General features: G+C 70.0%; 96 protein-coding genes, 1 tRNA gene and 3 pseudogenes (1 of these 100 only partly in view). 47 read left to right on the top strand and 53 right to left on the bottom strand.

Annotation, left to right across the window (positions count from 1 at the left end; all coding sequences use genetic code 11):
* Nucleotides 1-646: 646 nt before the first annotated feature.
* Nucleotides 647-1198, top strand: coding sequence for a hypothetical protein (locus EER30_RS19485; RefSeq protein WP_127501899.1), 552 nt, complete (start codon nt 647-649; stop codon nt 1196-1198).
* A gap of 288 nt (nt 1199-1486) precedes the next feature.
* On the opposite strand, the gene EER30_RS19480 is transcribed toward EER30_RS19485, so the two are convergent.
* Nucleotides 1487-1783 (bottom strand): hypothetical protein, encoded by a 297-nt coding sequence (locus EER30_RS19480; protein ID WP_127501898.1) that lies wholly within the window; start codon nt 1781-1783, stop codon nt 1487-1489.
* Nucleotides 1784-1892: 109 nt separating this feature from the next.
* On the opposite strand from EER30_RS19480, the gene EER30_RS19475 reads away from it, so the two are divergent.
* The 8 genes from EER30_RS19475 to EER30_RS19440 all read left to right on the top strand — a co-directional run bounded on the left by EER30_RS19475 (nt 1893) and on the right by EER30_RS19440 (nt 12530).
* Nucleotides 1893-3230, top strand: a complete 1338-nt coding sequence (locus EER30_RS19475) for a hypothetical protein (RefSeq protein WP_127501897.1) — start codon at nt 1893-1895, stop codon at nt 3228-3230.
* Between the two features lie 6 nt (nt 3231-3236).
* Complete coding sequence (locus tag EER30_RS19470; protein ID WP_127501896.1) at nt 3237-4484, top strand: lipopolysaccharide biosynthesis protein; 1248 nt, start codon at nt 3237-3239, stop codon at nt 4482-4484.
* Nucleotides 4481-5791, top strand: coding sequence for a polysaccharide pyruvyl transferase family protein (locus EER30_RS19465; protein WP_164842384.1), 1311 nt, complete (start codon nt 4481-4483; stop codon nt 5789-5791). The genes EER30_RS19470 and EER30_RS19465 overlap by 4 nt, the downstream gene beginning before the upstream one ends.
* Nucleotides 5792-5969: 178 nt before the next feature.
* Nucleotides 5970-6782 (top strand): glycosyltransferase family 2 protein, encoded by an 813-nt coding sequence (locus EER30_RS19460; protein ID WP_127501895.1) that lies wholly within the window; start codon nt 5970-5972, stop codon nt 6780-6782.
* Between the two features lie 33 nt (nt 6783-6815).
* Entirely contained in the window at nt 6816-7778 is a 963-nt protein-coding gene (locus EER30_RS19455) for a glycosyltransferase (RefSeq protein ID WP_240670150.1), read from the top strand.
* Nucleotides 7779-7845: 67 nt separating this feature from the next.
* The gene (locus EER30_RS19450) at nt 7846-10206 is read left to right on the top strand and encodes a DUF2206 domain-containing protein (RefSeq protein WP_127501894.1); all 2361 of its coding nucleotides are present in this window, start codon (nt 7846-7848) and stop codon (nt 10204-10206) included.
* 33 nt (nt 10207-10239) lie between these two features.
* The gene (locus tag EER30_RS19445; protein WP_127501893.1) at nt 10240-11337 is read left to right on the top strand and encodes a glycosyltransferase family 4 protein; all 1098 of its coding nucleotides are present in this window, start codon (nt 10240-10242) and stop codon (nt 11335-11337) included.
* Entirely contained in the window at nt 11334-12530 is a 1197-nt protein-coding gene (locus tag EER30_RS19440) for a glycosyltransferase family 4 protein (protein WP_127501892.1), read from the top strand. The genes EER30_RS19445 and EER30_RS19440 overlap by 4 nt, the downstream gene beginning before the upstream one ends.
* On the opposite strand, the gene EER30_RS19435 is transcribed toward EER30_RS19440, so the two are convergent.
* The 3 genes from EER30_RS19435 to EER30_RS19425 form a co-directional block, all read right to left on the bottom strand.
* Nucleotides 12501-13508 (bottom strand): endonuclease/exonuclease/phosphatase family protein, encoded by a 1008-nt coding sequence (locus EER30_RS19435; RefSeq protein WP_127501891.1) that lies wholly within the window; start codon nt 13506-13508, stop codon nt 12501-12503. The genes EER30_RS19440 and EER30_RS19435 overlap by 30 nt on opposite strands.
* Nucleotides 13509-13639: 131 nt before the next feature.
* Nucleotides 13640-15505: a beta-galactosidase gene (locus EER30_RS19430; protein ID WP_127501890.1), complete on the bottom strand. Its 1866-nt coding sequence runs from the start codon at nt 15503-15505 to the stop codon at nt 13640-13642.
* Nucleotides 15506-16319: 814 nt separating this feature from the next.
* Nucleotides 16320-16817, bottom strand: coding sequence for a MarR family winged helix-turn-helix transcriptional regulator (locus tag EER30_RS19425; RefSeq protein WP_127501889.1), 498 nt, complete (start codon nt 16815-16817; stop codon nt 16320-16322).
* Between the two features lie 35 nt (nt 16818-16852).
* On the opposite strand from EER30_RS19425, the gene EER30_RS19420 reads away from it, so the two are divergent.
* Nucleotides 16853-17755: an alpha/beta hydrolase gene (locus EER30_RS19420; RefSeq protein ID WP_127501888.1), complete on the top strand. Its 903-nt coding sequence runs from the start codon at nt 16853-16855 to the stop codon at nt 17753-17755.
* 150 nt (nt 17756-17905) lie between these two features.
* On the opposite strand, the gene EER30_RS19415 is transcribed toward EER30_RS19420, so the two are convergent.
* Genes EER30_RS19415 through EER30_RS19400 form a run of 4 tightly spaced genes read right to left on the bottom strand, consistent with a single transcriptional unit; the run spans nt 17906 to nt 21821 of the window.
* Nucleotides 17906-19285 (bottom strand): FAD-binding oxidoreductase, encoded by a 1380-nt coding sequence (locus EER30_RS19415; protein WP_205650308.1) that lies wholly within the window; start codon nt 19283-19285, stop codon nt 17906-17908.
* 28 nt (nt 19286-19313) lie between these two features.
* Entirely contained in the window at nt 19314-20090 is a 777-nt protein-coding gene (locus EER30_RS19410; RefSeq protein ID WP_127501887.1) for an oxidoreductase, read from the bottom strand.
* Between the two features lie 7 nt (nt 20091-20097).
* Entirely contained in the window at nt 20098-21033 is a 936-nt protein-coding gene (locus EER30_RS19405) for an alpha/beta fold hydrolase (protein ID WP_240670148.1), read from the bottom strand.
* Complete coding sequence (locus EER30_RS19400) at nt 21030-21821, bottom strand: alpha/beta hydrolase (protein ID WP_127501886.1); 792 nt, start codon at nt 21819-21821, stop codon at nt 21030-21032. Before EER30_RS19400 ends, EER30_RS19405 begins: the two co-directional genes overlap by 4 nt.
* A 114-nt stretch (nt 21822-21935) precedes the next feature.
* On the opposite strand from EER30_RS19400, the gene EER30_RS19395 reads away from it, so the two are divergent.
* Nucleotides 21936-24620, top strand: a complete 2685-nt coding sequence (locus EER30_RS19395; protein WP_127501885.1) for a helix-turn-helix transcriptional regulator — start codon at nt 21936-21938, stop codon at nt 24618-24620.
* On the top strand, nt 24617-27316 hold the full coding sequence (locus EER30_RS19390) for an ATP-binding protein (RefSeq protein ID WP_164842383.1): 2700 nt from the start codon (nt 24617-24619) through the stop codon (nt 27314-27316). The genes EER30_RS19395 and EER30_RS19390 overlap by 4 nt, the downstream gene beginning before the upstream one ends.
* 361 nt (nt 27317-27677) lie before the next feature.
* Here EER30_RS19390 and EER30_RS19385 read toward each other — a convergent pair whose 3' ends face one another.
* From EER30_RS19385 to EER30_RS19370, 4 genes are all read right to left on the bottom strand, one after another.
* Nucleotides 27678-29177 carry a CehA/McbA family metallohydrolase domain-containing protein gene (locus tag EER30_RS19385; RefSeq protein WP_127501883.1) on the bottom strand — a complete coding sequence of 500 codons (1500 nt, stop codon included), beginning with the start codon at nt 29175-29177 and terminating at the stop codon, nt 27678-27680.
* A gap of 461 nt (nt 29178-29638) precedes the next feature.
* Nucleotides 29639-31120 (bottom strand): arabinofuranosidase catalytic domain-containing protein, encoded by a 1482-nt coding sequence (locus EER30_RS19380; protein ID WP_127501882.1) that lies wholly within the window; start codon nt 31118-31120, stop codon nt 29639-29641.
* Between the two features lie 28 nt (nt 31121-31148).
* Nucleotides 31149-32969 (bottom strand): RICIN domain-containing protein, encoded by a 1821-nt coding sequence (locus EER30_RS19375; RefSeq protein ID WP_205650295.1) that lies wholly within the window; start codon nt 32967-32969, stop codon nt 31149-31151.
* 79 nt (nt 32970-33048) lie between these two features.
* Entirely contained in the window at nt 33049-34062 is a 1014-nt protein-coding gene (locus EER30_RS19370) for a LacI family DNA-binding transcriptional regulator (RefSeq protein ID WP_127501881.1), read from the bottom strand.
* A gap of 281 nt (nt 34063-34343) precedes the next feature.
* On the opposite strand from EER30_RS19370, the gene EER30_RS19365 reads away from it, so the two are divergent.
* From EER30_RS19365 to EER30_RS19350, 4 genes are read left to right on the top strand one after another with little or no spacing between them, the layout of a single operon-like run.
* Nucleotides 34344-35597 (top strand): sugar ABC transporter substrate-binding protein, encoded by a 1254-nt coding sequence (locus EER30_RS19365; protein ID WP_205650294.1) that lies wholly within the window; start codon nt 34344-34346, stop codon nt 35595-35597.
* 2 nt (nt 35598-35599) lie between these two features.
* Nucleotides 35600-36562, top strand: a complete 963-nt coding sequence (locus EER30_RS19360) for a carbohydrate ABC transporter permease (RefSeq protein ID WP_127501880.1) — start codon at nt 35600-35602, stop codon at nt 36560-36562.
* The gene (locus tag EER30_RS19355; protein ID WP_127501879.1) at nt 36559-37368 is read left to right on the top strand and encodes a carbohydrate ABC transporter permease; all 810 of its coding nucleotides are present in this window, start codon (nt 36559-36561) and stop codon (nt 37366-37368) included. The genes EER30_RS19360 and EER30_RS19355 overlap by 4 nt, the downstream gene beginning before the upstream one ends.
* A gap of 27 nt (nt 37369-37395) precedes the next feature.
* A complete protein-coding gene (locus EER30_RS19350; RefSeq protein WP_127501878.1) occupies nt 37396-39144 on the top strand; it encodes an amylo-alpha-1,6-glucosidase in 1749 nt (582 codons plus the stop codon).
* Between the two features lie 136 nt (nt 39145-39280).
* Here the strand turns inward: EER30_RS19350 and EER30_RS19345 are convergent, their stop codons facing one another.
* Nucleotides 39281-40495, bottom strand: coding sequence for a DUF418 domain-containing protein (locus EER30_RS19345; protein ID WP_205650293.1), 1215 nt, complete (start codon nt 40493-40495; stop codon nt 39281-39283).
* 144 nt (nt 40496-40639) lie between these two features.
* On the opposite strand from EER30_RS19345, the gene EER30_RS19340 reads away from it, so the two are divergent.
* Complete coding sequence (locus EER30_RS19340; protein WP_240670147.1) at nt 40640-41305, top strand: TetR/AcrR family transcriptional regulator; 666 nt, start codon at nt 40640-40642, stop codon at nt 41303-41305.
* A gap of 293 nt (nt 41306-41598) precedes the next feature.
* Here the strand turns inward: EER30_RS19340 and EER30_RS19335 are convergent, their stop codons facing one another.
* The 7 genes from EER30_RS19335 to EER30_RS19305 form a co-directional block, all read right to left on the bottom strand.
* Nucleotides 41599-44409 carry an AfsR/SARP family transcriptional regulator gene (locus tag EER30_RS19335; protein ID WP_127501876.1) on the bottom strand — a complete coding sequence of 937 codons (2811 nt, stop codon included), beginning with the start codon at nt 44407-44409 and terminating at the stop codon, nt 41599-41601.
* A gap of 84 nt (nt 44410-44493) precedes the next feature.
* Complete coding sequence (locus EER30_RS19330; protein ID WP_127501875.1) at nt 44494-45003, bottom strand: hypothetical protein; 510 nt, start codon at nt 45001-45003, stop codon at nt 44494-44496.
* 118 nt (nt 45004-45121) lie between these two features.
* Nucleotides 45122-46654, bottom strand: a complete 1533-nt coding sequence (locus tag EER30_RS19325) for a hypothetical protein (RefSeq protein ID WP_127501874.1) — start codon at nt 46652-46654, stop codon at nt 45122-45124.
* Nucleotides 46651-46911: a hypothetical protein gene (locus EER30_RS19320; protein ID WP_127501873.1), complete on the bottom strand. Its 261-nt coding sequence runs from the start codon at nt 46909-46911 to the stop codon at nt 46651-46653. Before EER30_RS19320 ends, EER30_RS19325 begins: the two co-directional genes overlap by 4 nt.
* Entirely contained in the window at nt 46908-47699 is a 792-nt protein-coding gene (locus EER30_RS19315; RefSeq protein WP_164842382.1) for an ABC transporter ATP-binding protein, read from the bottom strand. The genes EER30_RS19320 and EER30_RS19315 overlap by 4 nt, the downstream gene beginning before the upstream one ends.
* 43 nt (nt 47700-47742) lie before the next feature.
* Nucleotides 47743-48060, bottom strand: coding sequence for a hypothetical protein (locus EER30_RS19310; RefSeq protein WP_127501871.1), 318 nt, complete (start codon nt 48058-48060; stop codon nt 47743-47745).
* 281 nt (nt 48061-48341) lie between these two features.
* Nucleotides 48342-49253, bottom strand: coding sequence for a response regulator transcription factor (locus EER30_RS19305; RefSeq protein ID WP_127501870.1), 912 nt, complete (start codon nt 49251-49253; stop codon nt 48342-48344).
* Between the two features lie 95 nt (nt 49254-49348).
* Here EER30_RS19305 and EER30_RS19300 point away from each other — a divergent pair.
* Nucleotides 49349-49887 (top strand): annotated as a pseudogene (locus tag EER30_RS19300) (helix-turn-helix domain-containing protein); the annotation flags it as partial.
* A 434-nt stretch (nt 49888-50321) separates the two neighbouring features.
* On the opposite strand, the gene EER30_RS19295 reads toward EER30_RS19300, so the two are convergent.
* Nucleotides 50322-50768 carry a hypothetical protein gene (locus EER30_RS19295; protein WP_127501869.1) on the bottom strand — a complete coding sequence of 149 codons (447 nt, stop codon included), beginning with the start codon at nt 50766-50768 and terminating at the stop codon, nt 50322-50324.
* 78 nt (nt 50769-50846) lie between these two features.
* Nucleotides 50847-52064 (bottom strand): chymotrypsin family serine protease, encoded by a 1218-nt coding sequence (locus tag EER30_RS19290; RefSeq protein WP_127501868.1) that lies wholly within the window; start codon nt 52062-52064, stop codon nt 50847-50849.
* 351 nt (nt 52065-52415) lie between these two features.
* On the opposite strand from EER30_RS19290, the pseudogene EER30_RS48735 reads away from it, so the two are divergent.
* The 3 genes and pseudogenes from EER30_RS48735 to EER30_RS19270 form a co-directional block, all read left to right on the top strand.
* Nucleotides 52416-53185, top strand: a pseudogene (locus tag EER30_RS48735) (IS3 family transposase); the annotation flags it as partial.
* Between the two features lie 498 nt (nt 53186-53683).
* A complete protein-coding gene (locus tag EER30_RS19275) occupies nt 53684-54070 on the top strand; it encodes a phage integrase central domain-containing protein (RefSeq protein WP_164842380.1) in 387 nt (128 codons plus the stop codon).
* Complete coding sequence (locus tag EER30_RS19270; protein WP_127501864.1) at nt 54040-54618, top strand: site-specific integrase; 579 nt, start codon at nt 54040-54042, stop codon at nt 54616-54618. The genes EER30_RS19275 and EER30_RS19270 overlap by 31 nt, the downstream gene beginning before the upstream one ends.
* A gap of 284 nt (nt 54619-54902) precedes the next feature.
* On the opposite strand, the gene EER30_RS19265 is transcribed toward EER30_RS19270, so the two are convergent.
* Together EER30_RS19265 and EER30_RS19260 are read right to left on the bottom strand one after the other, a co-directional pair.
* Nucleotides 54903-54974, bottom strand: a tRNA-Val gene (locus EER30_RS19265).
* A 50-nt stretch (nt 54975-55024) separates the two neighbouring features.
* The gene (locus EER30_RS19260; protein WP_127501863.1) at nt 55025-55426 is read right to left on the bottom strand and encodes a TIGR02611 family protein; all 402 of its coding nucleotides are present in this window, start codon (nt 55424-55426) and stop codon (nt 55025-55027) included.
* 276 nt (nt 55427-55702) lie between these two features.
* On the opposite strand from EER30_RS19260, the gene EER30_RS19255 reads away from it, so the two are divergent.
* From EER30_RS19255 to EER30_RS19240, 4 genes are all read left to right on the top strand, one after another.
* Nucleotides 55703-56134 carry an SsgA family sporulation/cell division regulator gene (locus EER30_RS19255; protein ID WP_020514863.1) on the top strand — a complete coding sequence of 144 codons (432 nt, stop codon included), beginning with the start codon at nt 55703-55705 and terminating at the stop codon, nt 56132-56134.
* Between the two features lie 186 nt (nt 56135-56320).
* A complete protein-coding gene (locus EER30_RS19250) occupies nt 56321-57169 on the top strand; it encodes a helix-turn-helix domain-containing protein (RefSeq protein ID WP_127501862.1) in 849 nt (282 codons plus the stop codon).
* Nucleotides 57170-57234: 65 nt separating this feature from the next.
* Nucleotides 57235-57690 (top strand): RrF2 family transcriptional regulator, encoded by a 456-nt coding sequence (locus EER30_RS19245; protein WP_127501861.1) that lies wholly within the window; start codon nt 57235-57237, stop codon nt 57688-57690.
* 65 nt (nt 57691-57755) lie between these two features.
* Nucleotides 57756-57935 (top strand): DUF4236 domain-containing protein, encoded by a 180-nt coding sequence (locus EER30_RS19240; protein ID WP_127501860.1) that lies wholly within the window; start codon nt 57756-57758, stop codon nt 57933-57935.
* On the opposite strand, the gene EER30_RS19235 is transcribed toward EER30_RS19240, so the two are convergent.
* Nucleotides 57936-58829, bottom strand: coding sequence for a hypothetical protein (locus EER30_RS19235; protein WP_127501859.1), 894 nt, complete (start codon nt 58827-58829; stop codon nt 57936-57938).
* A 251-nt stretch (nt 58830-59080) separates the two neighbouring features.
* Here EER30_RS19235 and EER30_RS19230 point away from each other — a divergent pair, with 251 nt between their 5' ends.
* A complete protein-coding gene (locus EER30_RS19230) occupies nt 59081-60610 on the top strand; it encodes a fibronectin type III domain-containing protein (RefSeq protein WP_240670143.1) in 1530 nt (509 codons plus the stop codon).
* Nucleotides 60611-60695: 85 nt separating this feature from the next.
* Nucleotides 60696-61199: a peptide-methionine (S)-S-oxide reductase MsrA gene (msrA, locus tag EER30_RS19225; RefSeq protein WP_127501858.1), complete on the top strand. Its 504-nt coding sequence runs from the start codon at nt 60696-60698 to the stop codon at nt 61197-61199.
* Nucleotides 61200-61279: 80 nt separating this feature from the next.
* On the opposite strand, the gene EER30_RS19220 is transcribed toward msrA, so the two are convergent.
* The 3 genes from EER30_RS19220 to EER30_RS19210 all read right to left on the bottom strand — a co-directional run bounded on the left by EER30_RS19220 (nt 61280) and on the right by EER30_RS19210 (nt 69291).
* Nucleotides 61280-61786 carry a hypothetical protein gene (locus EER30_RS19220; protein ID WP_127501857.1) on the bottom strand — a complete coding sequence of 169 codons (507 nt, stop codon included), beginning with the start codon at nt 61784-61786 and terminating at the stop codon, nt 61280-61282.
* A gap of 75 nt (nt 61787-61861) precedes the next feature.
* Nucleotides 61862-67933, bottom strand: a complete 6072-nt coding sequence (locus tag EER30_RS19215) for an RHS repeat-associated core domain-containing protein (RefSeq protein WP_127501856.1) — start codon at nt 67931-67933, stop codon at nt 61862-61864.
* 137 nt (nt 67934-68070) lie between these two features.
* Nucleotides 68071-69291: a PQQ-dependent sugar dehydrogenase gene (locus EER30_RS19210; protein WP_127501855.1), complete on the bottom strand. Its 1221-nt coding sequence runs from the start codon at nt 69289-69291 to the stop codon at nt 68071-68073.
* A 107-nt stretch (nt 69292-69398) separates the two neighbouring features.
* Between EER30_RS19210 and EER30_RS19205 the strand changes: the two genes are divergently transcribed.
* Nucleotides 69399-69695 carry a hypothetical protein gene (locus EER30_RS19205; protein WP_127501854.1) on the top strand — a complete coding sequence of 99 codons (297 nt, stop codon included), beginning with the start codon at nt 69399-69401 and terminating at the stop codon, nt 69693-69695.
* A 168-nt stretch (nt 69696-69863) separates the two neighbouring features.
* Complete coding sequence (locus tag EER30_RS19200; RefSeq protein ID WP_127501853.1) at nt 69864-70478, top strand: hypothetical protein; 615 nt, start codon at nt 69864-69866, stop codon at nt 70476-70478.
* Between the two features lie 328 nt (nt 70479-70806).
* Here EER30_RS19200 and EER30_RS49960 read toward each other — a convergent pair whose 3' ends face one another.
* Nucleotides 70807-70929 carry a barstar family protein gene (locus tag EER30_RS49960; protein WP_127501852.1) on the bottom strand — a complete coding sequence of 41 codons (123 nt, stop codon included), beginning with the start codon at nt 70927-70929 and terminating at the stop codon, nt 70807-70809.
* Nucleotides 70930-71050: 121 nt separating this feature from the next.
* On the opposite strand from EER30_RS49960, the gene EER30_RS19190 reads away from it, so the two are divergent.
* The gene (locus EER30_RS19190) at nt 71051-71518 is read left to right on the top strand and encodes a hypothetical protein (RefSeq protein ID WP_127501851.1); all 468 of its coding nucleotides are present in this window, start codon (nt 71051-71053) and stop codon (nt 71516-71518) included.
* Between the two features lie 195 nt (nt 71519-71713).
* Here the strand turns inward: EER30_RS19190 and EER30_RS19185 are convergent, their stop codons facing one another.
* Entirely contained in the window at nt 71714-72313 is a 600-nt protein-coding gene (locus tag EER30_RS19185) for a TetR/AcrR family transcriptional regulator (protein ID WP_127501850.1), read from the bottom strand.
* Nucleotides 72314-72397: 84 nt separating this feature from the next.
* Between EER30_RS19185 and EER30_RS19180 the strand changes: the two genes are divergently transcribed.
* On the top strand, nt 72398-73030 hold the full coding sequence (locus EER30_RS19180; RefSeq protein WP_127501849.1) for an NAD(P)-dependent oxidoreductase: 633 nt from the start codon (nt 72398-72400) through the stop codon (nt 73028-73030).
* A 2-nt stretch (nt 73031-73032) separates the two neighbouring features.
* Nucleotides 73033-73830: an SGNH/GDSL hydrolase family protein gene (locus EER30_RS19175; RefSeq protein WP_164842378.1), complete on the top strand. Its 798-nt coding sequence runs from the start codon at nt 73033-73035 to the stop codon at nt 73828-73830.
* A gap of 154 nt (nt 73831-73984) precedes the next feature.
* On the opposite strand, the gene EER30_RS19170 is transcribed toward EER30_RS19175, so the two are convergent.
* From EER30_RS19170 to EER30_RS19150, 5 genes are all read right to left on the bottom strand, one after another.
* Entirely contained in the window at nt 73985-76123 is a 2139-nt protein-coding gene (locus tag EER30_RS19170; RefSeq protein WP_127501847.1) for an EAL domain-containing protein, read from the bottom strand.
* Between the two features lie 181 nt (nt 76124-76304).
* Entirely contained in the window at nt 76305-77063 is a 759-nt protein-coding gene (locus EER30_RS19165; protein WP_127501846.1) for an endonuclease/exonuclease/phosphatase family protein, read from the bottom strand.
* Nucleotides 77060-78565: a phosphatase PAP2 family protein gene (locus EER30_RS19160; protein ID WP_127501845.1), complete on the bottom strand. Its 1506-nt coding sequence runs from the start codon at nt 78563-78565 to the stop codon at nt 77060-77062. Before EER30_RS19160 ends, EER30_RS19165 begins: the two co-directional genes overlap by 4 nt.
* On the bottom strand, nt 78565-79542 hold the full coding sequence (locus EER30_RS19155) for a YihY/virulence factor BrkB family protein (protein ID WP_127501844.1): 978 nt from the start codon (nt 79540-79542) through the stop codon (nt 78565-78567). Before EER30_RS19155 ends, EER30_RS19160 begins: the two co-directional genes overlap by 1 nt.
* Complete coding sequence (locus EER30_RS19150) at nt 79535-80449, bottom strand: diacylglycerol/lipid kinase family protein (protein WP_127501930.1); 915 nt, start codon at nt 80447-80449, stop codon at nt 79535-79537. The genes EER30_RS19155 and EER30_RS19150 overlap by 8 nt, the downstream gene beginning before the upstream one ends.
* 114 nt (nt 80450-80563) lie before the next feature.
* On the opposite strand from EER30_RS19150, the gene EER30_RS19145 reads away from it, so the two are divergent.
* Complete coding sequence (locus EER30_RS19145; RefSeq protein ID WP_127501843.1) at nt 80564-81340, top strand: MBL fold metallo-hydrolase; 777 nt, start codon at nt 80564-80566, stop codon at nt 81338-81340.
* Nucleotides 81337-81987: a DedA family protein gene (locus EER30_RS19140; RefSeq protein ID WP_127501842.1), complete on the top strand. Its 651-nt coding sequence runs from the start codon at nt 81337-81339 to the stop codon at nt 81985-81987. Before EER30_RS19145 ends, EER30_RS19140 begins: the two co-directional genes overlap by 4 nt.
* Here the strand turns inward: EER30_RS19140 and EER30_RS19135 are convergent.
* From EER30_RS19135 to EER30_RS19125, 3 genes are all read right to left on the bottom strand, one after another.
* Nucleotides 81919-84591: an ATP-binding protein gene (locus EER30_RS19135; protein WP_127501841.1), complete on the bottom strand. Its 2673-nt coding sequence runs from the start codon at nt 84589-84591 to the stop codon at nt 81919-81921. The two genes, EER30_RS19140 and EER30_RS19135, sit on opposite strands and share 69 nt — an antisense overlap.
* Nucleotides 84588-85466, bottom strand: a complete 879-nt coding sequence (locus EER30_RS19130) for an alpha/beta hydrolase (RefSeq protein ID WP_127501840.1) — start codon at nt 85464-85466, stop codon at nt 84588-84590. Before EER30_RS19130 ends, EER30_RS19135 begins: the two co-directional genes overlap by 4 nt.
* 78 nt (nt 85467-85544) lie before the next feature.
* A complete protein-coding gene (locus EER30_RS19125) occupies nt 85545-86537 on the bottom strand; it encodes a serine hydrolase (protein WP_240670140.1) in 993 nt (330 codons plus the stop codon).
* A 117-nt stretch (nt 86538-86654) separates the two neighbouring features.
* Between EER30_RS19125 and EER30_RS19120 the strand changes: the two genes are divergently transcribed.
* A complete protein-coding gene (locus tag EER30_RS19120) occupies nt 86655-87590 on the top strand; it encodes a methyl-accepting chemotaxis protein (protein ID WP_127501839.1) in 936 nt (311 codons plus the stop codon).
* Nucleotides 87591-87632: 42 nt separating this feature from the next.
* On the opposite strand, the gene EER30_RS19115 is transcribed toward EER30_RS19120, so the two are convergent.
* The 7 genes from EER30_RS19115 to EER30_RS19085 all read right to left on the bottom strand — a co-directional run bounded on the left by EER30_RS19115 (nt 87633) and on the right by EER30_RS19085 (nt 96427).
* Nucleotides 87633-88136 carry a DinB family protein gene (locus EER30_RS19115; protein WP_127501838.1) on the bottom strand — a complete coding sequence of 168 codons (504 nt, stop codon included), beginning with the start codon at nt 88134-88136 and terminating at the stop codon, nt 87633-87635.
* A 282-nt stretch (nt 88137-88418) separates the two neighbouring features.
* Entirely contained in the window at nt 88419-89219 is an 801-nt protein-coding gene (locus tag EER30_RS47960) for a hypothetical protein (protein WP_205650291.1), read from the bottom strand.
* 163 nt (nt 89220-89382) lie between these two features.
* Complete coding sequence (locus tag EER30_RS19105; protein ID WP_240670138.1) at nt 89383-90417, bottom strand: S1 family peptidase; 1035 nt, start codon at nt 90415-90417, stop codon at nt 89383-89385.
* A 161-nt stretch (nt 90418-90578) separates the two neighbouring features.
* Entirely contained in the window at nt 90579-91862 is a 1284-nt protein-coding gene (locus EER30_RS19100) for an FAD/NAD(P)-binding protein (protein ID WP_127501837.1), read from the bottom strand.
* Entirely contained in the window at nt 91862-92359 is a 498-nt protein-coding gene (locus EER30_RS19095; RefSeq protein WP_127501836.1) for a winged helix-turn-helix domain-containing protein, read from the bottom strand. The genes EER30_RS19100 and EER30_RS19095 overlap by 1 nt, the downstream gene beginning before the upstream one ends.
* A 55-nt stretch (nt 92360-92414) precedes the next feature.
* Nucleotides 92415-94601, bottom strand: a complete 2187-nt coding sequence (locus EER30_RS19090; RefSeq protein ID WP_127501835.1) for a molybdopterin-dependent oxidoreductase — start codon at nt 94599-94601, stop codon at nt 92415-92417.
* A gap of 191 nt (nt 94602-94792) precedes the next feature.
* Nucleotides 94793-96427, bottom strand: coding sequence for a S8 family peptidase (locus EER30_RS19085; protein WP_240670136.1), 1635 nt, complete (start codon nt 96425-96427; stop codon nt 94793-94795).
* A 144-nt stretch (nt 96428-96571) separates the two neighbouring features.
* On the opposite strand from EER30_RS19085, the gene EER30_RS19080 reads away from it, so the two are divergent.
* The gene (locus EER30_RS19080; protein ID WP_127501833.1) at nt 96572-96694 is read left to right on the top strand and encodes a ribosomal protein bL36; all 123 of its coding nucleotides are present in this window, start codon (nt 96572-96574) and stop codon (nt 96692-96694) included.
* A gap of 86 nt (nt 96695-96780) precedes the next feature.
* Here the strand turns inward: EER30_RS19080 and EER30_RS19075 are convergent, their stop codons facing one another.
* The 3 genes from EER30_RS19075 to EER30_RS19065 are packed head-to-tail and all read right to left on the bottom strand — an operon-like array spanning nt 96781 to nt 99429.
* Entirely contained in the window at nt 96781-97404 is a 624-nt protein-coding gene (locus EER30_RS19075; RefSeq protein WP_127501832.1) for a response regulator, read from the bottom strand.
* A complete protein-coding gene (locus EER30_RS19070) occupies nt 97401-98525 on the bottom strand; it encodes a sensor histidine kinase (protein ID WP_127501831.1) in 1125 nt (374 codons plus the stop codon). Before EER30_RS19070 ends, EER30_RS19075 begins: the two co-directional genes overlap by 4 nt.
* A gap of 10 nt (nt 98526-98535) precedes the next feature.
* Nucleotides 98536-99429 (bottom strand): hypothetical protein, encoded by an 894-nt coding sequence (locus EER30_RS19065; RefSeq protein ID WP_127501830.1) that lies wholly within the window; start codon nt 99427-99429, stop codon nt 98536-98538.
* Between the two features lie 106 nt (nt 99430-99535).
* On the opposite strand from EER30_RS19065, the gene EER30_RS19060 reads away from it, so the two are divergent.
* A complete protein-coding gene (locus EER30_RS19060; protein ID WP_240670134.1) occupies nt 99536-100870 on the top strand; it encodes a hypothetical protein in 1335 nt (444 codons plus the stop codon).
* Nucleotides 100871-100925: 55 nt separating this feature from the next.
* Nucleotides 100926-101459 (top strand): dihydrofolate reductase family protein, encoded by a 534-nt coding sequence (locus EER30_RS19055; protein ID WP_127501829.1) that lies wholly within the window; start codon nt 100926-100928, stop codon nt 101457-101459.
* Here EER30_RS19055 and EER30_RS19050 read toward each other — a convergent pair.
* The gene (locus EER30_RS19050) at nt 101456-102553 is read right to left on the bottom strand and encodes an XdhC family protein (protein ID WP_127501828.1); all 1098 of its coding nucleotides are present in this window, start codon (nt 102551-102553) and stop codon (nt 101456-101458) included. The two genes, EER30_RS19055 and EER30_RS19050, sit on opposite strands and share 4 nt — an antisense overlap.
* A gap of 6 nt (nt 102554-102559) precedes the next feature.
* A complete protein-coding gene (locus EER30_RS19045) occupies nt 102560-103138 on the bottom strand; it encodes a nucleotidyltransferase family protein (RefSeq protein WP_127501827.1) in 579 nt (192 codons plus the stop codon).
* A 524-nt stretch (nt 103139-103662) separates the two neighbouring features.
* Here EER30_RS19045 and EER30_RS19040 point away from each other — a divergent pair.
* Both EER30_RS19040 and EER30_RS19035 read left to right on the top strand, forming a co-directional pair.
* Nucleotides 103663-104727, top strand: a complete 1065-nt coding sequence (locus EER30_RS19040) for an RNA ligase RtcB family protein (RefSeq protein ID WP_205650290.1) — start codon at nt 103663-103665, stop codon at nt 104725-104727.
* Nucleotides 104724-105353, top strand: a complete 630-nt coding sequence (locus EER30_RS19035) for a peptide chain release factor-like protein (RefSeq protein ID WP_127501825.1) — start codon at nt 104724-104726, stop codon at nt 105351-105353. Before EER30_RS19040 ends, EER30_RS19035 begins: the two co-directional genes overlap by 4 nt.
* On the opposite strand, the gene EER30_RS19030 is transcribed toward EER30_RS19035, so the two are convergent.
* A complete protein-coding gene (locus EER30_RS19030; RefSeq protein ID WP_127501824.1) occupies nt 105298-106035 on the bottom strand; it encodes a dienelactone hydrolase family protein in 738 nt (245 codons plus the stop codon). The genes EER30_RS19035 and EER30_RS19030 overlap by 56 nt on opposite strands.
* A gap of 76 nt (nt 106036-106111) precedes the next feature.
* Here EER30_RS19030 and EER30_RS19025 point away from each other — a divergent pair, with 76 nt between their 5' ends.
* Nucleotides 106112-106978 (top strand): S66 peptidase family protein, encoded by an 867-nt coding sequence (locus tag EER30_RS19025; protein ID WP_164842377.1) that lies wholly within the window; start codon nt 106112-106114, stop codon nt 106976-106978.
* A 67-nt stretch (nt 106979-107045) separates the two neighbouring features.
* On the top strand, nt 107046-109097 hold the full coding sequence (locus tag EER30_RS19020; protein WP_127501822.1) for a M14 family zinc carboxypeptidase: 2052 nt from the start codon (nt 107046-107048) through the stop codon (nt 109095-109097).
* 22 nt (nt 109098-109119) lie between these two features.
* On the opposite strand, the gene EER30_RS19015 is transcribed toward EER30_RS19020, so the two are convergent.
* Entirely contained in the window at nt 109120-109794 is a 675-nt protein-coding gene (locus EER30_RS19015; protein WP_127501821.1) for an SDR family NAD(P)-dependent oxidoreductase, read from the bottom strand.
* Nucleotides 109795-109899: 105 nt separating this feature from the next.
* Between EER30_RS19015 and EER30_RS19010 the strand changes: the two genes are divergently transcribed.
* Nucleotides 109900-110757: a helix-turn-helix domain-containing protein gene (locus EER30_RS19010; protein ID WP_127501820.1), complete on the top strand. Its 858-nt coding sequence runs from the start codon at nt 109900-109902 to the stop codon at nt 110755-110757.
* A 540-nt stretch (nt 110758-111297) separates the two neighbouring features.
* Here the strand turns inward: EER30_RS19010 and EER30_RS48730 are convergent.
* Nucleotides 111298-111747 carry a hypothetical protein gene (locus EER30_RS48730; protein ID WP_240670133.1) on the bottom strand — a complete coding sequence of 150 codons (450 nt, stop codon included), beginning with the start codon at nt 111745-111747 and terminating at the stop codon, nt 111298-111300.
* A gap of 318 nt (nt 111748-112065) precedes the next feature.
* Here EER30_RS48730 and EER30_RS49955 point away from each other — a divergent pair.
* The 4 genes and pseudogenes from EER30_RS49955 to EER30_RS18995 form a co-directional block, all read left to right on the top strand.
* Nucleotides 112066-112248: pseudogene (locus EER30_RS49955) on the top strand (BTAD domain-containing putative transcriptional regulator); the annotation flags it as partial.
* Nucleotides 112249-112422: 174 nt separating this feature from the next.
* Nucleotides 112423-114396, top strand: coding sequence for an ATP-binding protein (locus EER30_RS48725; protein WP_240670131.1), 1974 nt, complete (start codon nt 112423-112425; stop codon nt 114394-114396).
* A 77-nt stretch (nt 114397-114473) separates the two neighbouring features.
* A complete protein-coding gene (locus EER30_RS19000; protein WP_127501818.1) occupies nt 114474-115085 on the top strand; it encodes a hypothetical protein in 612 nt (203 codons plus the stop codon).
* A protein-coding gene (locus EER30_RS18995; protein ID WP_127501817.1) for a bifunctional 4-hydroxy-2-oxoglutarate aldolase/2-dehydro-3-deoxy-phosphogluconate aldolase crosses the window boundary here: on the top strand, nt 115075-115343 show its beginning. The gene runs 379 nt beyond the window's last position; 269 of the gene's 648 nt are visible here — the first part of the coding sequence; the start codon lies at nt 115075-115077; its stop codon lies beyond the right edge, outside the window. The genes EER30_RS19000 and EER30_RS18995 overlap by 11 nt, the downstream gene beginning before the upstream one ends.

The raw sequence follows: 115343 nt of genomic DNA, 5'->3' as shown, positions 1-115343 counted from the left end.
AGCCGGAAGGCGACCGCCGCCGAGGCCGTCACTAGATTGACCGCGGCAGCAGCCCGCACGCGCGCCCCGGCCGTGCCGTCCACCGTCAACGGCCGGCATGTGACCCGCGAGGCGATCAACGCCGTTGTGCGTCGGCTGGGACCCCGCCCAGATCGTTCCGCTCATGCTCGACGTCGGCCGCCCTCGGCCTCGGCCCGGACACCTCGCCCGTACCGAAGAAACTGCACGTTTCGGGCGCGGAGGGCCGCTAACCCGCACCCTGTCCGCGGTGGACATCGCCCTGTGGGACAACACGGGCGAATCGGCCGGCGCCCCGCTCCATCTGACCAACCGACCTCGACCGTTGATCTCCGCGGGTGGCGCACACGATCACGGCCCATCCGCCACAGACGACCTCCGTGGCGCCGTGGGCCTCGCTCAGCCAACCGCGAAACCGAACCGACCGGCCAGCCCCGCTTCCGCCCGCTCACCGCTACTCCATCGCACGGGAGGATTCGGGTGCTCTCGCGTTTTCGCTCGATCGCGGGAAATGGAGAATGTCGGCGTGGATCTCCCTGAGGCGGCCCTACCGGGTCGGCATAGTGAGCCGGCATCGGAAGCCTATGTCCGGCGCATCCCCCTGATTCGAAAAATGTGAAGGATTTACGTGAAGAACGTGTTGAGGATGGCTGTCCTGGCCGGCGCGATGACCGGGGCGATCGGGATCGTCGCTACGCCTGCCGGCGCCGCGCCGACCGCGGGCGCCCTCGTTGCCGCCGAGGCCGCCAACGACCCCGGTGACGGAAACGAAGGAGGTCCCGACACCGTCAATAACAACACCAACACCAGCACTCATAACGACAAGCATTACAACGCCAATAACAACACCTTCCAGGACAAGAACTACGACACCAGCAACATCACTCACCAGGACAAAATCTACGACAACAACCGGACCACCCACCAGGACAAGAACTACAACACGAACAACACCACCCACCAGGACAGAATCAACGACACCAACCACACCCTCCACCAGGACAAGAACTACAACACCAATCAGACCACCCACCACGACAGAATCAACGACACGACTTACAGCAACAGTTACGACCGGCATTACACGACCAACTACAACACCACGTACGACATGGGCCCGCACCTGCTCCCGGACATCAAGCTCAGCAGCCTGCCCATCCTGGGGTCCTTCCTGGACTGACTCGCGTGATCGAGGCCGACTCACGCGCGGCGGCGCGAGCGACGGCCAGGCCATCGATCGAGTCGGGCCGGCCGTGGGTGCGCGTGGAGCCTACGGTCCGGCCTTCCGGAAGTCCGTGGAACGGCCTCCCGCAAACCGGCACCGCGGCGCCCTGGGCCCATCCCCAGCCCGAGCAACCAGCCGAAGCCCCGAAGCGTTCGGTCACAAAGGACTCGCCCGACCACTCCCCCTCGATGCATGACTCAGGAGCGTTGTCCGCACCGTTCGGAATGAATCGTCGAGCGTGCATCAGTGTGCACAATTCGAAGGCAAATCCAGTGCGAACCGGGCGGCGCGGCGGCCGCTGTCACAGACCGTTCTCCGGCTGGACGCCTCGCGGAACCGGCCGGCCGTGCTGACGCCGAAGTGACGTTCGCCATCTCGGGCGGGCGTGATCATCGGGCGCTTGTCAGTCAACCGTGGACGGTCGGTGAACTGCCCGTTCAATGGTGGGCGGATTTTTCGGCATTCGCTCCCGGCCAAGCGCCCGACCGTGTTGAGTTCGAGGGAAATCAGGTCAAGATCGAAGATCAGAAACCAATTCATCGATCCTGTTGTCCGGCCGATCAGTCCGGGGCTCGAAGGAACGCCGCGATCCGCGCAGTTGCCTCCGCCCCGAAAGCGTGCCGGCGGCGTGGGTCCGAAAGGCGCTGAGTTGAAACCTATCGTGCTGGGCCGGCCGATGGTCGACGGATTCCGGGTTACCATCCCGGTCGATCCAGGGGCCGCCGCGCCCTGGTTCAGGCAGGACGCGTTCCGGGTCGAGTATGCCGGTGTGGACGGCCTGGCCGAGCTGTCCGATGCGATCCTCGTCGTGCCGGCCCTCGGCACCGTCCTGACCCTGAGTTATGCCCTCGGCCTGCCGATCGAGGTAGGGCGGGTCGATGCGGAGTACGCCGCCTCGGCGGAACGGCTGGCCAAGACCTTCGGCGCCATGTACCCCCATTTCCGTACCCAGGATTTCGAACTGCGCGGCGAACGGGTGGGGACTCCGGCGCCCGGCCCGGCGCCCGCCGACCCGGCGCTGCTGCTCTTCTCGGGCGGCGCCGACTCGACGTCGTCGCTGATCGAGCACCGGGACGAGGTGCGCGCCCTTCTCACCGTCTGGGGTGCCGACGTGCACTCGTCGGACCGGGCGCTGTGGGACCGGCTCCGCCTGGCGGTGCAAGGCACGGCGCTCACGGCCGGCCGCCGGCTGATTTCGGCCCGGGCCAACCTGCAGGACCTCATCGACGGCCCGGCGCTGAGCCGGCATCACGCGCACGCCTTCGCCAGCGGGAACTGGTGGGGCGCCGTACAGCATGGTCTGAGCCTGACCTCACTCGCCGTGCCCGTGGCCGCGGCACTCGGGCTGCCCCGGGTGCTGATCGCCAGCAGCGACCTGGGGGGCGCCGATGTGCCGTGGGGCTCCACGCCCAGCATCGACAACGAAGTCCTCTGGTCGGGCGGCCGGGTCGAACACGATCAGCCTGACCTGTCCCGCACCGACAAGATCACCCAAGTCATCGCGCCGTACCTGCGCGGCGGAGGCCGCCTCGATCTCGCCGTCTGCTACCAGCCGGGCCGCGGACCCGGCGGGCTCAACTGCGGACGGTGCGAGAAGTGCCTGCTGACGACGACCCAGCTCCTGGTGGCCGGCATCGATCCGGCCGAAGTCGGGATGCCGATGTCACCAGCCACTCTCGCGACGGCCCGGCGTGCCCTGAGCCGGGGAAGCTGGCGGGGCGACGACGGGCACCGCCGCGTCTGGCATCAGTTGCAGGCCGGCATCTCGACGACGCTCACCGGCGCGTGCGCCACCCCGTACGTGCGCGATTATCTCGAGTGGCTCCGGGAGACCGAGATCGTCATCGGCACGTTCGGCGCCGAGCCGATGACGCACCGAATGGTCCACAACGCGCAGTACCTGGGCTCGCGCTTACTCGGCTGGCTTCCGTTCCCGGTCCGCAACGGATGCTCGCGGCTGGCGGCCAGGCTGCTGGGCGAGGGCTGACCGTCGGTGATCGGCACCACCACGAGCCGGGACACCCTGGTCGTCAACTCGTTCTTCCTCCTGGCCACCAGCGCGGTGACGGCGGCCGGCGGCTTCCTGTTCTGGACCGTATGCGCGCGACTGTTCACCGCCCCCCAGGTGGGGATGGCCGGCGCGCTGCTGGGGGCGTGCACGACCATCGCGTCGGGCAGCCTGCTCGGCCTCAACCAGACGCTGGTCCGGCGGCTGCCCACGACCCCCGAGCCGAATCGGCTGATCAACACCTCGCTGCTGCTGGTCGCGGTGGCGGGCGTGGTGGTGGCCTCGGGATACGCGGGGCTCGTCCCCAGGTTCGTGCCGGAATTCGACACGATCCGGACGTCCACCTGGCATTTCGTGGCCTTCGTAACGGTGAGCGCCATGACCGCGGTCAACCTCGCCACCGATGCCATCTTCGTCGGCCACCGGCAGGCTCGGTTCAACTTCTTGATCGACGGTCTCCTGCAGAGCACGGTCAAGCTGGCGCTGCCGGCGGTCCTCGTCGGGCTCGGGGCGTACGGGATGTTCCTCTCGGCCGGCACCGCCACCCTCGCCGCCGTCGCGACCAGCGTTCTCGTGCTCGCCCGCCGGTTCGCGTATCGGCCACGGCCGGAGATCGACCGGCGCCTGATCCGCCGCGACCTCGCGTTCTCCTCCGGCACATATGTGACGGAACTGCTCGACCTCGTGCCCACGCTCGTCCTGCCGCTGCTGATCGTCCGGTCGCTGAGTGCGGAAGCGGCGGCGTACTACTTCATCGCATTCCAGATCGTCGGTCTGCTCTATGCGGGCATCTATGCCGTCACCCAGTCGACGTTCGCCGAGGGTTCCAGCAGCGGTGGCAGCCTGCGAACGTTGAGCCTCCGGGCCGGGCGGCTGCTGCTGCTCGCTCCGCTCGGCGGCCTCGTGCTGGCCGGCGCCGGGCCCGTCGTGCTGGGGGCGATCGGTCCGGAGTACCGCGCCGGGGGCACCGGCATTCTGATCGTCTTCAGCCTCGGCGCCGCGGCCGTCGCGCCGGCGGCGCTGTCCGCCACCCTGCTCAGACTCACCGGCCAGACCGGCGCGCTGGTGGCCACCACCGCGTTGCGATCCGGCGTCGTCTGCCTGCTCGCCTTCCTCCTGGTCGACCGCGGTCTGGTCTGGGTCGCGGTCGCGTGGGTGGCCGGCGAGGCCGTCTTTCTCATCGTCCCCGCCTGGGCGCTGGCCCGGCGTACCGCCCGGAGGGCCCGACCGTGAAGATCATCCTGTCCCATGCGTACTCCCGGTTCAACGCCGGCGACGCCGCCCTGCTCAGCGTGCTCGTCCAAGACGTACGGGAGGTCTTCCCCGGCGCCGAGCTGACCGTCCTGATGATGGACGAGGTGCGACCGGGCGAGACCTTCGACGGCGTCGCGGTGCGACGGCTGCCGACCCAGGACTCCGTGGACGGTTCCACCGCGCGGTGGATCAAGTTGGCGCGTTCTCTGGCCACTCTCGCCGGCACAACCCTCGCCGCACGCGCGCCCGCCCTCGAGCACCGCCGGATCATCGGCCGCCGGCTGGCCGAACACCTCCGGCTGTGCCGCGGCGCCGACCTGGTGGTGTGCGTCGGGGGTGGCTACCTGCGAGGCAAGCCCACCTGGTCGAGCACCTTCACCCTGGCGCTGCTGCTCCAGCCGCTCCTGATGTACCGCTGGCTGGGCGTCCCCACGGTCCTTTACCCCCAGTCCATCGGCCCTTTCCCCACCCGGCCTCAACGCTGGATGGCCCAGCGGGTGCTGCGGGAAACCGACCTGGTCATCGTCCGGGAGAACATCAGCCAGGAGATCCTGGCCGGCCTGGGGGTCACCGGCAACGTCCTGCGGTCGGTCGACAGCGGCTTCGCCTTCGCCGCGGAAGGCACAGTGGACCTACGCGCCCGGCTGCGGGTCCGGCCCGGCCGCCCGCTGGTCGGCGTCACCGTGCGGGAGTGGCTGGACCCGGCCGGGCAGGAGCGCTACGAACGGGCCGTCGCCGGGGCGGCCGACGCCGCGGTCGAGGAGTTCGGCGCCACCGTCGTCTTCGTCCCCCAGGTCACCAGCGAACGCCAGGACGACGACGACCGGACGTGCGGCCGCCGGGTCGCCGACCGGATGCGCCATCCCGCCACAGTGCTCGACGAGAGCTACGACCACCGCACCATCAAGGCCCTCTACGCCGGCCTGGACCTGCTCGTCGGCACCCGGTTCCACTCGGTGATCTTCGCGATGACCGCACTCGTGCCGGTCCTGGCCATCGAGTACGAGCACAAGACGACGGGCATCATGCGCGACCTCGGGCTCGATGAATGGGTGCACGACATCGCGACGGTGGATCGCGACACGCTCGTCGCGAGCCTCCGCGACCTGTTCGCGCGGCGCGACGAGGTGGTCGCTCAACTCGCCGAGCGGATGCCCGGCTACCAGGCCCGCGCGGCCCGGACCAAGCTGGCCCTCCCGGGCGTGGCCGAGCACGGCACGTCTGGGCCCCGCAAGGAGAGCCGTCGAGCGGTGTCGACGGCAGCCGGAACCGAGCCGTTCCGCTGACGCCGAAAGTGGCGTTCAACGCGCCCGGCCGACGCGATCAGGGTCGGCCTTTCAGTCAACCGTGGACAGTCGGATAACTGTCTGTTCAGGGGTGGGCGGATTTTTCGACATTCGGTCCCGGCCAAGCGCCCGACAGTGTTGAGTCCGAGGTGCAAATCGGGTCCACCTGGAGGAAACCGTGCTCGTTTCAGTCGTCGTTCCCGCCCTGAACGAACGCGAAAATATACCGCAAACCATCGACGCCATCCCGGTCGAGAAACTGAGGTCGGAAGGGCACGATACCGAGATCGTCATCGTCGACAACGGATCGACGGACGGCACTGGGAACCTCGCCCGGAAACTCGGCGCGAAAGTGATCGTCCAGCCCGTCCGAGGGTACGGCAACGCATATATGGCCGGGTTCGCCAACTGTTCGGGCGAGATCATCGCCACCGGCGACGCCGACCGCACCTACCCGTTCGAGATCCTGCCGGAGGTCGTCTCCACCCTGGAGAACGAGAACATCGACTTCCTCACCACGAACCGTCTCGCCGGCCTGCGACCAGGAGCGATGTCGCGCTCCCACCTCTGGGGCAACAAGGGACTCAGCATGGTGGCGCGGCACCTGTTCGGAGTGCCGTTCCGGGACTCCCAGTCGGGCATGTGGGTCTTCCGCCGCAAAGTGTGGTCGTCCCTGCGGTTGCGATCCGGTGGCATGGCCTTCTCCCAGGAGATCAAGGTCGAGGCATTCCGGTATGGATTCAACTGCGTGGAAATGCCGATCACCTATAGCCCGCGTGGCGGCGAATCGAAGAACCGCACCATTACCGACGGGTTGTGCAATCTGACGCAGCTGCTGATCGAGCGCATGAGACCGAGCGTGTCAGCGGAACGCCGAGGCTATGCCGACGCGGCGGCATTCCTCGACACACCGGAGGCATTTCAGGCCGCTGACCCGCCGTCCATCTGCAGCGTCTGCTCCAACCAAACCGTTCCGGGCTTCACCTACTGACGCCGTCGCGTGCACGCACCACAAGGAGCAAGTATGGAGATAAGCGTCATCGTCCTGACCTACAACAGTGCGCGTACGATCGACCGCTGTCTGGACTCCCTCGTCGCGCAAGAGGTCGCGCCCGCGGAGATCATCATCGTGGACGACGACTCGACGGATACCACCCTTGCCGCCGTGGAGGAGTTCCGCGGCCGGTGCGACATACCGGTGTCCGTGCTGCGCAACGGCCAGCACAACATCTCCCGCGGCCGCAATCTGGGAATGGCGGTCGCGCGTACCCGCCTGGTGGCGTTTCTCGACTCCGACGCGTGGGCGGCCACCGACTGGACCCGGAAACTCATCGCCACGTTCGACCGGGACGCCAGGCTGGGCGTCATCGGCGGTGGCGTCGACGTCGCGCACGCGTCACCGTTCGCCGAGGCGATCGCGGTCAACGACGAGACGATCCGGCAGTTGGCAACGTCCGAGGAACTGCTGATCGCCGGATGCAACATGGCCGTGGACCTGACCGCCGTCGCGGACGAACGCTTCGACGAGCGCTGGATCCACGCCGAGGACAGCGAGTTCGTCGACCGAGTCGAGGACCGGTGCCGCTGGGCGGCGGTTCCGGAGGCCCGGGTCTGGCACGAGAGCCGGGCGACACTTCGCGGGTACATGCGGCAGATGTACAAGTACGGCCTGTGGCGGGTTCGGTACGCGGCCAGCACACGCAAGGTGCGGACGATCGACTACGTGCCCACCACGGTGATGATCGCCGCGGCGATCCTGGGTGCCGCGGTGTCGCCCTGGCTGCTGCTGGCCGTGCCGGCCATGTCACTCGCGGAAGCGGCGTTCGTCATCGCCTACCGGCGGCCGCCGGTCAGGCTGTGGCCGCTCATGGTGATCGGCTGGCTGGCGAAGAACACGGCGTGGGGACTGGGTGTGCTCGTCGCGATCGTCCAGCAGGTGACTGCGCGCTCGCAGGTACCGCCACGGCTGACGCGGACGGCGTCCTGATCGGCATCCACACTCCCGGGGCCGGCGCAGCCGCCGCGGTCCATCTCCATCTCCGGAGGGAATCTTCATGACCGCGGCTGGCCGCGTTGCTCTCATGCCCGGCCTTTCGTCCCGTGACCGGCTCGGTGGCGCCCCGAGCCCGGTCCCGGCCGGCGTGGCGGTCGTCGGGCTGCTCCTGCTCAACCTGATCGTGCTCACCGGTTGGCCGGCGCCCCTGCGGGCTGTGGTCGGGTTCCCCGTGGCCGTGGTGTTGCCGGGCGCGCTTGCCATGCGCGCGTTGCGGATCAGCCACCGGACCGTCTGGAACTGGCTCGTGTGCGCGGTGGCGCTGTCGCTGGCCGGGCTGATGGGCATCGGAGTCCTTCTGGGCCTGCTACCCGGCGGCGGGCTGACCACCATCGGGTGTCTGCTGGCCCTGGATGCGCTGATCGCGGCCCTCGCGGTGACCGTCGTGCTGTGCGAGCGCCGATGGCCGGTGATCGAGACCAGACCGGCGCTTCGCATAGTGCCGTCCTGGGATGCGGGAAGCCGTACGGGAATCGTGGCTGTCGCACTCGGCGGCGCGGCGGTGATCCTGACGGTCCTGGGCGCACTGCGGCTCAACGCCGGCGAGAGCGGTGCGCTGACCACGACCGGGCTCGTCGTGGCCGCCGCCGCGCTGACCGCGGCCGTCATGGCCGGGCACCGCCACCACGTAACGGCCGCGGCGACCGCGGTCTATCTGGTGGCGCTGGCGATCCTGCTGGCCACCTCGCTGCGGGGGATCGGCGTGACCGGCCACGACATCAAGGTCGAGTACCGGGTATTTCTGAACACTCTCGACAGCGGCACGTGGGAGCACCCCTCCAAGCTCTTCGTGGGCTACAACTCGTGCCTGAGCATCACCGTGCTGCCGGTCTTCCTGGCTCGGCTGCTGGGGCTCGCGGCCCTCGACGTCTACCGGGTCTGCTTCCAGGTGCTCTTCGCCATTGTGCCGGTCGGGGTGTTCCTGCTGACGCGCCGGCGGCTGCCGGGCGCAGCGGCGGTCGGCACGGCCGTGTTGTTCATCGCGTTCCCCGCGTTCATCAACGACATGCCGATGCTGAACCGCCAGGAGATCGCGCTGATCTTCTTCGTCGTGCTGGTCGGTGCTCTGCTCGACGTGCACGGCCCGCGCCGGCAACGGACGATCCTGTTCGTCATCGCCGCGGCCGGAATGGCGGTGTCGCACTACACCAGCACCTACATCACCGCCGCGGTGCTGATGATCGGCTGGGCGTTCCGGCTCCTGCGCCGACTGCCGCTGCCCCGGGCCGACCGTCCGGCCCGACCGGCGCGGGGCGACCTCGACCTGGGGCGGGCCGCGGTCGTCGTGACCCTGGCGGCCGTCGCCTGGACCGGTCTCTCCGGCAGCGCCGCCACCTGCGCCAACGAGCTCATCAAGGCCGCTGACGCGGTGATCGAACGCGCGTCGGTGAATTCCGAATCGACGCGATACAGCTTGATCGCCGACAAGCGCCCGTTGACCGACAGCGAGACACTCGCCAAGTACGCAGCGGCGATTCGCCTCGGCGTTTCCGTGCCTTCCGGAGCCCCGCCGCCTCCTGAATGCGCTCCACGGGTGCTCCCGGCCGACACGCTGGGCGCGACGGGAGCCGGCACCGCTCTGGCCCGGGCCGGGTTGCCGCCACAGCAACTCAACGATGTGGCCCGGGCTGCCACCGTGCTGCTGTTCCAGGGCGGCAGTGTCGTCGGCTTCGCCATCCTGTGGCGGCGTCGCCGGAAAACCAACGGTCCGCTGGCTTCGCTGGCCGCCGGCTCGCTGGCTCTGCTGGTGGTCGCCGTCGTGCTGCCGCAGTTGTCCGACAGCTACGGGCTTCTCCGGCTCTACCAGCAGTTCCTGGTGCTGCTCGCACCACTGGTCATGCTCAGCGTCATCGTCCCGCCGACGTGGCTGGCCGCCCGGGTCCCGCGTGTCCGCCGGCTGACCGCCGCGATCGCCGGCACCGTCGCGGTGGGCTGCCTGCTCATCACCAGTGGACTGATCCCGCAACTCGTCGGGGGTTACACCCCGCAACTCCACCTCAACAACGCCGGACCGTACTTCCGCGCCTATTACGCCGACGACGGCGACCTGGGCGTCGCCCGCTGGATGGGCCGGCACCTCCGCCCGGACGCTTGGGTCATCACCGACAACCGCGACACCATCAACTTGCGCAGCCTGACGCATCTCTCTCCGCAGGAGGGCCTGGTCCCGGGGGCCGTCCCGATCGATGCCTACGTGAGTCTCACCACTGTCGACGGCAACACCGGGCTGGCTGTCGGAGTCGCCACCTTCGGGGAACGCGTACTGCGTTACACCTTCCCCGTCGCGTGCGTGGCCGCCGGCCGGCCGCTCGTGTACGAGGCGGCCCAGCGCCGCGTGTACGGCCCGGTGGAACAACGGTGAGCCGGCCTGCCGCCTCTGGAGGGAACTGAGCCCATGACCACGGTCACCCAGATCACCCCGTACTACCCGCCCCATCTGGGCGGGGTGGAGCGCGTGGTGGAGAAACTCGCCACCGGCCTCGGCCGGGAATACGAAGTGACGGTCCTGACCACGACGCTCGGTGCGGGGGGTGCGCCGCGCCGGGTGCGGACCGGTGGCGTACGCATCCTCCGGCATCTGTGCTGGGAGATCGCGCACACGCCGATCGCGCCCGGCCTGGTGCTCTCCCTGCTGCGCACACCCCGGGACACGGTGCTGCACCTGCACAGCGCGCATGCCCTGATCCCCGAGGTTCTCGCCCTGCTGGCTCGGCTTCGCGGCCAGCGCTTCCTGGTCCACTTCCACCTCGACGCCTACGCGTCCGGCCCGATGGGATGGTTGCTGCCCTATTACAAGAAGCACCTCTACGCGCGGGTGTTGCGGGCCGCCGCCGGCGTCCTGGTGCTCACCGAGGCACAGGTCGGCTTCGTCGAGCGCACCTACACCGTGCCGCGAAACCGCATCCACGTGATCCCGAACGGCGTCGGCGAGGAGTATTTCCTGCCGCCGCGCCGCGCGCGGACCCACGCGGAGCCGCTCAACCTGCTGTACGTCGGCCGGCTCAGCCCGCAGAAGGGCGTCACCCGCCTGCTCGACGCGGTGTCCCGTTGCCGGCGCCCGGTGCGTCTCACCGTGGTGGGCGACGGCGAGCAGCGGGCGATGCTCGGCGAGCGCGCCCGGGCACTCAGGCTGACCAACGTCACCTTTGCCGGATCGCGCATCGATGCCGAACTGCGTTCCATGTACGCGGCCGCCGACGCTTTTGTGCTGCCCTCGGACCGGGAAGGCATGCCGCTGGTCGCCCTCGAGGCGATGGCCGCCGGTCTACCGATCGTGGCGACCGCGGTGCCAGGCAACGTCGAACTGCTGGACGGCGTCGCGATGCTGGTGGAACCCACCCCGGCGGCGCTCGCCGCCGGCCTCGACGCGATCGCCTCCGACGGGGAAACCTTCGAGCGGCTGGCCCGCCGCAGCGCCGAAGCCGCCGGTTCGTACACCTGGACGGCGACGGTGGAACGTCTGAAGGCGGCCTACGCCGAGGCGCTGGCGTGACGGACCGGGCCCGCAGTCCACGGGTGCTTCTGGTCAGCCACTACTTCCCGCCGCACCTGGGTGGCATCGAGAACGTCGTGGCCGAGCAGGCTCGGCACCTCGCGGCCGCCGGCGCCGACCCGGTCGTGCTGACCAGCGGCCGTCCCTCCGGGATGGCGACGCTGGGCGACGGCGCCCGGGTGGTGCGCGTACCGGCCTGGGATGTGCTGCAGCGGCGGGCCGGTGTCCCGTTCCCCGTGCCGGGGCCGCAGTTGCTCGCTCGAAGTCGGCGCTGGGCGAGGTGGGCCGATGTGGTGCACGTGCACGACGGGGCCTACCTGACCTCGTGGGCCGCCGGTCTCGCGGCGGCGGCAACCCGCACCCCGCTGGTCATGACCCAGCATGTGGCCCTCGTCGACCATCCAGCCTCGATAGTCCGGACGGCTCAACGGGTCGTCTGGGCGACCGCCGGCCGCCGGCTGCTTCGGCGGGCAGAACGGGTGTTCGTCGTGAACGAGTCGGTGGCGGAGTTCGCCGCGGAGTACGGCGGCCGGCGTGACCGGATCCAGCATCTGCCCAACGGCGTCGACGTTCATCTCTTCAGACCGTGCGCGTCCCTCGAAGAACGACGGGCTATCCGCCGGCGGGCCGGCCTTCCCGAGGACCGCGTTCTGGTGCTCTTCGCCGGGCGGCTCGTTCCCAAGAAGGGGTACGACCTCCTGCGCGCCGCGGCCGGCCCGGAGTACGACCTCGTCTTCGCGGGCGACGGGCATGCGGACCTGCCGGCCTCCGGTCCCGGCCTGCACCACCTCGGTCGACTCACCCCGGCGCGGCTGGCGGAGACGTACCGGGCGTGCGACGTGTTCGCGCTGCCGTCGGCGTCCGAGGGTTTCCCGCTCACCGTGCAGGAGGCGATGGCCTCCGGGCTGCCGGTGCTCACCACCGACGATCCGGGCTACGCGCCGTACGGGCTGGACCGCGACCACGTCTGCCTGCTGCCCCGGGATGCGGACGCGATCCGCGGCGCGCTGACCGTGCTCGCCGCCGACCCGGCCCGGCGGGAGCGCATGGGGCGCTGGTCCCGCGCGTACGCGGCCGAGAACTTCTCCTGGACCCGGCACTCGGCCGCGCTTCTGCACAGTTACGCCGCGCTGCGTGACCAGGTCACCTTGCCGCTGTACGCCTCACGAAGCGCCGGGCGCGGGAATTCGTAGGGTGGCCAGCAGCGCGCGGTGGTCACTGTTCGCCAGGTCCCGGACCGACAGGGACACCACCCCGATGCGCCGATCGGCCAGCACGTGGTCGAGCGTGAGGAGCCGGAGCGGCTGGATGCCGAACGGTCCCCAGGTGGGGCGCAGGCCCCCGCCGACGGTGTCTGCCACGTCGCGGTAGCCGCGCTCGACGAGATCGCGGAACGGGCGGTGGTCGAGGGTCGCGTTGAAATCACCCAGCAGGACCTGTGGAGGGGCGCCCGGGTCCGGTACCGGCTGGTCGGCGAGATCCCGCTGCCAGCCGTCGACCCTCGCACGGGAGGCGGGCGCGAGGGTGTGCACCGACTCGACCAGCAGTGGTCCGGCGCCGGACGGCTGGATCTGCCCATAGGCCTGGCGAAAGCCGCCCCTGTTGAGCCGCGAGCCGGCGTCGCTGATCGGATACCGGGAGTACAGCGCCGACCCGGTGTCGTCGCGGGGATCCGCAGAGGCGAGCGAGGCGTACGGCAGCAGGACGTCGAGCCCGGCCGCGGTCAGTGCCGCTCGGCTTTCCCGGGTGAATTCCTGCAACGCGAGAACGCCGACGTGATTGTCGCGGACCAGCCGGACGACGGTGGCCGGGTCAGCCCCACCGGCCCGCAGGTTCGCGCTCATCACCGGCAGCGTGACCCCGTCACGCGGGCCACGGTCGCCCGCGCCGATCGCTCGGGGTGTGACGGCACCCAGGAGCAGCCCGGCGGCAAGCGCGGCGACCACGGCCGCCCACCATCGCCGGAAGGTCAAGGCCAGCAGGAAGAGAAGAACAGACCAGAGTGCGGCGTACGGTGTGAAGGCGATCAGTTGCGTTGCGGCGTCGACCTGCGCCCCGGTGACGCGAAGGACACCCCAGACCAGCCCCGGAGCCACCACCAGCCACGGAAGCGGCGTCCTTGCCCGCTTTTCTCGGCGCGGGCGGCCCTCGACCTCCCGCGCGACCGTCATGATCGGGAATCTACCGGGCGGCACCGGCCACGACCCCTAACGAGTACGGCGTGCCACGGCCTGACTCGCTGACCGGCCAGGCGCCGCCGCGGGGTGCGCTGAGCGCACCCCGCGGCGGTTGGTCCGTCCGGTCAGCGAGTCAGGCGCGACTTCAGCATCCCGTACGCCGGCTTCTCGGACCCGTCGTTGCGCAGGAGACCGAAATGCTGCTCACGATCGTCCGGCGCGGTCCCCGTGTCACGGCCGTTGTAGTAGAACATCGGTCCCGCGAAGGGCTTGGCGTACCAGACGTCAAGAGCCTCGGAGAGGTCTGCCGCCTGCCGCTCCTCGGTGACGGAGTACGGTCCGCCGGACGGCTGCCCGTACTCGGTCGCCCAGATCTTCTTGGCTCCGTCGCCGTTCGCGACCATGATGCTGTTCAGCCGGGCCGAATCGGCGTTCATGTGCTCGCTGGCCGCCGGGGTGAAGCTGCCGGTGTACGGGTGCCAGCCGAGAGCGTCAACGAGACCCTTCGCGCCGTTGGCGTAGGCATCGGTCAAGAACTGGAACGCGTCGGCTCCGCCGGTCCACTCGGTGGGTGCGAGGGCGCCGAAGACAACCGAAGCCTTCGTGCCGAGCTCGGCGGCGGCCTTGCGGACGCCGGCGACGCACGGCACCAAAGTGTCACGGGCGTACGACGCGCCATCCGGTGTCATCAGGCCCGGGTGCGGCAGGTTGACCTCGTTGCCGATCTCGTAGTCCGTCACCCCCATCGGGATGTAGCGCTTGGCGGTCCGGTAGCAGTAGTTGGTCAGCAGCGAGGTGTCACGAGCCGGGCCGTAGTCGCCGACGTTGTTGTTCGCCCAGCCCGGCACGGTGTGCAGGATCGCCAGGTAGCGCAGGCCGCTGGCGTTGGCGTCAGCAATGACGGCGTCGAAGTTGGTCCAACGCCAGTCGCCCTGAACCGGCTCCAGGTACTGCCAGCCGAGGTCAGCGCGGATCCAGGTCGCGTTCGCGGCACGCATGGCCTGGAAGTCGGCGGCACGACGGCTGCTCCACGGCGCTCCGAAACCCAGCGCCACACCGGCCACGTAGCGATTGGTGCCGGTTCCGCCGGTCGGCGTGCTCGTGACCGGCGCGGGTGAGGTGGGCGTGGTCGTCGGAGCAGTAGTCGGGTTCGTGCTGACCGGCGTGGAAGCCGGCGTGGTGCTCGCCGGTGTGCTCGACGGCCGCGCCGCGGCGAAGTGAGCCGCCACCCGCGAGGCGGACAGGGCCGTCGGATAGATCGAGATGTTGTCCAGCTTGAGGCGGCCGTACTGCACCGGCGAGGCCGTCGCGGAGTTCAGCATCGTGCCGATCGCGAGCGGCGCGGTCTCCGTGTCCGTACCCGCCAGGCCGGCGGCGGCACCGGTGTTGTCGAGGGTGCCGTCCACGAACCAGCTCCACCGGCGAGTGGTGCCGTCGAAGGTGAACACCAGCTGACGATACGACGATGAGCTGAGTCCCCGCGTGGTTCCCAGGTCAAGGCCGTTGCGCTTGAAGTGCACGGTGTGCGCAGCGTCCGAGGAGACCCACATCGCGGAACCGAAGCGGCCCGCCGTGGTGGCGCCCCGGCTGAAGATGGTCGGCCAGCCGGTCGTCTGCGGGTTCTCCGGCAGCTTCGCCCAGACCTCCATGCTGAACGAGGTGGGCAGCCGCATCGTCGACTTGTAGGGAACCCGAATCTGCTGCCGGACACCGTCGAACGACGCGCCGGTGCCGACGGCGCCCTCGCCCCCCAGCTTCCCGATGGACACTGTGGAGGCGGCGAAGTTGCCGGTCAGGTCCCGCACCTGTCCCGAGGACTCGTTCAACGGCCAGTAGCCGAGGGGGCGGTCGGCCAGCACGGCCGAGTCGTACGTCACGGCGTTCGCCGCGGCGGCCCGGGTCGGGGTGATGGCGGTCGTCGCGAGTCCCGCGGAGAGCGCGACAGCGACGACACTCACGCCGGTCGAGAACTTGTTTGACAGTTGCGGCATGCGGCGGCTCCTGGCGTAGGGGCGACCGATGGACCGGCTGACCGCGACAGCGGTCGATGCTCCATCGGCTTACGGGTTCCTTTCGGCCCCGGCCTAGCCACAGCGAGTGCGCATTCGTTGATGTTGTGGTGCACGACAGTTGTCGAGTCCGGCCAGTTGCGGCACGGCCGCCAAAGCGACGCCTGGGAATGGCCCATCCCCCCGCGACAGCGACGTCCGAGAAGGTTGTAGAACGCCCGCAGGGCACCCTGATCCGGGTCAGCGGTAACGGGGCCCGGCCGAGACCGGCGAAGCCAGTTCACAGCCGGCGAAGCCAGACCGAGGGCGGCAAAGCCTCACCTCAAGCACGACCACCGGCCCGAGGCTGGCGCAGCCACACCTCAAGTAAGACCACCAGGCCGAGGGCGCCGCAGCCACACCTCAAGCAAGACCACCAGGCCGAGGGTGGCGAAGCCACCTTCCAGCCCCAGCCCCCACCCACAAGGACAGCGGCAGTGGGGGTGCGGGTGGCGCAGCCCCCGCTCGCGCGACGAAGTCGCGCAAAAGGAATGAGGCGGCCCGGTCCACGCATTCCGTGGACACAGACCGCCTCCGACTCGTGGGCGATACTGGGATCGAACCAGTGACCTCTCCGGTGTGAAAACGGACGGCCCACAACACGCTGACTAGGTCAAACGCAAACGACCTGGAGAAACGCGGCGCAGTTCGAAGCAGCTAAAAGCCGTTGGACGCGGTTCAGCGCAAATGGCGACACCCTGTTGCTCCCAAGCTGCTCCGTCGGCTGCATCCATCGCCGCAAGGGGCGTGTGGCTGTTCAGCCGACGGGGATGCCGATGCCGTCGCGTTCGAGTGCGGCGCGTAGCTGGGCCAGAGCCCTGCCAACCGCTTCGATCTGATCCGGTTCCAGCGTCTGGCCGATGCGTTTGAGCAGGTACTGCTGGAACGTGGTCTCGGCGAGATCGGTGAGTTCGGTGCCGAGAGGCGTCAGTTCCAGCAGCAGCGAGCGCCCGTCGGCGGGGTTGGCCACACGCCGCACCCATCCTCGGGCTTCCAGCCGGCTGACGCCTTTACTGGTCGCGCCTACCCCGACGGCGTAGAACTCCGCGAGGTCAGCGACACGCGAGCCGGGATGGTCTCGCAGGTAGCTCAGGAACTCGAACTGTGACGCGACGATGCCGTGGGTTTGTCGCAGCGCCTCGTTGAGGCCGTTGTAGAGCCGGGTCTCACAGCGAACGAGATGGCTGAAGGCCGCCGCGAGTGTGATCCGTTCCGCATCCGAGAAAGATGCCGCGGCAAGTATATTAGCTTCCACGGCATGTAATTTACCGCGACTGGAAGACGCTGAATATGAGCAGGCAACAACGGGCAGACGTCGACGCGATGCTCCGCAAGGGCCGCAAGGGCTTCGCTCCCGAACCAGTCGAGAAGATGCGGGAGGACTTCGCCGCCCTCATGGGGCTGTTCCCGGTTCCGCCGGTGCGCGCCTCCGACTTGACGCTGGCCGGTCGTCCGGCGGTCCTGGTCCAACCGGAGGCGGGCGTGACTCGGCCGGGCACGATCCTGTATTTCCACGGCGGCTCGTTCGCGCTCGGCTCACCGCGAACCGCGATGGGCCTGACCGCCGGCCTGGTCACCCGGACAGGGATGCGGGCGATCTCCATCGACTACCGGCTCGCCCCGGAACATCCGTTCCCTGCCGGTATCCAGGACTGCCTTGCGACGTATCGGGCGCTGCTCGACGAGGGCACCGATGCCGCATCGATCGCGTTCGCCGGTGACTCGGCCGGCGGCGGCCTCACGATCACCACGACGCTCGCGGCACGGAACGCTGGGCTGCCGATGCCAGGTTCGCTCGTCGCGTTCTCGCCCGGCCTCGACCACACCCGGTCGGGCGCGTCCTTCGACACCAAGCAGGGCATCGACCCGTTCTTCACCAAGGAGGGCATGGGTCACACCGCGGCGATGTATCTCGGCGGTCAAGACCCGAACCAGCCACTGGCTGCGCCCGCGGTGCTCGCCGATCTGACGGGTTTCCCACCGATCCTGCTGCAGGCCGGCACGAACGAGCTGCTGCTCGACGACTCGGTGCGGCTGGCACAGCGGGCCCGCGACGCCGAAGTCGACGTCATCCTCGATATCACCGCCGGTGTCCCGCACGTCTTCCAATCCTTCATCGGCCAGCTCGACGAGGCCGGCTTCGCCTTGGACCGCGCCGCCCTGTTCCTCTCGCAGCACCTGCCCGCGCGCTGATGATGACCCCGCTGGTCACGCGGTCCGCGACGGGGCGCATGCCGGCCGCGTTCGGGTAATAGGGAGCGGGCACGATGCCGGCACCGCTCCGCTCCTGGCCGCGCGGGCCGCGGTCAGGTCATGCGTGGCGCTGGGCAGCGCGGCCGCGGCTCAGTCGGAAAGGACGGCGGGCGGGATGTTGTGGTTGATCCGGAACAGGTTGGCCGGGTCGTAGCGCCGCTTGATCTCCCGCAGCCGCGGATAGTCTGCGGGAGTCCAGGCCAGCGCCGCGCTCTCGACGGTGGCGTCGTTGCCACCGAACAGGAAGTTGAGGTAGCGGCGCCCAGTCGACCACGGCGAAAGAGCGTCGATCAACCGCTGCTCATAGCCGTGCAGAGCCGACGCGTCGGGCGGACCGCCCGCGGCCACCAGGAACACGGTGAACAACGTGTCGTCGCGGTTCCCGACCGCGTTCGGCACCGTCGGCGGCCGCGACAGCGCACCGCCCATGTGCCGGATCTCGGCCAATACCAGCGGCGACACGGCCTCCGGACCGGCCAGGCGCAGGAATTCGTCGACTGCCTCAGCCGGCAGCGAGTGCAGCAGGGCGCCGTGCTCGTACAGCGGAAGCGGGTCAATCGGGTCGCTGTGGACGGACGCGATCGCCGCGTAGGGCAGCTCGCTGACCGCGTCGATGATCGGCTCGCCGAGTGCCCGGAACGGCGCGATCAGCCGTTCGCCATCGGCCGGGTCGCCGAGGTAGGTGATCCGCAGGTGGGCGACGAGCCGGCCGCGCAGCGGCTCCGGCACGAACGGCAGCGGCGGCAGGTGCAGGAGCCCTACCGAGGCCGACATCTCCTCCGGCAGGTCAGCGGTCCACTCCCGGAACAGGTGCAGCACCTGCGGCGCCAGTTCGCCGGGGAAGAAGATGCCACCCCCATAGAACGTACGGATGGGAAAGAGGTCGAACTCGATCGCGACCACCACGCCGAAGTTGCCCTTACCGCCGCGTAGCGCCCAGAACAGGTCAGGCTCGGTGTCGGCCGTGACGCGTCGCAGCTCACCGTCGGCAGTGACGACCTCGAGGGCGGTCACGTGGTCGGCCGCATAGCCATGCTTCCGGCCGAACGGGCCAAGACCACCACCCAGGGTGTACGACACCACGGTGACCGTCGGCGACGAGCCGTTGAGGCCGGCGAGCCCGAATTTGCCGGCCTGCTCGATGAAGTCGGCCCAGCGGACGCCCGCCTCGACCCGGGCGGTCCGGGCGTTCTCGTCGATAGTGAGGCCGGTCAACCGCCGGGTGGTGATCAGCACCGAGCCGTCCGAGGACACCGAGCTGCCGTGCCCGGCGCCCAGCACTGCGACGGGCAGCTCGGTTGCCGCGGCGTAGCGCACGGCGGCCTGGACGTCGGCGGCACTCGCGGCGCCGACGACGACCGACGGCGTGTGCACGACCGTCAGGTTGTAGGTGTGCAGTTCCTCCGTGTAGCCGGGGTCGCCGGGCTGGAGTACGGGACCGGTGACGGTTGCCCGCAGGTTGTCGATCACTGGTGGTGCCTTTCGGTAAAAGCGGCGATCAGAGTGATTGGGTGAGGCCGCCGTCGATGAGGACGTCGGCGCCGGTGACGTTGCCGGCCCGGCCGCTCGCCAGGAGCAGTACCAGGTCGGCGACCTCGTCGGGCCGGGTGAAGCGGCCGGTGGCGGTGCCGCTGACCGCTCCCTTGGCGACGTCCTCGGGGGTCAGGCCGGCCGCGCCGCCGACGGTCTCGGCGACGCCGCCGGCGCCCAGCCACAGGTCGGTCTCGACCGGGCCGGGGCTGATCGCGTTGACGCGTACGCCTCGGGGCCCCACCTCTTTGGACAGGGCCTTGGAGAAGTTGGACAGGGCCGCCTTGCTCGCGCTGTAGTCGATGACGAGGGGATCCGGCAGCGACGCGTTGACCGAGCTGACGGTGACGATCGCCCCGCCCTGGTCGAGCAGGTGCGGAAGGGCGGCGCGGGTCACCCGTACGGCGGAAATGAAGTTGATGTTGAGTGTTTGCAGCCACTCGTCGTCGGTGACCGAGAGGAAACCTCCGGTACGCGGATGCACGCCGCCGACGTTGTTGACCAGGACGTCGAGGCGGCCACCCAGGATCGGCACTGCCGCTTCGACCAGCGCGGCCGGACCGTGGGGGGTGCTCAGGTCGGCGTTGACCGGGTGCACCGGAAGGGCGGCCAGCTCCGGCGTCGTGGTGCGGGAACCGGCGACGACGGTCGCGCCCTCGGCCGCCAAGGCCCGCACGATCGCCAGCCCGATGCCTTTGCTCGCCCCGGTGACCAGGACTTTCTTGCCCGAAAGAGAAAGATCCATGGGGAACCTATCGCAGGAAGGTGAGCAGGCGCTGGGTCATCTCGGCCGGGTGTTCCTCGTATATCCAGTGGCCCGAGTTCGCGATGATCACCGACTTGACGTCGGTGGCGTAGTTCGGGACCTGCTTCTCGAGGGTGTCCTTGAGGCTGTGGTCGGCGGCGATCGCGAGCACCGGCATCGTCAGCTTGTGCTGCTGGTTGACCTCGTTGTCGGCGATGTCGGCCGGGAACGCCCGGAACCACTCGAAACTCGCCTTGAGGTGCGTGGGGTCCTTCAGGTAGTGCCCGAAGACGCGTACGTCGTCGGGGCCGACGCCGTCCTTGATTACCTCGAGGTGGTCGGTGAAGCCCTGCACCCACTGCTCTTCGCGGCCGCGCACCGACTGCTCGGGCAGGCCGTTAGTGAGGGTGAAGAACCCGAATTGCCAGGGGCCGGGGCCGTCGGCCGACAGCGCCGGGAACGAGTAGAGGCCCTTGTCGGGAATCGGCGCCTCGCTCAGCACCAGCTTCTTGACCTCGGCTGGGTGGGCGGCGGCGTACGCGTAGGCCACCATCGTGCCGATGTCGTGCCCGACCAGGCGGATGTCCTTGTCGAGCCCGAGCGTGACGAGCAGCCCGTGGATCGAGGCGGCCATCGTCTTCTTGTCGTAGCCGGTGGCCGGGGCGTCGCTCTTACCGGCGCCGGGCAGGTCGGGCGCGACCACCGTGTAGTGGGCGGAGAGCGCGGGCAGGATCGCGTTCCACTCGTACCAGGTCTCGGGGTAGCCGTGCAGCAGCACCAGCACCGGGCCGTGGCCACCCTTGACGTAGTTGATGCCGTGGACCTTGCGCTCGGTGAAACCGGCCGGCAGACGGCTGTCGGCCAAGCCTCGGTCGTGTCCGGCGGCCGCCGACGGAATCGCGAGCGCCAGTACGGCCACGAGCAGTGCCGCGAGCTTTTTCACAGGCCCTGCTCCTTCAGCCAGGTCAGCGCGGTCTCGGCGACCTCACGCCAGCCGCTGTCGATGGTCAGCGAGTGGGCCTTGTTCGGGAAGTCGACAATGTCGGTGACAGCGTGCGAGTGGCGGTACTGCTTGAGGGTCGCCCGCACCACGGTCTCGGGAACGGTGTGGTCCTTGCCGCCGGCCATCAGCAGCAGCGGACCCCGGGACTCGTTGCGGGTGTCGACCTTGGCCGGCGAGTGCGGGTTGAAGTTGGCCGCGGCCGCCTCGAACAGCGGCCTGCCGGGGGCCGGGATCGACCACTGGTCGTACAGCTCGCGCGACTCCTGTTCGCTGATCGCGTTGCCGAACGCGTACCGGAACTGCTCGGGGGTCAGCGAGACGGCCCGGCCGTTGTTGGCCGGGTTGCCCAGCACGGGGAAACCGGAGCGCAGGGTCGACAGCGGCAGCGGCAGCACGCCCTTGATCTGGGCGGCGTCGACGGCCACCGCGGCGGCACCGAGGTCGAGGCCGAGCAGCTTCTGGGCAATCATGCCGCCGAAGGAGTGCCCGATCAGGATCGGCTTGGTGTCGAAGCCCTCGATGATCCGGGAGTAGTGCTCGACGACGTCGTCGATGCCGTGCCCGGCCAGGGCGTCCGGGTTGGCGCGGGTCTGCTCGACAGTCGCGGCGTCCCCGGGCCAGCCCGGTGCGGTCGCCCGGTAGCCGCGCTCGGAGAACAGGTCGATCCACGGCTGCCACGACGACGCGTGCAACCACAGGCCGTGGATGAAGACAACGGGAGAAGTCATGCCGGAAGTCTTCGGCAAGGCCACCGGCGTGGCATCTGTCATTCACCTACGGCTCTCCGACCGTGTCTGTTAGGTCGTCTACTTAATTGACCAGCTCCGGCGTATCGTCACGGAGTGATCGGGAGGGGGCGCGAACAGGCAACACTGCACGGCCTTCTGGCCGAGGCCGGTGCCCGCGGAAGCGCCCTGCTGGTCAGCGGGGCGGCCGGCATCGGTAAATCGACTCTCGTCGAAGACGCCCGCGCCCGCGCAGTCAAGCTCGGTTTCCGGGTTCTGGCCTGCGCCGGGGTGCAGCGGGAGAGCAGCCCCGCCGGGCTGGCCGGCCTTCAGCAACTGCTGCACGCGGTCGTCGACCGCGCCGGGGCGCTCCCGGAACGTCAGCGCGCGGCCCTGCTCAGCGCGTTCGGCGTGGGCCCGAGCACCGCACCCGAGCAACTGCTGCTGTCGGTGGCGGTCCTCGGCGTGCTGGAAGAGATCGCTGAGGAGCGCCCGCTGCTGGTGATCGTCGAGGACATCCAGTGGATGGATCAGCCGACGGTCGCGATGGTCGGCTTCGTCGGGCACCGGATCCGGGAGAGCCCGATCGTCATGCTTGTCACCTGCCGCTCGGACGGGCCCGATCCGGTCACCGAGCTGGGTCTGCCCGAACTGCCGCTCGGCCGGCTCGCCGAGGCCGACGCGGCGGGCCTGCTGGCCGAGGCCAGCCCGGCGCTGAACCGGGTGCTGCGCGAGCGGGTGCTGCGCGAGGCCGAGGGTAACCCGCTCGCTCTGGTCGAGCTTTCCCGCGGCCTGCTCGACCGGGGGCTGCTCGGCTCGTCCAGTCTTCCCGACCGGCTGCCACTGAGCGTACGGCTGGAGAACACGTTCTCCGATCAGATCGGCGCCCTACCCACGCCGGTCCAGGACGTGCTGCTGCTGACCGCGTGCGGTGACGCCGACGTGGCCGGCGTCGCCGCCGCGGCCGGGCATCTCGGCATCGACGACGCCGAGGATCAGGTGCGGCGGGCCGAGGCGGCCGGAATGGTCCGGGCCACCGGGGGACGGCTGGCGTTCCGCCATCCGCTCGTTCAATCCGCGGTGTACGGGGGCGCGTCGTTCCCTCGCCGGATCGCCGCCCACCGGGCCCTCGCCGCCGTGCACGCCAGCGACCCTGAACGCTCGGCCTGGCACCGGTCGGCCGCCACCGTCGGCCGGGACGAGCACGTCGCGCGCGACCTGGAGACCGCGGCCGGCCTGGCCCGCAAGCGCGGCAACCTCGGCGCCGCGATGCGCTACCACGAGCGAGCGGCGGAGTTGTCGCCCGACCCGGTCTTGGCCGCCCGCCGGCTGACCCTGGCCGGTGACGACGCCCGCCAGGCCGGTCTGATCGCCGCCACCCTGCGGCTCACCGCCGCAGCCCGCAAGATCACTACCGACCCGGTGGTCCTGGCCCATATCGTGATCATCGAAGAGACCCTGGCGCTGCACGCGAACGCCGAGAGCCCGAGCATCGAAGACGTGACGCATGCCGCCCGTCGCGTGGCGCCGGTCGACCGGAATCTCGCCGCCACCCTGCTTCTGTTCGCCGCCGTCGAGTGCCGGCTGCGCCCCGACCCCGGTGCCAGTCCAGCGGTCCTCGTCGAGCTGGAAAGACTGACGCTCGCCGACGATGACCTGCGGATGATGATGGGCCGGGCGTTCCTCGACGCCGAGCGCCACGCCGAACAACTCACCGCGGCCGCCGAACAGATTTCCGCCGATATATCGAACATCCCGACTTTTGTCGCGAATGGTTTCGGGTCGGCGGCGGAGTCGGTGCACGACTGGACCGTGGCCGGCCACTGCTGGTCGGCCGCGACCGTCGGCTACCGGCGGTCCGGAGCACTCTCCGATCTGGTCAGTGTGCAGGCCCGGCAGGGGCGCAACCTCCTGGTGCGGGGGCACCTGCCGGAGGCCCTGACCGCGGCCGATGAGGCGTGGCGGCACGGTGTTGATCTCGGCCTGCCGGTCATCGCCGCACACGGTGCCATGCTCACCGCTCACGTGGCCGCCTGGCGTGGCGACGGCTTCACCGAGGCGCTCACGGCAGCCGACCAGCTCACCGGAATTGCCCGCGGTGACCTGGCCGGGCTGAGGCACTGGACGCTCGGCCTGGAGGCACTCACCAGCGGACGGAACGACGACGCGCTCGCCGAGCTGCTCCAGGCGGCCGTCCATCCGGACTTTGCACCGGTGGTCGTCGCCGACCTCACCGAGGCGGCCGTTCGCTGCGGCGCCGCCGATCGTGCCGTTCCGCTCGTCGCCGCCGTCGATCGGATGATCCGGGGGTTCCCGGCGCTGTTGCCGCGCCTGCTCGTGCACCGCAGCCGCGCCCTGCTCGCCGGCGACACCGACGAGGCCGAGCAGCATTTCCGGGCCGCCCTCGCCCCTGACTTTCCCCTGCAGAGCGCGCGTACCCGGCTGTTGTTCGGCGAATGGCTGCGCCGCCGCCGGCGGGTCGACGCGGCTCGCGACGAGCTGGCCCTGGCCGCAGTCGCGTTCCACCACGCCGGGACCCAGCCGTGGGCGGCCCGCGCCGAGGCCGGGCTGCGGGGTGCCGGCGTCACCGTCTCCCAGTCGGCCCGGTCCGCGGCGCCGCCTCTCACCGCGCAGGAGCTGCAGATCGCCCGTCTCGCCGCCACCGGGCTGTCGAACAAGGAGATCGCCGACCAGCTCTTCCTCTCCCACCACACGGTCGGATCACACCTCTACCGCGCCTTTCCCAAACTGGGGATCACCAACCGCGCCGCCCTCCGGGACGCGCTCAAGGACCTGTCGTGATCGGCCGCGAACGACAACTGTCCGTGCTCCTCGGCCTCCTCGACCAGGCGGCCGGGGGAACCGCCGCCACCGTGGTGGTGCGAGGCGAGGCCGGCATCGGCAAGTCGACACTCGTCGGCCACCTGGAGAAGGCGGCCGCCGCGGCCGGCTTCGCCACGCTGGTCACCGCCGGTGTGCAGAGTGAGGCGTCGATCGGCATGGCCGGCCTGCACCAGCTTCTGCACGGTGCCGTCGGCCGGATCGACCGGCTGCCTCTGCAGCAGGCCGACGCCCTGCGCAGCGCGTTCGGGCTCGGCCCCGACGTCGCCCCCGACCGGCACCTGCTGTCGGTGGCGGTGCTCGGTCTGCTGGAGGAGCTGGCGGCCGAACGCCCGCTGTTGCTCGTGCTCGAGGACGTGCACTGGATGGACGAGTGGACCGTCGGCATCATCGGCTTCGTCGCCCAGCACCTGGACGAAGCCCCGATCCTGATCGTCGCCACCGTCCGCGACGGCGCCGTCGACCCGCTCGCTGCGTTGAACCTGCCCGGCCTCGCGCTCGGCCGGCTTTCCGACACCGACGCGGCCCGGCTGCTCACCGGCCTGGACCCGGCGCTCGGCCGCCCGGCCCGCGACCGCATCCTGGCCGAGGCCGAGGGCAACCCCCTCGCCCTGGTCGAGTTGACCCGCGGGGTGACCGACGGGGGCCTGGCCGAGGCGATCGCGTTGCCGGCCCGGCTGCCGCTGACCAGCCGCCTCGAACAGGCCTTCGCTGCCAGCGTCGAACGTCTCCCCCGGCCGACGCAGGATCTGCTGCTGATCGCCGCGGCCAGCAGCGAGCCGTGGATCCGCGAAATCGAGGCGGCGGCCAACCGGCTGGACCTGGGCCTCGCCGACCTCGCCCCGGCCGAACAGGCCGGACTCGTCCGCACCACCGGCCACGAACTGCGGTTCCGCCACCCGCTCGTGCTGTCGGCTGTGTACAACGCGGCCGGCCGGCCCCGGCGGGCCCGGGCCCACCTCGCCTTGGCCGAGGCCCTCAGCGGCGAGGCCGACCAGCCTCGGGCCGCCTGGCACCGGGCGTCGGCCGCGTCCGGCACCCACGAGGAGATAGCGGCCGACCTCGATCGGGCCGCGGTGACCCTGATGGCCCAGGGAAACGGCGGCTCCGCCATGCGCACCTGGAAGCGGGCGGCTGAGCTGACCCCGGCCGGCACGACCCGGGCCCACCGCCTGGCCCGGGCGGCCGACGCCGCGCGGCAGGCCGGACTGGACGCCGCCGCGCTGCAGCTGGCGGCGGACGCGACCGTCACCTCCGACAACCCGGCTGTGCTGGTGCGGGCCGGGCTCGTCGAAAGCAACCTCGGCTTGACCACCGGCGGGATCAACCGCGACCCGCTCGATCTCGGTTCGATCGCCCGCCGGGCCGGCGCCACGGCCACCTCACCGGAGGAGCGGCTGACCGCGCTGACCCTCCTGATCGCCACCGCCATCCGGTGCGCCGCCACGTCGGCCGCCCCGGCCGTACGGGGACTCGTCGAGCAGGATCTGCGGGCGTTGCCGTACGCGGCCGGCACCGTCTGGGACGCGGTGATCGGCGCGCTGCTCAACCCGTCCCGCCACGGGCAGTCAGCCGCCGAGCTCCTGCGCGCCGCGCCGGACCCGGTCACCGCCATGTCGGCCCACTGCATGGCCCTCGCCTGTCATATGCCGCACGACTGGGCACTCGCCGTCCGCCTCCAAAGCATCTCGGCCGACCTGGCCCGCCGCACCGGGGCGGCCGGCACGCTGGCCGCCTCCCTCACCAGCCTGGGCCAGGCCTACGCCACCCAGGGCCACCTCGACGACGCCCTCGCCACCGCCGACGAGGGACGTCGCCTGGCCGCCGACCTCCACCAGCCACTCACGCAGAGCATGGCCGGCGCGATCGTCGCCCACGTCCACGCCTGGCGCGGCGACACCGCCGCGATGACCGCCGCCCTGGAGAGCAGCCGGGCCGTCGACCCCAACGGCCGCGTCGACATCGGCCTGTGGCAGCAGTGGAGCACCGGCCTGGCCCACCTCGTGGGCGGCCGCCTCTGGGAGGCCCGGGCCCACCTGGCCGGCGTGTGCGATCTTCCCGGTCTCGGCCTGGTCGCGATCGCCGACCTGGCCGAGGCGTCCGGCCGCGACAGCGACACCGGCGCGCTGGCCGAGCGGCTCGACGCCGCCGAGGAACACGCCCGCTCGTTCGACAGCCCGCTGATCCGGATGCTCCTGCCGCGCGCTCGCGCCCTGATCTCCGTCGAGCCGGAGGAGCTGTTCGAGGCGTCCCTCGCCGTCGTCGGCGCACACGACTATCCGTTGCAGGTCGCCCGCACCGAGCTGGTGTACGGCGAATGGTTGCGCCGCCGTCGCCGCATCGCCGAGGCGCGTACGCATCTGACCGTCGCCGCGGCGGCCTTCCGGCGGGCCGGCGCCCGTCCGTGGACCGAGCGGGCCGAGGCCGAGTTGCGCAGCACCGGTCTCGAGGTCTCCCCCGACGCCGGCCCGCGCCACAAGGATCTGACCGCTCAGGAGCTGCAGATCGCGCGGCTCGCGGCGCAGGGCCTGTCCAACAAGGAGATCGCCGACCAGTTGTTTCTCTCGCACCGGACGGTCGGCACTCACCTCTACCGGATCTATCCCAAGCTGGGCGTGGCCGGGCGGGCCGCGCTGCGAGACGCCCTGACTGAGTGAGTTCCACCAGGGGCTGTTGATCCAGAATTGTGCGTGCTGGATACTGGCAGGTGGGTGGTGTTCGCTTGGCCGTGACCCTCACCCAGGCCGGGCCCGATTGACCGGGCCCGGCGCCCGGCCCTCATCGCCGTCGGCACATTCCGGGGCGGTGTCCGCCCCGATGTTCTCTTCGGATGGCCGATCCGGCCTCAGGACTACCCATACCGCCACGATGAGCGGCCATGATGCCCCGTCTCGTCCCTCCCGCCAGGCGTGCCCGGCGGAAGGGACGAGACTCGGCCTCCCATCACCAACACAATGTCGCTCAGCCAAAATCAGCGACGGCGGGGTTAAGACCGGTGACGGGCCTGCTGTTCTGCTCCTAGTAGCGGACGTGGACGAAGACCGGGTTCGAGTAGAACCACAAGTCCTCCCACGGGCTCTCCAGCCCGTCGGCGAGCGGCTCGGCCTCGTCGGTGCTGGTGCCACGTACCCGGGCGTACATGTCGGTCTCGACGTTGCGCAGGGTGTGCTGGATGACGTAGTCGTTGCCCTGCTTGCGCCAATCGCGGGGGCCGAACCGCGCCACGACCTTGGTGGTCGGGTTGGTGTCGGCGTCGAGGTTGGCCGACGGACCGGTGATCTGGCCGACGATCAGGTCGACCCGCCGGACCTGCGGACGGTCCCCGTTGTGGTTCTCGCCGTTCAGCGGCCGGAACTTGATCTCGATCTCGACGTCAGTGCGGTTGCGGCGGTTCAGGGTGATGGTCTCGCCCGTCGCAGCGTCCTTGCCCTGGCTCTTCGCAGTGAGGTCCAGGCTGGTGATCAGGTCACCGGTGGTGACCCAGATCCGGCCGTTGCGCAGCCCGTCCATGATGTCGCCGTAGTCCTGCCGTGCGTGCACGTACGTCTTGCTGTACTCACCCGGCCAGAAGTCGGAACCGCCGCGGGTCCAGTGCACGTGCGAGTCCGAGGTGGCGGTGATCCACCACCGTCGTCCCTCACCGAGCAGCGAGTCCCACAGCCCGCCGACCCGCGCGGTCATCTGGTCGTAGCCACCGTGGGTCGGGTAGCTGCCGTACCCGCCCCGGGATCCACCGTTCAGCGGGCCCGCCTGGTGCCCGGGAGCGCCCTCGAAGCCGACGTAGATGTCCGGCGCGGCGTTGTTGCCGTTACGGAACTCGTGCGGCGTGTCTTGCCCCCAGACGCCGTAACCGGTCGCCGACCGGGAAGCGTGGTGCGCGATGACGAGAGGCTTCTGCCGCAGGCCCTTGGCGTACTTCAGAAACTCGACCATCTTGGCCTCGGTATCCCCGCCCGGGACGGAGGGGAACGGGTCACGCTTGGCAAACTTGCTCTCCAGATCGAAGAGCATCTTCGCCTCGTCATCATGACGCGGGATCATCAGCGTGTGGTGGTCCAGCGCCGGGGCGTCGAACTCCATCCCCCAGAACTGCAGCACGTCGGGGACGAGTTTGCGGGAGAGCAGCAGGTCGGGATACGCCTGCTCCAGGTTCACCTTCGAGTGCGTCGGCCCGCCGTGGTCGGTGCACATCGCCCAGGTCAGACCGAAGTTCTTCGCCATGATCGCGTTCGTGACGATCGGGTACACCGCGTCCGCGCCCTTGGAGAACGTGGGCGGATTCGTCGACGTGTCGAACTCCCCGCTGTACTCCGAGTGGATGTGGTGGTCCCCGGCCCGCCACACCCGGCTACGTGAGTTGTCGTGCTTGTCGTCGTTGTCGTCCTGCCGGTCGTCGTGCGCCCAGGCGGCGCCACCACCGACTAGCGGGCTCGCAGCGGCCAGGGTCGCACCTACGCCGGCGTACTTGACCAGTTGACGCCGCGAGAACTGCGAGCGCTCGGGATCTTCATCCTTCAAGATCGAACCTCATTCATGCCAGCCGTGACTAGGTCAAAAAGTGAGTCTCGGAGGACGAACCAAACCCTTGATGAACAAGGGCCACAAAGGTCAAGAACAACCGGCCCTGGCGGACTGAATGGAGCCCTACCCTTCGCCGTCCGGCCGTGGTGACAGCTGCCCACATCGGAGCTCACCGCCACACGTGACGCACCCCGCGTCCTCGCCGCCCGAACGTCAAAGGGCCAAGCGACAGAACACCTACCGCACCAGCAACACCGGCAGCGCTACCGGTTCGCAAGTCGCCAGTCCATTAACCCTCCGGTAAACCCCCGGCCGGTTCGGTAGCTGGCACGCTTAGCTGGTTCGACTTCGAGATCGCGGTGAACGACGACGCCCCGGCCAGGACGGCACAGACCGCCACCGCGCGCAGGCCGGTGTCGCCGATCTCGCCGAAAATGGCCCCGTCAGGAACCGGCCGTTCATCGGTAGCCGGCCGCGGTGATGTTGGCCTGTAGCGCGTTCTCGGTGGCGTCCGATGGGTAGCCGGCGACCATGGCGCCTTCGTAGAACGTTCCGGCGCTCTGGTTGGCGCCGCCGTCGGGCTTGCAGCAGTCGCCGCCGCTGCCGAGCACGATCGCTCCCTGCTTCTTCATCGGGCTGTAGCCCGACGGCAGCGAACCGTCCCACAGTGTGTAGAGACTGCCGCTCTGGGCGTTGCTGGCCTTGATAGCGAACCGGGAGGTGCCGTTGTTCTTCAGCGTCGCGGTGACGAACTTGCTGGTGAACGCCCGCTGGTTGGTGTTCCAGGTGCTGCTGCCGCCGGGGAACAGGCCCCATTCGAGGTCGGCCTGCACCCAGGGCCCGGTTCCGGAGCAGCCGCCGAACCAGCAACTCGTGCCGAAGTAGATCGCGTCCATGGCGCCGGCGGCGTCGGCCTTGCGGGTGGTCTCGCTGTTGCCGTAGTCGAAGCAGCAGCCGCTGTTGACGTGGGTGCCGCTGGTGACCATGTACATGCCCTCAGGTGCGCTGCCGGTCGGGACTCCGGTCAGGTGCCCGTCGCGCCAGTAGCTGTTGCCCGGCTTGATGTAGAGCGAGTAGGCCTTGGAGCCGCCGACGGTGAGCGACTCGGTCGTCGCGACCGCGGGCGAGCTCTGCGGCGATCCCGGTACGGCGGACGAACCCTGGTACCACAGGTCGTTGCCGCGTCCGGACTGGTCGTAGACGACGGTGATCACGCAGGTGGTGCCGGCGCAGAAGGAGTCCTGGCTCGCGGCGTCGGCCGTGCCCCCGGTGAGGGCGACAATGTTGCGGCTGGTGTTGTCCGAGCCGCGCCGCACCTGGTAGAGGTTGCCGCGGTACGAGCTGTAGAGGGCTCGTACGGTGCTGTGTGCCGCCACGCACGGGGTGCCGCCGGCGGCGTAGATGTCACAGGGTCCTCCGCCGGTGCCGCCGCCCGGGGTGACTTGGGCCCACTGCTGGTTGGCCTGGCCGTTGCAGGCCCACAGGACGATCTTGGTGCCGTTGGTGATGCCCGCCGCGGTGGCGTCGAGGCAGAGCCCGGACTGCACGCCGGTGATCGTGCCGTTGTCGTTGACGTTCCACTGCTGGTTGGTCTGGCCGTGGCAGTCCCAGATGACGACGGGGGTGCCGTTGGTGGTGCCGCGGCCGGAGGCGTCCAGGCACTTGGTGCCGTACACGGTCAGTTGCTTGCCGCTCGTGTAGGTCCAGGCCTGACCGGCGGCGCCCCCGCAGTCGTACAGCTGGGTCTGCAGGCCGTTGGTGGTGGCGGAGTTCGGGACGTCGAGGCAGCGGCCCGACTGGCCGCCGACGATGCGGGTGGGGGTTCCGACGGTTGCGGCCGCTGCGGGGCCCGCGCCGGTGCTGACGGCCGCCGTGGTGAACAGCAGGCTCAGGACGGCGGCGAGGACGAGGACACGTCGGCCGGACGATCGATTGATCATGGCAATTCCCTCATCACAGGAGTACGGGTCATCGGCCGAGCAGTCGCCAGGTCTGGTTGAGCGGGCTGCCTTGTAAGGCGGGGTTGCAGGTCCATTGGTGGATCAGCGCGCGGGCCGCGGTGGAGACGCCGTTGACGTCGACGCATTTGCCGCTGTGCCGGGCGACGAGCTGGTAGTCGTGCGAGTCGTTGCCGGCGTAGCTGACCCGGCGCAGCGTGAACTGCTGGTTCTGGGCGCCGTTCAGGCAGGTCCATTGGTGCACGGCGGCGCCGTCGGCGGTGGACACGCCACTGACGTCGAGGCACTTGCCGCTCTGCTGGTTGACGACCGTGTAGGTGTCGGCGACTCCGGTCACCGGGCGGAAGGCCCATTGCTGCTGGTCGCCGCCCTCGCAGAAGAACTGTTGCTGGCGATTGCCGTCGGTGGTGCGCAGGTCGGTGTTGTCCAAGCATTGTCCACTGTGTTGCGCGACGGCGACGCCGGTGAAGCTCGCGTCGGTGGGCGGCAGCAGCGTGACGGTGTAGGCGTCGGTGATCGTGGTGTTGGCGATGGTCACCGTCGTGGCGTTGCCGTTGAGCGTGACCACGCGGTCCTGCACGGTGGTCGGACCGGCGACCGCGCCGCCGTTGTTGTAAGGGATGCGCTGCACGCGTACGCGGGCTTGGTTGTTGACGACGACGCCGCTGGTGCTGTTGAGCCCTTGCAGGGTGACGGCGATGTTGCCGGTGGTGCGGCCGCCGCCGATGAGGACCTTGGCGTTGCCGGCGGTCTTGGTGGCGTACGCGTCGTAACCGGCGGACGCCGTGGTGGCGACGGCAGTGCCGGTCTGTTGGGCGTAGTAGCGGTAGACCCACCATTCGCCCTTCGGCTGGTACTGCCCGGCCGAGGAGTGGACGAGCAGGTTGCCCAGGTCGTTGTGCAGGTTGCCGCCGCTGGCCCAGTTGGCGCGAAGCCCGTCGGCGCCGGCCCGTTCGAGGCGGGCGATGTACCAGGCGCCGTCGCCGGGGTTCTGCTCGTCCGACGCGCCGTACTCGTTGATCTGGTAGGGACGGGGGTGCGCGATGCCGCGGGAATCGAGTGTGGTGTTCGCGGCGGCGACGTTGGCCACCGGGTCGCCGGGCAGGGAATGCCAGCTGATGATGTCCGGCACCGCGTTGTTGGCCTTGATGTAGTCGAGGTACTGGTTCCACCAGGTTCCGGTGGTGGAGGGCACGCCGGCCAGGCTCGGGCCCACGATCAGGGTCCCGGGCATGTCGGCGCGCAGCCGCTGGTAGGTGCGCCGCCACAGTTCGAAGTACTGCGACTGCGACCGGTTCCAGAAGATGCTGAGGTTGGGTTCGTTCCAGATGTCCCACTGGACCGGCACACCGGTGGCGCGCACGTCGGCGATCACCCGGGTGAGGAAGTTGTTGTAGTCGGTCCAGTCCCCGTTGTCACCGGGGAAGCGGGAGATGCCGGCGCCGTCGGCACCCCACAGATCGTGCGGCAGCAGGATGAACGTGCCGCCGAGAGCCTGGGTGCGGAGCATCTGCGCCCGGGTCGCGTTCCACCGGCGGTCGTACCCGCCGCCGACCCAGCCGCTGCCCGGCAACTGGGCGCCGCCGGCCCGCATGGCCCGATATTTGACGTCGGTGAAGAAGTGGTCCGGCGGTGCGGCGCCGTTCTCGGTCATGCCGTAGATCCAGCCGGACGCCCGGTAGGCCGGCGCGGCCCCGGTCGCGGCGAAGTTGACGCTGATGCTCTGGTCGTCGGCGCGGGCCGGGGACGGGGCGGCGAGGACGCCCAGCGCGGCCAGAACACCGGCCAGGGTCCGAACGATGCGGGTACGGGTCGGGGATGGGGGTTTCACAGTGCCTCCGGTTGGGGGACGGGGACAGCAGGAGTCGCGGGAGGAGCCGGCGGCTCGTCCCGGGGGGAGGGTGGACGGATCAGTTGGTGCGGGCGGGTCCGGTGCTGTCGCGCAGGGAGATGGGCGGCGCGAGCAGCAGGTGACGCGGCGCGCTGGTGGGCGCGGCGATCCGCTCGAGGAGCAGTTCGACGGCGTGGGCGCCCATTTCGAGGGTGGGCACGTCGGCCGCGGTGAGCTGAGGGCGGAAGCCCTCGGCCCAGTGCCGGGCGGCGACCCCGGCGATGGACAACTCGCGCGGGATGGCGACGTTGAGCCGCTCGATGCCGCGCTGGAGGCCGGGCAGAGCCGCCTCGTTGATCGTGGTGACGGCGGTGACTTCCGGATGGCGTTCGCGCAGTTGTTCGAACCATTCCTCACCGGCGGCGGGATCGTCGGCGCACGGCAGCTCGATCCCGCTCAGGCCCCGCAGCACGACGGCCTCGGCGAACCCCGCCTGAGCACGGTGGGCCGGGCCGTACCCGGCGGCGACCAGTTCGGCGGAACGGTTGAGCAGGGCGATGCTGCGGTGGCCGAGATCGGCCAGATGATGCACGCTGCGGGCGACCAGCTCGGCGTAGTCGACGTCGACCCAGCAGGTGCCTTGCGGGTGAGCGGTGTGACCGATGGTGACGAACGGGAGCGCTTCCTGCTGCAACCTGGTGACACGTTCGTCCTCCAGCCTGATCTCCATGAGGATGATCCCGTCGACCCGGCGGCCGGAGATCAGCCGCTCGAACGACCGGTCATGGTCGCCGCCGGACGGGGAGAGCAGCACGTCCAGATCCGCGTGCGCGGCCGCCTCGACGACGCTGGCCACGAACCCGAGCTGCATGTCGGTCAGCCGCAGGCTGGCCGGCGGGATGACCAGCCCGAGGGTGCGGGTCCGGCCCTCCTTCAGCGCACGAGCGGCGGCGTTCGGCCGGTAACCGATCTCGTCGATCACGGCTTGGATCCGCTGTTTGGTCTCCGCGCTCACCGACCGGCGTCCGCTCAGCGCGTACGACACGGTGCTGCGCGACACCCCGGCCCGGCGGGCGATCTCCCCGATGTTCATGAGTACCTCCTCACCCTGACCTCGCAGCTTGACCTATGCCGCCGCCGAGACGGCCGGCAGGGTCACCGTCGTGTCGAATCGGTTCGCCGCCGACGCTAGACAGCGATATCCGCCGATGTCAACAGCATGCCGCCCAGATGAACAAGATGTTTCAGAAGGCGGTGATAACGCTCGAACAAGGTGTTGACCGCGGCTCGGAAGGAGTCCTACTGTCGGCGAACTACGTAGTCGAACCGATTCGAATCTCGTCGTGCTGATGCCGCATTCAGGAGTTGTTTGACGTGAGAAACTCGTCCATCAGCCGCCGGGCAGCCGGCTGCGCGTTGTTCGCTGTGGCACTGACCGCGCTCGCCGGCGGCTGCTCCGACGCCGGTCCGCCGTCGTCCGGCGCGTCGGCCCAGGAGTTCACCATCTGGGATCCGTACCCGCAGTTCGACAATTCGTCCGACTGGGTCAAGCTGCTGACCAAGTGCGGCACCGACGCGGGCGTCACCGTCAAGCGCACCGGCTTCGACACCACCGACCTGACCACGAAGGCGCTCCTGGCCGCTCAGCAGGGCAACTCGCCGGACGTGCTGATCGTGGACAACCCAGTGGTCTCCACCCTGGCGGAGGCCGGTGTGCTCACCACCACCGACGACACCAAGGTCGACACCGCGACGATCGAGCCCAACCTGCTCGCGGCCGGCCAGCTCGACGGCAAGACGTACGGCGTCCCGATCGGCGCCAACACCCTCGCGCTCTACTACAACAAGAAGGTTCTCGACGCGGCCAAGGTCGATCCCACCACGATCAAGGACTGGGCGTCCCTGACCGCCGCCCTGGCGAAGGTCAAAGCAGTCGGCAAGAAGGGCATCACCTTCTCAGCGATCGGCACCGAGGAGGGCAGCTTCCAGTTCCTGCCCTGGTTCTGGGGCTCCGGCGCCGGCCTCACCCAGCTCGACTCGCCGCAGGCCGTCTCCGCCCTCACCCTCTGGACCGACTGGCTGAAGAACGGCTACGCCCCGAACTCCGTCATCAACAACACGCAGACGACCAGCTGGCAGGAGTTCGCGAGCGGCGCCTACGCCTTCGCCGAGAACGGCACCTGGCAGCTGGCCAACGCCAAGAAGACCGGCTTCGAGTACGGGATCATCCCCATCCCGTCCAGCACGGGTGGAACCGCACCGGCGCCCACTGGCGGCGAGTTCGTCACCGCACCGGTGCGGGACGACACCGGCCGTTACGCCACCAGCGCCAAGCTCATCGCCTGCCTGACCAGCTCCGACAACGCGTACACCACCGACACCACGCTGTCCTACATCGCCGCCACCGACGCCGTACAGGGCAAACAGGTGGCTGCGAACCCCGACCTGAAGGTGTGGGTCGATGCGGTCAAGGCGGCCAAGGGACGGACGAGTGACAACCTCGGCACCAAGTACCCGAAGATCTCCGAACCGCTGTGGGGCGCGTTCCAGGCCGCCCTCTCGGGCGGTAAGTCCCCGCAGGATGCTCTGAAAGCGGCCCAGACGACGGCCGCCGCGAGCACCAAGTAACCATGGCGACACCTGTGACGGACCGTCCTCCCGCCGTGGCCCGGCCGCCGGCGGGAGGACGGCACGACCCAGCCGCTCGACGCCGGCGCCGAGCGGGGCAGTGGTGGGCATGGGCGTTCGCCGCGCCGGTCGTGATCTACCTCGGCGCGTTCTACGCCTATCCGCTCTACCGCAACCTCGACCTGAGCCTGCGCTCCTACACCGTGCGCTCCTTCGTGCACGGTGGAGCACCCTTCGCCGGGCTCGACAACTACCGCACTGTCTTCGCCGACCCCACGTTCTGGCCGGCGCTGACCCGCACCGTCGTCTTCACCGTGGTCTGCCTGGCGTTCCAGTTCTCGATCGGCATGGCCCTCGCCCTGTTCTTCCGCCGGCACTTCCCGCTTTCCGCCACACTGCGCGCCGTGTTTCTCGTACCCTGGCTGTTGCCCTTGATCGTCTCCGCCTCGAGCTGGTCGTGGATGCTCAACAGCGAATCCGGCGTCGTCAACGCCGCTCTGAGGGCACTCGGGGCCGGACCGGTGAACTGGCTGACGGATCCGCGGTGGGCGCTGGTCAGCGTGATCATCGCCAACATCTGGATCGGCATCCCGTTCAATCTGGTCGTGCTCTACAGCGGCCTGCAGGCCGTACCGCCGGAGATCCATGAGGCGGCGGCGCTCGACGGCGCGTCCGGCTGGCAGCGCTTCCGGTGGGTCACGTTCCCGCTGCTGCGCCCGGTGTCGGCTATCACGATCCTGCTCGGACTCGTCTATACGCTGAAGGTCTTCGACATTATCTGGATCATGACCCGAGGGGGTCCCGCTGACGCGTCCACCACCTTGGCCACCTGGTCGTACCGGCTGGGGTTCGGCAGTCTGCTGCCCCGGTTCGGGCCGGGTGCGGCGGTGGGGAACCTGCTGATCGTCATGGCGCTGGTGTGCGGGCTGGTGTATATCCGGGTACAACGCGGGCAGGCACGATGAGGAGGGCGCTGACGACCGTGGCCGGTCTCGTGCTGACGGCCGCCATGTTGTTCCCGGTCTACTGGATGATCAATGTGTCCTTCACCAAGGACACCGACATGCGCGCCGACCCTCCGCACCTGTTCCCGTCCGACGGCACCCTGGAGGGCTATCGCGCGGTCCTGGACCAGCAACTGCCGTACCTGGGCACCAGTCTGCTGGTCGGGCTGGGCACCGTGGCCGTGACGCTCGCGCTGGCCGCCCCGGCCGGCTACTCACTGGCCAAGCTGCGTCCGCGCGGCGGCGGTGTCCTCAGCTTCATCCTGCTGATCGCCCAAATGATCCCCGGCATCATCATGGCGATGGGTTTCTACGCCATCTACCTGCGCGCCGGAATCCTCAACTCGGTCGCGGGCCTGATCCTGGCCGACTCGACCATCGCCGTACCGTTCGGGGTGCTGATCTTCGCGGCCTTCATGTCGGGCATCCCGGAAGAACTCACCAACGCCGCGCTGATCGACGGCGCCTCGCGGTGGCGGACGTTCGTCTCGGTGATCCTGCCGGTCAGCCGAAACGCCATCGTCACCGTGAGCCTGTTCGCGTTCCTCTGGGCCTGGTCGGACTTCGTGTTCGCCGCGACCCTCGACGGCGGCGGCGAACACCAGCCCATCACGCTGGGCATCTACCACTACATCGGCAACAACAACCAGCAATGGAACGCGATCATGGCCACCGCCGTGGTCGCCTCGATCCCCGCGACGCTGCTGCTCATCCTGGCGCAGCGCTACGTGGCCGCCGGCGTCACCGCCGGTGCCGTCAAGGACTGAACGCCCCCGACGAAAGGCATCCCGTCCGTGATCACGACCTTCTCCGTCCAGGACATCCCGTTCAGCTATCCGGGGTCCTGGTTCGACATCTCCCCGGTCATCGCGGAGAAGACCTACGCCGCCGACCTGCACCTGGTCTCGCACCAGTCCGGCATGCACCCGGTCCTGCGCTTCGAGCCCCGGCACGCCGACGGCCGGGTCGAGGCCCGGGTCGTCGCCGGCCCGGCGAAGTTGCAGTGGGAACATCCCGCCGGCGAGATCGAGGCGGTCTACGAGACCGCCGACACGATCCGCCTGCGGGGCACCGGTCTCGGCCTGCGCATCGCGGCGGCGGCGTCCACGCTGACGCCGTTCTCCGGCACCTACCTCTACCGGGACCCGCGCGCCGCGTCGTACGTGTTCACCTCCTACGAGACCGGACGGCGCTACCGGCTCACCGTGCTCGGCGACAGCTCGCCCACCGCGTCCGGAACCGAATCGCTCGGCGCCGGCGACCGCCATATCGACCTGCCCGGCGGCCCAGCCTGGGAGGTGGTCATCGAGGAATACGCGACCAGCCGCGACCCGTACCACTCCACAGCGTCATTCGACGACGTGGCGCGGAACACCGCCGACACGTTCGGCCGGTACCTCCAGGCCGTCGCCCCGTGGCGCGACGCCCGGACACCCGCCGCGGAACTGGCCACCTATGTGCTGTGGTCGGCCACCGTGGCGCCTGGCGGATTCTTCCACCGCCCCGCCGTCCTGATGTCCAAACACTGGATGGACAAGGTCTGGAGCTGGGACCACTGCTTCAACGCGATGGCGCTCGCCGCCGGCGATCCGGACCTGGCCTGGGACCAATTCCACATCCCGTTCGACCACCAGGACCCGACCGGCGCCCTGCCGGACTCCGTCGCCCACTCCGAGGTCCTCTACAACTTCGTCAAACCACCCATCCACGGCTGGGCACTCGGCCACCTGCGGCGGCGCCTCCCGACACCACTCGACCGCGACCAGCTCACCGAGACCTACCGGAGGCTGAGCCACTGGACCACATTCTGGCTCACCCAGCGCCGCGCGCCCGGCCACCCGCTCCCCCACTACCAGCACGGCAACGACAGCGGCTGGGACAACGCGACCACCTTCGACGCTGGACGCCTGCTGGAAACCGCCGACCTCACCACCTTCCTGATCATGCAAGTGCGGGAGCTGAGCACCCTCGCCGCCGAACTAGGCGACACCGACGCGGCCGCGAACTGGGAAGCAACCGCCGAGCAGCTGCGGACCGCGCTGCTGACGACCCTGTGGGACGGCAACCGGTTCCTGGCCCGCAACCCTGAGACGGGCGAGACGTCGAGCAGTACGAGCCTGCTCGCGCTCATGCCGATCGCCCTCGGCGCCGACCTCCCGGCCGAGATCCGTACGACCCTGGCCACCTGCCTCAAGGCCCATCTCACCCCGTACGGCCTGGCGACCGAGCCGCTCGACTCCCCCCGTTACGCCGACGACGGCTACTGGCGCGGGCCGATCTGGGCGCCCGCCACCCTGCTGATCGAGGACGGCCTGCGCCGGGCCGGCCTCGACGACCTCGCCGACGACATCAGCGGCCGGTTCCGCGAACTCTGCGAAACGTCCGGCTTCGCCGAGAACTTCAACGCCGCGACCGGAGCGGGTCTGCGCGACCGTGCCTACACCTGGACGGCCGCCGTCTATCTGATCCTCGCCGCAGCCCACCAGGATCGCCAAAGTGGTCATGGTCCGGGGCGCGTCAGGGCCGGAACGTCTCCTGAATAACCTGATCCAGCGGCTGTCCTGGCCGCTGCTCCGTTCGAGGGCGTCCGCGGCCACCTCGGCCACGCGGCGCGCCGAGGTGGCTTGCGGATCGGGCTGTGCGAGCGGAACCGGTTGCGCGGCGTTTGCGGGTGGTGGTCTACCGGATGCTCGGCTCGCGCAGCGGGGTGGTTCGACGAGCGGTGTACGTCAGCCGACGAAGCAGTTGCTCGGCCGGTCCGCGCCATCCAACCCGGCGCATCTGCTCGGCCAGCAGCACGGTTGTCAGCCAGGTGCCGATTGCCAGCGCTGATGCTCCGGCGTCGCCGAGCCGCCCGCCCAGTCCAAGGGTGAACGGTGCGAAGAGCGCCACGAATGCGACGGATTGGAGCAGATAGCAGGTGAGCGACCGCTGCCCGCAGGCGGCGAGCGCGGTGGTCACCCGTCCTGGCGCGTCGGCGACGCGGTGCGCGACGAGGCCGGCCAATGCGGCGTAGGCGAGCCCGCCGGCGATGCCGGTCACGCTGTGCACCGCATATGCCAGCACTGCGGTACCCGTCGTCCAATCCGTCCAGAGCCGTGAGTCGATCAGTGCCAGCGGGGTACCGCCGAGGATCGTGATGGCGATTCCGGCCGTTGCGACCCGTGCCAGCAGGACTCGATGCCGGCCCGGTTCGTCGAGTAGCCGGCGCCGGGCCGCCCAGATACCGAGCAGGAACGGGGTAACGATGTCGAGGGCCAGCATCGGTCCGAGTCCGGCCCAGACTGCCAACCGCTGGCCGACCGCCTCGATCGGTGACTCGACGCTGGTGGGCAGCGGCGGCGACCCCTCAGCGATGAGGGCCCAGGCCGGCACCATGGCAATCGCGGCGAACACCAGGATCCACAAGCCGGCTACCCAGAGCAGCACCCGGTCGCGGGCCCGCACCATGCCTGCGAGGATCAGCGCCAGCAGCCCGTAGGTGGCCAGGATGTCGCCGAAGAACAACAGCAGCGCGTGGGCGAAACCGAACGCGATCAGCCAGCGGCTGCGGCGGCGCAATAGGCGCCGTACGTCCGGCCATCCGGCTCCGGCCGCGAGTTGCCTGTTGGCTAGCTGGACCAGTCCGTAGCCGAAGAGCGCGGCGAACATCGGCAGCGCGCGGGCGTCGACCATCAGCACCTGAAGGGCGGCGACGACGCGGTCGATCGGGTCGCCGGTCAGGTCGTAGCCGCGAAAGCCGGTGGGGTGGCCGTAGAGGTACATGTGTGCGTGGGCCAACGCGATGAGCAGCAGCATCGCCCCGCGGGCAAGGTCGGAGGCGAGCGATCTGGCGGGCAGGCTGACGGCGGTGCCGAGCGGACCGGCGGCGGGCTCGTTGACAAGTTTGGACACCTGACACCCCATTTCGGAGTTGGACCTTGATTGAGGCGCGGCAGAATGGCCTGAGGCCCGGCGGCACACCGGTCGATTAGCTACGCAAGCGTATCTAACCTTGCGAACCTAAGCTACGCAAGCGTTTCTTAGAGTGGAGCGGTCTTGGACGAGAAGCCACAGGTTCTGACACCGCGACGCTCGCGGCGACGGGGAGACGACCTGGTCCAGGCCGTCTACGCCGCAGTGCTCGCCGAGGTGGCCGAGCTGGGGGTCGGCGGGCTCACCATGGAGGGCATAGCCAAGCGCGCGGCGACCGCCAAAACGTCGTTGTACCGGCGCTGGCCGTCGCCGCGAGAGCTGTTGCTGGACGCGCTGTACGAGGCGCATCCCCAGGAGCTGCCGTCGCCGGGCGCCGACGACCTGCGCGGCGACTTGATCCAAGCGCTGGAGCAGCTCGTCGGTTGGATGGTCGCACCGGCCGGGATTGCCGTCATGGCCGTCATGGCCGAACGGCAACGCCATCCGGACCTGGTCGAGGCGCTGTACGACCGCGTCTTCGACGCCCGTGGCGGCACCTTCACCTACACGGTGCTCCGCCATTACGCCGCGCAGGGACAGATCGACCCTGACCTGATAACGCCGGTGGTGCGCGACATCGGGGAGGCCCTGGTGTTCAAGCACGTCACGGACACCGACGAGTTGCCGGATGACGAGAAGCTCGCCGCGATCGTCGATCAGGCGATCCTGCCGGCGATCGGCATCCCGCCCGCCCGCAAACCATGGTCGCCGACGCCGGACGGCGACCCCACGCAACCCTCGACGAATTGACGTCGACGATCACTCAGCTGAAGGGATGCTGTTTGCCCGCCTGGTCAGGCAAGGGGCTGCGATCGCCCGGCTGCTGGTACGGCTCCAAAGCGAGCCCGAACGACCAAGCGCAGTCCGAATAGATGTCCGGCTTGGTCGACGCACTCTCGTCGGATCCGCGCGTCGGCCGGATTGCCTTCGTCACATTCGGGTGCGGAACACGGCGCGCACGTCGGCCAGGTTGACGACCATGCGAGCGAACCCGCAGTCCGCACCCCCTCGCCGTGCGCCGCCGCTCCAGGCCGGAACTCGACTCAGGGCAGCCGTTCGAGACGGCGGCGAGCGTCCTCGGCTGCCTGGTCGTCCAGTTCCTCGTAGATCTGCGCCGCTCGCTGCCATGCGGATGCCGCACCGGGCCAGTCCGCCATGGCTTCTCGCGTTTCGCCCAGCCGGATCAGTGTTTCCGCCTCGTGGTAGCGATCCGCGGAGTCGCGGAACAGCTGAATCGCCTGTTCGTAGCAGCTCAGCGCCCGGCCGTGGTCGCCAAGGCGGTCGTACGCGAAGCCGAGACTGTCCAGCGTCGCCGCCTGACCGTTGCGGTCGCCGCTGCGTTGCTGATGGCCGAGTGCCTCGGTGCAGCTCGCGATGGCCTGGGCATAGTCGCCCGTGCTGGCGTGCAACCAGCCGATCGCGTTCAGCGTCCGGGCTTCCCCGGATTCGTTGCCGGCCAGCCGGTAGAGTCGCAGCGCTTCGCGGCCGTGCGCGAGTGCCTCGTCGAACCGTCCGTCCAGGTAGCAGAGCTCGCAATAGTTGTGCAGGGTCTGCGCCTGGCCGGTCGGATCGCCGAGGCGTTCGTGCAGCTGGAGGGCACGCCTCAGCCGATGCTCGGCGGTGTCGTGCCGGCCGAGCCGGGTGAACGCACGGGCCAGCAGCCGGTTGGTGACGGCCTGCCCGGCGATGTCGTCGATCTTCTCCGCGGCCTCGAGCGCGACCTGCTGGGTGGCGAGTTGCTCCTGCCATAGACCTCGCGGCGCGAGGAAGGTGTTCAATGTCCAGGCAATCTGCCAGGCGTACGCCTCGAATCCTGTCTCGGCGGCTTGGGGAATCAGCCGGAGCAGCACGTGCTGCTCGGCCGTGAACCAGGCGAGCGCGGTGTCGTGATCGGTCGGTGGCCGGCCCACATGGGTCGGCAGCGGTGACACCGGTTCGATGGGCGGCCATTGCGGCTGGAGCAGCAGGGCGGCGGGATAGGCGCCGTGCAGGTAATGGTCGTAGAGCCGGTGCCGGGCAGCCACCCGCTCATCGGCGTGTTCTGACGATTCGGCCAGCTCGGCCGCATAGCCTCGGAGGAGATCGTGGAAGGCGTACCGGCCCGGCACGTATTCGGTCAACAGGTGATGCCGGGTCAGCTCACGCAGCGGCGGCACGACAGCCGGTACGGACACTCCGGCGACTGCGGCGGCGGTGTCGGCGGTCAGGTCGGGGCCGGGATGCAGCCCCAGCAATCTGAACAGTCGAGCTGAATCCTGGCTCAGAGCCAGGTATGACCATGAGAAGACGCGTCGGGCGTCCCCGTTGGACAGTACGTCCAGTCTCCCCTCGTCCGCGTGCAGCTCGGCGGCGAAGGCGTCGAGGGGGAACGAGGGGTGCGTGGCGATGCGGGCCGCCACCATCGACAGGGCGAGCGGAAGACGGCCGGTAGCGTCGATGATGCCGGCGACCGCGGCCGGCTCGGCGACGAGCCGGTGCGAGCCGAGCCGACCGGCCAACAGGCTCATCGACTCGTCCTGGGTGAGCACGTCCAGCGTCAGGGGCACGGCGCCTTCCGCCGCCACCAGGCCACTGAGCCGATCGCGGCTGGTCACCACGACCACGCACCGGCCGGCACCGGGCAACAGGGGGCGTACCTGGGCGGCGTCGCGGGCGTTGTCGAGCACCACGAGCATCCGGAGGGAGGCCAGCAGGCCGCGGTAGAGCCCGGTCCGGGCCTCCATGCTGGACGGAATCCGGGCGTGCGGCACGCCGAGCACCTCGAGGAAGCCGAGGAGAGCGTCGGCCGGGGAGACCAGGTCAGCTTCGTCGTAGCCGCGAAGGTTCGCGTAGAGCCGGCCGTCCGGGAAATGCCCGGCCACCCGGTGCGCCCAGTGCAGCGCCAACGCGGTCTTGCCGACCCCGGCCATGCCGGACACCGCGGAGATGACCACCGTGGTCGGCCGTTGCGTCCCGTCGTCAAGGAGGGCGTCAAGGCCGGCGAGTTCGGCGCTGCGGCCGACGAATCCCGGCACCGCGAGCGGCAGTTGCTCGGGACGCCCACCGATTGGGTCCGGCAGTGCGGCGTCGCGTACTGGTTCGCGCGGCCCACTCGCCGATCCCTCGGCCAGGCTCGGGCGGTGGTGCAGGATGTCGTTGTGCAACTGCGTCAGATGCGGCGTCGGGTCCAGACCGGTGTGTTCGGCCAGCATCTGCCGGGCCTGCCGGAAGGCGTCCAATGCGCCGGACACGTCGCCCGTGCGATACAGGCCGAGCATCAGCTGACCCCAAGCCCGTTGCCGCAGCGGATGCCGGTCGAGAAGCGTACGCAACCGTTGGACCACCTCGGCCGCCGAGCCGAGCGCCAACATCGCCTCGGCGTAGTCCTCCTCGGCGACCAATCGCCGCTCCTCCACCTGCCCGGCCCGCCGGGCCAGCAGGGGAGGCAACGGCAGATCGGACAGCGGCGCCCCACGCCACATGCCGAGGGCAGCTGCGAACCTGTTCGCGGCCTGTGCCGCGTCGCCGGCGGCCAGCGCGTCCCGCCCCTGGGCGGCAGCCGCGTCGAACCGGTCCAGATCCCGCTCGTCCGGCCCCACCCGCAGCCGGTAGCCGCCGGCCGCGGCGGAAATCCCCTCCCACGACTCGCCACCGCCCAACGACTGCCGCAACCCCCGCACATAGGTACGCAGGTTCGCCGCCGCCGACCGGGGCGAGTCGTCGGCCCACAGGACCGCGGCCAACTCGTCGTTGCGGACTATCTCATTCGGCCGCAACAGCAGGGCCGCCATCAACAGACGCTGCTTCACCGAACCCAACGGTATCGGCCGGCCCTCGCGGTAGACCAGCAGCGGACCAAGAAGTTCGAAGCTCATCAACACCCATCCATTTGTATCGGACGGGCGCTGCTACCCGGCACGGCTCCAGGCTCGGCGTACTGTGACCGGCTGGGACCGGTCTCAGACCCGCTGCGTTGCGGGTGCGCCCGCCCGCCAGAGGCGGACAAGGCTCCAGGCGTCCCCGACGGGGATCAGCAGCGACGCGGGATGTGACCAGGCCACGACGCCGGTCCAGATCATGGCGGCGATCGGGACGGCGCCGCCGGACAACTGGATTGCGGCGATCACCGCCGCCCAGACGACCGCCGGGAACAACGGCCCGGCGAGTATCACGAGCGCCTCCCGCCAGCGCTGTCGCAGTGGGGGCCGATGTACGCCGGCGCCGCGACTGTCCACCACGATGTTCGCGGGAACAGGGGCGTCCGGCGTGTCCGGAATGACGTCCGCATATCGTGCCGTCGGCGCCAGCAGGCGCAGCGCCAGCACGTGCCCGGCCTCGTGTACGACGAGGCCGGCCCAGATCAGCAGGACCGAGCCGGCCAGGACGGTCGCGAGGGTCCATCCGGCGAGCACCGACACGAGGGTGAGCGCCGACGCGGGCCCGAGGAGCGGCAAGAAGTAAAGCGCCATCTCACGCCCGACCACAAGGACTGCCCGTGGGCCGGATCGGGGCAACAGCGCGGTCCTGCTCCGAGGCCGCCCGGTGCCCCGCCGTCCGCCGGTCACCGGCCGGGAGAACTCGGGCAGCCTAGACATGCGCGATCTGTGGCCGGGTCAGGCGCGCCATCAGGAAGTACGCCGACAGGCAGAGCGCCGCCAGGCCTACCTGCCCGAGGACGGCCATCTCGGGCAGCAGCCGGCCGACGGTCCAGAGCCCGCCGAGGTAGACGATGCCGGCGAGCCCCACCGACAGCCCGACGCTGAGCGGTTGTTCCGTGCTGTACGGGACGAGCAGTCCCGCGACCATCGCAGCGGACCAGGCGGGCAGTGCCTGCACGAACAGCAACGGCACCTCGGCCCAGCCGATCAGTTGCGAGGAGGCCGCGAGCCCGGCGCCCGGCAGCGCGAGGAGAGCGGCCACGGCGAGGCAGACGGTCGCCTTCGGCCTCGCCCAGGCGGCCGGACGGGCCAGCAGATGCATGCTCAGCCAGTGGGTCGCCCGGGTATGCCCGTACGACTGCACCGCGGCCATGAAGAACGGCAGTAAGAGCGGAACCGCCAGAGCGGGCAGGAACGACGACCGGGTCGCCAGCCAGGCAACCAGGACCGCGGCGAACACCGTACCGGTGAAGACCACGACGGCGAGATACTGCGGCGCGCGGACCAGCATGACCAACTCGTACCAGGCCTGGGCCGCCGGACGGCTACCCGGGACGCGGTACCCGGCGAACAGCCGGGACGGCGCTGGATCAGGGTCCGCCGGAAGCCGTCCGACCAGCAGCACGAACAACGTCAGGCCGAACACGCACCAGAGGAGGAGGTGCCCGCCGGAAGCGATCCCGCCGTCCGCCGCGGCGGCAAGAAGGCGGTGTGGCAGCCAGGCCGTACCGTCGCCACGCAGTTCCAGCGCCGGGGCGGCGACGGCGACCGCCACGCCGGTGAAACCGCCTGCGGCCAGGGCATGATGTTGCGGTACGCGCAGCCGTTGCACCTGCGGCACGACGAAGTTGAACAGGAGGACCGTCAGCGGGAGCTGACCGAGCACCAGCAGCAGGGCGGCCGGGATCGCCGCCGCGAGGCCACCGCGGGACGCGTCCGCCAGCATGGTCACGGTCGGCGCGGCGAGCGAGGCCACCGCCACGAACGACACCCCGAGTATCGGAAGCTGCATCGCGACTGCGGTCAGCCGACGGCTGACCGGGAGCAACCCGAGCACGTTGCTGAGCGACGTGCGGCGGGGGGCGAGCATCTGGAAGAAGATCGTCACCAGGCTGCCGAGGGCCCAGACCAGAGAAGCGGCCAGGGTGCGGATCCGGGCGAGCCCCTCCGGCGACAGATCCTTCGTCGGCAGCGCCGGCAGGACCGTGGTGAGTAGGAGACTTCCGGCCACCATCACGGCGAACGCCGCCAGCCCGAACAGGGCGACCGTAGCCCGGGAGACGCCGAGAGAACGGGTCGTGTCGCGAACCCAGAGCCGGCCCGCGACGGCCGCGATGCTGCCCAGGACCGAGGCCGAGCGACGCAGGCCGCCCGGCCGGGAACGCGGGTGGGTGGCACCGGTCACCCGCGACGTGGCCCGGCTCGGATCCGCCGCGGCCGGCGCCTCCCGCAGCAGCCTCATCCCGCGGCCTTCCGGCGCAGTCCGACGAGCAGTCCCACCAGGCCGCCGCACAGCACCAGTCCCAGGTTTCCCAGCAGGTCGGGCGCGACCACGAACTCGAAACCGCCCTCGACCTTCCGCACGCCACCTTCCCAGAGCAGCGGAACGGAGTAGACGCCGTCCTGGTAGAGGCCGAGCCCGAATGTTGCCGCGCCCACCAGCACGGCGGCGAGGAACCCGGTGACTCCCCCGCCCACGGCGAGCATTACCGCCTTCATGACCGCTCCCACCCTTCCTTCATCATGGTGTCAAGGACTTGCGCCCGTTCGGCTTGTTGTGCTTCCAGGCCGGTGGTCACGAGGAACGCCTCCTCCAGGGTGTCCACGGAGTAACGGTGCTGGAGCTGAGCCGGCGAGCCTTCGGCCACCACGGCGCCGGCGTGCAGGATCGTGACGCGATCACAGTCCCGCTGCGCCCGTAACATGTCGTGCGTCGCGATCAGGACCGCCCCGCCGTGTCCGGCGTACGAGGTGATGAGCTTGCGCAGCGTCACGGCGGCGTCCGGGTCGAGCCCCCGGAAGGGCTCGTCCAGGATCAGCAGGTCAGGGAAGTGCATGACCGCCGCGATGACCTGGAGCTTGCGCTTCATGCCGTGCGAGTACTCGGCGATCTGCCGGCCGAGATCCTCGGCGAGGCCGAAGGCCCACGCGAGGTCGGCGGCGGTCACCGAGTCGTCCCGGCCCCGCAGCCGATCGTGAAAGTCGAGATACTCCTGGCCGGTGAGCGAGGCTGGCATCGGCAGGTCGTCGGGGGCCATCCCTAGGAAGTCGCGCGACTTCTTGTCCTGCACCGGCACTCCGTTGAGCAGCACCTCGCCCGCGTCCGGGGCGAGCAGGCCGGTGACGAGGTGGAGGCAGGTGGTCTTGCCCGAACCGTTCGGCCCTAGCACCCCGTGCACCTCGCCACGCGTGAGCGCGAAGGACACCTCATCGAGTGCGGTGCGGTGTCCGTACCGCTTGGTCAATCCGGACACGGCCAGGACCGGTTCCGGCTCGGGAAGAGACATCTGCAACTCCACCTCGCATCTCATCAACCGCGATCAGCCATCGTCACTGCGTGCACTTGAACCTGAGCTCTGCGTGACGGGGCCTGGGGTAGCTCACGCTGAGGCCGCCGTCGAAGCTCCCGCCCCGGCCCACGCAGTAGGCGTACGCCCAAGCCAGAAGCCCGACCGCGAGCAGCACCACGAGAAGGACCGCGACGACGATCCAGACCGCGCTGTCCCGGCGGTCGTAGCAGAACTGCGCCAGCCGGCCGGTCCCAGCCACCGGCGCCCAAGCCAGCGTGTCCACGACCGCGACCGCCGTCCGTTCCGACAAACCCGTCCGCTCTCGGGCCGCCGGAGCGACCTCCGCCAACATCGACATCTATGTCTCCTCAAGGGTCTGGAGTGAGAGGCCGTTACCGGTGGCGGCGTGGTGTCGCCGCCGCCGCGCCCCCCGCTCGGCTTGGCAGTTACGCTAGGCAGACCGGCTGTTCGGGGCCTCATCCCCAGGGCTGAGAAGAGATTCCCGGCGCGATCGGTCCACCGCGGTAGGCTTTGACGCGCTCTTCAAGGGTCTGGGCCCTCCGCAAGGGTCTGGTGTGGAGGAGCGTCAGCGGTGGCGGCGTGGTGTCGCCGCCACCGCGCCGGATCCCGGACGTTCGGTCAGATCCCGGCAGGCGTCGTCGAGGGCCGGTCGGACCCGCTGTCGCCGAGCCACGACTGGTAGAACAACGCGGTCAACTGGTGGCGATTGGCGCAGCCGGTCTTCCGTAGACTCGCCCGGATGTGCGTTCGCACCGTGGTCTGTTCGAGGTGCATCCGGTCGGCGATGTCCTTGTTGGACAGGCCCTGAACCACGAGACGGACGACGTCGCGCTCGCCCGGCGTTAGGTTGACCGACGCCAGGTGGCGGGTTGTTCCGCCGGCCGGGTCGCCTCGCCGGTCGAAGACCGCCTGGCTGACCCATCGGCCGCCGCGGGCGACCGCCTCGACCGCGGCGCCGATCTCCTCGAGCGGACCTTGCGTGGGGATGATGCCATGCAGGTTGTCGTCGAGCAGCAACCATGGCACGTCCGTCGCCGACAGACCGTCGATGATCGCCACGATCCCCAGGCTCGCGGTGGGACAGGGCGACAGACTCCGCCGATGCCGCACCGCCATCCCCGCCGGCCCGGCGGAGAACCGCACGATCCACACGTCCACGGCGGCGCCGAGGTCCCATCGCTCGCCGTTCCCGACAAGCCGCAGGCGCAGTCTCGGCAGCAACGGTTGCGCGTCCAGATACCGGGCGATCGCGACTCGGTCCTGAGGTTCGGCCATGACGCCGACCGTGAGGCTCTGGCGGTTCCCCGCTGCCGTGCCGTTAGCCGCGAACCCAGACATCCGGTCCCTCCCCCGCAAGCCGACCGACAAGAACCGAGCCGCCTGTCGAGCGGCCCAGGTATGCCCGACTTCAACACCGGCCGGGCGAGTGATCTCGCCGCTGAAATCAACACAATGTAGAGCCGGTGCCGCACAGGACGCGTACAAGGCGCGTACAACGTCGGACTGGAACACCGGCTCGAAAATTGCCAATGGCGTGACGACATGCCCTCGGCGACTCGCCGGAATCAGCAGTTTTCATAAATTGACAGGCGCTTGAAAATGGCTCTTCGAAGTTGAGCGGGGTGCGCGTCAAGGGCTGGGTGCTTACCCGGCCGCGGGATCTGCCGGTGGCCGGGCGCGATACCCGGTTGCGGTGGCGTAAACGGCGCTGGCATTGCGACCAGCCCGGATGCCCGCGTAAGTCGTTCACCGAACAGGTTACGCAGGTCCCGGCCCGGGCCCGGATCACCGCCCGGCTGCGCCAGGCCGCCGGCGCGGCGGTCGCCGACGGCAACCGCACGATCGTGCAGGCCGCCCGTGACCTGGGTATGTCCTGGCCGATCGTCGCGGCGGCATTCACCGCGCACGCCGCCAAGGTGTTGCCGGCCGAACCCGAGCCGGTGACTGTGCTGGGCATCGACGAGGTCCGCCGCGGCAAACCCTGCTGGAGCTTCGACAAGTCACCCAGTCGTGGACCACGACCGTCGACCGGTGGCACGTCGGGTTCTGCGATCTCGGCGGCGGGCAAGGACTACTCGCCCAGGTCGAAGGCCGCACCAGCAAGGCGGTGACCGACTGGCTCACCCAACGCCCCGCCGCCTGGCGCGCACAGGCCCACGCCGTCGACCCCGCTTAACTTCGAAGAGCCGCGAAACGGGCAACGCAACGGCGGACCTAAGACTTGGTCCTTACCCTGGGAGCAGAAAAGCTCCCAAATATTGGGAGCCATCTACGAGAAGGTCGGCGGGCAGCCGCCTGACCTGCGGAAATATGTGGGCGATACTGGGATCGAACCAGTGACCTCTCCGGTGTGAAAAACGGAGCACCTGCAACCCTCTGACCTGCGACTTTGCGAACGACCTGCGCGAACGCGTTGCAGTTCGAAGCAGCTCCGCGCTGTTGAACGCGGTTCAGCGTAGTTGAAAGCACCCCGCTGCTCCCATTCTGCTCCCTTGGCTTCATCCATTGCCGTGACGCAGATATAGGCGCCAGGGCCGAAGTTCCTCCGTCTCACCGGCCCAGCATGCCTTCACTGGGGTCGGCCTACCGCTCGTCGGGTCAGTGCTTCAACAGGTCGGCGGTGTAGCGGTAAAGGTCGTGGGCGCCGTATCGGACGACCCCATCGTGGTGGGCGGAGCCGCATGGTCCAGTATCCAGGCGGATGATCGTTGCGGTGCCGCCAGCCCGCAGGATCAGGTCGATCGGAGATCCTCCGGCTGCACCGGCGCACATCGGTGACGGTGGCGCCGTGGGGAGGGCGTTGATCCGGTTCACGATCTCGGTGGACGTCCGGTCGTTGAGGACTCGGAACGAGGTCCGCCCCGTCGCGGGCGGGCATAGCTGCACCATGTGGTACTGGACGTCCGGGACCAGCGGACCAGTCCCGGACTGAACCGGTGGCTGGGCGGAGGGCGGCGACGGGCACTGGGCGTTTCCCCGCTCGACCTCGGGCAGGCTGCTGGACCACGGTGCCCACGCGAGCAGCGCCGCGGGAACGGCTACCACGGCTGCCAGGCAGCCGACCAAAGCCGGTCGTCGGGAGGTGCGCCAACCTCTACCCGTCGCCATCTCCAGGCCGTTTCGTCAGTCGGTGGTGATCAAGGTGCCGCCGAAGGCGGACAGGATCCGCGGGGTTTCCGTCCAGTACACGTATTCGTAACCGTAATCGACTTCTTCGGCTGCGGCGCTGAGGATACCCCGGCTTTCGACGCTTCCGTCGGCTCGTGATGCGAGGACCGGCCCTCCGCTGTCGCCCTTGGCGCCTGCCACGCAACCGGAGCACCGGAAGCCCTCGACGCCGCGGCGGATCAGGCCGTCGTTATCTATCTCCCATTCCAGGTCGTCGATCGTCACGTTGATGCCGCAGATAGGCTCGATCACGGATGTCACGAAGCCACCATGGCACACGTACTGACCGGTGAAAGACCAGGCGGCTCCGCTGTAGCGGGCGTAAAGTTGGTCGGCGACCCAGACGGTCCGGTTGGTATTGGTCTCGATGCCGAGCGCGTCGTTGTAGATGTTGCGACGGTTTGCCACGCCGATGACGTCGTCACCACCGTCCTTGATGGTGTCGTTGAGGTCAAAGCAGTGGTCGGCCGTCATCAGCCACTCACGACCGCTGATGGCCATGCCAAAGGCCGACGTGCATTCGTACGTCCAGCCGAGTTGCGTCTTCTTCACGTAGGACCCGCCCCAATAGGGCGGCGAGTCGTCAAACCGTGAGATCGGAGCCGGCGCGGCCCGCCAGTCGACGTCCACCGGTACTCCCGCAGCGGCTTCTGCCACGGTAGCCACTGACGCTGCCGCAGTGGTGCGTATGACAGACGTCTTCTTGTTCAGGAGTACCGTCAAACCCTCGCCCTCGGGCCGGGCTGCGATGCCGATCACTTTGGCGCCGCTCGCTTGCAGGGTCTCCTTCTTTGCCCAGAGTGTGGCGCGTGCCTTCCACAACTCGGCCTTGGAGTACGCGGCCGGAACGGCCTGGACCTTCACAGACGCGCGTGTCTGGGCAGGCACCGACAGTAGCGCGGAATCCGTGAGCTTCTTCGCCGCTGCCGCGTCGGTCGAGTAGACCGTCACGGTACTGGTCGCAGCATCCACGCGCAGACCTGCGTACGACCCGGTGTAGTTCTTGAGTGCGAGCTCTCCGATAGCGCCCGCAACCTGATCAACCACCGGACTTGGTGGAAGTTTGGCCAGGGCGGCGTCCTTGTCGTCGGCCGCTGCCGGGTTGGCAGGCAACGCAGCGAGACAGGTCAGTAGGGCTGTGGTGAGGACGGCAATTCGACTTCGAACACGCAAGACGAACTCTCCCGTTAGTCGAAGATTGACGTGGTTCGCTCGTGACGCCGCGCTGCGCCACGGCGGATCCGGCGCACGCGATCTTGCCGGCAGCGAGATCGTATCGATGGTCCTTAATGGATTGTGGTCGTCGCCGTATCGTTCGCAGCATGTGGGACGTTGACCCCAGCTGCATTGACCGTTGTATGAATCGAGTGCTACTTCCGTATGGCCGCGGCCCAGCCTTGGCCGGCGGACGTGTGCGGCCGTCTACGGGGCACCTACGTGGCAGTCGGACACTGGGGACTGCCCCCGGGTCCGGTTGACTCCTGACCTGTGAGGACGCGAGTCCTCGCTGGGAGGATGTATCCCATGCCGAAAGCGTTCCCGCCGGAGTTTCGTCGTGATGTGGTCGCGGTCGCCCGTAAGGGCGAGGCGTCGGTCGCTCACGTCGCTAAAGACTTCGGGATCTCCGAGTCGTGTCTGCACCGCTGGTTGAAGATCGCTGACACCGACGACGGACTGCGCCCCGGCACGACCCCGAGCGAGTCGGCGGAGCTTCGTGAGCTACGCAAACGCAACAAAGCTGCTCGAGCAGGAGAACGAGATCCTCGCCGGGCGGCGGCGTACTTCGCCAAGGAGATCTCCCCAAAATGATGTACCCGCTGGTCGACGACCTGGCCGCGGACGGGCTTCCGATCGCGGTGACCTGCCGGGTGCTGGGGTTCTCCAAGCAGGCCTACTACGCCTGGAAAGCTGATCCGGTCACCTCGCACGACCTCGACGACGCCTATCTGATCAACGCGGCGTTGGACATCCACGCCGACGACCCGGCGTTCGGGCACCGGTTCATCGCCGACGAGCTGCCCGCTCATGGCATCACGGCCGGGATCAACCGGGTGGCCCGGCTGTGCCGGCAGAACAGGATCTGGTCGGTGTTCGCCAAGAAACGCGGCCTGACCCGCAGGGCCGCGCCGCCGGTCCATGACGACCCGGTCCGCCGGCGTTTCACCGCCGATCGCCCGAACCAGGTGTGGCTGACCGACATCACCGAACACCACACCGGCGAGGGCAAGCTGTATCTGTGCGCGATCAAGGACGTGCACTCCGGGCGGATCGTCGGCTACTCGGTCGACAACCGCGAACCGCTCCCGGTTGACCCTGTCGGCAAGAACCCACCGGCCCCGGTTGAGTTCTCACAGCTCGTCGTCGGTCGACGTCTCTCGCCAGCCCACCCAGGAACGCCCATGCGGGTCACCGGCAGGAGGCTCCGGGCACGAGACAGCTGAGAGATCACGGGCATCCGCGCATCGTGTAGCCCCACGCAGGGCCATCGCTACGACCGATCGGCCAGCCCGTTCTGGAGCCGCAATTTCGCTGGCCGCGAAAGCAAGCCCGCCCTGCATCAAGGTCGTGCACACTCACCTGCGACCGCCCCCGGTGATGAGGCACAAGCTCGCTGACCGGAGGGCGTCATGGCATGGGTAGAAGACCGGGCAGGTTACTACCGAGTCCGGTACCGCCGAGCCGGTCACATCATCACCGACAGCACTCACACCGGCCCTGATGGCGCTCGTGCACGAGCCGCCCAACTGAACCACACCACACAGGAAATCCGGCAGCTCTACCCGGCTGCGCCGGTGCCCCGGCTGGACGAGTGGGTTTCCGTATGGCTGCCCGCGCACCTGGCCGCCGAGTCGACCATGGCCCGCCACCAGAGCCTGCTGCGGACTCACATCCTGCCCGCCTTCGGCGACCGACGCATCGACACCATCACCCGCCAAGACGTCAAAGCCTTCGCCCGCGACCTGTCGACCCATCTGTCCGACAGCAGCGTGCGGCACACCGTCACCCTGCTCGGGCAACTACTCCGCGAAGCCGTCGCCGACCATCTCATCTACTTCGACCCGATCGCCCGGCTGCGCCTACGCAAAACTCCCCCGCGAGCCGCGCCCCTTTCGCCACCGCCACCCAGGTCCGGAAGATCGCCGCCCGCATGCCCAACCCCACCACCCGCACCCTGGTGATCACCGCCGCCTACACCGGGATGCGCATCAGCGAACTGTTCGCACTCACCCGAGACAACCTGCACCTCGCTGACGGCGCCATCCACGTCTCCGCGACCGTGGGGGCACTGCACGAAGTAGCCGGCCACCAACTACCCGGCCCACCCAAAACCCCCGCCGCGGTCCGCGACATCGCCCTGCCACCGTTCCTGATCGACGGCCTCGAACAACTCCTGCGCACCCACCCGTACGACACCGTCTTCTGCTCCCCCGCCGGCCGATGGCTCTGGCGCACCGACTACAACAACCGCCACTGGCGCCCCGCCTGCGACGGCGACCCACGCCGACACTGGCCGCCCATCGTCACCGGCATGCACTTTCACGACCTGCGGCACACGCATCGCACGTGGCTCGACGAGGACCACGCCCCCGAAATAGCCGCAGCCCACCGGCTCGGCCACGCCATCCCCGGCATCCGCGGCGTCTACGCCCACGTCACACCCACCATGACCACCCGGCTCCTCGACGACCTACAAGCACGGTGGCTCGACAACGCCGGCTACTGGTGACCCCTCCGGACCAACAATCGTGAGTTCGCCCGGCAGTTGATCGCGATGTTGAACCCAAACCTTCGGAACATCCCGAGGGCTCCGGGTCGTCGCGCCGCAGCTCAGAGCAGCTGCGGCAAACGCAAAGTATCTTCGCTGGACCCACTCAGGTGACCTGGGGGAGACGTGCGACGTAACGGCGGACCTGGGACTTGGTCCTTACTCTGGGAGCAGAAAAGCTCCCACATAGTGGGAGCCATCTACAGGATGGTCGGCGGGCAACCTGCCTGACCTGCGGAAATACGTGGGCGATACTGGGATCGAACCAGTGACCTCTCCGGTGTGAACGGAGCGCTCTCCCGCTGAGCTAATCGCCCTCAACGGAGACTGACTGTACTAGACCGCCTGCCTCCGAAGCGAACAGGGGTCAGCCCAGGATCTGGCGGCCTTCGTCGATCAGGTCGATGCCGAGGCTGAAGCGCACCGAGAAGTACACGATGGCGCTCACGAAGACGAAGCTCACCAGGCCGACGACGCATTTCACGGGCCAGGACTGGCGGGCTATCCAGTGGGTCCAGGACTGCACGTGTCGTTTGGTGAACGCGAGCAGGTGTCGGGCCCAGGCGAACTCGATGGCCCAGATGGCCAGGCCGAGGATCACGATCGCCCAGCCGGGGCCGGGGAACGGGATCAGCACTATGCCCACGGCGACGACGATGGCGCCGAGGGTGGCGACGGAGATTTTGAGCGCGAGGCGGCCGGTCGGGTTGGCGCGGATCTTGTCCAGCACACCCGACGGCGCCCGATCTTGGTCAGGTTTCGCTGTCATTTCATCCCCCAGTGTCCCGGAGCCCCGTCACTACCCGGGAGGAATGGACGTTACCGGAGTAAGTCAACTGCTGGACCACCCGACGCCGGGCGGAACCGAGTACTTGGGCAGAACAGGACAAGATATCGCTTTATGTCTTGTGCGAAAGGGTTTTCGGAATCGTCTTCCCACTACTGGGTGAGATCAGCGTATGGCGGAGCGTAACGACAGGGATCACCTGAGTATGGGAAACGCGGGGTTCACCAGCCTCGCAGCGGTGCCGGGGGGAGTTCGTCCATGAGTACCATTCGTCCAACGACCGTCGAGGTCGAGACCTCGCTGCGGCTCGTAGCGCCTGACGCCACGGCACTGCCCGTGCGCGCCAGTCTGCGTTACGACCCAGCCGACCCGTACGCGGTCCATGTGTTGTTCCACGCAGAATCAGCCGGTGGGGAAGCCGTGAGCTGGTCCTTTGCGCGGGAACTGCTCGTGACCGGGCTTGATGAGCCCGCGGGCATCGGGGACGTCCGGGTGTGGCCGTGGGCCACACCGCGGGGCGACTTCGTTGCTCTCGCTTTGTCGTCTCCGGACGGCAATGCACTGTTCGAGGTCCCTCGCAGCGTTCTTGTCCGTTTTCTTCGCCGCACCTATGTGGTTGTGCCGCGCGGCAGGGAATCCGAACATCTGGACGTCGATGCGGCGGTCAATCGGTTGCTGGCCGGCCGATAACGTACGAATTGCGACGGGAGCGACTCGCGCGGACTCTGCCGGTCCGCACGGGTCGCTTTTCCGTATAAAGAACTTAAGGCTCATAACTGGACATTGAGTCCCAGAAATCACGGCCCGCGATGCCCATTCGTACAAGGTGTGTTTTAGGCCGTGCATCCCTGGTCAAGGCCGGTTACCGTCGGCGCGATGTCCACTACAGCTTTGCGGCCCGAAACCGCGATCACGTTCCGCCCGCCCGGCTGGGCGGGCGTCGGCACCTGTGGGCTGGACGCGACCTCCGCGCAGCCGCCGAGCCGGCTTCCATACCACATCCTGCTGCTCGCCACGGCGGGCCACGGCACGGTCGAGGTCGACTTCTTCGGGCAGACCTGCCGGCCGGGCACGCTGCTGTGGATCCGGCCGGGCCAGGCGCTGCGGATCGGTCGTAACGGGCTGATCGCCTCGGTGGTCACCTTCGACCAGCGGCTGGCCGGCGACGACGAGCCGCTGCGCAACCACTGGCAGCTGCGCGGCGAGGACGAGGACGCGGTCATCAACGAGTTCTCGCAGCTCGCCGTCGACTGCGAGCGGCACTCGCCGGGGCCGGTCGCCGCCGAGCTGCTGCGTCATCAGCTCCGCGTGCTGCTGCTGCGGATCGCCCTGATGACCTCCGTGGCGCCGCCCGGCCCGGAGAGCCAGACGTACGGCCGGTTCCGGGCCCTGCTCGAGGACGGGCACCAGCACAGCCGCCGCGTCGAGGATTATGCCGACGAGTTGGGCTGCTCAGTCCGTACGCTCACTCGGGCCTGCCTCGGAGCCACAGGGCGCACCGCGAAGCAGGTGGTCGACGACCGGGTCGCCCTGGAAGCGCGCCGACTGCTCGCGTGCACGCCGCTGTCGGTCGCCGAAGTGGGCCGCCACCTGGGCTTTCCCGAGCCGACGAACTTCGGGCGCTTCTTCCACCGCGAGGTCGGCATGAGCCCGGGACAATTCCGCGCCGAGGCTTCCGGCGAGCCGCGCGGCATCATCCCCGCACAGCGACAGGCCACTGACTGACGGTAATTCCCACATTCCGGTGGGGTATGTGGGGCTCGATGGCGGCGAGGGGGCATGATGAATACGTGCAGATCTCCGCGCGCGGCGACTATGCGGTCCGGGCCGCCCTCAGCCTGGCGAGGGCCTACCCGGCATTGATGTCCGCCCAAGCCATCGCCCAAGATCAGGAAATGCCTCGCAAGTTCCTCGAGGCGGTGCTGGCCGACCTGCGCCGCGCCGGGGTCGTGCGGGCCCAGCGTGGCGCGGAGGGCGGCTACACGCTGTCACAGCCACCACGCGATGTGACGATCGGTCAGATCCTGCGGGCGGTCGACGGGCCGCTGGCCGGCGTGCGCGGCCTCCGCCCGGAAGAGACCCGATACACCGGCGCGGCCGAAAACCTGCCCAACCTGTGGGTCGCCGTTCGTGCCGCGGTGCGTGAGGTGGTCGACGAGGTCAATCTGGCCGAGCTGATCAGCGGGCGCATGCCGGCGCACGTCCGCAAGCTGACCACCCGCCCCGACGCGTGGCAGCCGCGCTGACGTTTGCCGATTCGTACATTCGGGAATCGAACGCCCATCCGAACGACCTTTGGAGGGACGTCCCGATGGGCCTCGTTTTCCGCAAGCGCAAGAAGTTCGGCCCGTTGATCCTGAACTTCACCGAGAACGGCTACTCCTCGTGGGGGCTCAAGATCGGCCGCTGGTCCTGGAACTCGCGCACCCGCGCGCACCGCTACGACCTGCCCGGCCCGTTCTCGTGGAAGCAGGACAAGAGCCGCTCGTAGTCACGCGGAGATGACGACGTCCCCGCCGAGCCGTCCGTGCGACGGCTCGCGGGTGACCGTCCCCGCATCGATCAGCGTGTGCAGCACCCGCGTGGCGTCGGCGGCCCGATAGACGGTCTCGGTCAGGGCGAACGTGCGCAGCTCGGTCACCGTGGCCGCACCGGCCCGCGACAGATGGGCGAGCAGTTCGCGCTTCAGCGGGCCGGGGTGCGGCGTCAGCGAGATGTCGATGAGGTGCCGGTCAGGGTCGCCCGGGTCGCGGTAGCGTACGCCCGCGAACTCGTCGACCGACCACAGCGCCTCCTTGAACGCCTCCAGGCTCTTGCCGCCCGTCGCGCCGAACGCCAGCAGCTCCCCCGGCTCGTCCGACACGGCCAGCTCGACCTGGGTGAACAGCGGCCACGCGTCACGATAGGGCTCGGCGCTCGCCCCGGGCGGCAGCACCACGATCACCTCGGTGGGCTTACCGGCGGTCAGGGCGGCCACAGTGGCCGGATCCGGCGCTACCGCGTTCGCAGCGTCCAGAAACCCCAGCACGGGTACGCGTTGAGCTCCGATCGCCTTCAGGCCCACCGGCAGCCGCCCGTCCGTCCCGCCCGAGATCGTGTGCACGGCCAGTCCGGCGCCCGCCTCCTGCTGGATCACGCGCAGCCGGGCCCCGAGCGCGTCGACGTCGTCGCCGGTGGCCAGCATCGTGAGCTCGCGACCTCGTACGACATCGGTCTGCTCGGCCAGCACCCGGAGCGCGGCCTCGGCCGCCGCGCCGCCGTCAGCATCGGCGTACCCGTGGGCGTAGACGACCCGCCGGGCGCGGTGCAGGGCCGCGGGCGCCCAGGCCTCGAGGTAGCGGACCAGCAGTTCCCGCTTGACGGTGGCGATCGCGTCGTGAGACATGGACGAGTTCAGTGCCCTTCGGGTCCTGCGTGGCAGCTCAGACCACCTTGGTCGGCATCATTCTAGTGGCGGGGCAGGAGCATCGACGACGCAATGCCCGGGCCCGCGAGGAAACGGCGGGCCACGTAGCAGGAAGCGATCGCTGCCCCGGAGAACGGGTGGGTTCTACAGTGTCCGGATTGCGCGGGTCAACCGGCAGTTCGCGGCTGTGGACTTGTACCTACAGTGTTCAGACGAGCACTATGGGGCACATGGCCCCTCCTCCGCTCGCCGAACTCACCGCGCGCGCCCAGACGCTCTCGTCTGCCGGCGATCTTGCCGGTGCGCGCCGCGTGCTGGCCAATGTGCTCGATCCGGCCGATGCCGCCGACCCGCGCCGGGCCTCGCCCGACCTCGCTCTAGCGGCCGCCCTGCACGCCCGCATCCTCATCGCGCTCGGCGACAACGAGGGCGCCCGTTTCTGGGCCGAGTACGCCCACGCCGCCGAGGAACGCCTGCACGGCCCGCATCACGACCGTACGGTCGCCGCGGCGGCCACCCATGCGGCGGTGCTGCAGCGCGTCGGACACTACAGCCGCGCCGCCCAGGTCTATCGCCAGCTCGTGGGCGACCTCGCCGAGATCGACGGCGCCGATTCCCCGCGCGTGCTCGCGGCCGAGGCCGACCTGGCCACCGCCGAGCACGCGGCCGGTCACTGCACGGCGGCCCGGTCGCGTCTCTCGGCCGCCTGGCGCCGTCACGTGCGGCGATACGGCGACGCGTCGGCCCCCGGCATCAAGATGCTGGCCCGCCTGGGCGCGATGGAACGCGAGTGCGGCCGCGCCTCCGAGTCGCGTGATCACCTACTCAAGGCGCAGGAGCTGTCCGCCCGTTACCTGCCGGCCGACCACCCTCTCGTACGGCAGATGGACGCTCTCATCGCCGCCGCGCCCTCGGGCAAGCACGTCTGCGGGCGCGTGGAGCAGTCCGAAGCGCCGGGCGTGACGACGGTGGGCGCTCCGGGCGTACGCCCTGTGCCGTTTCCTCGGCGGCCCACGGTGCCCGATGAAGATCCGTCGCGGCCGCCGCCCGACAACCGGCCCACCGACCCGAACGGCACCGTCTATCAGCAGCCGCTCTACCTGGCCGACGTGCATCAGGCCCCGGGTGACCTGACCGGCCGGCACGCTCGCGCCGACACCCCGCCGCCGATTCCGGGCCAGCGCGCCCCCGACTACGGCCCCGACGGCCGGCCGCAGCCGATCGGGTCGGCGCCCGCGAGCACGTTCGCGCTGCCGCCGAACACCGAGCGCCGCCTGCCCCAGCTCACCGACACCGGCCCCGAGGCCCCACCGCGCCGTCGTCAGCCGTTCCTGCTGGCAGCCGTACTTGTTGCCGGGGTGGCCGCCGCTGTCGCCGTCGTGGCGCTGACGCTGCCGGACGCGAACGGTGAGGAGACGCCACCACCGCCCGCCGCCGTGCCGTCCGCCCCAGCCGCCTCGGTTGCGCCCACGACCGCCCCGCCCAAGGCCGACCCGGGCGCCCCCACCAACGTGCGCCTGCGGGACAGCCGCGACAGCGTCGCGCTCCAGTGGACGTACCCGAAAGACTCTGAAGGCCCGATTTTGATCTCGGGTGGGCGCGCGGGCCAGCCGCAGAAGCCGTTCCAGCAGCTCGCGGCGGGTAGCAGTGACTACGTCGTCTACGGCCTGAACGAGAAGCTGAACTACTGCTTCACGATCGCGGTAGCCTATTCGAGCAGCAATATCGCCCGTTCGACCCTGGTTTGCACCAAACGTTAACGGGTGACCGAGGTGACAGTGGCCACGGCCGCGCCGGTGGGTAGCGTTGGTAGGCGGCTTTTTACCGACGAACGAGGTGAGCGGCATGACCACGGAGAAGGCGATTCTCGCCGGTGGATGTTTCTGGGGGATGCAGGATCTGATCCGCAAGCAGCCCGGCGTGGTCTCGACGCGGGTCGGTTACACCGGCGGCAACGTGGCCAACGCGACCTACTACAACCACGCGGGCCACGCGGAGTCGATCGAGATCGAGTACGACCCCGCGAAGACGTCGTACCGGAACCTGCTGGAGTTCTTCTTCCAGATCCACGACCCGACGACCAAGAACCGTCAGGGCAACGACATCGGCGACAGCTACCGGTCGGCGATCTTCTACGAGAACGACGACCAGAAGAGCGTCGCCGAGGACACGATCGCCGACGTCGACGCGAGCGGCCTGTGGCCCGGCAAGGTCGTCACCGAGGTGACCGCGGCCGGCCCGTTCTGGGAGGCCGAGCCCGAGCACCAGGACTACCTCGAGCGCTTCCCCGACGGCTACACCTGCCACTTCCCGCGTCCCGACTGGAAGCTGCCCCGCCGCGCGCGGTAAATGACATCCGGCTGGGAGGGTCCGGCCCTCCCAGCGCGGGTCCAGCTTCCGACATATCTCCCATATTGGCCCTGACCGTGCTACCCGGGTTCCCATCCTCCGGCCGCGGCGATGACGGCCGCGGCGCCGACCGCCGCGTCGCGGACGACCGGGTCGGGGTCGTCGAGGCGGGTGGAGACGGCGGTGGACAGGTCCGGGAGGATCTCGCGGACCTTGCGGAACGTGGACGTGGGGTATTCCATCGGCGAATAGCCGGCCAGGTCGACGAAGTCGCGCTCCCTGGCCTCGCTGACCGCGTCGGCCACGGTCGCCAGCCAGGACAGCAAGGCGGCTCGCAGGGGACGGCCCCGCAGCTCGACGTCGCCGGTTCGGGGGTCGTCCAGGAGCGCGGCCACGTAGCGGGCGGCCGGCACGGCGGCCGAATAGACGTTCGGATATTCGATCAGCTCGTGCGTGAGGTGGAAGAGCGCGGCCGCCGGATCGGCGGTCAACCCGGAAAGCCGAGCGGGGGTCTCGGGGCCGGCCGGGCCGTTCCTGTTCTCGACGGCGGACCAGTCGGTCTCCGCAAGGATCTCTCCGGGATTCACCCGCTCATTGTGCCCCCTGAAGGGCAACGGCGGCGGCCCCGAAGAGCCGCCGCCGTCACCTCGGAAGGATCTCGGCTAGCCGCCGAAATACCGGCTGGCCTGGTAGAACTTGCCGTTGCGTCCGAATCGGACGGTCAGGGACGCCGCCGCCGGGAGGAGGCCTTTCACGTTGCCGCGGCAGAAGCCGCACATGCCTTGCGGATGGGTGATCATCAGCCGGCCCACCGCGCCCTCGCCGCCGTATTTCTGCATCAGGAAGGCGGCCTGCACCTCGACGTGGGAGCCGTAGAAGTCGCCGTTGTCCATGCGGCCGACGCCGGACTTGAGGATGTCGTCCTTGACGTCCGGGTGCAGTGACGAGGAGCTGAGGTCGAACGACCCCCTACCCTCGATGTGCAGGACACCACCCGTCGCGTTCTGCGGGTCCTTGGAGTAGGCCGCGTTCTTGGACGCCCGGACGTGGTCGTCCATGTCGCAGTTGTGGACGAGAACGGCCGCGGCGCCGGCCAGCACGTAGTAGGAGTGCAGGTCATCGACTGTGAGGTCATAGGTGACCTCCTTGTGCTGGTACGAGCGGACCGCCGTGACCTGCACGTAGGTGCCGGCCGCGGTGCGCAGCAGCTCGCCCTCGCGCAGGTCGCCCGCCGACACCCACGCCTTGCGGGTCTCCGACCAGAAGGGGTGGTGCTCGGTCGTGGTGATGGTCGAGGAGCCGACCTGGACGTCGACGAACTGCTTGTCGTCGTCGGTGCGAATGGTGTGGGTGACCTGCTTGGCGGCGTCGTCGAGGCTGGTCGACGGATCGCCGGCCGCGACGGTGTCGCCCGGTTCGACCTCCTCGATCGGCTTGGTCGTGCCGTCGGCCAGCAGCACCGGGGTGCCCGCGACGAAGCTGTGCGCGACCGGGCAGGCCGCCCCGTCCCCCGCGTCCTTCTTGGTCTTCGCCTTGGCCTTGGCCGCCGCGGCCCTGGCTTTCTCCTGCGCTTCGGCGGCGGCCTTCTTGGCCGCTCTCTCCGCCGCCGCCTTGGCCGCCGCGGCCTTCTCGGCCGCGGCCTTGGCCGCTGCCGCCGCTGCTTCCTTGGCCGCCTTCGCCGCGTCCTCGGCGCCCTTGATGATGGCGCGAGCCCACTTCAGTTCCTGGAAGAAGGTGATCACGGCTTTGCCGGCCTTGAAAATGGCCTCGGCGATCTTCTTGGCCTTGAAGATCTTGCCCCACGGCAGCGCCCCGACGACCATCGAGACGCAGGCGACCAGGTCACCCTTGAGGCAGTTGAGGATGTCGTTGATCCCCAGGAACTCCATCAGGATCTGGCCGCCGGCCTCCAGGATCACGTCCAGGGTGCTCTTGGACTGCAGCTGGTTGGCCTTGGCGAGATCCTCCGGCGACGGGCCCTGCGTCTCGGCGGGTGTCGTCGTCGGTGAGGTGGTGGTGGGGCCGGCGTCCGGAACCATGCCGGTCGGGTCGGTGTAGGCCACCGGGTTGTTGGAGGCGTACCGGTAGGCCGACACCGCGCCCTGCCCGGTCGGCATCGCGTCGCGGCTGTCGAATCGGCCGGTCCCCGGGTCGTAGTTACGCGCCCTCAGGAAGTAGTTGCCCTTCCCGGACGTGTCGTCCTGGTAGGCGCCGGCGAACCGCATCGGATTCTCGACGCCCGCCTCCGGCAGTTGCTGCCCGGCCAGAGTGGGCCCGACCCGCGGGTTGCCGAACGGGTCGTAGTCGTAGCCGGCCACGGGCGTGCCGGTCGGCGACAGCAGGTTCGCCGTGCCGCCCAGCCAGTCGTGCGTGTAGGCATGCACCCCGGCGGCCGGGTCGAGCAGCGCGAGCGGCTCGTCGTCCGGGCCGTAGGCGAAGCCCCGCTTCTCGACGACCGCGCCGCCCTGCTCGACGGTGTCGATCGCGATCTGCGGCAGGGTCCCGGCCACGTCCCACGACCAGCGCTGGGTCGAGGTCTGCTGCTGGAACGTCGTGGTCGAGGCGAGCCGCAGCCCGGTGGCGTCGTAGCCGAACGTCGTCGACTGCCCCGACGCGAGTGTGGCCTTGGCGAGGGTGTTGTCGAGGTTGTACTCGAACCGGTCGCCGCCGGCCTTGATCTGGTTGCCCCGGGCGTCGTACCGGTATTCGGTCTCCCGCTCGTGGTTCGGTCCTTCGAGCTCCTCCTCGACCAGCTGGTCGGCGTCGTCGTACTCGTACTCGGTGACGTCGTTGCCGGCCGTGCCCGACCGCACCTGCTTGGTGCGGTTGCCGACCAGGTCGTACCGGTAGTCGATGCGGCCGACCGGCTTGACCGTCTTGTCGGTGCAGGACGCCACGCCGTAGCAGGCCGACACGACCTGGTCCGCCTCGTCGAAGCTGTAGGCCACCGACTCGGCGACCCCGCCCCGGGTGGTCACCACGCGGCTCGGGTTACCGACCGGGTCGAGGGTCAGATCAAACTTCGAGACCGGATCCTGTACGCCGGGGACAGCGTCACCGGTGCGCTCGGTGCCGATCGAGGTCAACCGTCCCGCGTCGTCGTAGACCCGCTTCTCGGTCAGGCCGGTGGCGCCGGGCAGGGTGGTGCTGGTCCGTCGGCCAGCCACGTCGTAGCCGAAGCCCCACGTGGTGCCCTGCGTGGACAGCGAGGTGATCCGGCTGGCCGCGTCGTAGCCGTACGACACCGTGGTGCCGTCCGGGTACTGCCGGTTGGTGATGTTGCCCCGGGCGTCGTAGTCGTAGCCGAACGTCTCGTCCGGGCGGCCGGCCTCCTTACGGGTGACCGACCTGATCTGGTCCTCGTCGTCGTAGCCGACCTGCCGTACGCCGGTCGGGTCGCCGTACGAGGTGGTCCGGTCCTTGGCGTCGTAGCCCCAGGTGTAGACCGGGCCGCCGGTGCCCGTCGTGCGCTTGGACAGGCGATTGACGATGTCGTACTCGTCGAAGACGGTCCGCTTGGCGCGCTCGGCCGAGCTGAGGTCGTCGATCTCCTCGTCCTCGTCGAGGGTGATCGTCTGGGTCCGGTTGTTGTCCGCGTCGTACTTGGTGAACGTGCTGCGCCCGATGGGGTCGGTGCTGCGGATCAGACGCCCGGCCTCGTCGTAGTAGACCGTGGTCCGGTTGCCCCGCGGGTCGGTGACCGACGAGAGCGCCCCGTCCTCGCCGTACGAGTAGAGGGTCGACTCCTCCTCCGGGTCGTCGGCGTCGTACTCGGCGTTCGGCGCCGTGACCGTCCGCGGCTGGTCGTCGTCGTTGTAGGTGTAGCGCGTGGTGTGACCGTTCGCGTCGGTGCTGGACACCGGCCGGTTGAGCGCGTCGAACTTCGTCGTGGTGACATGGTCGAGCGCGTCGATCGACTTGGTCGCGTTGCCGGCGAGGTCGTATTCGTAGTGCGTCGTGAACCGTTCCTTGTCGGCGCCCTCGACGTTGCCCCGCGGCTCGGTGACGGCCGAGAGAAGACCGTCGTCCGTGTACGCGTACGTGGTGATGCCGCCGGTCGCCGAGATCGTCTTGACCTTGTTGCCGGCCTCGTCGTACTCGGTCTTGGTCTGCGCCCCGCCCGAGTCGGTGATGCCGGTCTGCCGCCCCGCCCTGTCGTAGGACATCGACGAGGTGCGGCCCAGGCTGTCCTTGACCCCGGTGACCAGGCCGCTGTTGGCCCGCGTGGACGTGGACGACTTGCCGAGCTCGTCGAGCGTCTCGACGCTGCGGTCGAGGTCGTCGACCCGGTAGTCCTTCACGACCACCTGGCCGCCCGGGTAGGGCCGCCGCATCTGGATCAGGTTGTCGTTGTGGTCGTACCGGTAGGTGGTGGTGAAGTCGGCCTTGACGGCCCCGGGCACGTTGCCGCGCGGCGAGGTGACCGACTCGACCAGGCCCTTGACGTTGTAGGTCCAGCTCGTGACCAGGTCGGCCTCGTGCTTCATGTCGACCGCGGACGTGGCCCGGCGTCCGGCGGGTGTGTAGGTGTAGAGCAGCGTCCGCCGCGCCTCGTAGGTCGCCTTGGGCAGGCCGTTGTCGAAGTACGCGTACGAGACCGCCACTCCGCCCGGGGTCGTGGTCTTCTTCAGACGGCCGACCGCGTCGTATTCGCTGGTCGCCGGGTTCCTCTTGCCCGGCGCATAGACGGCCACCGGACGGTCGAGGTCGTCGAAGACGGTGCGGGTGGTGAAGGTTTCGCGCTTGGCCCCGGCCACGGTGCCGCGCGGGTCGGTGACGGTGACCTGACGGCCGACCTTGTCGAAGCCGAACTCGACCCGGCGCCCCTCCGGCGAGACGGACGCCTTGGTCAGGCCCGCGTTGAGTTGCCCACTCGGGATGTTCTCGTAGCGGGCGACCTTGCCGCGCTGGTTGGTGACGGTCAGCGGGCGACCCCGGTCGTCGTACGTGTAGGTGATGGAGTGGTTCTCGGGGTCGGTGGTCTTGACCAGCTCGTCGAACTCGTTGTAGTCGTCCCTCCACGTCTGCCCGTCGGGGTCGACGTGGGTGGTCGGGTTGTTACGGGCGTCGTACTGGGTCTTCTCGCTGAACTTGCGGCCCGGCGCGAACTGCTCGATCAGGTTCCCGGCCGCGTCGTACCGCGACTCGTGCTGGTTCTGATTGCCGTTGACCACCAGGTTGCGGTTCAACGTGCCGTCGTACCGGTGGCTGTTGGTGTCGCCGTTGCCGCGCTGCGAGTAGAGCAGCACGTTGCCCTTGTAACCGTCCCACACCACCACGTTGTCGGCGTCGGTGGTCTTCGCCTCCTGCTTGGCGGCGTTCCACTCGAACGTCGTGGCCGCGCCCAGCGCGTCGAGCTGGCGGGTGACGCGACCGGTCTCCCCGTACTCGTTGGTGGCCGTGACCACCTTGCGCGGGTCGATCACCTGGGTGAGCAGACGGGCCGCGCTGTACCTGTACTGCCAGTCCTGGCCGACGGCGTCGCGGACCTTGGTCAGCAGTCCGTTGGTGTAGAAGTACTGCGTCTTGCGCCCGTCCGGCAGCGTGATCGACTCGATCAGGCCGGCGGCCAGCCTCACCACCGCGGTGTGCCCGGACGCGTCGGTCACGGTGATGCTCGTGTCGGTGTGCGCGAGCCGCAGGCCCACCTGGCGCGGGTTGAGCACCGACACCAGCCGGCCCTGCGCGTCGAAGGTGAACACGATGTTGTTGCGGGTGGTCAGCGTCCAGCCGTCGGCCGCCTTGCGCAGCGTCGACCGCACGCCCGGCGGCCGCACATAGCCGTCGCCGTCCGTCCGGAACAGCGTGTCCGAGCCGTCTTCGGCCCGCACCAGGGCGCCGTCGGCGGTGGCGGTGACCTTCATGTCGTAGACCCAGGCCCAGCCGGGCCCGAACGCCGAGGCGCCGGTGTTCAGCGACGAGTACGCCCGGCCCGATTCGAACGGAACGCCGAAGGCGGACATCGACAGGTCGATCTCGCTGAGCGTGAAACCTCCGGTGCCGGTGTTGACGCCGGTCGCCCGTACGGCCTGGCTCGCCGACGTCATGCCGAGCGCGACGGAACAACCGCAGCCGGCCGCCTGCCGGTCCGGGATCGCCGGTGGGTCGACCATGGTGCGCGGCTGCGCGTTCTCCGAGTTGGCCGACGGCACCTCGCCGTCCGGGTAGATGCCGGTGATCGTGACGAAGTAGTTCCTCGCCGCGTCGAGCTGCCAGCCCTCGGCCACCCCGAGCGACTTGCAGTAACGGCGCAACTCGCCGCAGCCGTCGTTGCCCAGCCGGTCGCGGCCCAGCACGACCGACTCCTGCTTGGTCTGCGACTCGGCGTCGAAGAGATCGACCCGCCACGACTCGAACGCGTCGTCCTTGACGTTGAAGTAGGCGACCAGCGAGGTGTCGCCGACCACGAAGCCGGGTCGCAGCACCACGTCGACGAACGTCTCACCCGGAGCCGCCGCGGCGGCCCGGGCCACCTCGGCCTTGCTCACCCTCTCGGGCTTGCCGCCGGCTTCGACCAGCGGCGGTACGACCGGAGGCCGTTCACTCTCGGCAAGGGCCTTGATCCCGGCCGCTCCGGCGGGAACGCCGCGCTGCTGTGGTGCCTGGCCCGCTGTGACGGCCGGAACGTCGCCGGGCTCGGCCGCCCGGGCCGGCACATCGGCCGGCGGCGCCAGGGTCCCGACGAGAAGTAGAGCGCTGAAGCCCGCGATCCAGCGAGCGCGCGCGAAGGACATGTCGATTCCACCCCCATGAGATGATCACAGGGATCGAAACATGCCTATCTATTCAGCTAAACCCTTTGTCCTTGATCCGTCACCGCCACACGGTCACACGGGTAGCCGCGCCTTCGGCCGCGCAGCCCGCGGAAACGCTAGGCGCGGGGCGTGACGCGCAGGAGGCGGTCGTCGGTCCCGTTCGAGGTGGTGATGTAGAGGGCACCGTCGGGGCCACTCCGCACGCCGCGCAGCCGGCCGAAGGCGTCGTTGAGCTCGGTGGGCAACGCCAGGTCGGCGACCGCTTCACCGGACTCGCCGAGTTGGAACAGCAGGGTCTTCTGGCCGCGCAGGGCGACGACGGCCAGCCGGCCGTTCAGCGGGCCCCACTGTGCACCGGTGAGGAACGTGGCGCCCGACGGCGCCTCGGTCGAGGTCTCGCCCGAGGTCCACAGCGGAGGCACAGCGTCGGGGAAGCGCTCGCGGTCGGTCATCGGAACGCTTTCGTCGTACGTGTCGACGGTGCCGCCGCGGGAGGGATCCCAACCGTAGTTCGCGCCGGGACGGATGCGGTTCATCTCGTCGAAGCCGCTCGGCCCGTGCTCCGCGGTGAACACCTGCCCCGATCCGGGTCGCACGGCGACGCCCTGGATGTTGCGGTGGCCGTAGCTGTAGACGCGCCGCTCGTTGGCGTTCGACGACGACGCGAACGGATTGTCGGCCAGCCCCTGACCGGTACGCAGATCGACGCGCAGCACCTTCCCGCCGAGGCTGCGGCGATCCTGCGGGTGCGACGGCTCGGCCACGTCACCCGTGCCGACCAGCAGCGCGCCGTCAGCGGCAATCGTCGGACGACACCCCGAATGCCGGCCCGTGCTGATGGGAAGACCGGTCACCAGATCCCGTACGCGGGTCGCGCTCGCCGCGTCAGCCGAGAGCCGCCAGGTGACCAGGCGAACATCGACCGGCTCACCGTTGCTCTGGTGCGTCTGGCAGGCCGTGAACTCGCGCGACCGGGCGAAGTCGGGGTGGATCACCAGCCCCATCAGCCCGCCCTCCCCCGCGACGAAGACGTCACCGAGGTCGGCCCGCACCTCCCGGGCCCGGCCGTCGTCGACGAGCTTGAACCGGGCCGGGCGCTCGGTCACCAACACCCGGCCGTCAGGCAGAAAGCCGAGATCCCACGGGTGCTCGAGCCCGGCGACGACGGTCTCCACGGCCAGGCCGGGAGCCGGTCGTGGGTCGGCCGCCGACGCGCTCGTGGCGGGACTTGCGGGCGCGCTCGCAGGGGCGCTCTCCGCCGCCCCGTCGTCGCAGGCGCCAACCAGCCCCGCCGCCAGAACAACGCCCAGTGACCAGCTCAAACGCTTGATCGCCACGGTGCCCTCCCCAATCCCGCCCGAGCCTACCGAAGCGATGCCCAAGATGGCCCAAGCTGGCCAGCGGCGACGTGGAGCGAGCTCGCGAGCTTGACGTTTGGCTGCGTGTGGAAACCTCGACGCTGGTCGTTGACCGGCTACCCGGCGGGGCTGCCTACCCGCGCCAGAATGGTCCGGTCCGCCTGTTCAGGCTCCGGCCGGGGCAGATCGGCCGGTACCGGGCGAACTTTCGGTTCACCGTCACCACCTGTGCCTGCAATCCGAGCTGGTACTACGAGGACCGGCTGATACTCATCGCCAACGGCGAAATACGAACCGACGGATTCATCTCCCGCACGCCCGACTACGACATCGATTACCGCGTCCACCTCTACGGCGGATCGAGGCGAGCACACCAGCGGTAACTCGCCACCAGCGACGTTCGGCGGTCCGCCAACGACGCCGCAGATCGGCGGCAGATGTGATCACGGTCTCGAGACGGGATCGTACTGGTCATCCGCGTGCAAGGGCTTCTCGCGTCTGGCTTTACGATTCCGCTGTTCCCTGGCCGCAACATTGAAGGTGGATAAGGCATGGCTTTCCGAGAACTCCAGGCGATGCAGGTCGCGTACGAACTGCTGTCCCCGCTCGACCCGAGTGCGCAACAGCGTGCGATAGCTTGGTTGTCGGCGGCGCTCGCGGACAACAACGGCGCCCCCACGACCGTGGACGAGCCGGCCGCACCGGTGAAGCCGGTCGCAGAAGTGTCGGCGGCAATCGCACCGGGAGACAGCGTCGCGGAGGTTGCGGCCGAGCCCGCCGCAGCCGTGCCCGAAGTGGAGACCGCAGCGCCGGCAGCGCCCGCCGATGAGCCGGTAGCCGCAGCCGAACCTGAGGTCGCCGTCGGGCCAGTAGCCGCGCCGGCGCCGGACCCGCGGCCCAAGCGAGGCCGGTCCGCGAAGGCAACCGGTCGGCGCGCCGCCAAGGCAGCCAAACCCGCTCCGGTTACGACACTGCCGGAGGCAGAGCCAAGCCGGCGGGGCGACCGACCCAGCGGTGAGCAGTTCCTCGCCGACCTCACCACGGCCGGCTCGTTCAAAGCACTCGCGGAGAAGTACGGCAAATCAATCGGCACGATCGGGAACTGGGCTAACCAGCTGCGCGAACAGGGGTTCAACATCCCGGTCGGCCGCCAGAAGAAGGCCTGAAGCACAAGCCGTGGGCGGGGACGAAGCCCAACTGCGGCTCGGTCCCACCCACACTCACCCCTCCTCCCTAGCAACCCTGGGAGATCGGCTGTAGGAGGTGGCCAGCGCACGGGTCCCGGCAGATCCGTGCACCGATCCAGCCGCTACCTCAGCTCGTACCGCTACCTCAGCTCGTACGTGAAGCAGTCGGCCCAACGCCGGTCGACGTCCTGTTGGGCGACCGCTCCCAGCACGCGTTCGATGCGTTCGAACGCCACCGTCCCCATGGTCGTACGGCTACCTTGGGCAGCAACCCAGACCAGATGTACCGGTCGGGGAACGTCCCTGGTCAACCGGTCCACAAAGTGTCCAGCTTCCGGCCGTGGAATGGACCGAAGTCCAGAAGCGCCGCCAAGTGCCGATGGAAATCGGCCTCGGTGCGGATCTGATTCCCGTCGAGTTGGAGGTGCACGGTCGCGTGGGCTCTCCCCGAGCGACGGTCGCCCGGCGCCTAAGGTTGCACGGCGAGCGGTCAGTGCGCATTGTCGGCGGCTCAGACCGCCCTCATGGGATCGTCCGTCGCGGGAGCGCATGTGGCATACACGCTTTATCTGCTTGCCCGTTCCGGTGAACCGGTTGCACAACGCGTGATCCTGCAGCTGATCGAAGCCGCGATGCGCCTAGACTCCGCCATCTCGTCTGCGCCGAGCGGCGACGGTGTAGGTTGGGCCGCACATGAAGTATCGACATCGCAAGATCTGGGAGAGCAGTCGGACGACCCGCTCCTGGATCTATTCGTGCCCCGCACTGGCGGCGGACCGATCCTGCTCCAGGTGAACACCCGCCCCGGCGCCGTGCGGCAAGAGGTGGACGGCGCCTTGCGAAACGGCGCACCAGGCCCCGTCGCCGGCAGTGACACCCTCATCGAACTGACGCTGTCGGGACACACCACGGACTGGTTGATCGCCGACGTCATTTCTTCAGTGGCGATGCGACTATGGGATGCCGTGATGTATGACGAGGAATTAGGCTTCGACATCTCGTTCGACGAGCATGCCTGACAGGTCCGCTGCTGCCGGGGATAGGCGAAGACAGGCAGCCGGCCACGAACGCTCGATACCTTCGCAGACGGCCGCTCATCGGCCATGTCCGCCGCGCGTCGCCGCCCGTACGGTCTGCACGCAGGGTGACCCTCGTCCTGAGCGCCGCGCGCGACCGGCGGCAGATGCGGGTACCGCGTGAGCCTGATGTGATGGTCACTGGCCATGAAAGGCAGACGGCGGCAGCAGTGGGCGGACAGCGGCACGGGCTAACGCCTCGGCGGATGCGCGCGGGGCGGCGGTTGCGGCCGGTCCTTGGGCGTAGTAGCGCAGGAACGCCTCGTGGAAGCATGCACCGATCAGTAGGGATGCGGTTGCGTCCGGGTCTGCGTCGGGGTTGATGCGTTCGATGGCCTGCTCGGCCCGCAGGTAGTTGGCGAAGATGGCGACCGCCTTGTCCGGGCCACCGCCGTGCCGGTTCATCGCTTCCCGGTGTGCTGCCATGCGCTGCGGGTCGGCGAGGAGCGCGCCCAGCATGGGAATCGATTGCTGGTAGAAGTCCAAGACTGCGTGCGCGAGTTCGGCGAGGTTGTCCTCGACGTCGCCCTCGCCTGGCCGGACCGAGATCCGGGACAGGCCGGGCAGTCTCTCCTGGAGGACGGCGAGTAGCAGTCGCTCCTTGTCGTCGAAGTACTTGTAGAGCGTGGGCTCGGAGACCTTCGACGCCTGCGCGATCTCCTTTGTCGTGGCCAGCGCAACGCCGCGTGTCCGCAGAATCTGCTCGGCCGCGTCGAGGATCCGTTCCCTGGTGCTCATGTCGTCCTCGTCTCACCGGTTGACAGGTTAGTGATTACTAGCCCAGTATCGGGGTTAGTAATCACTAACCCCTGGAGGGCATGCATGCGCCTCATTGTCTTCGGCGCCACCGGCGGCACCGGACAACACGTTGTGCTCCAGGCGCTCGCCGCCGGCCATCACGTCACCGCAATGGTGCGCGACCCGGCCCGCCTGCCGCAGATCGACCACCCACAACTCGAACCGGTGATCGCCGACGCCATGAACCCCGACGCGATCCGGCCAGTCGTGACCGGCCAGGACGCGGTGGTGTCAGCACTGGGCCCGCGCACCAGAACGGACGCCTCGGTGTGCGCCGACGGCGCCTCCGCGATCATCACCGCGATGCGTGCCGAGGGCACCCGGCGCCTGATCGTCGTCACTGCGAGCGGACACATCGTCGACGCCGGCGACGGCCCGTTCACCCGCACCGTGGTCAAGCCAATGCTGCGGCGCTACCTCCGGGAGGGATTCGCCGACTTCGCCCGCACCGAGCAGGCCGTCCGCGACAGCGACCTGGACTGGACGATCATGCGACCGCCGCGCCTCACCGACGGCAAGCACCGCCCCTATCGCACCGCCATCGACCGTAACGTCCGCGGCGGCATCACCATCGCCCGCGTCGATCTCGCCAATGCCATCCTCGCCGCACTGGACAACCCGACCACCGCCGGCCACACCATCTCGCTGGGGTACTGACCGTGAAGAAACGCATCATCATCGCCGCGTGCCTGCTGCTCGTCGGCGTACTCGGCGCCGCAGGCACCGTCGGATACCTCACCTTCGGCCGGCCGCCTGCCAATCCACCAGCCGAAGCCTGCGCCGACGGCCGCAAGCCAGACGCTCGTCCCACCGTCGTCGCGGCCGGCTCCAGCTCGACCCAGGGCACGCTCGGCGCCGACTGGGTGGGCGCACTTCGCGAACGGCCCGAACACCGCGAGTACGAGTTCGTCAACGCCGGCGTAAACGGCAACACCAGCGCCGACCTTCGCCAGCGGGTCGATACCGACATCGTCGCATGCCGCCCCACCGCGGTCGCGATCCTGATCGGCGGCAACGACGTACGCGATGGCGTACCGCTGGATCAGTACCGGGACAACCTCGGCGCGATCGTCGACCGTGTCAAGTCCCGCACCACCGCCCGGATCGCGCTGCTGTCCCTGCCGCCGCTCGGCGAGGACCTGGACGCCGAACTCAACCAGAAACTCACCGCCTACAACACCGTGATCAAAGAGACCGCGACCCGCGCCCAGGTCGACTACCTGCCCGTACACGAGCAGCTGACCGACCTGCTCCGGCAGCGCGGCGGCGACCCCGCACCATACGACTTCAGCTTCCTGCTGTCCTTCGGCGCGGCGACCCAGCACTACCTGTTCGGCCAAAGCTGGGACGAGGTCGCCCGCAACGGCGGACGCGAACTGCTCGTCGACCACATCCACCTCAACGACCGAGGCGGCGCCATCATCACCGAACTCGTCGCTCATTGGCTGGCCACCTAGAAACCGAAGAGACCGCTCGACAACCTCGGCGACCAGCAGCGCCACAAACATGCCGTGGATCACCAAGGATTACCTGCATATCAAGCAGATCCGCGCACCTGCCCTCGGGAGACCGTGGTGAGTGGACCTGGCACGGCGTAGTCGATCGTTCCCGTCAGGCGCCGCGCTGGAGGGGGAGGTCGTCGGCCCGGGTTATCAGGGTGTCGCGGTGTTCGTGGTCGCCTCGGACCAGGGCGGCTATGTGTTCGCAGGCCTCGGCGGTCAGGGGGTCGAGGGTCGCGGCAGCCGGCTGGCGGGTGATGTAGCCCTGGACGTGGCGGATGCGCTGGTCGTAGATCTGGCGCAGGGTCAGTGGGGACTCGTCGTCGACGCCCTCGACGATGACCACGCGCGGCGCGTGGGCCACGTGGCTGGCCGTGTCCATGACCAGGGAGAGTTCCTTGGCCGCCAACGGGTGGTGGAGGATCGCGCGGTCGACCTTGATCTGGGTCAACGGCAGCTCGGCCATGCGGGACAGGGACGCGTAGCCCTCGCCGAAGTCGTCGACGGCGAAGGCCACGCCGACGTCGCGGGCGATCGCGGCCAGGCGGTTGTGGAAGTAGGCGTGCGGGGCCTCGGCCCACTGTTCGCCGCGGCGGGGCTCGATCGGGTCCTGTTCGGAGATCTCCAGGGTGACCGTGGACGGTTCGATGCCCAGCTCGGCGATCGTCGCGCGCAGCACCTCGACGTACGCGTCGCTGAGCAGCGATCGCACGGCCACGTTGATCGAGACCGGCTTGGGGTCGCGCCACGGGCCGTCGGCGTGGGCCTGGGCGTAGGCGCGCAGGGCGATGCCCAGGATGACGCGGTCGCGTTCGACGACGAAGCGGTCGCCCCACACCTCGGCCAGGCGCAGCATGGCGACCGGGGCGCGCTGGTCGGACGGCGAGCGGCGGGCCAGTGCCTCGTAGCTGTGCACGCCCACGCGCCGGGCCGTCTTGCCGAGCGTGACGACCGGCTGGAAGACGACGCTGCACGATTCGAGGACCCGGCGGTAGAGCTCGAAGCAGTGCTCGTAGAGCGGGCCGGGCAGTCGTCCGAAGGCGCCGCGCAGGGCGGTCAGGACTTCGATCTCGGCCTCTTCGGGAGCGGCTGCGAAGTCCGTACGCCAGATGGTCTCAAGGATCTTGGCCAGGGGCTGGCCGAGGGACAGGAACCGGGGCGCGGGGTCGACCAGGGCCAGGAGCAGGGAGCTGCCCTCGGCGTGGCGCAGCGGCAGGCACAGGACGGTGCGGCGGTCGTCGCCGACGGTGTGCCCGAACCAGTCGGCGCCGCCCGGGAAGTCGAGCATGGCGCGGATCTGGTCGAGGTCGAAGCGCTTGGTCGAGTCGATCGTCTGGAAGCCGCCGGAGGTGTATTCGAGCAGGGCGGCCGAGTGGGCCTCGGTGGCGGCGCGCACGTATTCGACGCGGGACGGCGCCGCTCCCCCGGCCTCGGCGCGGTGCCCGGAGGAGCGCGGGGCGGCGTGCCGGGGCATGCGGGCGTTCTGCGACAGGCGGCGGATCAGGTGCAGGATCTCGCCGGCCGCGCCGTCGAGCGGGTTGGACAGCGGGCGCAGACCCGGCCCGGCGGCGGGTTCGCCCGGTGCGCCGGTGAGCACGATCGAGTCGGTTCCCGCGACCTGCGGTGACAGGCCCTGATCCCGTACGGCCTGGGCCAGCGACCCGATGGTGACGCGTTGCTCGCGGCGCATCGTGGCGAGGATGTGCGCGGTGAGGACGCCGTGGCGGATGACGGGGTCTTCGCGGCTGTCGGCGTCGGGTGCGACGGAGATCAGGGCGCTGTAGCGGCTGGGGTCGAGGCGGCCGGGTTTGTCCTGGGCCCACGCCGCGTCGAGGATCAGGACGGCCGAGCCGGGGAAGAAATCGAGGACGTCGCGTTCGAGGAAAGCCATCCGAAGCCCAGAATCCGGAATTTCGGAAAGGGTCGATTCGTCAAGGTCGGCGGTGACGAGATAGGTGTCGGCGCCGCGACTCCACTCCGGTTGCCGCACCGATCCGGCGAAATAGACGACCAGAAGATCAGTCGGGTCGGAGCGCATGGCCGCTTGACGCAGGGCCGCCTTGATGTGCGCGGCGGTCGCGCCGGCCCCGGTGAACAGACAGGTGTCGAAGCCGTGAAGATCGAGCAGCTCTTGGACGGCGCGGGCGTCGCGCTCGGCGAACCGCAGCCGCGAGGGCCGTGACCTGCCAGAACGCGCGCGCGGACCAGCGTCGTCGGCCCCCACGATGACCGCGAAGCGCTGATTCGCCATCGAACGCCTCCGGGTTTCGAGCACTCTCGCGTTGGATGAGGGTTATTCAGGGCCTACCTTGACCTGCACCGAGCCGGAGGCCAACGACTCGGTATCCACCGCCCTGAATAACTCTCACGCCTCCGCATGCGGCGTCCGCTGATGATAGCGAGTGGACCGCTCCAAACAAATCGATCTTTGGCTATAGGGACAATTCCGCCCGTACGGGGTAGTGGTCGGAAGCGAATTCCGTCTCGTCGCCGCGCATGACGACCATGTCCGAAGCGGCCACCGTCGGTGAGGCCATCACATAATCGAGACGCATGCGCGAGAACTCCCGCCCGCCACCCCTGGTGGTCGGCACGGTCAGCGGCGAACCCGACCCGGCCACCTTCCACAGGTCGACAAAGCCGGCGTCGAGGAACGCCCCCACGGCCCGTGTGTCGGCCGACCCGTCCGGGGCGAGGTGCCGGGCCCGCAGGAAACCCGCCTGCGGCGCGAGGGTCGCCGTGTGGTCTGTTCCGGGGTCGAGCCCGTTGAGGTCCCCGGCGATCACCGTACGCAGCCGGTCCGGCCGGAAGCGGGCCGCCAGCCAGCGAGCCTCGCGCATGCGGCGGTAGGGCGAGAACGGGTTCAGGTGAACGCTGACCACCCGAAGGGGCCCCGATGGGGTGGCGACCGTGACGGCCGCGGCGGCGTGATGCAGGCGCCAGCGCACCTCCGTCCGCTCGAGGATCCGCAAGGGCGGCCGCACAAGCACCGCGACCGGCTGCCCGAGGAACGAGCGCCCCAAGAACGGCGCCATCCCGACGGCGTCGGCCAGCTCTCCCAATGAACCGGCATCGAAGCCGCGCAGCTCCTGCAGGGCCAGCAGGTCGGGGTTCTCGCGGCGGATCACCGTGGTGATCGCGTCGAGCCGCCCGCCCCCGCCGGTCTTGATGTTCCAGGTCAGGAACCTCACGCGGCCACCGTCCGCTGCTCCTGCCGGTGCACCTCGACGGCGGCCTCCGACGCGGTCGCGGGATCCGCGTTGGGGCGGATGATCAGGTAGAGGGCGCCGACCCAGCAGGCGGTCAGGATCGTCGCGCCGAGCACGTCGGTCGGGTGGTGCATGCCGCGGTACATGCGGGAGAACGCGACAAGCAGGGGCATCACGACGGCGAGGACCGGGAAGGCCCAGCGCCACCAGTGCCGTACGCGGGGAAGGGTCACAACGGCGATCGCGACCCAGATGCAGATGGTCGCGGCGATGTGGCCGGACGGGAACGACGAGGTCGGCATCTGACCGTCGAGCTGCTCGGCCGAGGGACGGGCGCGTCCGGTCGCGGCGGCCGCGCAGAGGAAGAGGGTGAGTTCGCCGACCATGGTGAGCACGATGAACAGCACCGGGCGCCACTGCCGCCACAGGGCCAGCGCGAGCGGGCAGAAGATCAGGCAGATGAGCAGGATGGCGTGGGTGTCGCCGGCCTTGGAGGCGAGCCAGCTCAGGTCGTCGAGCCGGTCGGTGCGGAACGTCTGCAACCAGCGCGGGAAGGCGTCGTCGAACGGCGGCTCCCAGCGGGTCACGGCTTTCCCGACGAAGAAGAGAACCCCGAATGTCAGCACCCAGCCGACCAGGATCTCGGCGCCCTTGGCCCACGGATGCGGGAGCACCTTCTCCTCGGCGGGGGCGGGAAGGAGGTCGTCGGCGGCGTCGGGGTCGAGCCCGTCGGTCACCGAAGGGGTGGGGTGGCCGGCTTCGCGGCGCCAGACCCGGAAGGCGTACGCGGTGACGCTGATCCACGCGAGGCCGAGGAGCCAGCCCGCGAGGACGTCGGAGAGGAAGTGGACGCCGAGGGCTATGCGGCTCAGGCCCACGGCCACGATGACGAGCCCGGCGACCGAGAGGATCCACGCCTTGTGGCGGCCGCGGGTGGCCGACAGCAGGACCAGCGCGAGCATGCCGTACACGATGGTGGCCCCGAGGGTGTGGCCGCTGGGAAAGCTGGGGCCGCTGTAGGAGCCGATCGGCTCGGCGACCACCGGCCGCACCCGGCCGACCAGCGCCTTGAGGCCCGGGTCGAGGATCGCCGCGCCCAGGCCGGTGACCGCCAGGTAGAGGGCCAGGCGGGGCAGGCGGCGGATCAGCAGCAGCACGATCACCATGAGCACGATCGGCACCAGGAAACCGCGCCCGCCGGCCGACGTGACGACGTTCAGGGCCTTGGCCAGGGCCGCGTGGGGCGCGATGAGGTCGTTGAGGCCGGTGGCGATCGACTGGTCCAGGTCGCGCAGCGGGCTCCAGTTGGCCCGCACCAGCAGCAACAGCGTGCCGAAGGCCAGGCCGGCCAGAACGACCACGGCCAGGCCGGCGACGCTGCGCTCGGCGAAGCGCCGGACGGGGGCCCAGCCCGCCCGCTCGACCACGCGGTTGTCGTCGGACACTTCGGACTCCTCGGGGGATCGGGGAAGGTTCCCTGGCATTACCCGGAGGGCTTCGGCCGCACACTTGGCTCCCACTTGTCGCGCTTCGCCGGCCGGGGCGCACCGACCCGGGCCGCCTCGAGCTGGGCGGCGAAGGCGAGGCCGAGGAAGAGCGCGATGCCGGTCAGGTTGGCCCACAGCAGCAGCGCGATGATGGCCGTGAGCGGCCCGTACGTGGCCCCGAAGCCCCCGCCGAAGCGCACGTACCCGGCCAGCGCGAGACTCGCCAGCCACCACAGCACGGTCGCCACGCCCGCGCCGAACAGCAGCCACGACAGGCCCGGCTGGTGGCGGCGCGGCGAGTACTTGAAGAGCAGCCCGACGGCGAAGACGATCAGCACGAGGCTCAGCGGCCAGCGCACGAAGTCCCAGGTCACGCGCAGCTCGCCCGGCCAGTCCCAGTGTTGCTGGGCCGCGTCGCCGAACGGCCGCCCGGCCACCAGCAGCAGGAAGCCGAAGAGCGCGGGCAGCCCGGCGACCCCGGCCAGGATCGTGGCCCGCGCATACTTCAACACCGCCGGGCGGTCGCGCTCGACGCCGTAGATGCGGTTCGCGCCCCGCTCGATCTGCGACACGGCCGTGGTCAGGGCGAGCAGACCGGTGATCAGGCCCAGGGTCAGCGCGACCTCACCGGCGTCGCTGGCGTGCTCGGTGTCCTCGAGCAGCTCGCTGACCAGCGGATCGCTCGCGCCCGGGGTGAGACCCAGGATCGTCTCGGCCACGACCCGGCCACCCTCCTCGGCGCCCAGGTCGGCGGCGAGGCCGGAGAGGGCGATCAGGAACGGGACGATCGCCAGGCAGAGCTGGAAGGCGAAGGCGCGCGCGTGACTGAAGCCGTCGCCGTAGCGGAACCGGATGAACGCGTCGCGCACCAGAGGCCAGCGGCCGTAGTGCCGGATCGCGAGCAGAGCATCGTCGGCCGATAGCTCGTCCCCGCTCATGTCGCGGGTCTGCGGCACGGGCTCGGTGCTACTCACGGGCCGCCTCTCGGATCTGTTCGGCGGCCTCGGCCGCGGTGCTCACGTCGTACGCCAGATCGGGGTCTCCGGCCGGGCGGGGCACACTGAGCAGCAGCGCCCGCGGCTTCACGTGGATCTCCAGGCTGCGGCCGGGCTCGATGAGGTCGCCGTCGAGCTGCCGTGGTTGCGTACCCCGGGCCAGGATCTTGATCTTGGAGGCGGTGTAGGTCTCCATCAGCGGCACCCGGTCGCGGCGGCGCACCACACCCCAGGCCAGCGACGCCCAGTGGGCCAGGTTGTTCGGGCTCAGGATCGCCACGTCGAGCTGCCCGTCGGCCGGGTCGGCCTCGGTGAGCAGCCGCACCCCGCCCTGCAGACGGCCGACGTTGCCGACGATGACCGTACGCGGCCTGCGCGGCATCGGCGGCCGGTCGTCGAGCACGATCCGGGCCCGCATCGGGCGATCGCGCAGGTGCTTGACCGCGCCGCCCACGTAGGCCAGCCAGCCGATGCGCTTCTTGGCCTGCTCGGACGTGCCGGCCAGCATCTGCGCGTCGAAGCCCATGCCGGCCATCACGACGAAGCAACGGCCGTCGCAGACGCCCACGTCGATGCGGCGGCGGCCGCCCTCGAGCGCCACCTCGACACCGGTCGCGGGGTCGGTGCCCAGGCCCAGGTTGGCCGCGAGCAGGTTACCGGTGCCGGCCGGGAGCACGGCCATGGTCACGTCGGAGCCGGCCAGGGCGGTGACGACGGCCATCACGGTGCCGTCGCCGCCACAGGCGAACACGAGTTCGGCCCCGTCGCGTACGGCCTGCTCGGCCTGGCCCTTGCCGGGGTCGTCGGGGGTGGTCTCGTACCAGGACGGCTCGGGCCAGCCGGCCTTCGCGAGTCCTTCGCCGATGATCCGGCGAAGATGATCCATGTCGGGCACCTTGGTGGGATTCACGACGATCGCGCTGCGGGGTCCGGTCACGCGCACAGTGTGCCCAAGGTGGGGACCGGCCGAAACTCCACCGGCTTCTGTACCGTGAACGGCGTGAGTTCGACATCGGTCACCTGGTGGGGCCACAGCACCGTGTGGATCGCCGACTCCGGCACGTCACTGCTGACCGACCCGGTGCTCACCGACCGCATCGCCCACCTCAAGCGCATGGGTGGTCCCACGCCCGTGCTGCCCGGCACGCCCGACGCGATCCTGCTGTCCCACCTGCACGCCGATCACTTCCACGTCTCCTCGCTGCGCAAGATCGGCGACGGTCCGCAGCTGATCGTGCCGCGCGGCGCCAAGGCGTTCGTGGCCAAGTCGCTCGGCCCGGCCGCGGTCGCCCGCACGATCGAGCTCGCGCCCGGCGACGAGACAACCGTGGGTTCCGTACGGATCCACGCCGTGCCCGCCGCCCACGACGGCAACCGCGGCCCGTGGTCGCGCGACCGCGCCCTCGCCATCGGCTTCGTCATCGAGGGCGACGCCCGCACGTGGTTCGCCGGTGACACCGGGCTGTTCGACGAAATGAACGACCTGGCCCCGCTCGACCTGGCCCTGATCCCGGTCGGCGGCTGGGGTCCCACGCTCGGCTCCGAGTTCCACCTCGACGCGGCCGACGGCGCCGAGGCCCTGCGCCGCAGCAAGGCGAGCTGGGCCGTCCCGGTCCACTACGGCACGCTGTGGCCGATCGGCATGGGCCGGGTGCGTTCCCACATGTTCCGCGACCCGGGTTCGGAATTCGCCCGCTTCGCGCTGCAGAAGGCCCCCGATTCCCAGGTGCGCGTGCTGGCGCAGGGCGAAACGCTGACGATCGGGCGTCCCGCGTGACCGCCACCCTCGGCAGCTTGGCCGGGCTCTTCGGCATTGTGGCTTTCGGCGCCATCATCCCCATCGTCCCGACCGGCGCGGCGGTCAGCGGCGCGGCCGCGCTGGCCTTCCACGAGCATCACCCGCTGACCATCGTGCTGGTCATCGCGTTCGGCGCGGCCGGGGCGTACGTGGGTGATCTGGTCATGTACGCGATGTGCCGCCTCGGTGGCGAGAAGCTGGCCAAGCGGCTGCGCTGGCTGCGCGACGAGGAGCACCTGGCCGCGGTCAAGGAGAAGCTGTCCCGCAAACAGATCCCGGTGCTGCTGGTCTCCCGTCTCATTCCCGGCGGACGCGTTCCGGTGCTGCTGGCCGCGGCCTTTCTCGGCATGCCCTGGCGTACGTTCGTGGTCGCCAACGCCCCGGCCTGCGGGCTGTGGGCGGGCGTCTACGCGGGCATCGGCGTCGCCGGGGGCTCGATCTTTCCCGAGCCGTGGGAGGGCGTGGTCGCGGCCGTCCTGCTGATCCTGATCATCAACCAGACGGTCTCGTGGATCACGAAACGGCGTGAAGCCCGAGCTGCCGCTTCTGTCCCGGACTCACGCGGCGAGCGCCCGGGCGAGTTCTCGCCGCGACGCGATCCCCAGCTTCGCGAAGACCTTCCGTAGGTGCCACTCGACCGTACGGGGGCTCAGGAAGAGCGCTCCGGCGATCTCGGCGTTCGTGCGGCCCGCCACGGCCAGCCGCGCGATCTGACTCTCCTGCGCGGTCAAACCCTCGTTCTTTCGAGTGACCGTCTCGCCCGCCGCGGCCCGTTCGGCGAACGCCTCGGCTCCCATCAGGGCGAAACTGTCGTACGCCGTCCGTAGCTCGCGCCGCGCCTCGACCCGGCGGCTCTGTCCGCGCAGCCACTCCCCGAACAGCAACCGTGCGCGCGCCGCCGGCAGACCGAGGCCGTCGCGCTCCAGCAGGTCGATCGCCCGCCGGTAGTCGTCCTCGGTCCCGCCGATCAGGGCGTCGGCCAGGGCCTGCGTCCCCAGCGCCCACGGGGTGCCGGCGATCGTGGTGCGCTCGGCCAGCCGGTTGCGGGCCTCGGCCGCGATCTCCGGACGGCCCGCCCGCACCGCCGCCTCGACCAGTTCGCTCAGCGACCAGCCCAGCATCGAGAGATCGGGATATTCGACCGCCTGACGGGCCGCCTCGACCGCCGCGGCGTACTGACCGAGGCCGTTGTGCAGCACGGCCCTGCTGTAGAGCGCGACCCCGACCAGGCGGCCCACCCCACGCTCGCGCGCGTCCCGCTCGGTTGCCGCGACGTGGGCGAGCCCGGGCTGCTCCTGACCGCGATAGGCCGTCATGATCACGGGTGTGCCCAGGTAGGTCGCGACGCCGGTGGCCTGCCCGGCCGCCACGGCCTCCTCGGTCAGCTCGAGGGCGTCGGCGAACCGGCCCGCGAAGATGAGCGAACCGGCCCGGTAGGACAACGCGTACGGCAGGATCGCCAGCGCCCCGGTCTGACGCGCATACTGCACCGCCTGGCTCGTCAGCCGCTGCCAGTGGGCGAAGTCGTAGGTCTCCAGGGCCACCATCGCGGCCAGCCAGAGCAGCTCCAGGTCGTCGTCGGTGGTGAGCCGGTCGAGGGCCTGCCGCAGCACCGGGACGGCGGCGGCGTAACCGTCGAGGCTCCACGCGGTCAGGCCACTGAGGAACAGGCCGGGTACGTCGTCCCCGGGCGGCACGGTGCGGGCGGCCGCGGCGACCCGTCGCAGCATGCCCGGCTCGCCCAGACGTCCCGCGTGGACGGCGGCGCCCAGGGCGGCCAGGTAGGTGTCGCGGGCCGCGGTGACGTCCAGCGGCGCCAGGCGGGAAGCCGCGGTGAGCAGCGGCCGGCCGATCCCGCGACCGGGGTTGAGCATGAACGACGCCTTCGCGCGCAGCCGGGCCGCATCGGCGCGCTGCAAAGGATCGAGCGGGCCGAGCTCGGCCACGGCCAGCAGGCCGGGAACCAGGCTGGGCGAGCCCGCGTTCAGCCGGGCACGGGCGGCGGCCAGGGTGCGGGCGGCCCGCTGCTCGGGGTCGGGGGTCAGGGCGGCCGAACGCTCCAGGAAGGACGCGGCCGCCGAACGACCGCCCCGGGCCTGGGCGCGGCCGGCCGACCGCTCGAGTTCGGCGGCGACCTGCTCGTCGGGGCCGACGGCGGCGTGGGCACGATGCCAGGCCCGGCGGTCGGGATCGCGGCCGGGGTCGGTCACCTCGGCCAGCGCGGCGTGGACCTCGCGCAGGCGCACCAGCTCGGCCGAGCGCCACACGGCCGAGCGTACGAGGGGATGGCGGAAACGGACACGGGCGCCCAGCTCGATCAGGCCGTCGGACTCGGCCGGAGCCGCCGCGCCCGGACCCACGTCGAGCAGGGCCAGGGCCCGCCAAAGGAGGGGGACGTCGCCGACGGGTTCCACGGCGGCGGCCAGCAGCAGTTTGCGGGTGTCGTCGGGGAGGGCGGCTATGCGGCGCTGGAAACCGAGCTCGACCCGGCCGGCCAGCGGGGCGGTGTCGTACCCGCTGAAGCCGAAGGCCAGTTCGGCCGCGGTGAGGCCGCGCGGCAGCTCCAACAGGGCCAGCGGGTTGCCGCCGGTCTCGGCGACGATCCGATCCCGTACGCGGGCATCGACCGGACCGGGGAGAGCGGAGTCGAGGAGGGCGCGGGCGTCGGGGTCGGGCAGTCCCTCGACGAGCATTTCGGGAAGGCCGTCGAGGAGCCGGCCGCTGGTGGGGGTCCGCTCGGCCAAAAGCAGCGCCACCGACTCGGCGTGCAGGCGGCGAGCCACGAACGTGAGGATCAGGCCGGACATGCGGTCGAGCCATTGCACGTCGTCGACCACGCAGACCAGCGGCGTGTCGGTGGCCGCCTCGGCGAACAGGCCCAGGACGGCCATGCCCAGCGTCAACGGCTCGGGCGGAGCGCCGTCGCTCAGGCCGAAAGCCGTCCTCACGGCGTCGCGCTGCACGTCGGGCAGGCGGTCGAGGAAGGGGAACAGCGGGGCGCACAGGTATTGCAGGGCCGAATAGGCGATCTCGGTCTCGGGCTCAACGCCGGCGGCCCGCACCACCCGGGCGGGGGCGGCCCGCTCGATCAGGTGGTCGAGGAGGGCGGTCTTGCCCACACCGGCCTCGCCGCGCAGCACCAGGACGCGGCTGTGGCCCTCCTTGACCGCTCTCAGCAGGCTGTCGAGGGTCGCACGCTCCCGCCAGCGGCCGCGCAGTTCGAGGCTCACCGGGGTTGCTGGGTTTCCCAGAGTTCGCACTCCTCGGCGAAGGCGAGCTGACGCAGGTGCAGCGCGTGGCCCAGGATGTGGTGGTCGATGCTGTGGCCGGTCGAGCGGGCGATGCCGGCCTCGACGAACGGTGCCTGGGTGAACATCGACGCGAAGAGCTCGACGTTCGCGGGGGTGCTCTCGATGAGCGCGTCGTGCTCGGCCAGCACGCTCTGCACCGGCACGTTGATGCGGGGCGCCACGCCGGGCAGCTTCTCGGCCGGCCAGTGCGGGGCCTGAACGAGCTCACACACCGGGACGACCGGGTTGTAGGCGGCGTGGGCAGCTTTGACGGCGGTCTCGGTGCGGGTGTGTTCGGGGCCGAACATCACCAGATCACGTTGCTCGAAGGGGATCTCGACGGCCTCGGACTGTTCCTGCTCTGCTAGCGCGTGTCCGTTTCCGCCGGGCGGGATCACTGCTCCCATGCCCGTCATCGACAAACCGGACAGGCGGAAATCTCGGTCGCGCGCGGCGATCGTCATCGCGACGCAGGCGCCGATCGAGTGGCCTACGAGAAAGACCCTGTCTGTCCCGAAATGCTGGGCTGTCTGCCCGATCGCGTCAGCGAGCCAGACGGCGTGCTGCTCGAAAGAGTTCTCGTCGGGGGTGGGCACGAAACTGTCCCCGTACCCGGGCCGGTCGAAAGCGGCGACCGCATAGCCCCGGGAGACGGCAAGGTCCATGAACGAGCCGTTGCCGTAGCCGTCGATGTCGAAGTAGCGGCCGGTGTACATTCCGCCGTGCAGGGCCGCGATCAGCGGCTTACTCCCGCCCGGCGCTGGTGCCGCGACACGCGCGACGACCCGCCGGCCGTTCACCGTCACGGCAAGCATGCCCTCGCCCCCTCCCAGCACCGCTCGCGCAATGATCCCCGACGGGATAAGTGCTGCCTAGGGCCATGAGGGCAGAGCTCAGTACATCAAGTGCTGGCGGGTGAGCTTGGCGACCTTCTGCACCACGGTGATGCCGCTGGACATGGTGGCGTTGTCGTGCGAGAGGACGGCGATCGAGACGTCGGTGCCGGGGCCGGTGATGCGGCCGACCGAGTTGATGATCCAGCGATAGTTCTCGGTGGAGCGGGCCAGCCAGCCGTTCTTGACCGTGAACTTCTCGCCGGCCTGGGCGGCGGCGGGCACTCCCCAGTCCTGGCTCTGGTCGACGGTGCTCATCAGCGTGTAGGCCAGCTTGCGTGAACCGGCGTCGAGCGGGCCCTTCTGGTCGACGAGTTCCGAGAGCAGCCGCACCTGGTCGTTCACGGTCGTGCGGGTCAGGCCCCACGAGCCGCTGACCTTGGTCTCGGTCAGGCCGAGGCGCTTGTTGCAGGCGCTCAAGCCCGAGGCGCGGCCCAGCTTGCTGAACAGCGACGTGGTGGCGTCGTTGTCGCTGAGACGGATCATGCGCTTGGCCAGCGACAACTCGGTGGCGGTGAGGTCGCGCCGGGCGTCCTGGGCCTTGAGCAACAGGCAGGCGAGCACCTGCACCTTGACGACGCTGGCGGTCTCGTACTTCTCGGTGCCCCGGAAGGAGTAGCGCCGGCCGGTGTCACGGTCGAGCACGGCCACGGAGAACTCGGGGACCGTGGTGGCGTATTTCTTGAGGGCCGCGTCGAGGGCCTTGACACGTTTGGCCTGCTCTTGCGCGGCAAGCTTGGCGGGGTCGGGCGCGGTCGGCGTCGGTGTGGCGCCGCCCTCGTTTTCGCTTCTTGCCCCGGCCTCGTTTCCGCTTTTTGCCGCGCTTTCGCTGTCGCTTTTTGCCCCGCTTTCGCTGAACGTGCCGACGCGCGGCGGCGCGGCACCACCGGAGTCGTTGCGCATCATGTCCACGCCGACCAACCCCGCACCCCCGAGGACCCCCACTGTGGCGATCGCCAGGATCCAGTTTCGCGTACGTCGCACGCCTGCCATAGTGCCGTGCCGGTGCGAGCGGTGTGCGGCCCCGGGGTGAATTTAGACGTACGGCGTACATCCTGCTTACGGAGCGTGATCCCGGCCGGGCGTGACGTTCTGGCGCATGATGGGTGCATGCGCTTCCCGTTCGTGTCCCCCACGGCTCTCGTCGAGCTGACCCGTTACGCCGTGGTCCAGGTGGTCGAGACGGCAGCCACCGCGGCGACCATCCCCGTCCGTGCGCTGGGCCTGCTGGGCCAGACCGAGCTGCTGGTCAGCCGCATCACCGTGCTGGCCGACGAGGCCGAAGGCCTGATCCACCGGGTCACCGCGATCGTCGACGCCGCCGAGACGACGGTGACCGAGGCCCGCACGATCGCGACGGCGGCGTCGAGCGTGGTCGGCCAGGCGGTCGAGATCAGCGCCCGCGCCGAGACGGTGGTCGCCCAGGCCTCCGACATCAGCACCCGAGCCGGAGCAGTCGTCGCCAGCGCCGAGGACATCAGCGAGCGCGCCGGAACGGTCGTCGGGCGGGCCGAAAGCATCAGCGAGCGGGCGGGTGTCGTCGTCGGGAACGCCGAGGAGATCAGCTCGCGGGCCAGCACGGTAGTCGGGCGGGCCGAAAGCGTGAGCGAGCGCGCCGAAGGGGTCGTGCTGCGGGCTGTCGGCATCTCCGACGCGGCCGAGGGCGTGGTCGTGCGGGCCACCCAGGTCAGCGAGCGGGCCGAGTCGGTCGTCGACCGGGCCGAGGCCGCCGCGAAGGACGCCACCCGGCTGCTCGAGGCCTATTCGGAGACGCTGCTCAAGGGTGCCCCGCTGGCCCGCAAGTTCGTCGAGGAGCTGTCCCCCGAAGAGGTGACGGCGGCCATCCGGATGATCGACCAGCTCCCCGCGCTGCGAGCCCACCTGGTCGACGACGTGATGCCCCTGCTCGGCAAGCTCGACCAGGTCGGCCCCGACCTGCACAAGCTGCTCGAGGTCACCGAAGACCTGCGCCTGGCGATCGCCGGCCTGCCCGGCCTGAAAATGCTGCGCCGCCGAGGCGAGGAACGCGTCGAAGAATCCCGCTGACCGACCGCGCAGCCCGGTCTCGGCCGGCGCGACGCTCGTCCCTCACGAGCGCGAGCCGCTGCGGGCCGCGTCAAGGAGCAGGTCGAGGTGGCCGCAGTGCTGGGCCGTCTCGCGGATCATCTGGACGAGCATCCACCGCAAGCTCACCGGTGCCTTGCCGAACGAGGGCAGCGCCGCCCGCCGGTCCAGATCGTCGAACCGCGCGACGGCCACCCGGCTGCGCTCGCACGCAGCCGCGTAGAGCGCCCGCAACGCTTCGACCGAGTCGTCACGTGCGGACTCCCAGGCCCACGTCTCGTCGTCGCCCGTGCGCTCCCACGGCGCGGGATAGGCGTCGCCGAGCAACCGGCGCGTGAACCACAGGTCCTCCATGTGCGCCAGGTGCTTCACGATGCCACCGATCGTCATCTCGGTGGCCGGGAGCAGCCGTGCGGCCGCGGTCTCGTCGCCCAAGTCGTCGAGCGCGGCCAGCACCATCGCACGGTGCTGGTCGAGGAACTGTTCGAGCGTCGCGCGCTCGGGCGGATGCAAATGTGGATGATCCATCAGGTCTCGACGATAAGCCCCACCACCTCGTAGGCCGCGATGTCTTCACGAAGCCGCACCCTCGGGAGCCCGGAATCTTCACGAAGCCGCACCCTCGGGAGCCCGGACGAGGCGCAGGCCAGGCAAACCGTCCATCGTGGATCTGTGGATAACCCGGCAGTGCGGGCTCCTAGCCACCCCACCCAGCCGGGGGTAGCGCCCGCTAGCCACCCCACCCACCCGGGGAGGAGGGGGAACGCTATCGCTCGGCGCCGGTCTCCGCCGAGTTATCCACAGCCTGAATCAGGAAGCCGAAGTGCCGTCCGCGGCCGGCGTAGGCTGAGCGGGCGACGGTTCGGCGACACCGGGCTGAGCCGCCGTCGGCAAGGCCGGAGCAGCCGTGGCTGCGTCCGAAGGAACGGGCGCGGCCGGGGCAGGCGCGGCCGGGGCAGGCGCGGCCGGGGCAGCCGTCGCGGCGTCCGGGAGAACCGGCATGGGCGGGAGAACCGGCGCGGGCGGGACGGCGTAGTGCTGCGCCGCGGCCTGCTGCGCGGCGGCCTGGGCGGCAGCGGCCTGGGCGGCGTTGTGCTGGGCGGCGGTCTGAGCGGCGGCACCTGCCTGGGTGGCGAACGCCTCGTCGGCCTTGCGGAACTGGACCAGGGTGCCCTTCTCGATGACGCGGCCGTCGGCGAGCATCATGCGGTTGGCACCGCGCAACGAGACGATGTAGCCGACGAGCAACAGCAGCGGGGCCACCCCCATGAACAGGCCGGCCGAATCGCCGGGCATCGCCGAAGCCAGCACGATGCTGAGCACGCCGACGGCCACGATCCCGAGGCCGATGAACAGGCCCTTCCTGCGACGGGCCTGGCACCGCGAGCAGAACGGCCATTCCCTGGCCTCGACCGTCTTGCGGATCGCGAGGACGACGATCAGGAACGGCAGCCCCCCGGCCAGCAGCAGAAGGTAGGCCCACCCGGGAGGCGGCGAGATGAACTGGACCTTCTTGCGTTCCACGGCGGCTTCGCCGTGCCGGATGCACACCGTCGGCGTGCCCCATCCCGACGACACATAGTGCGCGGGGATTCGTACTTCGACCGACACCGCGATCCTCCAACTTCGATAAGGAAGCAATCATGATCCATACGGCGAGGGAGCGACGGCAGCCGGGGTCCGGATCGTGATCGATATGTGCCGCCGGTGAACCATATGCGCAAAAACCGGCCCCGCCGCATGCAGCGACGGGGCCGTCCAACAGAGAACCGGACTAGAAGACGCTGACCCCGTAGACGCTCAGGGCCTCGGTCACCGGCTGGAAGTACGTCGTACCGCCGCTGGTGCAGTTGCCGCTGCCGCCCGAGGTCAGACCCAGCGCGGTCGAGCCGGCGTAGAGCGAGCCGCCGCTGTCGCCGGGCTGGGCGCAGACGGTGGTGCGGATCATGCCGCCGACCGAGCCTTCGGCGTAATTCACGGTCGTGTTGAGGGCGGTGACCCGGCCGGAGCGGATGCCGGTGGTCGAGCCGCGGCGGGTGACCGTGGTGCCGACGGCGGGGGTGCCGGCGCCGGTGATGTCGACCGAGCCGACGCCGCCGGTCTTGGTGATCGTCGTGTTGGTGTAGCGGACGATGCCGTAGTCGTTGCCCGGGAAGCTGGTGCCTGAGCGGGTTCCGAGGGTGACCGAGCCGTTCGTCCACGTCGAGGCGATGTTGGTGCAGTGGCCCGCGGTCAGGAAGTAGTTGGTGCTGCCGGAACGCACGTTGAAGCCGAGCGAGCAGCGGCTGCCACCGGCGTAGATGGCGTCGCCGCCGCTGATCGTCGTGCTCAGTGTGCCGGGAATGCGTTCGATGCGGGCGCTGTCGCCGAGCTTGGCCACTGTGGCCTCGACGGACGCGAGGGTGGCGCCGGTGATCGTGCTGTCGACCTCGACGACCACCTGGTTGCTGACCGGGTCGATGCCGAACGTCGTGCCGGGCGTCTTGAGCGACGTCTTGAGGGCGTTGTCGGCCGCGGCGAGCTGGGCGCCGCTGCGGGTGACGAACCGGGCGGTGGCGCCCGAGGCCTTCACCGTACGGGCCGTGGCCGCGTCGGTGACGTTGACGACGACCTTGCCGGCCGCGTCGACGTAGGAACCGGCCGTGTTGACGCCGAACTTGGCGTCGAGCGACGTGGCCAGGGCGGACGGGGCGAACGAGGGGTCACCGGCGGAGGGGGCGGCCGACGCGGGTGAGGCGGCGAGTCCGGTGCCGACGAGCATGCAAACGGTGAGGCCGACGATCGGCCGGCGCAGCTTCCGGTTGAGCACGGGGATCCTCCCAGGGGGTGGGGGTACGCCGGATCCGACGTACCACTTGCCCTCGGAGTATTGAGATATATCGATGCATGTTCAAGAGCTGGTCATTTTTGACGAACCCCGTTCACAACCAGCCTGAGCTGGGCGAACACCCCCACATAGCGCGAATCGTATTACTCAACCGGGATGACGGACCGGGCCAGCGTGCGCGCCTGGGCACGGATCTCCGGCACGGCCGTCGTCTCCCACTTGGCCCCGCGGCGCAACGGCCCGATCAGCCAGCGGTCGGGACGCACCCGCCCATCGGCCCCGACCAAACGCCCGGACGCGTCGATGTCGAGCCCGAGCCCGTGCGGCCCGACCCGAGCCTCGCCCGACGACAACAGGCTGCCGACGAACGACCCCGCCGCCCCCGGCAGCCGCCCCGGCCCGGCGCAGTTGACGACCGCACCGAACCACTGCACGCCCGCTTCCAGCTCGACCAGCAGCCCACCGGCGGCGGGCGCGGTCATCGAGTGCACCCCGCCCGCTCGCACCTCGAACCGGCCCTCCTCGCGCATCGAGGACACCCGGGCCCCGACGGCGGGCGCCATGCGGTGCCGGTGACATTCCCACGGCCGGGCCAGGTGCCGCAGGAACGACTCCTGCTCGTCGGGCGTGAAGGCGGTCCACATCTGGTCGAGGTAGGGCCGCAGCCCGTCGACCACGGCCCGCCAGTCCCCGGCCCGGGCCGCCTCGGCGCGCACCGCCCGCACGATGTCGCGCAGGGTCGTGCAGTCGTCGAGTGCCAGCCCGATCGGCGGCGCGGCGACCGGCGTGTGCGTCAGCGGCAACTGCCCGCGCCGGCTGACCGCGGTGATCGGCGCGTCCCGTTCGCGTTCGGCGGTGAGCGTCATCGCCACGTCGATCGCGGTGAGCCCGGCCCCGATCAGCAGCACCGGCACGTCGGACGGGATCGCCTCGAGCGCCCCCTTGGCCCACGGGTCGGGAACGTAGTCGGGGTGGTCGGGCACGGCCGCGGGCTGGGCCGGAGCCGGGTTGCCGGTCGCGACCACGACGTCGTCGGCGCGCACCGAGCGCCCGTCGGCCAGCAGCACCCCGTCGGGCGAGAGCCCGGCCGCCTGCGAGCGCCGCACGGTCAGCCGGTCGCCGTGCTCGTCGGCGACCGAGGCGAAGACCGAGCGCAGATATTGCCCGTACTCCGCGCGGGGCCGGAAGTCGTCGGAGGAGCAGCCGGCCCAGCGGGCGAAGTGACCGGGGTCGTCGGGGTCGGCGCTCATCGCGCCGGCTCGGCTGTTGAGCAGGTGCCACGGCCGGGCCGAGCCGTAGGCCAGGCCGCCGCCGGGCTCGTCGGGCTCGATCAGCACCACCCGGTCGCCGGTGCCGCGCAAAAGCTCGCGCGTGGCGAGCACGCCGGCACAGCCCCCACCGACGACCGCGACCGTCCGGTCAGCCATTACCGCTCGACCACGGTGACGCATGCTTCATCAGCGAGACGATAACCCAGCCCGTAGACCGTGGTGACGACCTCGGGGTCGGCCAGCTTGGTCCGCAGGCGGCTGACGTGCACGTCCACGGTGCGGTTGGTCGCATGTGTGTGTCCCCACACCTGGGCCAGGAGCTGGCTGCGGCTGAAGACCTGACGCGGGTGCCGGGCCAGGAAGAGCAGCAGGTCGTACTCGAGACGGCTCAGGTCGAGCACCTCTCCCTCGCGGACCGCGGTGCGCGCGCCGGGATCGAGCCTCAGGCCGCTGCCGTCGTCGGGCTCCTCGATCGAGACCGACTGGCCGGCCGCGTCGACCAGGTCGCGCAGTGCCGCGTACACACGTTCGCGACCGGCGGCACCGCCCGCGATGCCGATCGTCACGGTGACCGGGGGCTCAACCTCAAGATCGGGAACGGGGCGGAGACGAGCGCGGCGAAGAGGCTGGTGGATGACGGCGAGCGCGGACATGGGGTTCTCCCTCCGGTGGCGGCCAGAACACCATATCTCCTATCTGCTAGATAGGTTAAGACCCGACCGGCGGGTCGTATGCCACAACCGGTGGCGGCGCCCCCTCGAAACGTGAGATCTCCACCCAGGTCACCTGCCCTGTGCACCCCTGTGCGAGCCGCGACGTGCCGACATCGGCGGTCACCGCGTTCGGGTTGCCGTGCACGCAGGTGGCCACCTCGGGCGCCGACGAATCCCACCAAGCGCCGGTCGAGAGCTGCGCCACCCCGGGCGCGCAGTCCTCGCTGAGCACCGCCCCCGCCAGCACACTCCCCACGTCGTTGCGAACCAGCACGACGTCACCGTCCGCGATCCCCCGCGCCGCCGCGTCGCCCGGGTTCAGCCGCACCGGCTCGCGCCCCGACCGCTTCCCGGCCTGCGAGAACGCGCCCATGTCGAGCTGGGAGTGCAGGCGCGAGCGAGGCTGATTACAGATCAACACCAGGGGGTACGCCTTCTCGCCTGGAGCAAAAAAGTCGGGATAACCCGGACAGTCGGCGTAACCGAAGCCGGCCACGGTCGACGAATAGAGCTCGATCCGCCCACTCGGGGTGTCGAGCGCTTGGCCGTCCCGGAAGTCCGCGAACAGCACCGCGTCGTCGCGCCGCCCCGGCGCCTCCATCTCGCCGTCGGCCCAGAACTCGTCGAACGGCTTCTTGGGCGCGGCTCGCCACCGGTCGTAGAGGTGCCGCAGCCACTCGTCGCTCGTCCGCCCCTGCGTGAACGCCCGCTCGTAGCCGAGCCGCTGAGCGAGCGCGCCGAAGATGTCGTATTCGTCGCGTGCTTCCCCGTACGGCTCGAACGCCTTCTGCATTGCCACGAGGTGCGTGTCGCCGTGGCTGATGCCCAGGTCGTCGCGTTCGAGGGTGGTGGTCACCGGCAGCACGATGTCGGCGTGGCGCGCCGTGGCCGTCCAGAACGGCTCGTGCACGATCACCGTCGACGGCCGCTGGAATGCCCGCCGCAGCCGGTTCAGGTCCTGGTGGTGGTGGAACGGGTTGCCGCCGGCCCAGTAGACGAGCTTGACGTCGGGATAGGTGTGCCGGCCGCCGTCGTAGTCGAACTCCTCCCCCGGCGAAAGCAGCAGGTCAGCGATCTTGGCGACCGGGATGAAGTCGTTCACCGGGTTCAGGACCTGAGGGAACGTCGGCAGCCCGTACGGCAGCCGCCCGCCTCCGGTGTTGCCGGTCGACCCGTACCCGTGCCCGAACCCGCCACCCGGCAACCCGATCTGCCCGAGCACGGCGGCCAGCGCGATGCCCGCCCACAGCGGCTGCTCGCCGTGCGGCGCCCGCTGCAGCGACCAGCTCACCGCCACGAACGTGCGCCCGGCCGCCATCTCCCGCGCCAGCGCGACGATCCGCTCGGCCGGGATGCCGCAGATCTCCGCCGCCCAAGCCGGGGTCCGCGAACGCACCGAGTCGACGAAGCGGTCGCCGCCCACCGTGTAGCGGTCGAGAAAGTCCAGGTCGGCCCGGCCGTCGGCGATCAACTGGTGGGCCAGCGCGAACATCAGCGCCACGTCGGTGCCCGGCCGGATCGGCAGCCACTCCCCGCGCCCGGCCGGCAGGTCGTCACGCAGCGGTGAGACCGACACGACCCGGGCCTTCGCCGCCGCCAGCTGCGAGCGCACGGTGTGGGTGGCGCGTCCGCCCGGGGTGACGTCGGTGGTGCTCAGCCGCAGCCCGCCGAAGGCGACGATCAGGTCGGTCTGCTCGGCGATCACCGGCCAGTCGGTGCTCTGCCAGAGCACGCCGTACGTCCCCCGCTTGCCGACGATGTGCGGCAGCACCACTTCGGAGGCGCCGAGGCTGTAGGTGTTGCGCGACCGGGTGTAGCCCCCGCCGAGCGCGAGGAACCGATGCAGCTGCGACTGGGCGTGGTGGAACCGTCCGGCGCTGGCCCACCCGTACGAGCCGCCGAAGATCGCGTTGTCGCCGTGCTGCTCGCGGGTTTCGCGCAACGCTTCGGCGACCAGGTCGAGCGCGTCGTCCCAGGCGATTTCCTCGTACGAGTCGTAGCCGCGCCCGGCCGAGCGACGGCGGATCGAGGGCCGGGCGACGCGGGCCCGGTGCCGCTGGGCGAGGATGTTGCCCAGCAGCGGCGAGGGGTCGGGATCACCCGGTCGCGGGCTGACCAGACCGTCCCGCGATACGCGAAACGCGCCCCAGTGCGAGCTGCTGGACGACTCTCCGACGGACATCGTCCGAGGATAAACAGGGTGCCGAGCATCTCCTCCATGTTGGTGTACGTCAGCTCTCGCGAACGCCGGGGGCCGAGGCCCTGCTGCGCCGGTTGCCACCGAACTGGGCGCCGACGTGGCCGACGGACTGCCGGTGGTCGAAGCCGACCTGCCGGAGTCCGCCGCCATCGCCGAGAAGTACGCCGCTACCGTCAGAACGTCTGGATCGTGAAGGTGCGGCTCACCTTCGAGCCCCAGCGGTCGGTGAAGACCGCGACGAAGGTCGAGGTGCCCGCGGTCGTCGGGTCGCCCGCGATCACCCCGCCCGCCTGCAGCGTCACCCCGGCGGGCAGCGCGCCCGAGAACAGCGTCCAGGAGCCGGGCCGGTTGGCCGTCAGAGCCGTCTCGTAGTAGCCGCCGACCGTGGCCGACGGCAGCGCCGGGCCGGTCACGATCGCCGGGGCGGTCTTGGCCACGGTCACCTTGACGGTGCGGGTCGCGAGCCACGGCACGTAGTCGACGAAGCGGACGGTGACGGTGGCCGTGCCCGGCCCGGTCGGCGTACCGGTGATCTTGCCGCTCCGCCACAGCGTCACACCCTGCGGCAGACGCCCGGCCGCGATGCTCCAGGTGCCACGGCGCCCGGCGGTCAGAGCCAGCGAGCCCGAGTACGCCTTCCCGGCGGTGAACGCCAGCGCGGCGGTCTTGATCACCGGCTTGGCCGGCAGCGGGGGCACGAACAGGAGCCGGTTCGCCGACCCCTTGAGGTCCTTCACCCGGCCGGTCGTGGCCAGGCGCACCAGGTAGTTGCGCACCTGGGCCGGGTTCATCGACGGCGAGCCGTCCAGCGCGAGAGCGGCCGCGCCGGCCACGTGCGGCGAGGCCATCGACGTGCCGCTGGCGACCGCGGTCGTGTAGTTGGAGCCGATGAAGTCCGAGCGGATGTTCACGCCGGGCGCGAACAGGTCGAGCACCGCTCCGTAGTTCGAGAACGGGGCACGACGGTCGGCCGCGTCGGTCGCGCCCACGGTGATCGCCGCGGCCAGGCCGGCCGGGCTCATCCGGCCCGCGCTGACGTTCTCGTTGCCGGCCGCCACCACGTACGTGACCCCGGAGTTGATCGAGCGCTGGACGGCCGCGTTGAGCGAGGCGCTGTACGAGCCGCCCATGCTCATGTTGGCCACGGCCGGCTTGACCGCGTGCGTGGTCACCCAGTTGACGCCGCTGATCACCTGGGACAGCGTGCCCGCGCCCTTGCAGTTGAGCACCCGTACGGCGACCAGCTTCACCTTCTTGGCCACGCCGTACTTCGTGCCGCCGATGGTGCCGGCCACGTGGGTGCCGTGCCCGTTGCAGTCGTTGGCGTTGGTCGTGCCCGAGATCGCGTCGTAGCCGTATCGGGCCCGCCCACCGAAGTCGGCGTGCGAGATGCGGATGCCGGTGTCCAGCACGTACGCGGTCACGGTGTTGGCGTCGTCGGTCGGCGTGTACGACTTGGAGCCCTTGGTCACGCGCTGGTCGATGCGGTCGAGACCCCAGGCCGGGTTCTTCTGCGTGCCCTGGATCGTCAGCACCCGGTCCTGCTCGACGAGGCGTACGCCCGGGTCGGCCGCCAGCCGCCGCGCCTGCTTCGCGCTCAGGTCGGCAACGTAGCTCGAGCCGCCCGCCGCCGACATCGCCCCGAAGCCGCCGGCCGGGTTGTTCAGCGTCACGATGTAGCGGCCGGGGATCGCCCCCGGCGCGTCGGTACCGGCGACGGTGCCCTCGGGAACGGCGGCATAGGCGGGGACGGCCGTGCCGGAGAGCACGACGGAAGCGGCGACGGCCGCGACGGCAAAGGAGCGCATACGCATGGTCTGGTGATCGTTCGCGATCCGGCCGACATGAGCGAAGATCGGAATGGCAACGCGGAAATACCAGCCCTGCTCCCCGCGTTACACCCCTCGCGACCGGCGGAAACGACGCCGGTGGGACAGGGAAGGTAGCGCGCCATGAAGGTTCGAAACTCGCTGCGGTCGCTGAAGAGCAAGCCCGGAAGCGTGGTCACCCGTCGTCGTGGACGGCAGGTTGTGATCAACAAGAAGAACCCGCGCTGGAACGGCCGCCAGGGCTGACAAGACCCGATCGCGCGACGCCGGGGGGCGAAGCGCGATAACGTGGAAAGCAAGCCGGAGACCCGCCGCCACGGGGCTCCGGCTTTCTACGTATGAGCCAGCAGTGCCAGCCGTACGCGGTTGGGGCTGTTGGTCTTGGTCATCAGCGCGGTGATGTGCGTCTTGACCGTCGTCACGCCGATGTGCAGCCGCTCGGCGATCTCGCCGTTGGAGAGCCCCTCCCCGACCAGATCGAGCACGTCCTGCTCGCGTGCGGTCAGCCCCTCGACCGGGCGCCGCCGCTGAACCCCCGCGCTCGTCGCCCGCCGTACGAGCCTCTGCAGCACCTCCTGGCTGAACGGGCTCTCGCCGGCCGCCGCGCGCCGGATTCCGTCGAGCAGTTCACCGGGCGGCGCGTCCTTGAGCAGGAACCCGCACGCTCCCGCGGTCAGCGCCGGATAGAGATGTTCGTCGTCCCCGAACGTCGTGAGCACCAGCACCCGCGTGGCGGGCCGCTCGGCGAGCACCCGGCTGGTCGCGCTGATCCCGTCGACCCCGGGCATCCGCAGGTCCATGACGATCACGTCGGGCGCCAGCCGCGCCGCGAGGCTGATCGCGTCACGCCCGTTGCCCGCCTCGCCGACCACCTCGAGATCGGGCTCGGCGTCGCACAGCATCTTCAGCCCGGCCCGGATCAGCGCCTGATCATCGACGAGCAGCACCCGGATCACGGCGCGACCCCGGTGGGCAGCACCGTGCTGACCCGCCAGCCCGGGCCGTCCCGGCCGGCCGTCAACTCGCCGCCGAGCACCTCGACGCGTTCGCGCATGCCGGTCAGCCCATGCCCGCCGCCCGGGGTGGCCGGGACGGGTGCGGCCCCGCCGTCGTCGGTGACCTCCCAGATCACGGTGTCCTCCTCGACGGCCACGCGCAGCCTGGCGCGGGCGGTCGGTCCGGCGTGCTTGGCCACATTCGTCAGCGCCTCCTGAGTCAGCCGCAGCACGGCCATCCCCCGTACGGAATCGATCGTGCCCACGGCGTCGTCGATGTCGGCCTCGACCGTCAGCCCGGTGCCGCGGGCCGTGTCGACGGCGACGCCCAGCGCGGCGGGCAGCGAACCCGGGTCGATCGCGGTCAGCGCCGCCGCCGTGGGGGTCGCGCCCTCGTCGCGCAGCACGGCGACGAGCCGGCGCAGGTCGGCCAGGGCCGCGGTGCCGGTGCGATGCACGTCGTCGAGCACGTCGCCGACCCTCGGATCAGGGTCGGGCAGCACGTGCCGGGCCACGCCGACGCGCAGCACCATCGAGGCGACGTGGTGGGCGACGACGTCGTGCAGTTCGCGCGCGATCGCGGCCCGCTCGTCGGCCCGCACCGCGCGCCGTTCCGAGGCGGCCCGCTGTTCGGCCTGCTCAGCCAGCTCGCGCGAGGTGCGCAGGACCAGGCCGATCAGCAACGGCAGGCCGATCGGCAGGATCAGGTCGAGCACGTCGAGGGTGAAGCTCAGGTGGACGGCGGTCAGCAGCGCCGCGCCGGCCAGATAGACCCACGGGCGGGCGGCCCGCACAACCAGCTCGCCCAGCACCCAGCTGCTGCCGACCACGTTGATCAGCGGGTCGTCGACCACGACGAGCGCGACGACGAGCAGGCCCGTCTGGGTGAGCAGGTTGACGACCGGCCGCTGGGACAGGACCACGACGGTCACGAACCCGACGAGCGCCAGCACCCACTGCATCGTGGACACCGCGCGGTCCTCGCGGGCCGCGAAGATCAGGTAGGTCAGCCCGCTCGCGTCGAGCAGCAGCAACCGGACCCAGGTGTCCCGCTTGTCGAAGAGGCGCGCGGCCCAGCCCATGGCGGTCAGCCTATTTCACCGCGGCCCGGATGCTCAGCGCCGAGCCGAGAACCAGCACCGCCAGCGCACCCAGGGTCACGGCGTCGGGGCGCAGCAGCGGCTGCCCGCGCAACGCCTGCCAGGTCAACAGCACGGTCAGACCCACGTACGCGATGGCGCCGATCACCAGCAGCCGGGTCTTCTGCTCCGTGCGCAGGCGGGTGCGACGGGTCAGCAGCAGCGCCAGCAACGGCATGGCCTGCAGGCCGTGCATGCCGACGAAATGGCCGATGCGCAGGTCACCGCCGGTGGTGCTCCAGCCCGTGATCGGCAGCCCCGGCCCGCCGTCGGCCACCCCGACCGCGTGCGCGCCCGCGATCCCGACGATGCCCGGGTCCTGCATCGGCAGCGTCATCGGCACGGCGGCGAGAAAGCCCACGGCCGAGAGCAGAAGACCGAGGCGGATCGCGTACGCCGCGACGCGATCGGGGATCCGCTGCCGCAACGCGACCACGGCGATGATCAGGTGCGCGACGAACATCGCCATGATGGACATTGCCATGACCGCGAACAGCGCCGTGTCCAGCGGGGTCTCGGCGTTGAAGTGACTCCGTCGTCCCCGGACGACCTGCCCGACGATGATGATGATCTCGACGAAGGCGAGCGTGACGAACGCCGTGGCCGCCCGCTCGGCGAACCGGCTTCGCCTCGGCAGCACCGACAGCATCCAGGCGATCGTGACGGAGTAGACCGCGAGCGAGACCGCGAACTTGAACGGCTTGAGCCAGATGGCCGCCCCGACCAGTTCCCGGTCGTCGACGAAGACCCCGACGACGGCGACGAGGGCGAGCACGGACATCGCGGCGGCGAGCACCAGCAGCGGCCGGTGCCATCTCTGTGTGGGGAGCGCGACAGCGGTAGTCATAACCCCACCGTGGCCGGGATCGGACGGGCAATCGTCCACCCACAAGTCCAGCTCGCGGCCGGTGGTCGGAGGCGCTCTCCTACCTCGGGAGGAGATACTGGCCCCCGTGATCGACTTTCCTGTCGCCGAGTCCGGCCGTCGCAGCAGCGCCGATTTCGGCCGCCATGTCGTGGCGGACGCCCTGCGCGCCGCCGATCCCGCCGCCGCCAACGCCGCCCTGGCCGAGACCAACTGGCACAGCGGCTATCTGCGGCACTTCCGCGCGCTGGTCTCGTCCGGCCTCGACGACGGATACGCGATCGCGGAAGCCGGGCTGGCCTCGGTGCACAACCGGATGCCGGTCCCGCTCGACCCGCCCGATCAGCCCTTCGAGACGTTCACCGTCGACGGCAACGGTTCCCCGGTCAAAGAGGTCGAGCTTCCGTACGGTGGTGAACTGCTACGCGGCACGGCGCTGCTCCATCGCCTCGACGCGTGGGTGGCCGCCGGGGTGATCGAGCAGTCGTGCGCCGACGCGGTCCGTGAGGTCATGGACAATCCGGACTGGCTCGACCTTTCCGACCAGCGGCTGGTCGTGCTCGGGGCGGCCGCCGAGATGGGCCCGCTGGCCGCCGTGCTGTCGTGGGGTGGCACGGTCGCCGCGATCGACCTGCCAGCCGCGTGGGAGCGGGTCGCCGTCCCCGAAGCGGGCCGCCTCGTCGCCCCCGTCGGGCCCGGCCGGCAGCCCGGCGCCGACCTGCTCACCGAGCTCGGGGCGGTCGCGCAGTGGATCGAAGGGCTCGACGGCCGGCTGATCCTCGGGAACTACGTCTACGCGCCGGGGGCGGCGTACGCCCGCCTCTCGGTCGCCGTCGACGCCCTCGCCGTGCACCTGGGGAGAAGTCGCGAGGATGTGGCACTGTCCGTCCTGGCCACCCCGACCGACGTCTACGCGGTGCCGCCCGAGGCGGTGGCCCAGTCGAAATCGCGTTTCGAGGCCCGCTCGCGGCTCGCCCGCGTCACCGAGTCGCTCTCGGGCGGGCGCCTGCTGCGGCCCAACTACAACGGCGACGCGCTCAACGACAGCCTGGTGCCGCAGCAGGGCCCGAACTACGCGCTGGCCAAGCGCATCCAGCGCTGGCGGGCCTCGGTCGCCCGGCGCGACGGTGTGGTCAGCTTCGCGGTCGCGCCGCCGGCCCGCACCCGCTCGGTCACCGGCAACCGGCTGCTGGCCGCCGCCTACGCGGGCGCGCACGTGTTCGACGTCGAGATCTTCGAGCCGGTCACCGCGAACCGCCTGATGGCGCTGCTGCTCGTCCACCAGATCCGCAAACCGCGCCCGGCCGCCCCGCTGGCCTGGCAGGACGAGACGATCTGCGCCGCGCACGGCGGCCTGTGGCGCACGGCCTATCACCCGCGAACGGCGCTCGGGCTGGCCGCCGTACGGGGGCTGATGGGGTAACGCGCGCTGCCCGGTCGGCCTCATTGATCGGGTGCGCACCGGGTAAGTGCTGGTCATGCGCAGACTAGTGGTGACCGAGAACATCACCGTGGACGGCATCATCTCGCCGATGGATGACTGGTTCGACCCGGCCGACGACGACGAGGAGTTGGCCGCGGTCAACGCCCGCAACGGCGCCGAGGCCGACGCGCTGGTGCTCGGACGGGTGACCTACGAGGAATTCGCCGGTTACTGGCCCCACCAGACCGGCGACATCACCGACTATCTCAACCGGGTGCAGAAGTACGTGGTGTCGGCAAGCCTCGACAAGGCCGAGTGGGAGAACACGACGATCCTGCGCGGGCCGCTGGCCGACGACATCAGCGCGCTCAAGGCCGCCGACGGCAAGGACATCGTGGTCACCGGGAGCACCACCCTCGTACGCTCGCTGATCCCGACCGGACTCGTCGACCTCTACCGGCTCTTCGTCTATCCGGTCGTGCAGGGCCACGGCATCCGGCTCTTCGACGAGGTGTCGCTGCCGCTCGAACGCATCGAGACGAAGGCATTCCGGTCGGGCGTCGTGCTCTTCGAATATGCCCGCGCCTAGTCGGAGTGGATCGGGCCCTCGGTGGCGGTCAGCCGCACGCCGGTGCCGCCCCAGCGCAGGGCCACGATCTCGGCGGCGATGCTGACCGCGGTCTCCTCGGGGGTGCGCGCGCCCAGGTCGAGCCCGACCGGGGACGCCAGGCGGGCCAGCTCGCCGTCGGTCAGGCCGGCCTCGAGCAGGCGCTTGTTGCGGTCGTCGTGGGTGCGGCGCGAACCCATCGCACCGACGTAGGCGACCGGCAGGCGCAGCGCGACCTCGAGCACGGGGACGTCGAACTTCGGGTCGTGGGTGAGGACGCACAGGACCGTACGCTCGTCGACGCGGCCCGCCTCGACCTCGGCGCTCAGATAGCGGTGCGGCCAGTCGACCACGACCTCGTCGGCGCTCGGGAAGCGACGCGCGGTGGCGAAGACAGGCCGGGCGTCACAGACGGTCACATGATAGCCGAGGAACGAGCCGATCCGCGCGGTTGCGGCGGCGTGGTCGGTAGCACCGAAGACGAGCATGCGCGCGGGCGGCGCGAACGAGGCGACCAGCACCGGGAGGCCCTCGCCGCGGCGCTCGCCCTGCGGACCGTACTGGAGAACGCCTGTGCGGCCGGCCGCGAGCAGACCACGGCCGTCGTCGGTGACGGCGTCGTCGATGCGCTCGCTGCCCAGCGTGCCGTCGCGGGTCTCGGGCGTGACCAGCAGATGGCGGGCGTCGTCGACCCGGGTGAGCAGCGCGACCGGCCGCGCCTCGACGATCGCCCGGGCCAGCTCGCCGAGCTGCGGGAACGACTCGCGGTCGACCCGCTCGATCAGCAGCTCGATGGTTCCGCCGCAGGTCAGGCCGACCTCGAACGCGTCGTCGTCGCTGACGCCGAACCGGGCCGTGCGCGCCGTGCCGGTCTCGATGACCTCGCGGCACAACTCGTAGACGGCGCCCTCGACGCAGCCCCCCGACACGCTGCCGACCACCTCACCGGCGGGGCCGACCACCATCGCGGCGCCCGGCTGGCGCGGCGCGCTCGACCACGTGGCCGTCACCGTGGCCAGCCCGACCGGCACGCCGGCTTCCCACCACTTCACCAGGCTCTCGAGCACATCACGCATGCGGGGTCAGCTCCTTGCCCTCGAGTGCGGGTTCAACTCCGGAAGATCGAGGTCCAGGTCGTCGGCCACGTCTCCGACCGGGACGACCCGCACGTCGCGGGCTCGCAGATAGTCACGCGCGCCGGAATCACCCGTCGCCGTCTCGATCACGCCGGCCCAGTGCGCCCGGCCCAGCAGTACCGGATGCCCGCGCCGCTTGCCGTAGCCACCCATCACCAGCGCGTCGACTGTTCCGTGGGCGACCACCCGCCGTACGGCTTCGGCGGTCACACCGGGCATATCGACCAGAAGCACCACAGCGGACTCGGCGCTGGTCAACGCGGTCAGCCCGACTTTGAGGGACGACCCGAGACCCGACCGCCAGTCTTCGTTGATCACGGTCGGCGGCAGGTCGGGCGCCACTTCTCGCACCCGCTCGGCCTCGGCCCCGAGCACGACCACGATCTCGTCGACCCCGGCCTCTTTCAACGTGTCGGCGGCCCGCTGCACGAGAAGGCGATCGGGGTAGGGCACGAGCGCTTTCGGCATGCCGTAGCGACTGCCCGCGCCCGCCGCGAGCACCAGCCCGCCGGTCACCCTGCCCATGGATCGAGCGTAGTCGGCCCTGCGCTCCCCGCCCCTGTCGTGATCCGCAACTGTTGTAAAACCCGAGACCTATTGCCGCCGCGAAGTGGCAATCGCACATCGCCTACTACCGCTGGTCGGCCCACCCACCCGGGGAGTGCGGCGGCGAGCCTACGCTCCGGCAACAAGGCGAATCGAAGTTGTCCACAGCGCCGTCAACTGCTCCTAGCCAACCCACCCGCCCGGGGTTGCGGGCGAGCCTACGCCGCGCCGCGCTGCCGAATTGGGTTATCCACAGGCAGCCGGGCGGCGGGCGGCGGGCGGCGGGCGTGATCGAAAAATCGGTTGCCCGGGGTCGGCGGGTAGGTCAGAGTCTGGGGCATGACGTACTGACGGAATTCCGGCTCGGGCACCGCCGCTACCGCGCGCTGAAACACGGCCGCGACCAGCGGGTCCTTGCTGATCGTGAAGGCATCTCGCCGCCGTCCTTGTTCGTCAGTTCCCGGTCCGGGTCAACCGGCCGTTCCCGCAGTGGAGTTTCCGTTTTGTCGCACCGTGCCTCCGTGCAGGTTTTCGCCTCGTCCGGGAGTTGGATCGAGTCCGACGCCCTCACCCAGCTCGATCAGGTCGCCGCCCTCGACGGCATGCGTCACGTCGCCGGTATGCCCGATCTGCACCCCGGGAAGGGCGCCCCGATCGGCGCCGCCATGCTCTCGTCGACGCTCTATCCGTTCCTGGTCGGCTCCGACATCGGCTGCGGCATCGCCGTTTTCCCGATCAGGCTCAAGCGCCCCAACCCCGAGAAGATCGCCGCCCGTTTTCCTGACCTCGACCGCCCGCTCACCCCGGACGACGACGACTGGCCGGACGAGATCCCCGGCGACCACCTCGACAGCCTCGCCACCGTCGGCCGCGGCAACCACTTCGTCGAGCTGGCCCGCGTCGACACCGCGTACGACAACTCCCCTGTCGGCAAGGGCGATCTCGTCCTGATCGTCCACAGCGGATCCCGCGGTTTCGGCGAGTCGATACTTCGGGCGCACACCGAGGTTCACGGCGCGGGCCCGGCCGCCGACCCCGCCGCCTACCTCAAGGCCCACGACCACGCCGTACGGTGGGGGTCGCTGAACCGCCGGCTCATGGCGCGCCGGGTAGCGCGCGCGCTCGGCGCCGAACCCACCGACCCGATCGTCGACGAGTGCCACAACCTGGTCGAGCTGAGGGACGGGCTCTACCTGCACCGCAAGGGCGCGGCCCGCGGCGACGGCCGGAACGTGCTCGTCGCCGGCACCCGCGGCACCGCGTCGTACCTGGTCGCCGCCCACGCCGGCCCCGACGCGAACTACTCGGTGGCTCACGGCGCGGGCCGCAAGATGTCGCGTTCCGACGCGCTGCGGCGCAATAGGGCGAAGCACACTGTGGATGAGCTCCGGCGTACGCGGGTGGGGTCTTTCGTCGTCTGCGGCGACCGGCAACTGCTCTTCGAGGAGGCGCCGGCGGCTTACAAGCGCATCGAGCAGGTGATCGGCGACCTGACCGCGCACGAGCTGGCCACTCCCCTGGCTGTGACGGTTCCGCTGGTCACCTTCAAGACGCGGGGGCGCTCGTGACTACCTATCTGCTGCTCTCGTCCGGGCGCGGCCCGCGGGAGTGCGAGTGGGCGGTGGCCGAGATCGCGAAGAAGCTGGAGGCCGCCACTCGAACCGCTCGTCTCGAGACCGTGCCCGGCGAACACCCCGGCACGTTCCGCTCGATCCTCTTCGAGATCGAGGACGACGAGGTCGCCAGGACGTGGACCGGCACGCTGTGCTGGCAGGCGCCCAGCCCTTACCGCTCGGGGATCGGGCGCAAGAACTGGTACGTCACCGCGCAGCCCTGCACCCTCGAAACGGAGTCGCCGGCCTTCGACGAGGACGACGTCGACATGGTCCCGATCCGCACCGGCGGTCCCGGCGGGCAGCACCGCAACAAGGCGAGCACCGCCGTGCGGGCCACCCACCGGCCGTCGGGCCTGGTCGTCGTGGTCGACACCGAACGGCAGCTCTCGCTCAACCGGAAAATCGCGCTCCGGTTGCTGCGCGAGCGCCTCGAGTCGGCCGGCGTCGCCGCCGAACGGGACGCGATCACCGCCCGGTGGCGGGTGCACGACGATCTCGTACGCGGAAACCCGGCCCGGACATTCAGAGCGAGCGACCCCCGAGGAACGAGATCGCCTCGGCCAGCCCGAGATCGGTGAGCGCCGGGTCGTAGCGGGGACCGACGTCGCGCATGAACGCGTGCTCGCCACCGGCGTACACGTGCAGTTCCAGATCTTCGAGGCCGGCTTCGTAGAGCGCCGAGACGATCTGGACGCGCGCGGCGGCGGGCACGTGCGGGTCGCGGGAACCAAAAATGATCATGAGTTGGCCGCCGATGTCGGCCGCGCGGGCGAGCGAGCCGGCGTGGTCGGCGCCGAGCGCGCCGTTGTGCAGGCCGGTCGGATAGAAGCAGACGGTCGAGGCGACCCGCTCGTCGAAGGCGGCCCGGAAGGCCAGGTGACCGCCGAGGCAGAAGCCGGCCGCGTGCACGGTCGTGACGTCATCGCACTGGGCCAGGTAGTCGACCACCGCGACCCGGTCCTCGTCGAACTCGGCCGTCGTCATCGACGCCGCGCCGGCCAGCCCGGCGGCCTTGCCCGCGTCGTCGAACTCGAGCGCCACCCCGGCCAGCTCGCCGCGCGGGTAGATCTCGGGCACGCACACCACGAAGCCGGCCGCGGCGAGACGGCGGCAGGTGCGCAGCGTCGACTCGGTGAGCTGGAAGATGTCGGAGTAGACCAGCACCGCGGGCCGGTTCCCACCGCCGTCAGGCGTGAGCACCTTGGCCCGGATCAGGTGGCCCGCGCCGGGAATGCGTACCTCTTCCTCGTGCACCTTCATGCCGCGCACCCTACTGCCAAGATCCCGCCCGACACCGAACCATCGCCCCGAGGCGGAGTGGCGCGATAATGCGATCGTGCAGAGTGCATCTGAGTATGTCGATGTCGTCCGGCCACCCAAGCTGCGCGCCGGCGATCACGTGCGACTGGTGTCGCCGACCGGCTCGCCGGAGCGGGCCGAGGTCGAGCGCACGACCCACTGGCTCGAGAGCCTCGGTCTCAAGGTCTCGGTCGGCACCCACACGCTCGACGCGGCCGGCGACGACGACCGGATCCGCGACGTCGATCAGGCGCTGCGAGACCTGTCGGTCAAGGCGATCATCGTGGTCGGCGGCGGCACCGGGGCCCATCGGATCGCCGACGACCTCGACTTCACGACCGCGGCTCACCTGCCGACGCTGCTGGTCGGCTTCCGCGACTGCACGATCCTGCACCTGGCCTTCTGGGAACGGGCCGGGCTGGCGGGCATCTACGGCGGGCCCGACCGGTCCTTCGTCGCGGCCGCCTTCGGCACAACCCCCGTTCTCGTACGCAGTGAGCCCGATTCGCACACCGCGGAGCTGACCACCACCGGGCGGGCGTACGGGGTGCTGCTCGGCGGCGACCAGGAGCAGATCGCCACCGCCGCCGGGTGGGTGCTCCCGAGCCTGCACGGCGCGATCCTGCTGCTCGAAGGGCACGGCCTTCGCCCTTCGCAGATCGACCGCCAGTTGACGATGCTGCAGCGCACCGGCCGGCTTCAGGGCGTACGGGCGGTGGCCGTCGGACGTTACGTCGAGTGCGGCCCGGGTCCGGTCCTCGACGTGCTGCGTGAACGGCTGACCCCGCTGGGCGTGCCGATCCTCGGCGGGCTGCCGTTCGGCCAGGGCGCCGTCCCGATCGGCACCCCCGCGACTCTGGACGCCGACGCCGGAACGCTGACGATCGAGCCCGCGGTCTCCTAAGCATTGACATCCTGCTATGTAAGCGATGGGCTATTCAGCGACATCCTTCAATGAAGCAGGGGGTTCGATGTCGCTTCGGCCTCGGTGGATGGCGGCCGCCGCCGTCCTCGCTCTGATCATCACGCCGGCCTCGGTGCCGGCCCAGGCGGCGGCGCCCGACGGCGCTCCGCTCACGCTCGGCGCCGGCGAGTCGGCGCTCATCCGCTTCCGGCTGGCCGACGAGGCCGCGCTGCAACGTCTCGTGCGCGACGGCGCTGACCTCGCCGCGCGGCCCCGCACACAGAACGGCGCGGTGCTGCTCGACGCCGTCGTGGACGACCGGCAGCTCGCGACCCTCACCGGGCAGGGTGCGGTGGCGGTGCAGGTCATCCAGCGGCAGTCGGCCCCGTCGGCGCTGCGGGTCGCGGCCCAGCAGGCGGACACGCTGCACTTCCTGCAGGCGTACTGGTGGACCAGCAACGGGCGCACGTTCGTGCAGACCCAGGTGACAACGACGGCCACCGACGACCCGGACGTCGAGATCACGGTCACGTGGCGTACGGCTGACGGCGCTACCGGATCGTTCCCGCTCGTGCGTTTCGAGGACTCGGGTGAATACCAGTACCACTACGCGCTGCCACAGCGGCTGCCGGCGAAACCCGTTCAGGTGACGGCCGCGTCCAGCCTCGGCGGGACGTCCCGGGCGGTCACTCCGGCGACGTGGCCGGGGGCGACCCCGCCGCCGACGCCGAGCGGCTATCAGAAGGACTTCATCGACGCGTACATGACGCCGGTCGACGTGCGGGCGCGCATCAAGCGGCTCGGGCGGCAGTACCCGGCGCTGGTCGACGTGATCAACCTGCCCAACAAGACCCAGGGCTATCGGCGTACGGCGGTGGCCTATCTCGGTGATCCGAACGCGGCCGCCGTCGTCGTCGAGTCGGTGCAGTTCGGCGATCAGGGTATGAACGGCGCGCAGGTGCGGTCGGTCGACCCGGGTCTGCCGAACCGTCCACTCGCCGCCACGTACCGGGACCGGGTCTTGACCCTGCGCCTGGCCACCGACGCCGCCGGCAAGACCATCAGCACGACCGACGACGTGGCCGCCTTCATCAGCGCCCGCTACCCGCAGCGGTTCCGGGCCGTGGTCGAGCAGGGATCGGCCGGACTGCCGATGCCCGTGGCCGGACCGGCTCGCCTCGACGACGGCCTGAAGGGCACCGAGGTCCCGCGTGGCCCGTGGACCGTGCAGGCGCTGCGCATCGGCAAGGTCCGCGACGGCTCGAAGCCGGGCGTGCTGGCCTATTCGCAGGAGCACGCGCGCGAATGGGCGACCCCGCTCGTGACGCTCGAGTTCGCCGAGCGGCTGCTGGCCAACTACGCGACCGACCCCGCCACCCGCGCGCTGGTCGACTCGGTCGACGTCTTCGTGATCCCGACGGTCAACCCGGACGGGGCGAACTATTCGTTCAACGACTACAACTTCCAGCGCAAGAACCTGGTCAACCACTGCGCCGGCGCCGCCCGCGACCCCCGCAACCGTGACTCGTGGGGCGTCGACCTGAACCGCAACTACACCGTCGGCTCCTACTTCGACGGTTATGTCGGCGCCAGTGCCAACTGCCTTTCCGGCACGTACGCCGGCACGGCCGAACTCTCCGAGGCCGAGAGCGGCAACGTCATCGCCCTGGCCCAGGCGCACCCGAACATCGGCCTGGCCATGAACGTGCACAGCTACGGCGGCTACTTCATGTGGCCGCCCGGCGCCTACAAGGCCGACGGCCGGGTCACCCTGCCCCGCCCGTCGATCGACGAGTCGAAGTTCTTCCTGGACAGCGCCCGCCGCATCGTCGGCGCCATCTCGGCCGAACGCGGCACGGTGACCTGGCCGTCCTACACGGGCCCGGTGGCCGACGTCCTCTACTCGGCGGCCGGCAACTCGGCCGACCAGCTCTACTACGAGCTGGGCATCGACGCCTGGGACTTCGAGGTCGGCAACGACCTCTGGAACGAGACGACCCAGCAGTGGGAGGGCGTCGGATTCCAGCCACCCTTCGACGAGGCCCACGCCGAATCCCAGGAGTACGCGGGCGGGCTGGTCGAACTGGTCCGCGTGGCCAGGGACAAGGCCGCTTCCTGATTCAGCACCCGGCCGGGACCTCTCACCAGGACAGAACGCCGTTCTCGTCCTGCAGGGTTCCGGTCGGGCCGTCCTTCTCGATCGTGGCCCAGCGCACCACCACCCGGGCGCTCTCCTCCGGCGAACGGCCGATGCCGAAGGCGGCGGTCATGTCGGTAGCGGTGGGTCCGGGCTCGACGGCGTTGAACCTGATTCCCGGATACGCCTTGGCATATTGGACGGTCAGCATGGTGGCCGCCGCTTTCGACGCGGAATAGAGCGCGAGCGGCAAGCCGAACTCGACCCGGTCGGGATTGTTGACCGCCCAGAACGATCCGGCACTGCTGGAAACGGTGACCACGACCGGGTTCTCCGACTCACGCAGCAGTGGCAGGGCCGCCTCGGTGACGCGGACGATTCCCACCGCGTTGACGTCGAACGCCTTCAGGGCCGCCGGACCGTCAAGTCCGTCGTTGGCGAGAATGCCCGCGTTGTGCACGAGCACGTCGAGCCGGCCGATCGCCGCCAACGCCTTGTTGACCGAGGCATCGTCGGTCACATCAAGCTGGACAAATCGTACGCCGAGGGTGGCCGCGGCCTTCTCACCCCGCTCGACGTCACGCGCGCCGAGATAGACGACGTGACCCAATTCCTTCAGCTGCCTGGCGGTTTCGAAGCCGATGCCCTTGTTGGCGCCGGTGATGAGCGTGACTGTCATGCCGCGAAACGCTAGGCGCGGTTCACGACCCCAACCAGAGCACTCTCGTGCCAGGGGAATGAGAGGCCCCCCTCTGCGAGCCGCGCGCCGACCTACGCTGGCGGGGTGAGCGAGACGACGAACGCCCTCGGCGCCTACCTGCGCGCCCGGCGCGAACTGGTGACACCCCAGCAGGCGGGCATCCCCGACTTCGGCGTGCGGCGCGTACCCGGCCTGCGGCGCGAGGAGGTCGCCATGCTGGCCGGCATCAGCGCCGACTACTACCTGCGGCTCGAGCGGGGCCGCAACCGGAACCCGTCCGTGCCGGTGCTGGAGTCGATCGCCCGGGTACTCCACCTCGACGACGACCACTTCGCCCATCTGCTCACACTGGTGCACGAGGGGTCACGACGACGTCCCCGTAAACAGACACCGCCGGCCGGCGCGCTCAAACTGCTGGACTCGCTCATCCAGCCGGCCTTCATCGAGGACCGCTACTTCGACATCCTGGCCTCGAACAATTTGGCGCGGGCGCTCTCCCCGGGCCTCGCCGTGGGCGGCAACCAGCTACGAGATCTGTTCCTGAACCCGGCCGAACAGGCCCTGCACCCGGAGTGGGAGAACGTCACGGAATGCTTCGTGGCCAACCTGCGCCAGGCCGTGGGAAACGACGTCGAGGACACGCGTTTCGTCGAGCTCACCGGTCAGCTCTCCTTGGCCAGCCCGCGATTCCGGCAGCTCTGGGCCCGCCACGAGGTGCGAAGCCAGCGCGGCACCCCGATCCGTCTCCACCACCCGCAGATCGGCCCCCTGACGCTGAACCGCGAACGCCTGAACATCAGCGGAACCGACGCCCTGATGCTCGTCATCTACCACCCCGACCCCGACTCCCCCGACGCGGAGAAACTGGCCCTCCTGGCCTCAGCGAACCTGCCCACCTCACCGGAACGGACCCGCCGCCGGCCCGTCACCGAGGCCGGCTGAACACCGCCACTTCGTAGCCCGCGGCGACGGCCCCGGGTGGCGCGGCGTCCCAGCCGGGCGGGCGTCGTGAAGCCGCATTGTGCAGCCGGTCTTGTGGTCGGCCGGCTGCGCGGACTGCTCAAACTGGCCACCGCCGCGGTCCCGCACCATGCCGCCCGGTCGCGCCAACCCGGTAGTCACGCAAACCGCCCAAGCCGGCACCGCCGCGGTCCCGCACCATGCCGCTACACCACCGCAACAGGCAGCACCACCCGCGACGACGATGGCGGCCCGCTCGGCCAGTCGCGCATCCCGCCTATATCGCCGCAGTTTGCTTGAAACCGGCGATGCTCCAAGCCATGATCGGCGGGCCTCGAGTGCGACGGGTTTCCGACTCCGCTCGAACCTCTCGCATTTCGATGGAGCTTGGTGGATGCGATACACCCCAAATGCCCCTACTCGTCCCTGATAGCGAGGGTGAATGTCCTGCTCAGGGTGGTGAACAAGCCTGATGACGACGGGTGAACGAGCCGGACTGGGACGGGTGAAAGGGCGAGGCGATCATGCGGTGGGACGTCGTATGTTCGGCGGGTGTTCGTTCGGATGCTGGGGGCGTTCGAAGTCAGCGGCGGAGCCGGGCCGGTCGTCGTGGCCGGAGGCAGTCAGCGGATCGTGCTGGCTCTGCTCGCGCTGCATGCCGGGCGGCCGGTCGGGGTGCCGGCGCTCGTTGACGCGCTCTGGCCGGAAGGGGCGCCGGCGTCGGCCCGCAACAGTTTGCAGTCTCATGTGGCGCGGGTGCGGGCGGCGCTCGGGATGCCGGGGCTGATCGCGCACGGGCCCGCGGGTTACTGTCTGGCGGCAGACCGGGCGGATGTCGACGTACTCCGCTTCGAGGACCTGCTGCGCGAGGACGCACTCGTCGAAGCGCTCAATCTCTGGCGGGGGCCGCCGCTGCCCGAGTTCGGGGGCGAGCCGTTCCGGGGCATCGCCGAACGACTGACCGGGCTGCACCGCGAGGCCTTGGCCCGCCAGGTCGCCGAACTGTCCAACGAACGCGAGCCCTCGACCAAGATCGGGATCGGGACTGGAGCTGGCATCGAGACTGGGGTTGGGGCCGAGGCTGAGCCTGGGACCAGGGCGAGGGCTGGGACCAGGGCCGGGACCGGGGCCGGGACCGCGGCTGGGGCCGGGACCGCGGCTGGGGCCGGGACCGGGGCCGGGACTGCGGCTGGGGCCGGGACCCGGGTCGGATCCGAGACCGCGTCGGCACCGCCTGCGCCACCTCCGATCGTTGGCGCAGCGCCAACAGCGGCCGACCTTGAGCGGGCAGTGGATCGGCTTCAAGAAGCGGCGGCCGACGACCCTTGCTGGGAACGCGGCGCTACCGTTCTCGCGACGGCGCTGAGTCGCACGGGGCGGCGTGGGGAGGGACTCGAGGCGCTGCGGCGGCACGCGGATGCGGTGGTGGATCGGCTCGGGATCGATCCGTCGGAGAGCGTACGGCTGTTGCAGGTTTCGATTTTGCGGGGTGAGCTTGACCCGGGTCATCGCGCGAAAGGCGCGCATCGGCCTCAGCCACCCGCTCAGCCGGCGAGGGAAATCGCGAACAATAGGGAACCCGTACGAAAGAGAAGCGTGCCCCTGCGGTTTTCCAGCTTTCTTGGCAGGGAGGGTGAGCAGCGGAGGTTGGCCGAGTTGCTGGCCGAGCCGGGGCTGGTGACCGTGGCGGGGCCGGGCGGGGTCGGGAAGACGCGGCTGGTGGCCGAGACCGTCCGGGCCGGAGCGCGGGTGGCCTGGGTCGACGCGGCTGATGTGTCCGCTGAGGACTTTTTCGCGGCCGTGGCTACGGGGGTGGGGGCGCGCATGGGTCCGCTCGACGAACCGCTCGAAGTCATCGGGCAGCGCGCGAAGGACTTCACGGTGGTGGTGCTCGACAACTGTGAACACGTCGTCGGATCAGCGGCTGCGGTGGTCGAGGCGATGCGGGACGTGCGGGTCGTGGTGACCAGCCAGGAGCGGCTGCGGGTGGACGGGGAGCGGGTCGTCGATCTCGGGCCGCTCGATCCGGAGGCGGCCGCGCGGCTGTTCCTCGAACGGGCCGGAATCGAACGGGCCGGAGTCGAACCGGCCGGAATCGAACGGACCGGAATCGAACCGGCCGGAATCGAACTGGACGACAACGTCGACGAGATCGTGCGGCGGCTCGACCGGATGCCGCTGGCGATCGAGCTGGCGGCCACGCAGGCGTCCGCGCTGGGGGTCGGTGAGCTGCGGGAACGGCTCGACGATCGGCTCGATCTGCTGGTCCGGGGCAGGCGTACGGGCAGTGCCCGCCATCGGACCCTGCGAGCCGTTGTGGAGTGGTCGTTCGGGCTGCTCGACCCGGCCGGGCGTACGGTGCTGGTGCGGCTCTCGGCGTTCGCGGGCGGGTTCACGATCGCGCAGGCCGAGGCGGTCGTCGCCGATGACGTCGTGCCGCGTCGTGAGGTCGCGGCGGTGCTGGCGTCGCTGGTAGACCGGTCGCTGGTCGTCCGCCACGGGCCCGGGCGGTTCCGGCTGCTGGAGACAATTCGGGCGTACGCTGCCTCGCTGCTGGACGACGAACGAGAGGAACTCTTCCGGCGGCACGCCGACGTCATGCTGGACGCCGCCCGTCGGCTCGACCGGGAGATGCGCGGGCCGGAACAGGCCGCCGCTGTGCGCGAGTTCGACGCCCTGCTGCCCGACCTGCGCCTCGCGGCGGTCCGCGGTTCCCCCGACGATCTCGCCGCTGCCATGTACCGGTACGGCTACCGCTGCCAGCAGTACGAGGTGCTGGCGTGGGGGCTGTCCGGCACGAAGCCCGACGCCCTGGCCGCCGCGGCCACCCACGCCTGGGGCCGGGGCGACCTGACCGCGGCACGCGCGCTGGCCTCCGCCGCGAGGACGCCGAGCGACTCCGTCCATGAGGTGCTCGGTGACGTCGCGCTGGTGTCGTGCGACCCGGACGAGGCCCTCGCCCACTACCGCGCGATGGGCAGCGAGCCGGTGCACCGCGTCTCCGGCCTGGTCGGCGAGGCTCTGGTGCTGGCCTGGTCGGGCCGGGTTCCCGAGGCGGTGACGGCGGCGTCGTCCGCTGTGGAGCTGGCCGCGGTGACCGGCAACCCGAGCGCGCGGGCCGAGGCGCTCTACGGGCTGGGCGAGGCGCTGGGCGACAGCGACCCCGGTCGGGCGCTCGACCTGCTCGGGGAGGCCGCCGAGCTGGCCGCGTCCGTCGACGACCGGCTGTTCCTCGGGGCCTCGGAGACGGCGGCGGTGGCGATCCGCAGCCGGCACGGCGACCCGTTCACCGCTTTGCGGGAGTTTCGCGAGGTGCTGGCGATGTGGCAGCGGGTCGGCAACGACACCCTGCAGACGGCGGCCCTGCGCAACCTGGTCGTGCTGCTCGTGCGGGTCGGCGCCGACGAGACGGCCGTGCTGGTCGACGCCGCGCTGCCGCCCGCCGACGTCTACCCGGCCGAGCAGGCCCGCCTCGACCGGGCCCGGGCGGCCGCCGCCGAACGGCTCGGCGTTGCTCGGGTCGGGATTCTCAAGAAGCGCGGAGCGGTGCTCACCCCGGCCCTGGTGCACGACGAAGCGTCACGCGCCATCGACGCAGTGCTGTCCCGGATGGCCGGATAGGTGAGCTTTGGTCGCCGCCCGGTCACGATCGGCGTGCGGGCCGCGACCGCCGGGCCCGGCGTCGCTACGGTTAGCGCGTGTCTGACATCCCGTGGTGGGGGCTGCCCCTCGTCGCTGCCTTGTTCGCCCTGGCCGGAGCCGCAACGGTCCAGCTCACGACCGCTCGCAACGACTACCTGCGCAGCCGGCGGCGGCGCACCCGCCGGTGGTACGAGGAGCGGACCACCGCGTACGTGGCTCTGCTCGCGGTCTTCGAGCGCGACTTCTACCGCTTGCGTACGGCCTCCGACGCGGGTGAGAAGCCGGTGCCCGCCCTGGTCTACCTCGACGAGGTCGCCCCGGCTCTGATGCAGGTGCGGCTGCTCGCCTCGGGCCCGGTGCGCAGCGCCGCCCTCGCCGTCCACCTGTTGCTGCAGAAGTTGCACGGCGACATGAACCCGGCCGCCGTCATCGGGGTCGAACCGCAGATCCACTTCCGTGAGCTGCTCACCCAGGTGCCGCTGATCATGCAGCAGTTCGAGGCGGCGATCCGCGACGAGCTGCGGATCGAGACGATGCCCCCGATGCAGACCACGGTGGCCGACGCTGACCTGCGCGGACGCACCTGGTCGAAGCTGAGACGCCCCGCACGCAGCGAACCTCTGGATGGACACGCCGACATCCGGCAGGATCTGAGTCGTGACCGATGAGAGCGCACCCCTCGATTCCGTGTCCGCCGCCGTGGTCAACAGCGGGATCGTCGCGATCCTGAGGGCCCCCACGGCCGACTATTTCGCCGCCATCGCCGAGGTCCTGGCCGAGAACGGTGTGACCGCCATCGAGGTGACGCTGACCTCGCGTGGCGCCCTCGAAGCGCTGGCCGGTCTGCGCCGTCAGCTGCCGGCCTCGGTGGCGGTCGGCGCCGGCACCGTGCTGACCCTCGACGACGCGAAGGCCTCGGTCGACGC

This window comes from Actinoplanes solisilvae (assembly GCF_003999975.1).
GTDB classification, from domain to species: Bacteria; Actinomycetota; Actinomycetes; order Mycobacteriales; family Micromonosporaceae; genus Actinoplanes; species Actinoplanes solisilvae.
Note: the sequence above shows the minus strand (reverse complement) of the source record. Positions and strands in the feature narration are given on the sequence as shown.

Bases quoted from the DNA above. Each gene is read 5' to 3' on its own strand.
- EER30_RS19330 (WP_127501875.1), bottom strand. From the start codon at position 45,003: ATGGCGCTTTACTTCTTGCCGCTCCTCGGGCCCGCGTCGGCGCTCACC.
- EER30_RS19360 (WP_127501880.1), top strand. From the start codon at position 35,600: ATGGCGACACCTGTGACGGACCGTCCTCCCGCCGTGGCCCGGCCGCCG.
- EER30_RS19120 (WP_127501839.1), top strand. From the start codon at position 86,655: ATGCGCTTCCCGTTCGTGTCCCCCACGGCTCTCGTCGAGCTGACCCGT.
- EER30_RS19130 (WP_127501840.1), bottom strand. From the start codon at position 85,466: ATGCTTGCCGTGACGGTGAACGGCCGGCGGGTCGTCGCGCGTGTCGCG.
- EER30_RS19045 (WP_127501827.1), bottom strand. From the start codon at position 103,138: ATGGGCAGGGTGACCGGCGGGCTGGTGCTCGCGGCGGGCGCGGGCAGT.
- EER30_RS19125 (WP_240670140.1), bottom strand. From the start codon at position 86,537: ATGGCAGGCGTGCGACGTACGCGAAACTGGATCCTGGCGATCGCCACA.
- EER30_RS19250 (WP_127501862.1), top strand. From the start codon at position 56,321: ATGTCCACTACAGCTTTGCGGCCCGAAACCGCGATCACGTTCCGCCCG.
- EER30_RS19430 (WP_127501890.1), bottom strand. From the start codon at position 15,505: ATGCCGCAACTGTCAAACAAGTTCTCGACCGGCGTGAGTGTCGTCGCT.
- msrA (WP_127501858.1), top strand. From the start codon at position 60,696: ATGACCACGGAGAAGGCGATTCTCGCCGGTGGATGTTTCTGGGGGATG.
- EER30_RS19160 (WP_127501845.1), bottom strand. From the start codon at position 78,565: ATGCCAGGGAACCTTCCCCGATCCCCCGAGGAGTCCGAAGTGTCCGAC.
- EER30_RS19095 (WP_127501836.1), bottom strand. From the start codon at position 92,359: ATGTCCGCGCTCGCCGTCATCCACCAGCCTCTTCGCCGCGCTCGTCTC.
- EER30_RS19050 (WP_127501828.1), bottom strand. From the start codon at position 102,553: ATGCGTGATGTGCTCGAGAGCCTGGTGAAGTGGTGGGAAGCCGGCGTG.
- EER30_RS19070 (WP_127501831.1), bottom strand. From the start codon at position 98,525: ATGGGCTGGGCCGCGCGCCTCTTCGACAAGCGGGACACCTGGGTCCGG.
- EER30_RS19445 (WP_127501893.1), top strand. From the start codon at position 10,240: ATGACCACGGTCACCCAGATCACCCCGTACTACCCGCCCCATCTGGGC.
- EER30_RS19410 (WP_127501887.1), bottom strand. From the start codon at position 20,090: ATGGATCTTTCTCTTTCGGGCAAGAAAGTCCTGGTCACCGGGGCGAGC.
- EER30_RS19235 (WP_127501859.1), bottom strand. From the start codon at position 58,829: ATGTCTCACGACGCGATCGCCACCGTCAAGCGGGAACTGCTGGTCCGC.
- EER30_RS19015 (WP_127501821.1), bottom strand. From the start codon at position 109,794: ATGACAGTCACGCTCATCACCGGCGCCAACAAGGGCATCGGCTTCGAA.
- EER30_RS19100 (WP_127501837.1), bottom strand. From the start codon at position 91,862: ATGGCTGACCGGACGGTCGCGGTCGTCGGTGGGGGCTGTGCCGGCGTG.
- EER30_RS19030 (WP_127501824.1), bottom strand. From the start codon at position 106,035: ATGAAGGTGCACGAGGAAGAGGTACGCATTCCCGGCGCGGGCCACCTG.
- EER30_RS19325 (WP_127501874.1), bottom strand. From the start codon at position 46,654: ATGAGGCTGCTGCGGGAGGCGCCGGCCGCGGCGGATCCGAGCCGGGCC.
- EER30_RS19315 (WP_164842382.1), bottom strand. From the start codon at position 47,699: ATGTCTCTTCCCGAGCCGGAACCGGTCCTGGCCGTGTCCGGATTGACC.
- EER30_RS19400 (WP_127501886.1), bottom strand. From the start codon at position 21,821: ATGACTTCTCCCGTTGTCTTCATCCACGGCCTGTGGTTGCACGCGTCG.
- EER30_RS19090 (WP_127501835.1), bottom strand. From the start codon at position 94,601: ATGTCCGTCGGAGAGTCGTCCAGCAGCTCGCACTGGGGCGCGTTTCGC.
- EER30_RS19150 (WP_127501930.1), bottom strand. From the start codon at position 80,449: ATGGATCATCTTCGCCGGATCATCGGCGAAGGACTCGCGAAGGCCGGC.
- EER30_RS19055 (WP_127501829.1), top strand. From the start codon at position 100,926: ATGCGCAGACTAGTGGTGACCGAGAACATCACCGTGGACGGCATCATC.
- EER30_RS19355 (WP_127501879.1), top strand. From the start codon at position 36,559: ATGAGGAGGGCGCTGACGACCGTGGCCGGTCTCGTGCTGACGGCCGCC.
- EER30_RS19420 (WP_127501888.1), top strand. From the start codon at position 16,853: ATGAGCAGGCAACAACGGGCAGACGTCGACGCGATGCTCCGCAAGGGC.
- EER30_RS19480 (WP_127501898.1), bottom strand. From the start codon at position 1,783: ATGAATTGGTTTCTGATCTTCGATCTTGACCTGATTTCCCTCGAACTC.
- EER30_RS19170 (WP_127501847.1), bottom strand. From the start codon at position 76,123: ATGGCGAATCAGCGCTTCGCGGTCATCGTGGGGGCCGACGACGCTGGT.
- EER30_RS19065 (WP_127501830.1), bottom strand. From the start codon at position 99,429: ATGACTACCGCTGTCGCGCTCCCCACACAGAGATGGCACCGGCCGCTG.
- EER30_RS19020 (WP_127501822.1), top strand. From the start codon at position 107,046: ATGTCGCTTCGGCCTCGGTGGATGGCGGCCGCCGCCGTCCTCGCTCTG.
- EER30_RS19260 (WP_127501863.1), bottom strand. From the start codon at position 55,426: ATGACAGCGAAACCTGACCAAGATCGGGCGCCGTCGGGTGTGCTGGAC.
- EER30_RS19435 (WP_127501891.1), bottom strand. From the start codon at position 13,508: ATGACGGTCGCGCGGGAGGTCGAGGGCCGCCCGCGCCGAGAAAAGCGG.
- EER30_RS19335 (WP_127501876.1), bottom strand. From the start codon at position 44,409: ATGAGCTTCGAACTTCTTGGTCCGCTGCTGGTCTACCGCGAGGGCCGG.
- EER30_RS19450 (WP_127501894.1), top strand. From the start codon at position 7,846: ATGACCGCGGCTGGCCGCGTTGCTCTCATGCCCGGCCTTTCGTCCCGT.
- EER30_RS19200 (WP_127501853.1), top strand. From the start codon at position 69,864: ATGGCTTTCCGAGAACTCCAGGCGATGCAGGTCGCGTACGAACTGCTG.
- EER30_RS19180 (WP_127501849.1), top strand. From the start codon at position 72,398: ATGCGCCTCATTGTCTTCGGCGCCACCGGCGGCACCGGACAACACGTT.
- EER30_RS19215 (WP_127501856.1), bottom strand. From the start codon at position 67,933: ATGTCCTTCGCGCGCGCTCGCTGGATCGCGGGCTTCAGCGCTCTACTT.
- EER30_RS19115 (WP_127501838.1), bottom strand. From the start codon at position 88,136: ATGGATCATCCACATTTGCATCCGCCCGAGCGCGCGACGCTCGAACAG.
- EER30_RS19320 (WP_127501873.1), bottom strand. From the start codon at position 46,911: ATGAAGGCGGTAATGCTCGCCGTGGGCGGGGGAGTCACCGGGTTCCTC.
- EER30_RS19255 (WP_020514863.1), top strand. From the start codon at position 55,703: ATGAGTACCATTCGTCCAACGACCGTCGAGGTCGAGACCTCGCTGCGG.
- EER30_RS19380 (WP_127501882.1), bottom strand. From the start codon at position 31,120: ATGATCAATCGATCGTCCGGCCGACGTGTCCTCGTCCTCGCCGCCGTC.
- EER30_RS19270 (WP_127501864.1), top strand. From the start codon at position 54,040: ATGCCCAACCCCACCACCCGCACCCTGGTGATCACCGCCGCCTACACC.
- EER30_RS19080 (WP_127501833.1), top strand. From the start codon at position 96,572: ATGAAGGTTCGAAACTCGCTGCGGTCGCTGAAGAGCAAGCCCGGAAGC.
- EER30_RS19230 (WP_240670143.1), top strand. From the start codon at position 59,081: ATGGCCCCTCCTCCGCTCGCCGAACTCACCGCGCGCGCCCAGACGCTC.
- EER30_RS19370 (WP_127501881.1), bottom strand. From the start codon at position 34,062: ATGAACATCGGGGAGATCGCCCGCCGGGCCGGGGTGTCGCGCAGCACC.
- EER30_RS19185 (WP_127501850.1), bottom strand. From the start codon at position 72,313: ATGAGCACCAGGGAACGGATCCTCGACGCGGCCGAGCAGATTCTGCGG.
- EER30_RS19240 (WP_127501860.1), top strand. From the start codon at position 57,756: ATGGGCCTCGTTTTCCGCAAGCGCAAGAAGTTCGGCCCGTTGATCCTG.
- EER30_RS19455 (WP_240670150.1), top strand. From the start codon at position 6,816: ATGGAGATAAGCGTCATCGTCCTGACCTACAACAGTGCGCGTACGATC.
- EER30_RS19085 (WP_240670136.1), bottom strand. From the start codon at position 96,427: ATGCGCTCCTTTGCCGTCGCGGCCGTCGCCGCTTCCGTCGTGCTCTCC.
- EER30_RS19310 (WP_127501871.1), bottom strand. From the start codon at position 48,060: ATGTCGATGTTGGCGGAGGTCGCTCCGGCGGCCCGAGAGCGGACGGGT.